We start from the raw sequence: 113,191 nt of genomic DNA on the forward strand, positions 1-113,191 counted from the left end.
TTTCGCGCGCACTCGCATCCGCTTCCGGGTCTGGCGTGCGGACCGCTGGATGCCGCTCTTGCTGGGATGGCTGCTGGTCAGCCTGTTCATCTGGTTCGCCGAAAACCTCGGCACGTTCTCGCGCGCCTGGATCTACCCGGACCAGCAGTCCGGCTGGACACTGGTGCATCCGGCGAAGCTGGGGGCATGGTATCTCCTGATGTACATCTCGTTCGTACTGGTGGCCGCCGTCCACGGTATCCGCCGCCGAACCGAAGCGGCTTACGCGTCGTAAGCGGAAATGTACTCGAACATCACGGTAAGCGCGGCGCGATCTTCCGCGCTGATCTCGGGCCGCCAGACTTCGAACAGAAGGACGACGCGGTCCTGCGAACCATCGTTCCAGGCCTCATGCTCCATGCTGTCATCGAAGATGAGCAACTTTCCCTCTTCCCACTGACGCGTCTCGTTACCCACGCGGAACCGGCACCCCGCCGGAACGACGAGCGGCAAGTGACAGATCAGTCGCGTGTTCAGGAAGCCGGTATGGGCCGGAATATGCATGCCGGGCTGAAGGCGGGAAAACAGCGCCATCGGCGAGCGCCCCGTGACACGCGGGATGGGCGCATGTTCCAGCGCCGCCATCGTCCGGGGGCAACGTTCTGCTTGCCCGGCAACTGCTTCGCCGCCCCGCCACAGGTACCAGGCCCCCCACCGCGGATCTCCAACCATGGAATTCTGCTTGGCGGGCCGTCCCGGTTCGGATTCCACGTAGGGACGAAATGCACCGTCCTGCGCGAGTACGGCGAGCAGCTCTTCCCGGATCGCTTCCGTTTCCGCCTCTACGGCAGAAACCCAATCGAACTGCTCGCGTTCGTAATACTGGATTTGCGGCAGGCCCGGAAAATAGAAGCTTTGCGGCTGCTGGACGAAAACTTCCCGCTTGCCGGTCAGAATGTCCAGCGCCTCGGCGATCCGCGGACTTATCGAGACGCCGCCGATATCGTTGACAAGGCGAGCGCGCAGTTCGTCTTCGTAGCGCGCGGAAAACGCCGCGATCTGTCGCTGCGCCTGCCCCAGTGCCGCTTGCAATGCAGGCGGCACCGACGAGAGACGCGAAGCGGCGTCCAGTGCGGCCTTGTAGAACGCGATCGCGGCGCGGCTGTCTCCGAGCCGGGTCCGCGAATCGCCCTTCAGGAGCAACGCGCCGATGTTGCGGGGATCGGCGGCGAGAACTCTTTCAAGCACCGCCTCGGCACCAGCCGGGTCCGAGGCCATGAGATGTGCCTGCGCAATCGAGAGCAACGGTGGGTCGGGTAGCGTGGCCAATGGTTCCAGAGCGGCCAGGGCGGCCCTGCCATCCCCGCGTTGCAAGGCCCTGACGGCGTCTTCGCGATATCGAGCGACCTGATTCGATGTAAGCTGCACCCCGCGTTTATAGCCGCCCGTTCGAACGTCACAATCGCACTGCCGGTTCTTCGAGCGCGAAGATTGACGAGGCGGGAGGGCGCGACCAGAAGTCACGGGGAATGGAGATGCTGCCGTGCTGCTGAATTTCGTCGACGAGCTGCGCGCCGCCGGTATTCCGGCCTCGCTCAAGGAGCATCTCGTGCTTCTCGAAGCGCTCGACCGCGGGGTGATCGAACAGACGCCGGAAGCCTTCTACTACCTCAGTCGCGCCATTTTCGTGAAGGACGAAGGCCTGCTCGACCGGTTCGACCAGGTGTTCCAGAAGGTCTTCAAGGGCGTTCTCACCGATTACGGCCAGCAGCCGGTCGAAATTCCCGAGGACTGGCTGAAAAAAGTCGCCGAGCGCTATTTCTCGCAGGAGGAAATGCAGCAGATCAGGTCGCTCGGTTCCTGGGACGAGATCATGGAGACGCTGAAGAAGCGTCTGGCTGAGCAGGAAAAACGTCACTCGGGCGGGAACAAGTGGGTGGGAACCAACGGCACTTCGCCCTTCGGCCATGCCGGCTACAACCCCGAGGGCATCCGCGTCGGCGGCGAAGGCGCGCACGGCCGTGCCATCAAGGTCTGGGAAAAGCGCGAGTTCGCCAATCTCGACAACACCCGCGATCTCGGCACCCGCAACATCAAGGTTGCCCTGCGGCGCCTGCGCCGTTTTGCACGCGAAGGTGCGGCCGAGGAACTCGACCTCGAAGGCACCATCCGGGGCACGGCGAAGCAGGGCTGGCTTGACGTGGTCATGCGGCCGGAACGGCACAATGCCGTGAAAGTGCTGCTGTTCCTCGATGTCGGCGGATCGATGGACCCGTACATCCAGCTCATGGAGGAACTGTTCAGCGCGGCCAGCGCCGAGTTCAAGAACATGGAATTCTTCTACTTCCACAACTGCGTCTACGAAGGCCTGTGGAAGGACAATCGCCGCCGCTGGTCCCAGCGCACGCCCACCTGGGACGTGCTTCACAAGTACGGGCACGACTACAAGGTGATCTTCGTCGGCGACGCCGCGATGAGCCCTTACGAGATCAGCCATCCCGGCGGTTCGGTGGAGCACATGAACGACGAAGCGGGGGCGGTGTGGCTGGGCCGTATCGCCCGGACCTATCCGGCAACGGTCTGGCTCAATCCCACGCCCGAGCAGCAGTGGACCTACTCCAGTTCGACCCGGATGATCCGCGAACTGGTTGGCGGGGCCATGTTCCCGCTGACGCTCGACGGTCTGGACGGCGCCATGCGCGAACTCAGCCGAAAGAAAGCCTGACGCGGCATTGCCCGCATGAATAGACCGGCCAGAGGCAAATATCGCTGCGATTGTTGCACGACTGCATCACCATCCCGAAAACAACATGTCTGTCGCAATTCATGAAATTGTCGATTGAAAGCCGCCACGAGAGCCGCTAGCTGCGCGCTCGCTTCGGGCGCTTAAAAATAAAGGTATTACAGTTCTTTAATCGGTAATTTGGCGAAGCGGGTGCGCTTCTCCAAAGGGGGAAATTATGAATTTTTATAAGTACGGCCTCGTGGCCGCAGCTCTGCTTGCCCAGCCCGCTCTGGCCGACGAGACCAAGCTCTCCGGTCTTCGCGCGGAAGCGCGCGTCGGTTGGGAAACGCCCACCGTCAGCGACGGCGACGTTTACAAGCTGGGCCAGTCCGTCTCGTTTGGCGGCGAGATCGGCTACGACCTTCCGGTCAGCACGAAAGTCACCGTGGGGCCTTACGTCAATTACGAATACGCCCGCTCGAAGGAATGCGACAGCGGCCTCTGCCTCGGTTCGGCCGGCAACTTCGCAGCCGGCGGCCGCATCGGCCTGAACCTGGGCACCCGTTCGCAGCTTTACGCCAAGGTCGGCTACGACCGCATGAAGCTCAAGGCGACCTTCGACGGTGACTCCGATTCCGAAACGCTTGACGGCATCCAGGGCGCGATCGGCTTCGACTACAATCTTTCCGCCGCCACTTATGTCGGCGTCGAATTCAACTATGCCGATCTCGGCAGCTTTGAAGGCGTGAACTTCCAGCGCCGCCACGTCGCCCTGACCGGCGGCATGCGCTTCTAAGCAGCGCACCAATGGAGAGGGCTCCCGCTCGGGAGCCCTCGATCCTGTTTCAGCGATAGATCAGCAGGTCGGCGATCTCTTGGCGCCATGCCGCCTCGTCCGCTCCCGCGATCGCTTCCAGATCGGCCGGAACCGAGGCCGGATCCTCCACCCATTCACGCAGCGCCGGGCCGCCGTTGATAACGTCGATGGCCAGGCGATCGAATTCGTATTCGTAAGGAAAGTCGCGCCAGATCGCGTAGTCCGGATAGAGATTCCGGATCGCCTTGAAGGCCAGCGCCTGCAGGCGCCAGGGCCGGAAGGCATGGTGATCGTAGAACGTGCCCTCGGCATGGATCATCAGTCCGCTGCACAGGGTTCCGGCATGTTTGTGGAACGTCGGTTCGAACCAGCATTCCCGCAGCGCGCAGCCGGCCAGCCATTCGGGCGCGATACGCTCCATTTCGGCAAGAACGGCCCTGGCATCGACGTCCGGCGCGCCGAACAGCACTTCGAGCGGGCGCGTGGTCCCGCGTCCCTCCGAGAGCAGTGCGCCTTCCAGCATTACCGTGCCCGCATAGGCGCGCGCCATGTTGAGATTGGCCGCGTTCGGGCTCGGGTTGATCCAGATACGGTCCTGCGGCCAGCCGAAGCCCGGACCTTCTGGTTCCCAGCCATCCATGGCGATCACGCGGTAGTCCACGTCGAGACCGAAGCGGCGCACGAACCAGTGCCCCATCTCGCCCAGCGTCAATCCGTGACGCATCGGCATAGGACCGGCGCCGACGAAGCTCTCCTGCCCAGCCAGCAGGATCGTGCCCTCGACCGGGCGCCCCGCCGGGTTGGGCCGGTCAAGCACCCAGACGGCCTTGCCCTGCTCCTGCGCCGCTTCGAGCAGATAGAGCAGTGTCGTCACGAAAGTGTAGATGCGGCAGCCGAGGTCCTGGAGGTCGAACAGGAACACGTCCGCGCTCGCCATCATCTCCTCGGTCGGCCGGCGTACTTCACCGTAGAGGCTGTAGACCGGGATACCGTAAGTCGGATCGAGCTCGTTCGCCGTCTCGACCATGTTGTCCTGCTTGTCGCCCTTGAGCCCATGCTGCGGCCCGAACGCGCTCGTCACGTTGACGCCGGCGGCGATCAGCGCGTCGAGCGAATGAACCAGATCCTCGGTTACCGAGGCGGGATGGGCCACGAGGGCGACACGGCGTCCTTCGAGAGGAGCGCGCAGTTCAGGGTCCGCCAGCAGGCGATCGATGCCGAATTTCATGAGGCGGTGGGTGCCGCAAGCTCAAGCGTGAAGCAAGACGGATCGTGGAAGTCGGGCGCATCTGCCTTGTGGGCAAGTGCCCAGTAGCTTTTCACGCCGCCCTCCTCCTCGATCACCGCCGTGAAGCCGCAGCGCAGCGGGCCTTCCGGAAGGCCGCCCGCCGGAATGGCGGCGTCGAACACGGCGATGTCGGAACCCTTGCGCATCGCGCATTCCGGCTCGCGGGGCATCGGCCTTTCGGCCATCCCCTCGCGGCGACCCGAGAAATCGTAGACGTTCCAGCGCTCCGACGGCGAAAGATTGAACTCGGTATAGCCCGCGGCTTGCGCGGGTTGCAGGAACAGTTCGAAGCAGGTGGTGCGCCAGAGTTCATCCGCCCTGCCCTTGCCCGCGAAGGAGGGCACCACGAGCTTGCCGGCGCCGAGGATGCGCCAGCGAACCCGCAGCCAGGCGGTGTCGAAGCCGATTACGCGGGTTTCGATGGAACGGACGAGGGTGGAGGGGTGCGCCGGGTGGCGGGTCAGGTCGGCCATGCCTGTTCGGGTAGAAGGTGAGCCGGGGGGCTGGCAATGCGGATTCGGCCGGATGCCCGCGGCAGGGCGACCAACCGCTTCATCTTGGGCGCCGTGCGTGCTACGCGCGCCGCTCTAGATCCATCCAAGCCAAAGAAGCACTGGGCCATCATGACCTACAATTCCTCCCTGCTCCGCCTCCTCGACGAGCGCGGCTACATCCACCAGATGACGGACGCGGAGGGCCTCGATGCCCTGGCGGCGAAGCAGGTCGTGCCCGGGTATATCGGCTTCGACGCCACCGCCGCGTCGCTCCACATCGGCAGCCTCGTGCAGATCATGATGCTGCGCCGCCTTCAGCAGGCCGGCCACAAGCCGATCGTGCTCATGGGCGGCGGCACCACCCGTATCGGCGATCCCACCGGCCGCGACGAAAGCCGCAAGATGCTGAGCGACGAGGCGATCGAGACCAATATCAAGGGCATCTTCTCGATCTTCTCGCGCCTGCTGAAGTTCGGAGACGGGCCGACCGACGCGGTGATGGTCAACAACCACGACTGGCTCGGGCAGCTTGGCTATATCCAGCTGCTTCAGGAAGTCGGCACGCATTTCACCGTAAATCGCATGCTTTCGTTCGATTCGGTGCGTCTGCGCCTTGAACGCGAGCAGCCGATGACTTTCCTCGAATTCAACTACATGATCCTGCAGGGTTACGATTTCCGCCACCTTTCCAGGGAAATGGGCGTGGCGTTGCAGATGGGCGGCTCCGATCAGTGGGGCAACATCATCAACGGCATCGAACTGACCCGCCGAATGGATTCCAGGGAAGTCTTCGGGATCACCACGCCGCTGCTCACCACAGCCGACGGCGCCAAGATGGGCAAGTCGGCGGCCGGTGCGGTCTGGCTCAACGAGGACATGCTGCCCTCCTACGACTTCTGGCAATACTGGCGTAACTGCGACGACCGCGACGTCGGCAAGTTCCTGCGCCTGTTCACCGACTTGCCGCTTGACGAGATCGCACGCCTCGAAACGCTCGAAGGCGCCGCGATCAACGATGCCAAAGTCGTGCTCGCCAACGAAGTGACCAGGCTGTGCCGCGGCGAGGATGCAGCCGTCACCGCCGAAGCTACCGCCAAGGCCACTTTCGCGGGCGGCGGCCTCGGACAGGATCTCCCCACGCTCGAAGTGACGGGCGAAGGCGTGCGCCTCGGCTCGGCGCTGACCGAACTTGGCTTCACCGCCTCCAACGGCGAGGCCAAGCGCAAGATCGGCGAAGGCGCGGTGAAGCTGGACGATGTGACGATGGACGATCCGGGCTATCTGATCGCGATCCCAGCCGGCGAAACCCGCAAGCTCAGCCTCGGCAAGAAGAAGCACGCCGTGCTCAAGGGCGCCTGAACCACCGTTCCACAGCCCTTACGCAGTTCTACTCACAAGAATGCCCCGGTTCCCCGAACCGGGGCATTTTAACGTATATGCGGCACGTTCGACCGCCGCATACCGCGCAAAAGTGAACAGGTTTACCGTTTCTTTGCCATTTCGATGCACCGTTGTCGCTCACAGTCACAACACCATCATGAGGCATTTAGAGATGACTGCAGGAGCGCAGCTCACTGTAACCGACAAGCGTCGCGCGGCACGGCACCCCGTCGATTACAAGGTGATTGCTGAACATCGCCAGCTCGGCGACCTCCATCTGCACATCGTCAATCTCTCTGCGCAGGGCTTCATGGCGCAAGGCGAACAACCGCTCGACCGCGGCGAACGCCTGGTCATGCGCCTCCCGGTGATCGGCCGGATCGAGGCCCATCTGATCTGGGCTCACGAAGGCCGCGCCGGCTTCCAGTTCGAGCGCATCATCCGCATCGACGACTTCCTGAAGCTCGTTGATACGGTTCAGCCGAACCCGCGCCTGCGCCCGCGCCGCTAAGGCTTGGCTGCCGGCGCCGCGATCAAGGGCGCCATTTATCCGGGAATTTCACGACGAAACTCCATTCATCGCGCGCATGAAACGCCTTGTCGCCGCGAAACATTTCAGCATTGATATGTTATATCCTCGCAATTAGCCGGTTGAGCATGACGCTCCCAACCGCCCGACTCGCCCTGCTGGTGACTGCCAGCGCCCTCTCCTCGACGCTCGCCGTCATGCCCGGCATCGCTGCGGCACAGACCGGCTCACCCGCGCCGAGCGCGGCGGCCGACACGGACGGGCATCCGCAGGAAAACGGCCCGGAAATCATCGTCACCGGCCGCCTGATCTCCGGCAATGCCGATCCCATCGCCGCGCCGGTCGTGCTCTCGGGCGAGGCGCTGACCCGTGACCTCAAGCCGCAGATCGGCGAAATGCTTGCCAGCCTTCCTGGCGTTTCCAGCACCGGCTTCGCGCCCGGCGTGTCGCGCCCGGTCTTGCGCGGCTTTGACGGCCCCCGCGTGCAGGTGCTGCTGGACGGCATCGGCTCGCTCGACGCATCTTCCGTCTCGGCAGACCACGCCGTGTCGCTCGACACGCTCAACGTGGACCGGATCGAGGTCCTGCACGGCCCGCGCGTGCTGCTCTATGCCAGCGATCCTTCGGGCGGCGTCGTCAATGCCGTGGACAAGCGGATCCCGCGCAAAGTGCCGGACAAGGCCTTCAGCCTCGATGCTCTGGGCTCGTTCGGAACGGCAGCGAACATGGTCAACGGCGGCGTTGCCACCGATATCCGGCTCGCCAGCCGCCTCGTGGCGCACTTCGACGCTTCCTATTACCACAGCGACGACCTCCACGTCGGCGGCTACGTCCTGTCGCCGGAACTGCGTGCGCAGACCCTGACGCAGGCTGGCGATCTTGCCGATGCAGGCGATCTCACCGGCGCGGCCACGCTGACCCAGCAGGCCAACCAGCGCGGCAAGATCGCCAACAGCGGCACCGAAGGCTGGACGCTGGGCGGCGGTCTCGCATTCATCGACGACGGCGGCGACATCGGCATCTCGGTACAGCGCCTCGCCAACGACTACGGCATTCCCCCGCGCCCTTCGGCCGATCCCGAAGCAACCAGTATCTCGCTGCGCCAGACCCGCGTGGACCTTCGCGCCGGACTGAACCTCGAAGGCTTCCTCAAGCGCCTCGAACTGCGCGGCGCCTATGGCGACTACGAGCACGCCGAGATCGAGGATGGCAACGTCGGCACCCAGTTCCACAACAAGGCTGTGGAAGTGCGCGTCCAGGCGGACCAGGCAAAGCGCGGCATCTGGAGCGGCTCCAGCGGCATCCAGTATTCGTCCGCCCGGCTCGACATCAGCGGCGACGAGATGCTGCTGCCCGACAACAACACCGACCGCTTCGCCGTCTTCACGCTGCAGCACCTCGAAGTGGGCCAGTTCGACCTCGAAGGCGCGCTGCGTTACGAAAACACGCGCATCCGTACGATCCCGGCCGACGAGAAGCGCAATTTCGACCAGTATTCGGGCGTCGCCGGTATCGCCTGGCACCCGATCGACCATGTCACCCTTTCGGTGAACTATTCGCACGGCGAACGCGCGCCCTCGGCCGAAGAACTCTTCGTCGACGGCCTGCACGACGCCACCCAGTCCTACGAACGCGGCAACCCTGACTTCAAGGTCGAGCGCAGCAACGGCATCGAAGCTGGCGTGCGCTATAACGGCGGCGACGTGGCGGGATCGGTTACCGTGTTCGGCACCAACTTCTCGAACTTCATCACTGCCGTGCCCACCGGCGAAGTGATCGAGGACTTCCCGGTCTACCAGTATCTTCAGGCCGGCGCCCGCTTCCGCGGTATCGAGGCCGAGGGCGGTGTGACGTTCGCGCACTGGGGCGGCGACAAGTCGATCAAGGCCGATGGCGGTGTCGATTATACCCGCGCGCGCCTGGTCGACATGGGCCCCGTGCCGCGCATCCCGCCGCTGCGCGCGCGCGGCGGCCTTGAGTTCGACTCCTCCGCCTTCACCCTTCGCGGCGAAGTCGAATGGAACGCGAAGCAGGACCGCGTGACCGAAAACGAAAACCCGACGAACGCCTTCACGCTGGTGAACGCCAGCGCGACCTGGCGTCCGTTCGGCGAACAGGGCCCGCTCTCGCTCATCCTCGCCGCGGACAACCTGCTCGACGTCACCGGGCGCCTCGCCGCTTCCGAAACGCGCGACTTCGTGCCCATCGCCGGACGCGACGTGCGTATCACCGCGCGCTTTACTTATTGATCCAAAACATAACCTATCGTTCCGCATGAGCGGCATGTCTTGGCAATGCTTTGACATGCTGCCATGCAGCGATCCGTGAGCACGATCCAGCCCCCCAGCCCGTCCGCCCCGAGTTCCGGGCCGGAACCTTCCTCGCCCCTGCGCATCGCCGATTATCGCAAATTCTGGCTCGCCCGCTTTGCGGTCGTCTTCGCCTCTACCGGCATGGTCGTCATCATCGGCTACCAGCTCTACGACGTGGCCCGCACCGACTACGGCATGTCGATCGCGGAAGCCTCGTTCCAGCTCGGCCTGCTGGGCTTTGCACAGTTCCTTCCGATCTTCCTGCTGACCCCGGTGGCAGGCGTCATTGCCGACCGATTCGACCGGCGGAAGGTTGCGGGTCTCGCCATGGCGGTCGACATCCTCGTCGCCATCGGCCTGGCCCTCGTCACCGAACTCGATCTGCGCAGCCTGCCGGTCCTTTACGTCTTCGCCGCGCTCCACGGCATTGCGCGTGTCTTCGTCAGCCCGTCGATGACCGCGATCGCGCCGAACATCGTTCCCACCAGCCTCATTCCCCGCGCGATCGCCTTCAACTCGATCGCCATCGAGGCCGGAACGATCATCGGCCCGGCCGCCTTCGGCTTCCTCTTCGCGCGCCACCACGCAACGCCGTACTGGATCGCCGCCGCGCTCATGGCGGTGGCCGCCTTCAGCATCACCAGCATCCGCAATCTGCCGCCGGTTCCCAAGGATGCGCGCCGGGATCATCCGATCCGCCAGATCGTGGACGGCTTCCACTTCATCTGGCGCGAGCGCTTCCTGCTGGGCTGCATCACGCTCGACCTTTTCGCAGTGCTGCTCGGCGGGGCGACCGCCCTGATGCCCGTCTTCGCACGCGATATTCTCCATGTCGGCCCGGAGGGCCTTGGCCAGATGCGCGCTGCAACCGCTGCCGGTGCCGCCATTGTTGCGCTCTGGCTCTCGTTCAGGCCGCTGGCCAAAAACGTCGGCGTGAAGATGCTGCTGTCGGTTGCGGCTTACGGTGCGATGACGGTGGGCTTCGGTCTTTCGCGCAGCTTCGTGGTGTCGCTGGGCTTCCTCGCCATGCTCGGCGCGGCCGACATGATTTCGGTGTTCATCCGCAGCTCGCTGGTCCAGCTGCGCACGCCGGACGACAAGCGCGGCCGCGTTTCGGCCATCTCCGGCCTTGCCATTTCTGCATCGAACGAGCTGGGCGAGATGCAATCCGGGGTGGCCGCAGCCCTGCTTGGCGCCACCGGGGCTGTTGTCTTCGGCGGCGGCGCTGCCATAGTCATTACCGCAATCTGGGCCTGGAGCTTTCCGGAGATCCGCCGTGCCCGTACCTTCGCACCACGATGGGAGCATGAGACATGAAGGCCGACAGCATCCTCGCCACGATCGGCAATACCCCGCATATCCGCCTATCACGGCTGTTCCCCGACCATGAAGTCTGGGTAAAGGCCGAACGCACCAATCCCGGCGGATCGATCAAGGACCGCATCGCGCTGGCCATGATCGAGACTGCGGAAGCCGAAGGCACGCTCAAACCCGGCGGCACGATCATCGAGCCGACTTCCGGCAATACCGGCATCGGCCTTGCCATGGTTGCTGCGGTCAAGGGCTACAAGCTCGTGCTGGTCATGCCCGAATCGATGTCGATCGAGCGCCGCCGCCTCATGCTCGCCTATGGTGCGACCTTCGATCTCACCCCGCGTGAAAAGGGCATGAAGGGCGCCATCGAGCGCGCCAGGGAACTCATCGAGACCACGCCCGGCTCGTGGATGCCGCAGCAGTTCGAGAATCCGGCCAACATCGCAGTCCACGTGAAGACGACCGCGCAGGAAATCCTTGCCGATTTCGCCGAAACGCCGATCGACGTGCTGATCACCGGCGTGGGCACCGGCGGCCACCTGACCGGCTGCGCGGAAACGCTCAAGCTGACCTGGCCCACGCTCAAGGCCTATGCCGTCGAACCTACCCTCTCCCCGGTCATCTCGGGAGGCCAGCCTGGGCCGCACCCGATCCAGGGCATCGGTGCCGGCTTCGTGCCTGCCAACCTGCACACCCAGTCGATCGACGGTGCGCTTCAGGTCGATCCGGCGGATGCCAAGGAATGGGCACGCCGCTGCGCCACCGAGGAAGGCATGCTCGTCGGCATCAGCTCGGGCGCAACGCTTGCCGCCATCGCGCAGAAGCTGAAAGAATTGCCTGCTGGCAGCCGCGTACTCGGCTTCAATTACGACACCGGCGAACGCTACCTGTCGGTGCCGGACTTCCTGCCGGAGTGACCATGCTCGAAACGATTGCCTACAGCCACGCCGGTCAGGATCTGACCGGCCACCTGGCGCGTCCCGAACAAGACGCGCGCGCTGCCGTGGTCCTGTTTCCGACGATAGCGAACGTCAACGCGGCCATGGAACGGCGAGCGGCGATGCTGGCCGATCTCGGCTACCTCGTCCTGATCGCGGACTTCTATGGCGAGCATGTCGCCAGCTTCGAGGCATCGTTCCCGATGGCCGAGAAGCTGCGCGCCGACAACGGGCATTACCGCGCCCGGATCGCGGCGGCCATCGCTGCGCTGCGGGCCGTTCCCGAGGCCGCCGGGCTGCCGCTGATCGGCATCGGTTACTGCATGGGCGGTCAGGCCGTGCTCGAAGCTGCGCGGGATGGGCAGGACCTGCTCGGTGCCGTGAGCTTCCACGGAACGCTCTCCACGATCAACCCAGCCGAACCGGGTGCGATCAAGCCCCGTATCCTCGTCTGTCACGGCGATGCCGACCCCCTTATCCCGCGCGAGCAGGTGATCGGCTTCTGGGAAGAAATGGACCGCGCCGGCGCCAATTGGCATTTCCATGCCTATTCCGGTGTCCGTCACGGCTTCACCGATCCCGGCAGCGACGAACGCGGCATGGCCGCGATCGGCTACGATGCCAGTGCCGACCGGCAGAGCTGGGCAGCAATGCTCGCGTTCTTCGCCGAGATCCTGGGCTTCGACGAAGCGCGGGGATGATCCTCGATGCCGTGGCCGCCCCTCGGGACGGCCACGGCATCGGTTTCAGCGCGTCAGCAGCCGCGTGACTTGCCGTCCTCCGGGCGATGGCCACCCCAGTCTCCGTGGCCCTTTCCGGGCCTGCCGCCGCCCCACTTGTCGCCATGCGGGTTACCGCGCCCGAAGAGCCGCGCGAAATGGTCCCGGAACGCGTGGTTTCCACCGAAGCGGTAGGATTTCGCCGAGGCGCGCGGGTTGACGATGGATGCGGATGACTTGGTATCCGCCATTGCAGCGGTCGGCACGGCCATAAGGCCGGCCGTCACGGCAGCTGTCAAAGCTCTGTGCTTCATTTGCTTCCCTTCCATTTCCATACGCCCCGAACGCCTCGCAGGCGCCCTGCTCCCTTTGCACACCCCTTCAGGTCCGGCATTCATCGCGAATGACGGAAGTAGGGGCGAGGCCAGGCGACAGCCATCGGCCGGGGCACGAAACGCCGGCTGAAGCCTATAACAATGTTCGTTTTTTATGGGACGGGTGCGGCCGGAAACGGCCCTTGCACCCTGTCACCCTGGATAGTCGCTTGGCCGTTCGCGTGTTGCGAGCCGATTGCGACGACTTGTCCGTTCCATCCGCTCAGCCGAAGATGCTGAAAACTCGGCTTAATACGGTTAATCCTGGACGAATGGCCAGCAAGTGCATGTTCTTACGGAAAAACACGCGTCCCTGCATTTAAAGGATTTTCCGGGTTAATCCTGAAACAGTTAACCATCCACGGGCGAAAGCGAATCGCCTTCCAATGCACGGTAAAAGCAACTGCGGGCGCCGGTGTGGCAGGCCGGGCCCTGCGGAGTGACCCTCAGCTCGATCGCATCCTGATCGCAATCCACCCGAATCTCGTCGATCCGAAGGAAATGGCCCGATGTTTCACCCTTGAGCCAGAGCTTCCCGCGCGAACGCGAATGGAAATGGGCAAGGCCGGTTTCGCGGGTCTTCCGAAGCGCTTCCTCGTTCATGTACGCTACCATCAATATCTCGCGAGTCTGCGAGTCGACGGCGATGGCGATCAGCAAACCTTGCGCGTCGAATCGCGGAAGAAACGCTTTTCCGTGTTCCCGTTCAGCCTTGGTTACTTCGGACATGCCGGAAATTTCCCTGAATTGAATACATTGAACGTGGTTGTTGCACGATAACCACAGCCGTTGACCAAAATCCTCGTAGCCCCGCGACGCCTCTTTTCAACCCCCGGGTTTCGTAGGATTGTCGGCCTGCAGCTGGGGGGCTGCTTCTGACCCACAGGTCGCTGAGATACAAGCGCCACGGTTCAGGGAAAGACTGGAATACACTACGGGTGGTCTGGTTCAGTTGAATGAGGGATCGGGCCAGGCGGCCGACAGGGGGACCGCCGAACTGCGAAAGCAGGGTCCAACAGTTTCGTCACGAGGACGCCCGGAGCCACCAGCTCCGGGCGTTTTCGTTAGAGCCCTTCCTCAAATGGTACTTCGCGATCTCCTCCGCGCGTATGCTCCAGTGCTTCGTCCAGAACGCGTGCGAAACAAGCGATCACAACTTTGGCGGCACCGCCCCGCTTGAGCGCGGAAACGCAGGCATCGCTCGTCGCGCCACTGGTGAGCACATCATCCACAAGCAAGACCTTCGCGCCCTTCAGCCGATCCTTCCTCTTGCGGTGAACCCCGATCGCCCCCGAAAGCGCTCTCCGCCGAGCCTTCTTTCCCAGTCCACCAAGCGATGGAGTCGCCTTGCGGCGCTCAAGCAGATCGATGACAAGCACGCCGCCGGCCACTGCCGATATTTCCCGCGCCAGTTCGGCCGCCTGATTGTAACCTCGCCTCCAAATCCGCCAGCGATGCAGGGGAACCGGGACGACCAGCCAATCCTCTTCGACGAAGGGCAACTTGGCGCTCATCAACCTGCTCATCAGTTTCGCATGCGAGAGGCGATTGCCATGCTTCAAGGCCAGTACCAACTTGCGCGATGCCTCATTGTACAATGTCGCCGCGGCGATCCCGTCATGTCGGGGCGGATCGCCAAGACACGGCGCGCAGGTTGCCCCCTGTGGCACCCCGCCGCCAAACGGGCGTGAACACGCAGCACAGCTCGGCTCTCCGGGAATCGCCAGCTCCATCCAGCACGGCGGGCACAGGCCGCCATGCGCGATCAGTCCGTCGCCGCACAAAGGACAGCGCGGCGGAAATACAAGGTCGACGACCGGCATCACGGCCTGAGCGAAGGACATGCGCCGATGCTTACCCGCCGGAACCAGGGCGGCAAGCTACAAGGTGTTAACCCACTTGCACGAAGCGCAGTTGCGCCGAAGCGCGAGACGCGGCAGTTGGGCGGCCATGGCCAGCAAAGCTCCCCCCCGCATCTTCTCGCCCGACCGCCGCCTCGCCGCCCGCCGTCGCGCCCTCGTCCTCCAGCGGTCGCCAGACGCCCCCCGCTACCTGCTTGAGGACATGGTAGAGGATGTTCCCGAACGCCTTTCGTTCCTCCGCTTCGAACCCCGGCGCGCCCTCGTCGTGGGGGACTGGACGGGCAACCTTGCGCGCAACCTTCGCGCCAGCGGCGCGGAAGTCACGGAAGTGGATCCGGTCCACGGCTTCGACGAGGAAGCGCCCTACCCCTTCGACGGTTTCGATCTGATCGTCAGCCTTGGCACGCTCGATACCGTGAACGACCTTCCCGGCGCGCTTATCCATATCCGCAAGGCCCTGGCGCCGGGTGGACTGATGATCGCGAGCTTCCTGTCGCTGGGAAGCCTGCCGGTCCTGCGCGAAATCATGCTCGCAGCCGATGGGGATCGCCCCGCCGGACGCGTTCACCCGATGGTCGACGTGCGGGCGGGCGGGCAATTGCTCCAGCGCACCCTGTTCGCCGATCCGGTGATAGACCACCGCCCGCTCCAGGTTGGCTTCCGCAGCTTCGACCGGCTGATCGCCGATATCCGGGCCCAGGCCGCGGGCAGCGTGCTGGCCGACCCGGGGCCGGCTCTGGGCAAGGCGGCGCGGGCGCGGGCGCTGGAGGCGTTCGAAGCAGCCGGCAAAGATGGCCGGACTGTCGAACGCTTCGAGATATTGACCCTATCGGGCTGGAAAAAATAAGAAAAAGGCCGGGGCTTCCACCCCGGCCTTTTCTCTTTCGCGCGAGCCGCTTCAGGCCAGAGCGGCCTGGGCCGCTGCGAGACGTGCAATCGGCACGCGGTACGGCGAGGCACTGACGTAGTCGAGCCCGACCTTCTCGCAGAACGCGATCGAAGCGGGATCGCCGCCATGCTCGCCGCAGATGCCGAGCTTGAGATCAGCATAAGTCGCACGGCCACGCTCGGCACCGAGCTGCACCAGCTGGCCGACACCCTCGATATCGAGGCTGACGAACGGATCGCGCGGGTAGATACCCTTTTCGACATAGGGGCTGAGGAAGCGCGCGGCATCGTCGCGCGATACGCCCAGCGTGGTCTGCGTCAGGTCATTGGTGCCGAACGAGAAGAACTTGGCCTCCTCGGCGATCTCACCGGCCATGAGCGCTGCGCGCGGCAGTTCGATCATGGTGCCCACGAGATAGTCGAGCGTGCGGCCCTTCTCGGCGAAGACCTTCGCCGCAGCCTCGTCTACCACCTTCTTGAGGATCTGCAGCTCACGCTTGGTCGCGACGAGCGGGATCATCACTTCCGGCACGATCGCCTCACCCGAAGCCGCTGCGACTTCGCAGGCGGCCTCGAAAATGGCGCGCGCCTGCATCTCGTAGATTTCGGGGAAAGTGATGCCAAGGCGGCAACCGCGATGGCCGAGCATCGGGTTGAACTCGTGCAGTTCGTCCGCACGGCGCTTCAGCGTGTCCACACCGATGCCGATCGTTTCCGAAAGCTCCGCGAACTCGGCATCGCCGTGGGGCAGGAACTCGTGAAGCGGCGGATCGAGCAGGCGGATGGTGACCGGCAGGCCGGCCATCACCTCGAAAATCGCGATGAAGTCCGCGCGCTGTTCGGGCAGCAGTTTCTCCAGCGCCGCGCGGCGACCGGCCTCGTCCTCGGCCAGGATCATCTGGCGCACGGCCGAAATCCGGCCCGCGTCGAAGAACATGTGCTCGGTACGGCAAAGACCGATGCCTTCGGCGCCGAACTGACGGGCCATCCTGCAGTCGGCCGGCGTCTCGGCGTTGGTGCGCACCTTCATGCGGCGGTGCTTGTCGGCCCAGACCATCAGCGTGGCGAAATCGCCCGCCAGTTCCGGCTCGATGGTCGGTACTTCGCCGGCCATGATGTCGCCGGTGGCGCCGTCGAGCGTGATCACGTCGCCTTCCTTGAACTCGCGCGAGCCCATGCGCAGGGTGCGGGTCTTCATGTCGATCGAAAGGCCCGAAGCGCCGGAAACGCAGGGACGGCCCATGCCGCGCGCCACCACAGCCGCGTGGCTGGTCATGCCGCCGCGCGCGGTGAGGATGCCCTTCGCGGCATGCATGCCGTGAATGTCTTCAGGCGAAGTCTCGACACGGACGAGGATCACCGCATCGCCGCGCTCGGCGCGTTTTTCAGCGGTATCGGCATCGAGCACAATCGCACCCGAAGCCGCGCCCGGCGAGGCCGGAAGGCCCTTGCCGAGGATGTCGCGCGGCGCCTTGGGGTCGAGCGTGGGGTGCAGGAGCTGATCGAGCGCCATGGGATCGACCCGCAGGATCGCGGTGGATTCGTCGATCAGGCCTTCTTCCACCATGTCCACCGCCATCTTCAGCGCGGCCTTGGCGGTGCGCTTGCCCGAGCGGGTCTGGAGCATCCAAAGCTTCGTGCGTTCGACGGTGAACTCGATGTCCTGCATGTCGCGGTAGTGCTTTTCGAGCAGCTCGAACACCGCGGCCAGTTCGCCATAGGCGTCCGGCATCGCTTCTTCCATCGACAGCGGCTTTGCCCCTGCCCGCTCGCGCGCAGCCTTGGTCAGGTACTGCGGGGTGCGGATGCCGGCGACGACGTCCTCGCCCTGCGCATTGACCAGCCATTCGCCATAATAGGCCTTTTCGCCGGTAGCCGGATCACGCGTGAAGGCAACGCCCGTGGCCGATGTATCACCCATATTGCCGAAGACCATGGCCTGCACGTTTACCGCAGTTCCCCAGTCGCCGGGAATGTCGTTCAGGCGGCGATAGACCTTCGCGCGGTCCGAATCCCAGGAATCGAACACGGCCTGGATCGCGCCCCAGAGCTGCTCATGGACGTCCTGCGGGAACGGGCGGCCGAGTTCTTCCTCGACGATGCCCTTGTATTCCTTGACGATGGCGCGCCAGTTGTCGGCGGTCATCTCGACATCGTTCATGTAGCCGTTGTCTTCCTTGGCGATCTCGAGCGCTTCCTCGAAGCGATCGTGATCGAGGCCGAGAACGACGTCGGAGTACATCTGAACGAAACGGCGATAGCTGTCCCAGGCGAAACGATCGTCGCCCGAGGTCTTGCACAGGCCTTCGACGGTATCGTCATTGAGGCCGAGGTTGAGGACGGTATCCATCATGCCCGGCATCGAAACGCGCGCGCCCGAGCGGACCGAGACCAGCAGGGGATCTGCGGCATCGCCGAAGTTCTTGCCCACGGTCTTTTCGATGTGGGTGAGCGCTTCGGCTACATCGGCGCGCAGCAGGTCCGAGAAGTCACCGCCCTCGGCGAGATACTTCACGCACTCTTCAGTGGTGATGGTAAAGCCGGGGGGCACCGGAAGGCCGATACCCGCCATTTCAGCGAGGTTCGCACCTTTGCCGCCGACGACGACCTTGTCACGGGCGCGGGCATCTTCATGCTTAACACCGCCGCCGAACGTGTAGACCTGTCTGCTCATCTATCCCCTGACTTTCCTGTCCTGGTTGATAAAAGTTTCACGAGTTTCAGGGAAAGCTCCCTAGCCCTCGATCCTCGAAAAATCCGCAACATTGTGCACTGCAGCACGGAACCGATCAAGCAAGGCCAGCCTTGCATGGCGCTTTACCGGGTCGCTGTCGTTGACGATGACCTGATCGAAGAAAGCATCGATCGGCGCGCGGAGCGTGGCCAGCGCGGACATGGCCGAAGCGAAGTCCTCTGCCTCCACCGCCCGTGCGGCCTGAGGTTCAGCCGCCGCCACCGCGCCGAGAAGCGCCTGTTCGGCAGCCTCGGGCGCGTAGGTCACGTCCTGCTGCGCGGCGTAGACGCCCTTCATGTCGGGATGGTCGACGTTTTCCATGGGATCTTCGTCACCCGAGGGATCGACCTTATCCTTCCAATCTTCCTTGCGCAGGATATTGGCCGCGCGCTTGTAGCCGGCAAGCAGGTTCACGCCGTCGTCCGTGGCGACGAAAGCCTGAAGCGCATGAACGCGGGCCAGCAGGCGGACGAGATCATCCTCGCCGCCCAGCGCGATCACCGCGTCGATAAGGTCGTGCCGAACGCCCGCTTCCTTCTGCTGCACCTTGAGGCGGTCCACGAAGAAATCGAGCAGATCGCTCTCGGCAACGCCGAAGCGCAAGCGGTTGTCCGTGATGAGCCGTATGATGCCCAGCGCCGCCCGGCGGAGCGCGAACGGGTCTTTCGAGCCGGTCGGCTTCTCGTCGATCGCAAAGAAGCTGCGGAGCGTATCCAGCTTGTCCGCCAATGCCACAGCTACCGTTACCGGCGCGCTGGGAACTTCGTCGCCCTGCCCGACCGGCTTGTAGTGATCGCGGATAGCATCGGCCACGGCGTTGGGAAGACCTTCAGCACGGGCATAATAACCACCCATAAGCCCTTGAAGTTCAGGAAATTCCCCCACCATTTCGGTGACCAGATCGGCCTTGCAAAGTTCCGCCGCCTGGCGCGCGAGCGCCGGATCGCAGTTCGGGACGATGCCTTCGGCTGCCAGCCATTCCGCCAGCTTGGCCACCCGCTCGACCTTGTCGGCGACAGTGCCCAGCTTCTCGTGGAAGGTGATCCGCTCGAGCTTCTTCGCCTGCTCCGACAGCAGCGTCTTGCGGTCCTGCTGCCAGAAGAAACGAGCATCCGACAGACGCGCGGCCAGCACCTTGCGGTTACCGTCGACGATGGCTGCACCGCCATCGGTGGCGACGATATTTGCCGTACAAATGAAGGCGTTGGCCAGAGAACCTGCAGCATCTTCGCAAACGAAATACTTCTGGTTCACGCGCGCGGTCAGCTGGATAGTCTCGGGGGGAACCTCGAGAAAATCTTCCTCGAACCGGCCGAGCAGCGGCACCGGCCATTCGGTCAGGCCCGCGTTCTCGATCACCAGTCCTTCATCCTCGACCAGCACGAGCCCCGCAGCCTCGGCCGCCTCACGCGCCTTGGTGCGGACGATGTCCTGCCGTTCCTCTTGGTTCACAAGGACATGGGCGAGGTGCAGCTTGTCGGCATAGTCATGCGCGCCGCCGATGGTGATCTCGCCGGGGGCGTGGAAACGGTGTCCAAGCGTTACGTAGCCGGACGCGATGCCGCCCACTTCGCACGCCACGAGCTGTTCACCGAAGATCGCGACGATGCCGGAAAGCGGACGCACCCAGCGCAGCGATTCGGTGGAGATCGAGGCGGCGCCCCAGCGCTGCGACTTGGGCCACGGGAAGTTGCGAATGATCGCGGGGATCACTTCGGCAAGCACCTCGGCCACGGCGCGGCCGGGCTTCTCGACGACGGCAAAGTAGGTATCCTTGCCTTTGAGATCGCGAACTTCGAGCTGGTCCTTGCTCAGCCCGGTCTTGCGCAGGAAGCCTTCCAGAGCCTGTTCGGGCGCACTGGTGGCCGGCCCCTTGGTCTCTTCGCGGACCGCTTCGGTGGCAAGCGGCAACCCGTGCGCGATCAGCGCCAGGCGGCGCGGGGTGGACCAGACGGTCACTTCACCCACGGTGACGCCGGCCGCCGCCATGTCCTTGCGGAACAGCTTTTCGAGATCGGCGCGGGCGCCAGCCTGCATGCGGGCCGGGATTTCCTGCGAGCGGAGTTCGAGAAGGAAGTCGGTCATGTCAGTACGCCGTTTGACGGGTTGATGGGGCAGCTGCGGCGTCGTTCGACGAGCTCAGGACGAGCGGGGCCGGAAATGCGGCATTTGCCTCATTCCGCTCAGTGCGGGGCTGCCGAGGCCTCATACCGTCCACCCCGGGAACCTGGCTTCCCATTCGGCCTTGTTCTTCTCGATCCACGCCTCGCACGAACCTTTCGCCAGATCACGCACGCGGCCGATATAGCTGGCCCGTTCCTGCACGGAGATCACGCCGCGTGCCTGAAGCAGGTTGAAGAGATGGCTGGCCTCGATCGCCTGATCGTAGGCGGCGAGCGGGATTTCCGCCTCGATGCAGCGCATGCATTCAGCCTCGGCGGCCTTGAAGCCGGCGAAGAGTGCTTCGGTGTCGGCGATCTCGAAGTTGTACTTCGACATCTGCTGTTCGTTGGCAAGGAAGACGTCGCCGTAGCTCACGCCCTCGTTGTTGAAGCGCAGGTCGTAAACGCGGTCCACGCCCTGGATGTACATGGCGAGGCGTTCGAGCCCGTAGGTCAGTTCCCCGGCTACCGGCTTGCAGTCAAACCCGCCGACCTGCTGGAAATACGTGAACTGCGTCACTTCCATGCCGTCGCACCAGACTTCCCAGCCAAGGCCCCAGGCGCCCAGGGTCGGGCTTTCCCAATCGTCCTCGACGAAGCGGATGTCATGCGCCAGCGGATCAACGCCGATCTCGGCGAGGCTGGCGAGGTAGAGTTCCTGGAGATTCTCCGGGTTCGGCTTCAGGATCACCTGATACTGGTAATAGTGCTGAAGCCTGTTCGGATTCTCGCCGTAGCGGCCGTCGGTCGGACGGCGCGAAGGCTGGACATAGGCAGCTTTCCAAGGCTCAGGCCCAAGCGCGCGAAGCGTCGTGGCCGGATGGAAAGTACCTGCTCCCATGCGCATGTCATAGGGCTGAAGAATAAGGCAGCCTTGCGCGCTCCAGAAATTGTGGAGCGTCAGGATCATGTCCTGGAAGCTGAGCGGCTGTTTGGCGGCGGTCGACATCGAAATCCCGTCAAATCTCTTGGCTGCGCGGCCTTTGGCGGATCGAACCGGGCAAATCAACCGCGCAAGCCGCACTAAAATGACAGTTACCGCTACCTCAAACGACGACCTGCCGTTATCTCCCGGCCAGTCGAAGTCCGTTAAGGCCCTGTTTGCCCCTCTCCTTCCATGGAAACGCGATGATCTTTTCCAGCAAGACCCGGCCCGGCATGGGTGCAAAAACATCATGGGGCATCGCCGCCACCGCCTCGTTTTTCCTGTTCGCCGCGCCTCCCGCGCTGGCGCAGACCGCCACTCCGGCAGTCTCCGCTCCCGTGTCGGAAACCGCAGTTCCCGTTCCGGCACGGCCGGCGATGTGGAAGATCGCCGACAAGGACACCACGATCTACCTTTTCGGCACGATCCACATCCTCCCGCAGAACGCCGCATGGTTTCAGGGCCCCGTGCAGCAGGCATTCGAGTCGGCAGACCTGCTGGTGACGGAGACCATGCTCGATTCGCCCGCAACGCTTGAGAAGGTCTTCGTGGACCGGGGAATGCGGCATGACGGCAAGACCCTGCGTGAGAGCCTGGCACCTTTGGAGCGCACCAATTTGGAAAAAGGGCTTTCCAATCTTGGACTTCCGGCAGAAACCTTCGATGCATTCCAGCCTTGGTATGCGGGTCTTCTCCTGTCCCTGCTGCCGCTGAAGGCAGCGGGATACGATCAGGCGAACGGCGTGGAAACGCAGATCGAAGCCAAAGCCGCGTCCAGCGGGATCGCCCGGCACCCGCTCGAAACGGCGGACTACCAGATCGGTCTTTTCGCCGACCTGCCCGAAAAGAGCCAGCAACGCTATCTGGCCGAAGTGCTCGAGCAGCTTCCCACCCTGCGCGAGGATATCGCCAAGGTTGTGGAGGCATGGAAACTGGGCCGGGCGGACGAACTGGCCAAGCTGCTCAATGAAGACGAATCGGACGAACTGATGCGCAAGGCGCTCATCACCAACCGTAACAGGAGCTGGGCCAAGTGGCTGAAGACCCGGCTCTCGCAGCCTGGGGTGGTCTTCGTGGCGGTGGGTGCGGGACATCTTGCAGGCAAGGGCAGCGTGCAGGACCAGCTTGCCAAAGCCGGCATCCGTTCGGTGCGGGTACAATAACCGATGAGGCGCGCCGCCCTCCCCGCGCTTGCGGCTCTGGCGCTGTTCGCATGCAGTCCGGCGCCCGAGGCCGCCAATCCGGCGCTCTGGCGCGTGGAAGGGCCGCACGGCGAGGTAGCCTGGCTCTTCGGCACGATCCACAGCGCCGAGCGCCCATTGCAATGGCAGACCCCGAAAGTACGCGAAGCAATGGACGCAGCCGACACCGTCATGGTGGAAGTTGCCAATCTCGCGAATGAGGCTGAAGTGGCGGCCACATTCGCGCGGCTTGCCCGGAGCGAGGGAGAGCCGCCCTTGTCCAGCCGGGTCGCGCCGGACAAGCGCCCTGCGCTTGCCGCACTGCTCAAGCGAGGCGGCTATTCCGATGGCGATTTCGCCGCGATCGATACCTGGGCCGCGGCCCTCACCATCGCTCAGGCGGGGGCCGACAAGGATCAGGCCCGCAACGGCGTGGACCGCGCCGTCATGGTGGCCGCAGGCAACCGGCCCGTGATCGAACTCGAAGGTGCCGCCCGGCAACTGGGCCTGTTCGACGCATTGCCCGAACGGGAACAACGCGAACTGCTCGCCGCCGTCGTCACCGAAGCGCAGAGTTCGGACAGCGACATCGCTGCAAGCTGGCGCGAAGGCGACATGGCGCGGATCGAGGCGGAAACCCGCAAGGGCCTGCTTGCCGACCCGGAACTGCGTACGGTTCTTTTCGTCGGCCGGAACCGGGACTGGACAGGCAAGGTCTCCGCCGCCATGCGGCAGGGCAAGCGCCCGTTCGTGGCGGTCGGCGCCGCGCACATGGCAGGCCCGGAAGGACTGCCGGCGATGCTGGCCGGGCAAGGGTACAAGGTGACCCGGATCGAGTGATGCCCATGCGCCGGGCGCTTGCATTTCCGCCCATTTCACATTAAGGGCGCGCGCTTCCCGTCATGGTCATCCCTGGAGGCGTGGCGGGACGGTATGGATCGGCAAGCGGTCCCTATCCGATTTTTATCCAGTTTTCGAAAGGCAAGTCCACATGAGCGATACGCTTAACCTGCCGGCCGAGACGCGTGATCGGGCTGGCAAGGGAGCCTCCCGTGCTCTGCGTCGCGATGGCCGCGTCCCCGCCGTTGTCTATGGCGGCAACGAAGAACCCCTCGCGATCCACGTCGAGGAAAAGGAGCTGACCCGTCAGCTCATGACCGGTCACTTCTTCAACTCGATCATCGAAGTCGAAGTGGGCGGCAAGACCTACCGGACGCAGCCCAAGGACGTTGCCTTCCACCCCGTTTCGGATCGTCCGCTCCACGCTGACTTCCTGCGCGTCGTCAAGGGCGCGACTGTGCACGTCAACGTGCCGGTCGTCTTCGCCAACGAAGACGCCTCGCCGGGCCTGAAGCGCGGCGGCGTGCTCAACATCGTTCGCCACGACCTCGAACTGGTCTGCGACGCCGAGAAGATCCCGCACGAGATCGTTATCGACGTGACCGGCTTCGAAGTGGGTGAATCGATCCACATCAGCCACGTCAAGCTTCCGGCCGGTGCCGAGAGCGCGATCACCGACCGCGATTTCACCATCGCGACGATCGCTGCTCCCTCGGCTCTGAAGAGCTCGGAAGGCGACACGGCCACGACCGAAGCCGAGTAATCGGACGGTCAATCAATCGGCCCCTCCCGCCCCGGCCAGCCCGGCGCGCGGGAGGGGCCTTTTGTCATTCTGGGGACCAGGAAAATCATGCAGCTTTGGGTCGGCCTCGGTAATCCCGGACCGCAATACGTCTTCAATCGCCATAACGTCGGCTTCATGGCCGTCGATGCGATCGCCGAAATCCATGGCTTTGGTGCTGTCCAGAAGAAGTTCCTGGGCTGGTCGCAGGAAGGCCGCATCGGCACACAGAAGATCCTCCTGCTCAAGCCCGCCACTTTCATGAACGAGAGCGGCCGCGCCGTTGGCGAAGCCATGCGCTTCTACAAGCTGGCTCTTTCCGACCTGACCGTATTCCACGACGAACTCGATCTGCCGCCGTTCAAGGTGAAAGTGAAGCACGGCGGAGGCCATGCGGGACACAACGGCCTGCGCTCGATCGACCAACATCTCGGCGCCGATTTCCGCCGTGTTCGGCTCGGGATCGGGCACCCCGGACACAAGGACCGCGTAAGCGGCTACGTCCTCGGCAACTATGCCAAGGCCGAGATGGACCCGCTCGCAGACATGCTGGGCGCCATTGCCGGCGAAGCGGACCGGCTTTCGGCGGGCGACGATACCCGCTTCATGAACGACGTGGCACTGCGCCAGCAGGATTGAAACTGGTGAGTCTGATTAACTGATTTTCATGCGGGATGCGCGTCGGGTTAGTTTACACAATCGTTATCAGCTCTGACGCGTTAACCAACGAACTCCGTATAAAAACGTATCTGGCACGTGCCTTGCGTATTCCTTGGCAACCCAATCGGGGGCAACCCATTCGGGCAACAAGGGGAATACGAATGCTCCGCAAGACCATGCTCGTCCTGGCGCTTACCGCCGGCAGCACCCTCGCCTTCAGCACGCCGGCACTGGCCACCTGGGGCAAGGACAAGAACCATACGCACTACTGCAACTGCGGTCACTCTGCCGGAAACAAGCAGTGCGGCTCCAGCAGCACTTCTGGCGGCACCACCTCCACTTCGGGTGGCACGACCACGACTTCCGGCGGCACGACCAGCGGCGGAACCACGACGTCAGGCGGTACGACGACGTCGTCGGGCGGCAGTTCGGGCGGCTCAACTTCGGGCGGCAGCACCGATGTTCCCGAGCCCGGCATGCTTGGCATGATGGGCATGGGCCTCCTCGGCCTCGCCTACGCGCGCCGTCGCAAGGCTCGCGCCTGATCACGCGGGCCGGCCCCGCTCATCCGCGCATGACATAGCCGCTGCCGGCGCTCAGCCGGCGGCGGCTTTCGCCTTTGCAAGGTCGCGCGCTATGTCCTGGTTGCGCGGATCGGCTGCGGCCGCAGCCTCAAGAAGCCTTCGCGCAGCTGGAATGTCGCGGCCTGCTTCCAGACGAACGACCCCCGCCGTACGCAGGCAGTCCGGATTGTCGGGATCGGCGGCCAGCGCCCGGTCGGCATAGGCGAGCGCCTCCTTCGCCCGGCCCAGTCGCAACGAGGCAAATGCCAGTCGCTTGAGCACTTCGGGGTCTTCGCCCTGCCCGAGCAACGGAAGATATATAGCCACGGCACCGGACCAGTCCTGCGCAGCCAGCGCCGCCTGCCCTTTGTCGGCCTGCGCCATCGCAGCCTTGAGCCTCACCGGATCGAGCCGCGCCTTCAATACCTCCGCCTGGGGATCGCCCACCGATCTGGCAGCCTCCTGCGCCGCATCGAGGATTTCCGGCCGCGCCAGCGCGCTCGCCGCAAGGGGGCGCAGCGTCTCCCACGCCCCACCCGCATCGCCCGTCGCCAGTTGCGCCTCGCCCAGTCGCAGCCGCGAATAGGGGTTTCCGGGCTGGAGCAGCAGGGCGCGGCTGAACATGACGCGCGCCTGTTCGGCCTGGCCAAGATGAAGCAAGGCCTCCGCGTAAGTCATGCCGAGCCCGGAGGACGGATCGAGCTGCGTATCGCGCCCTTGCAGCGCGAGGCGTATTTCCTCCCACTTCCCCTTCTCGGAAAGCAGCTGGATGTAAAGATCATCGACAGCGGGATCGCCTGCCGCGATCTTCTGCGCCTTCAGGACAACGGCCATGGCCTCATCGACCCTGCCTTGCGCGTCGTAGGCATTGGCGAGCGCCAGCATCGGCACGACACGGGCGGGAAAGGCGGAGACCGCCTTTTCATAAGCCGCAATCGCAGCGTCGGTCCGGCCGCGCTCATTCGCAAGATCACCGGCCAGAACCAGCGTGTTGTACGCGCCGGGAGCGAACGATTGCATACGGGCAAGAATGCGCTCCACACCGCCAAGATCGCCGGTTTCCAGCCGATAGCGGGCATAGGCCACGGCCAGGGCAATATCCTTTCCCGCCGCCATGCCCTTGTCGAAGGAAGAAACTGCGCCGCGCTCATCACCCAGCGCAAGGCATGCCTGAGCGCGCATGTTCCACGCCTCCGTGCTGCCGTCGCCCGCAAGCAGGCGCGTGGCTTCGCCCGGGCGACCTTGCAACAGGGCGATCCCCGCCTTGAGCCGAAGCACGGAAGCGCCCCCGCCACCACCACCGGCCCGCAAGAGACGTCCGAGCGCGCGCTCGGCGGACGCGGGATCTCCAAGCGCAATCTGCGTGCGCACCAACAACGCCAGAGCCGCGCGATTTCCCGGCTCATCCTCCAGCGCGGAAATCAGCGCGGCACGGGCGCCCTGATAGTCCTGCTCCGCATAGCGCACCTGCGCCGTGTCGAGCTGGCCAGCGGCATCGTCACCACATGCGGTCAGCGAGACCGCGACCAGAACGGCAAGCGACAGGCGAACGAGCGGCTTCATACCCTGCCCCTTAAAGCCAAGCCCTGAAGTTTCCGTGAAGCCTCTCGTGCAAACACTCTTGCAAACAGGCGTCACGGTAACTGGTAAAGCGGGCAGACAGGCGCTAAGGCGCGGCCCATACATTTATTCCGGAGTAAAAGATGGGTTTCCGTTGCGGAATCGTGGGTCTGCCCAATGTCGGCAAGTCGACCTTGTTCAATGCGCTGACCGAGACGCAGGCGGCGCAGGCGGCCAACTATCCGTTCTGCACCATCGAGCCGAACGTCGGCCAGGTCGGCGTACCCGACCCGCGCCTCGATCAGCTCGCCTCGATCGCGGGATCGGCGAAGATCATCCCGACGCAGCTTTCCTTCGTCGACATCGCCGGCCTTGTGCGCGGCGCGTCGAAGGGGGAAGGCCTCGGCAACCAGTTCCTCGGCAACATTCGCGAAGTGGATGCCGTCATCCACGTCCTGCGCTGCTTCGAAAACGACGACATCCAGCACGTCGACAACAAGGTCGATCCCATCGCGGATGCCGAAACGGTCGAGACCGAGCTGCTGCTTTCCGATCTCGAAAGCCTCGAAAAGCGCGTCCCCGCCGCCCAGAAGAAGGCGACGCAGGGCGACAAGGAATCGAAGATCATCGCCTCCGTCCTCGGGCAGGCGCTGGAACTGCTTCGCGAAGGCAAGCCCGCGCGCCTGACCCAGCCCAAGGACGAGGACGAGGAACGCGTGTTCCGCCAGGCCCAGCTCCTCACCGCGAAGCCGGTGCTCTACGTCTGCAACGTGGAAGAAGAAGCCGCTGCCGAAGGCAACGAATTCTCCGCCCGCGTCTTCGAGAAGGCCAAGGCGGACGGCGCCACCGCCGTGATCGTCTCGGCTGCGATCGAATCGGAACTCGTCGGCATGGAAGCAGAGGAGCGCATGGTCTTCCTCGAAGAGATGGGCCTGCACGAAACCGGGCTCGCACGGATCATCCGCGCCGGCTACGAACTGCTCAACCTGCTGACCTTCTTCACCGTCGGCCCGAAGGAAGCGCGTGCATGGACCGTGCACAAGGGCGCGAAAGCTCCCGAAGCCGCAGGCGAAATCCACTCCGACATGCAGCGCGGTTTCATCCGCGCCGAAACCATCGCCTATGACGACTACGTTGCGCTGAACGGCGAAGCGGGCGCCAAGGAAGGCGGCAAGCTGCGCCAGGAAGGCAAGGAATACGTCGTCCACGACGGCGACGTGATGCACTTCCGGTTCAACGTCTGATCGATACCATCGTCGTCCCGGATCAGGTCCGGGACGACGAATTGTCCTCGAACGCCTCGAGGATCGGGCAAGGTCCGATGTCCGACCCCGCACATTCCCGCGCCAGCTTTCGCAGCGACTGGCGGGCCCCCTCCAGTTGAGCGATCTCCTGATCCAGGTGAACCAGCCGCGCCTGCGCCATCTCCCGCGCTCTTGGCCGGTCGCCGGTGTGATCGAGACTGATGAGCTCGGCGATCTCGTCGAGGATAAACCCCGCCGCCTTGGCTGAACGGATGAAGCGCAGACGCTTCACGTCCTCCTCGCCGTAGTGCCTCTGCCCACTGACACCTCCCGTTGCAGCCGGACGAGGGTCGAACAGCAGCCCCTTGCGCTGGTAGAAGCGCACGGTTTCAACGCCGACGCCGCTAGACCGGGCAAGTTCAGAAATCGTCAAAGCCATGCTTGACTCCGTACCATGGTACGGGAGCTATAAGCCGTCCCATGATACATGACCAGACGCTCGACCAGGCCACCGAAAGTTCAAAAGCCAAGAAGGCCGTGCTCTACCGCATGGTCATGGACAAGCACACCTGCCCCTGGGGCCTCAAGTCGAAGTACCTGCTCGAAAGGCTCGGCTACGAGGTCGAGGACCACTGGTTGACGACCCGCGAGCAAGTGGACGCCTTCAAGGCCCGGCATGGGGTGACCACTACACCCCAGACCTTCATCGGCGGTAAGCGGATCGGCGGCCATTCCGACCTTCGCGCCCATTTCGGCCTGAGGCTCCAGGACCCGAAAGCGACGAGCTATCGCCCCGTGCTTGCGGTATTTGCCACCGGGGCCGGACTTGCGCTTGCAGCAAGCTGGGCGGCATTCGGCACGCCGTTCACGCTGCGGGCGGCGGAATGGTTCGTTTCCATGACGATGATGCTGCTCGCCATGCTGAAGCTGCAGGACGTCGAACAATTCTCGACCATGTTCCTGGGCTATGACCTGCTGGCCAAACGCTTCGTGCCCTATGCCTATGCCTATCCGGTGCTGGAATGGACGGCGGGCGCGCTCATGACCGCCCATGCCCTGCCCTGGCTCTCGATCCCGATCGGCCTCGCGATCGGCGGTATCGGCGGCATTTCGGTTTTCTACGCTGTCTATATCCAGAAGCGGGAACTCAAGTGCGCCTGCGTCGGCGGTTCCGGCGCGGTTCCACTCGGCTTCGTCTCGCTTACCGAGAACCTGTTCATGGTGGCCATGGGGCTGTGGATGCTGGCGCGGATGATATAACACGACATCGACCTGTCACGGAACGCGGGTTAGAGGGCAGGCATGAAAAGACTCGTCGCACTGCTGCTGGGCACTTTTGCCGTACTTGCCTCACCCGCGTCCGCCAGACCGGCGAAAGACCGCCGCGATCCGGTCGTCATTCTCGTCTCGATCGATGGATTCCGTGCAGACTATCTCGACCGCGGCATAACCCCGAGCCTCTCGAAGCTTGCGGCCAGCGGCATCAGTGCCGCCATGCGCCCCTCGTTTCCTAGCAAGACCTTCCCCAATCACTGGGCCCTGGTGACAGGCAAGGTGCCGGACCACAACGGCATCATCGCCAACAGCTTCGAAGATCCGGCACATCCCGGCCAGAAGTTCACGATGTCGAGCGACGAGCCTTATTGGTGGGATGAGGCCGAGCCGATCTGGGTCACTGCCGAAAAGGCCGGAATCCGCACCGCAACGATGTTCTGGCCCGGCTCGAACGTAGCCTGGGGCGGAACCCTTGTTACGGAACCCTGGAAACAGATCACCGGCGGCACCCGGCCAAGCGACTGGCAGCAGTTCAACCAGGCGGCGAGCCCGGTCCAGCGGGTTAACGCGGTGCTGGACTGGTTGCGGCGTCCCGCCGCCATCCGGCCCCGACTGGTGACGCTCTATTTCGACGATGTAGACACGGCCGGGCATCGCTTCGGCCCCGACGATCCCCGCACGAATGCCGCGATAGCGGAAATCGACCGCGATATCGGCGCGCTCGTCGCTGGCCTGCGCGAACTCGGGCAGCGGGCGAACCTCATCGTTGTGGCCGATCACGGCATGGCCTCGGTTTCCAGCGAACGTACCATCCCGCTGGACGCCGTTGCCGATCCCGCGCTTTACAAGCTGGGAGAAACCGGGCCGTTCGCCGCGCTTGCGCCAACGCCGGGCAACGAAGCCGCGCTTGCCGCAGCGCTGCTGAAAGCACATGACCACATGCAGTGCTGGCGCAAGCAGGACATTCCGGCTCGGCTGCGATATGGCACAAATCCTCGGATCGCGCCGTTCTTCTGCCTAGCCGAAACCGGCTGGCAGATCAGCGCGAAGCTGCCTGCGAAAGCCTCCACCGGCGGCACTCACGGTTATGACAATGCCGCACCGGAAATGGCCGCGCTGTTCATTGCCAGCGGGCCGGACTTCGCGAAGCGCGGCAAATTGGCGCCGTTCGACAATGTCGACGTTGCCCCGCTGCTGCGTGACCTCCTCAAATTGCCGCAGGCGAGCGACGGCGACGGCAACGATGCACCGTTCCGCAATATCGTGAAGCAGCGTTAGGTACTCAGCCCCGGCAGGAAACCTCGCCCTCGGCCATGAAGGCAACGCGTTCCTGTGCGTCATGAAGAATGAGCTTTGCCGGCCAGTGCATCGTGTCCGATCCGCTGCCCTTGCCGGGCAGGCTCACGAGATCGACCCAACTGGCCAGACCGACGTAAGTGGAGCGTGCATTGCCCGGAAGCTGCGCGCTCTCGACCTTGGCAGCGTAGCGCTTGAGGTCTCCTGCGATGCGCATGAAGCCCTCTTCCTCGTTGGCGATGAAGATCGGGTCCTTCTGGTCCGGCTTGCGGAAAGCGCAGCCGGGTTTGTCTAGACCGTAGCGGGCCACGTCGATCTCGGTGATCGGCCGGGGAATGATCGGCTTGAACGGCTCCTTGCTCATCCGTTCGACCTTCGCGATATCCTGCGCATCCTCCGCCGTCTGCCCCCCCGGATCTTCCTGCCCGCAGGCGGAGAGAAGAGTGACGACGGCCAGCCCAAGGATCGCATTTTTCATCATTTTCGCCCGAAGAGTTTCTCAATGTCCTGATGGGCAAGTTTAACCCACGTGGGGCGGCCATGGTTGCATTGGCCCGAACGCGGGGTGCGCTCCATTTCGCGCAGCAGCGCGTTCATTTCGGCGACAGAAAGCGAACGGCCCGCGCGGACCGATCCGTGGCAGGCCATCGTCGCGAGCACGAGATCCAGCTTCTCGCCAAGCAGCAACGCATCGCCGTTCTTGGCAAGATCGTCGGCAATATCGCGCACGAGCGCGAAGACATCGGACTTGCCCAGCACCGAGGGCACCGCGCGCACCAGCATCGCGCAAGGGCCGAAACGCTCGAGCACGAGTCCGAACCGGGCGAGATCGGCGATCTTGTCGTCCAGCGCATCGCACGCCGCTTCCTCAAGCTCGACCACTTCGGGCAGCAGCAGGGCCTGAGACCGCACCATCGCGTCCTCCGCACCGGCGGCCTTGAGCCGTTCGAGCACGAGGCGCTCGTGCGCGGCGTGCTGATCGACGATGACGAGGCCGTCGTCCGCTTCGGCCACGATATAAGTGCCGGCCACCTGCCCCCGGGCCACACCCAGCGGATAGCGCAGCGCATCCTCCGGTTCGTCGGGCACGGGTTCTGCGCGTCCGGACGGCTGGGCCATCACTTCAGCCTCATAGGAACGCCAGACTTCCCCTGCTTCACCGACGCGCGAAGGCGCCGGGCGGAAATCGGAGCGGGATTGCGGCGTCGAATACTCGCGGGCGAAGAGAGAACCCAGCGCCGGCGCAGGTGCAGGCGCTACAGGTTCGACCTGCCACATCCCCATCGCCGCGACCGAGGCGGGCTGCGCACTCTTCTGACCCGAAGATTCCAGCGCATGGCGCAACGCGCCGACCAGGAAACCGCGCACAAAGGCGGGATCGCGAAAACGAACCTCGGTCTTCGCGGGATGGACGTTGACGTCCACGTCCTCGGGCGGAATCTCCAGGAACAGCGCGAGCACCGCATGGCGATCGCGCGCCAGCATGTCGGAATAGGCGCCGCGCACCGCCCCTACCAGAAGGCGGTCCTTCACCGGGCGGCCGTTGACGAAAAGGTACTGGTGATCGGCAACGCCGCGATTGTAGGTCGGCAAGCCCGCCACCCCGGTGAGCCGGGCAGTGCCGCGCTCGGCTTCGATCAGGACACCGTCTTCCGCCAGTTCACGCGCAACGAGACGGGCCACGCGCGCCGCCAGTTCCTCGCGCGGCTGCACCGCGATAACGCGGCGGCCGTCATGTTCCAGCACGAACCCGATGTCAGGTCGCGCCATGGCCAGGCGCCGCACGACATCCTGGCATGCCGCATATTCGGAACGCGGCGAGCGCAGGAACTTGCGCCGGGCGGGCACTTTGCCGAACAGATCCTCAACGCGGATTCGCGTGCCGGGCGGCAATGCAGCGGGACCGTCGGCGGCGACCAGTCCGTGGTCAACCACACGCTTCCAGCCTTCCGCCGCCTCATGCGGGCGACTTTCGATGGTCAGCCGCGCAACCGATCCGATCGAGGGCAATGCCTCGCCGCGAAAGCCGAGCGTGGCGACCAGTTCGATATGCTCGTCAGGCAGCTTGGAGGTCGCGTGGCGCTCCAGCGCCAGGGCGATCTGTTCCGGCTCCATGCCGCAGCCGTCGTCGGTCACCTCGATCAGGTCGAGGCCGCCCGAGGAGATCCTAACGGTGATTTGCGTGGAGCCCGCATCCACCGCATTCTCGACAAGCTCCTTGAGCGCGGAAGCCGGACGCTCCACCACTTCTCCCGCAGCGATGCGGTTTACGAGGTGTTCGGGAAGGCGACGGATGGTTGGCATGCAGGGTCTCTTGTCCGGTTGCGCGCAAAGCGTCAAACCGCCGGCGGACGGGCGATCTCGCCACAATCTCGATTTGTTCGAAAGACTAGCGACGAAACGCGTGGAATTCGAGACAGGCTCCGTACGATTCCCCCATGAAATCGACACAAATTTTTGGCGTTTCCCGAATCGATGGGCTAAGGGGACCGTTCCCATGCCAACCTGCCTGTCGCTCCACGGGAAATTCCTGTGGCAAGCAACCGGAAAGACAACGGATTACTGATGGCCTCGCCCTTCTCGCGATTCTTCAAACTCGGCTCACAGAACATGGCGATCGATCTTGGGACCGCCAATACGCTCGTCTACGTTCAGGACCGCGGAATCGTGCTGAACGAACCTTCGGTGGTGGCGATCGAAACGCTTAACGGCGTCAAGAAGGTCAAGGCCGTCGGTGATGACGCCAAGATGATGATGGGCAAGACCCCCGACAACATCGAGGCCATCCGCCCGCTGCGCGACGGCGTCATCGCCGACATCGAAATCGCGGAAGAAATGATCAAGCATTTCATCCGCAAGGTGCACGGCAAGAAGAACCTGTTCCGCTATCCGGAAATCGTGATCTGCGTTCCCTCGGGCTCGACCTCGGTCGAACGCCGCGCCATCCGCGATGCTGCCTCGAACGCCGGCGCCAGCCAGGTCTACCTGATCCTCGAACCGATGGCCGCGGCGATCGGCGCCGACATGCCGGTTACCGAACCGGTGGGTTCGATGGTTGTCGACATCGGCGGCGGCACCACCGAAGTCGCCGTGCTTTCGCTGCGCGGTCTCGCCTACACCACTTCGGTCCGTGTCGGCGGTGACAAGATGGACGAATCGATCGTCTCCTACGTCCGCCGCCACCACAATCTCCTGATCGGGGATGCCACGGCCGAACGCATCAAGAAGGACTACGGCATTGCCGTCATGCCTGCAGACGGCATCGGCGAAACGATCCACATCAAGGGCCGCGACCTTGTGAACGGCGTCCCGAAGGAGATCACCATCTCCCAGGCAAACGTCGCTGAGGCACTGGCCGAACCGATCGGCGCCATCGTCGAAGGCGTCCGCATCGCACTTGAAAACACCGCGCCGGAACTCGCCGCTGACATCGTTGACCAGGGCATTGTGCTCACCGGCGGCGGCGCGCTGATCCAGGGCCTCGATGATTACCTGCGCGAAGAAACCGGCCTGCCGGTCAGCGTCGCCGAAGATCCGCTGTCCTGCGTCGCACTCGGCACCGGCCGTGCGATGGAAGATCCGATCTATCGCGGCGTGTTGATGTCCGCCTGATCGAGTTCGGGGTGGCAGCGGCCCTACGGTCCGCCACCCCGCTGATGTCCCGGCGGTATTGCCGCCGGTCTTGAGGTTCGAGCGGCCCTTGCACGTGAAGTGGCAGGGCCGCCACTACGAAGGAGTGCATGGCGCATGGCGCCGCCAGCAAACAGGCGCTCCAGCTATTCGCGCAGAGCGCAATACACCACCTTCCTGAGCTACACCGCAGGCGTCCTGGGCGCCGTGGTCGGGCTGGGACTCGTGGTCGTCTCACTCGTCAACCCCGATGCCTTTTCAGCGCTGCGCGGCCTTGCCGACGATGCGTCGGAGCCGGCTGCGCAGGTTTCCGCGCAAGGGCGCGACATGGGTCGGGACGCCTGGGCCACGGCCACGGGCTTCCTCCATTCGGGGAGCGAACACGCACGCCTCAAGCGCGAACTTGCCGAAGCCAAGGTCCGCCTGTTCGAGGCAGCGGCCACGAAAGCCGAGAACCAGCGCCTCAAGGATCTGATGAATCTGTCCGAGAAGGACGGCGGCGCCGTGACCTTTTCTCGGCTGACCTCGTCCACCAGCGCCAGTTCGCGCCGCTACGCCACACTCGGCGCCGGGGCGGACCGCAATGTGGCCAAGGGCATGCCCGTAAGATCGCAGATGGGTCTCGTCGGCCGGGTTCTCGAAGTGGGCACCTCCAGTGCCCGCGTCCTGCTGGTGACGGATAGCGAAAGCGTCGTGCCGGTTCGCCGGGCGACCGACGGCGTTGCCGCCTTCGCTCAGGGCAACGGCGATGGCACACTGCGCATCCGGCTCATCAACCTTGGCATCAATCCGCTCAGGAAGGGTGATGTCCTCGTGACCTCAGGCTCGGGCGGACTTTACCGTCCCGGAACGCCGATCGCCATCGTGACGGAACTGATCCGCGACGGCGCCACTGCTCGCGTGCTCAGCAATCCTTCCGACACCGATTACGTCATGGTCGAGAAGAGTTGGTCTCCCCCGCCGCCCCCACCCCCTGCAAACGACGGTACGGTCAAGAAGCCTTGATGTTTTCCCGCAACGGCCCCCGCTCCCGCCAGCGCATAAATCACGCGCCATCGCGGCTGCTGGCTCGCGGCTTTCCCTGGCTGACGATCATGCTCGGATCGCTGGTCCCCGGCTGGTTCATGATCGCCTCCGCGCCGGTCATGCCCCCGCTGGGGTTCCTCGTCTATCTCGGCTGGCGTCAACTTCGCCCGGGCCTGCTGCCGATCTGGGCCGGGCTGCCGCTGGGCCTGTTCGATGATCTGTTTTCCGGACAGCCGTTCGGCTGCGCAGTCCTGCTATGGTCGCTCACCGCCATCGCGCTGGAAATCGTCGAAGCGCGCCTGCCTTGGCGAAACTTCGTCACGGAATGGCTCATGGCCATGGGCCTCATCGTCGCCTATATTCTGCTGAGCCTCGCCCTTGCGAACATCGCAGGCGCTGCTTCCCCTCTTCAAGTCATCGTGCCGCAGGTCGTCATCTCCGTGCTTTCCTATCCCCTCGTCGGCCGTATCGTGGCCATGTTGGACCGGCTCCGGCTTACGCCGATCGTACTCCTGCGATGAAGATCAGCTTCAAGCGGTTCTTTCCGCAACGCCATGTCAGTGCGGGCACGCTGCGAAACAGCTTCGACCGGCGCAGCATCGTGCTGGGTACCATGCAGGGCGGAATCGGCGTCCTGCTCGCCACCCGCCTCGGTTATCTCGCGGTCGCGCAGAACGCCAAATACGAGCTCGAAGCTGAAAGCAACCGGGTCAACCTCTCGCTGATCCCACCGCGTCGCGGCTGGATTCTCGATCGCGCCGGCACGCCGCTCGCCTCCAACCGGGCCGACTTCCGGGTCGACCTGATTCCCGAGCGCCTGCAGGATATCCCGCATACTATCCAGACCCTGGGCAAGTTGCTGAACCTGTCCCCGATCGCGCTTCAGGATCTTGAGGACAAGCTCGACAAGGCACGGGGCTTCGCCCCGGTCGAAGTCGCCAGCGGGCTGGACTGGGAGCGTTTTGCCGCCGTCAGCGTGCGGCTGCCCGATCTGCCGGGCGTCGTCACCCAGCGCGGCTTTTCCCGCTTTTACCCTCTGGGGCCATCGGTCGGCCACCTCATCGGCTATGTCGGTCCGGCCTCCGCCGAGGAGTACGAGAAAGACCATGATCCGGTCCTCATCACGCCCGGCTACAAGGTGGGCAAGGACGCGCTCGAGAAATTCTACGAGAAGGATCTGCGCGGCAAACCCGGCGCCCGGCGTGTGGAGGTCACTGCCTCGGGCCGGATCGTGCGCGATCTCGATACCCGAGAGGACGTTCCCGGAAAGACGCTGAAGCTCACGATCGACGCCGGTATCCAGGAATATGCCTCGCGCCGGATCGGCCCCGAATCGGCGGCAGTGGTGGTGATGGATTGCCAGACGGGCGATATTCTCGCGATGTGCTCGATGCCCAGCTTCGATCCCAACAGCTTCTCGGACGGCATCGGCCGCCTCGAATGGAAGATGCTGTCCGACGACGACCATGTGCCGCTGCGCAACAAGGTTCTGCGCGGGCTCTATCCGCCCGGTTCGACGGTAAAGCCGATGGTAGCGCTGTCCTTCATGGAAGCCGGGCTCGATCCCAAGGAATCGGTATTCTGCGGCGGCGGCCTGCGGGTGGGCAACCGCGTGTTCCACTGCTGGAACCGGCGCGGGCATGGCCAGGTCAACATGGCCAAGGGCATCTACCAGAGCTGCGACGTCTACTTCTACCATTTCGCCCAGCGCATGGGGATGGACCCGATCGCGGCGATGGCGAGCCGGCTGGGCCTTGGCCACGATTTCCCGCTGCCGGTATCCGGCCAGTCGTACGGCACCGTGCCCAATCCGGCGTGGAAACTGAAGAAATACGGCAAGGAATGGCAGACCTTCGACACGGTCAACGCCACGATCGGCCAAGGCTACTTCCTGGTGAACCCGCTGCAGCAGGCCATTCAGGCAGCCCGCATCGCCACGGGCCGCGTCATCATGCCGCGCCTCGTTCACGGGCATGAGCACGAAGTCGCCCCATCACTGGGCATTCCCGACGACCACCTCGCCTATGTCCGGCAGGCCATGTCGGATGTCGCCAACGGCCCCGGCTCCGCCCGCCACGCGGCCCTGCCCTTCCCCGATATCAAGCTCGCCGGCAAGACCGGCACGGCGCAAGTCGTCGGCCTCAACATCGGCAACGGCAAGGGCGGCTTGTGGAAGCACCGCGACCACGGCCATTTCATCTGCTTCGCGCCGGTCGACAATCCGCGCTATGCCTGCTCCGTCGTGGTCGAACATGGCGGCGGCTCAGGCGCGGCCTATCCGATCGCGCGCGACGTGCTGACTTACGTCTTCGACAAGCAGAAGGGCATGGATATCCTGACCGAGCTTGAGAAGAAGTGGGGCGGAACCCCTACAGAACGCCTGGATGCGCGCTACCGCACCTATTCCGCGCAATATGGCGTCGGCGCCCCGGCTGTTTCGGCCGAGGAGGAGAATCGCAAGCTCCAGGGCGCCGAATCGGGTCAGGACCCGGCGCAGCCTATCGTCAACGAAGCCCAGGCCCCGGCACCGGAGCCCGGCTCCAACGATCCGCCTCCTGCCGCACCGCCTGCAAGCGCGCCGTCGCCGGCTACCACGACCGCCCCGCAAACCGGACCGGGAGGCACGCAGTGATCAGCCGCTCCATCGTACCGGAAGCCATCGCGCGCCAGCCCTGGCACATGCTGATCCCCCTGATGGGACTGGTATCGCTGGGCGCTGCAGTGCTTTATTCGGCGGCAGGCGGCAGCCTCCAGCCTTATGCGCTCAGCCATGTGATGCGCTTCCTGATCTTCCTGGTCATGGCAATCGTCATTTCCCGGTTCAGCCGCGATTTCTTCAGAACGGTGGCCTATCCGGTCTACGGCGCGATCGTCCTGCTGCTCGTGCTGGTCGAGGCTATCGGCGCCGTGGGCGGCGGCAGCCAGCGCTGGCTCAACCTGGGCTTCATGACCCTTCAGCCTTCCGAACTCATGAAGCCCGCCATCGTGCTCGTGCTTGCGCGTTTCTACGAAACGCTTCCGCATGCAATGACGGCAAGCTGGCGCGGACTGGTTCCGGCGGGTGTCCTGATCGGAATTCCAGCGCTTTTCGTGATGATCCAGCCAGATCTCGGCACGGCCCTGGCGATCTGCTTCGGCGGCGTGGTGACAATGTTCCTTGCGGGACTGCCGATCTCCTGGTTCCTCGGGGCCGGCCTGACCGGCGCCATCGCCGCGCCGATCGCATTCTTCACCCTGCTCCACGACTATCAGCGCAACCGCGTGCTCGTGTTCCTCGACCCCGAAAGCGATCCGCTCGGCACCGGCTATCACATCACCCAGTCCAAGATCGCCATCGGCTCGGGCGGCCTGTTCGGCAAGGGGTTCGGCAATGGCACGCAGAGCCATCTGCAATACCTCCCCGAATCGCATACCGACTTCGTCTTCGCCACGATGGCCGAGGAATGGGGCATGGCCGGAGGGCTGTTCGTGCTCTTCGTCTTCGCCGTGGTGCTGTCATGGGGTCTGCGCGTCGCGCGAAGTGCACCGGATCGCTTCTCCAGCCTGCTGGCGGCGGGGATGTCGGCCACGATCTTCTTCTATGTGGCGATCAACCTGATGATGGTCATGGGGCTGGCCCCGGTCGTCGGAATCCCGCTTCCCTTCATGAGCCACGGCGGCACCTCCATGCTTACCAACATGATCTGCCTCGGCACACTTATGGCGGTGAACCGCTGGAATCGGCGCCCCGGTTCAATCTTGTAAAATTCTTGAATTTTCCCCTTCCCATCCTGAAAACACACGCTATAGGGGCCTCTCCGCCGCCGGATGGTCGGGCTCGCAAGGCCTGACACGGCAGCCCAGGTCAGGGTATGTGGACGCATAGCTCAGTTGGTAGAGCAGCTGACTCTTAATCAGCGGGTCCTTGGTTCGAGCCCAAGTGCGTCCACCATCCCTGTCCAGCACGGAAACGTGTGGACGCATAGCTCAGTTGGTAGAGCAGCTGACTCTTAATCAGCGGGTCCTTGGTTCGAGCCCAAGTGCGTCCACCATTTCCATTACCTTGCGCGGAAAACGCGTGGACGCATAGCTCAGTTGGTAGAGCAGCTGACTCTTAATCAGCGGGTCCTTGGTTCGAGCCCAAGTGCGTCCACCATTTCCTTCCCCTGCAGTCCGGACACAGTCCCCGCTTCAACGCGCGGTGCCTTCCAGGCCCCTCTCCCCGAATCATTCAGTCAGCCGGGTCAGCACCCGCGAGACTTGTCGTGGTCATTGTGGCTGCTCCCGTTCCCATGGCCCTTATCCGGGCGGCCATTACCCCAATGGTATTTATCTCTGCCCTTGAGCGGGCCGGGACGGAACGGGGATTTCCCGAATCGTTCCTGCGCATAGGACGATTTCCTGAAGGTGCTCCCATAAGCCTTGGTGCCGGCATTGGCCTGGGCCGATGCCGACAGCGCAAGGCCCACGGCCATTGCAGCGATCACTGTTTTCTTCATTGCGGTCCCTATCGAAGGATGATGGACACCGGCCAGGCGGGGGCATCCCACGAGGCCGGAATACCATTATCGGCAGGGCATGGTTTCATCGCGCTTTCGGAAGAACCCTTAGAAGACCGCATAACGCCGGCTTAACGATACCCGGAACCCGCGCGCGAATCAGCGCCGCTGAGCTGCCTTTACGGCAAGCTTCCTGGTAAATGGCCGCATTTCCGGCCGGGATGGAAACAGGGACATCGGCCTTCACCGCCCTTTCGCGAAGCGATGCTTCCCCGGATCAGAACCCTTCCGACAGGGTATCCTTGCGCGCACCGCGGATACCGTATGCCTTGTCGAGATCCCCGATCACGCGGTTGCCCAGAGGCGAAAGGAACTCGATGCCGACACGGCTCTCGCGAATCCAGCGGACATGCGCAGGGATCGCCTTGAGGTGCGCGATGCGCAGCGCCACGCTCTGGCCCGGCTCGAAATCTTCCGCGTTGCCGACAATGCAGCACCCGCCCTCGGAAATGTCGGACAGTTCCACAGCGAAGACGTGCCAGCTCGACTTGCGGCACCTCGCGCGTAGCAGGACTTCATGACGCTCGCTGAGCCTGTCGCAAAAACCTTCCGTCCGCATCACCGCCCCTGATCCTACCGATGGAGCGGATCACTAGCAGCGACAGGTAAATCTACGGTTGCGATACAGGAACTGGCCGAGGCGAAGCGCCGGCTTCTCCGGGCGGAGTTCCGGTACCCGCTATCTGGGCATCGATATCCTTCGCGGTCTCGCCGATCTTCTTGCTGGCGGTCTCATACCGCTCATCGAAACTCGGCTCCCGGTGGCAGGCGGAAAGCGCCAGGATCGCCACCAGGAGAAGGCTGCAACGGCGCATCAATAATCCTTCTTGATGCGCACGTTGAGGCTGTTGACGCCCGATCCGCCAGCCTGGCTCAGAACCGACAGCCACTTGGTCACGCTGACTTCGAGCTGCGTGGCGGTGAAGCCGCGCGCGTCAGTGATAAGCTCCACGTAGATGTCATCGGTGAGGTACTGGCCTGCCGCCAGCGCCGTCCCGCGTCCGCTCGCCTCGTCGGGGCTGAGAATCCGCAGCCGGTCGATCCCCGCCGCAGACCGCAACTTGCCGAGCGGGTTGATCCCGCCGCCGGTGGCCCGCAACGAATTGAGCGACGATGCAAGCTGCACCGCCTGGATCGCGGAGAGGTTCGCGATCGAACTGCCGAACAGGATGCGCGAAAGAACCTCGTCATCAGGCAGGCTGGGATCGGAACTGAAATCGATCTGCGGATTGTAAGCCCGGCCGCTGACTGAAACGGTCACGTCGATATCGTCGATCGTCTCTGTGGCGGTGATGGCAACGGTGGGGTCGATCGTCTGACCGCCGTTGAACGAGATGAGACCGTCGGAAAGTTCGAAGGAACGACCCGCGAAACCCAGAGTACCGCGCACGAGCTTGACCTCGCCCGCCATGCTCGGCGCCGAACTGGTTCCGCTCAGGCGGAAATCTGCGCTCCACTCGGATTCCAGCCCCATGCCCGAGACATAAAGCTTTTCGGGCGCCTTGAGATGAAGATCCAGCCGGACCGAGGAAAACGCGCTCGACATCGGCACGGCGGGCTCGTCGCCGGTAACGCGCATCGGGCCGGAACGCGGCTTGAAGCGCACCCCGGTGAGATGCGGCACTTCGACAGCGCCCTGGCGGACGATCTCGTAACGGGTTTCGGGAAGCCGCAAGTCACCGCTCAGAAGCGGTGTCTCGCCCGCACGCTTGGTGAGGTTGAGCGTGCCCGTCGCACTGGCGGAAAGAGAATCGCTGCGCGCCAACCTTGCCCGGTCGAGCTTGACGTCGAGATCCATCGGATAACCGGCATCCGCCGCCAGGCTGAGACGACCGCTCGCGCTGACCGTGCCGCTGCCGGCATTGGCGTTGAGCGAGGTCAGTTCGAAGGAGTTGCCGTTGAACTTGCCGTCCAGCGTCATGTTGCTGAGCCGGGTTCCATAGGCCTGATATTCGTAAGTAAGATCCTTGCCCTTCACCAGGCCGGTTATGCAGGGATCGGTAAGGCGGCAGGAGAAATCCGCCGCCACGCCAACCGATCCGGTGAGCGTCTGCCCCGGCTGTCCCGCGAAAGAAAACAGCGTGTCGGCAGGACCGTTGTAGCGGATGCCACCACCCAGCGGCGCCTGGAACAGGCGTGTGCTCCACGCCCCCTCGCCCGGCGGCAACGGTCGCAGGCTGGCGACCATGCGGCCGATCACGCTGCCCTGCTTGCGGAACACCGCCCTCGCCTCGCCGCCATCGGGCAGGAGCTTGCCAACGAAGTTGATGTCGACCGGCTGGCTTACCGTGCTCGAACTGGTGCGGGTGAAATTCACAAGGCTCATGCGTGCGTCGGCGCGCGGGAAGGCCGTGGAACTGGCCTGTTCGAAATCGAAGCTGCCGCTGGCCTTGCCGCCCAGGCCATAGCCGGGAACGAATGCATTGATGAGCCCGACATCGACGTTCTCAAGCCGGCTCTGGATTTTCATGCCGGCGCCGTAAGTACCGGCGACCTTTGCCGTGCCCTGTCCGAAACCTATGGTGGTGGGCAGGAGTTCGTAGCCGCCGTCCTTGGGCAGAATCCGTGCCGGAGACTGCGTCTTGAGGGTAAGGCCGCGTACCTTGCCCTCCAGCGCCACGCGCCAGAGTTCAGGGGCAAGATCGGCGTTAAGCGCGACCCGGAACGGAACGCCGCTGACGCCTTCCACAAGACCCTTCGCCTTGCCGCGCCCATCGCGATAATCCACGAGGACACGCGCCGCAGCGAGATTGAAGGCGCCGATGGTCGTGCCTGCAATCTGCGCATCGGCGACGACTGCAGGCTGGTCATACAGCACGGCGCGGCCGTCGATGATCGCTGAACCGATCGTGAGATTGGCGGGTCCAGCGAAGACCGCATCCTTGGCGCGCAAGTTGAAGTCGACAGCCTGGTACTTGCCCTCGGCGTCCAGCCTCAGCGCACCGCCGATGCCGTTGCCCTTGGCGGTCAATTCGCCCGCGAACGGGCCGGAGGCGGTCTGCACCATTCGCCCAGCGAAATCGACGCCCGAAAGGTTGGCGCTGTTGATGTCTACCGCCATCTGCTTGCCGAGCCCCAGCGAGACATCGGCCTTGAGCGGGCCGTAATCGGTGTCCCCGGTCATGTCGAAACGATAGCCGCCACGAATGCCGGTGATCCGTGCATCGAGGTTGGCAAGACCGATACCGAGGCCCGGACGTTCCGCCGTGACATGCGCATCGGGGTTTGCGATCGTGCCCGTCACGCGCACGCCGATAGCGCCGTAACGGGTGGAACTGCCACGCGCGGCCAGCGATATGCGGCCATTGGGCGACCAGCTTCCCTGCCCGCCCTGGACCTTGAGTTCGGGCGCGTTGAGCTGCAGCGAGGAAAAGCGCACGACGCCGTCCGGCCCATAATGAACGCGTGAGGATGCCGCGAAATTGCCGCCCAGATAGGTCTGGAGGCTCTCGTTCAGAAGCTTGGTCGAACGCGCACGCACGGTCCCGTCCAGCGCGAAGCCACTGCCTTCGCTCTTCAGGTCCATGTTGGTGCGGATGTTGAAGATGCCGACGCTGTCCAGCCGGTAATTGTCGATCTTGCCGTCAATGGCGCCGGTGTAGAAACCCTTGGCGACGTCCGCCACCAGGATCAGCCCGGCATCGATACGATCGGATTTCAGCCGCATGTTGTCCGACAGCACGCGCGTCCCGTCGATGGCGAGATCGCCGTTCAGCGTGACGTTGGCGAGCGAACCGCCTGCAACCGTGTCCAGCCCCGTCACCCGCTGCACGCGTGCGGACACCGGGATCAGAATCTTGTCGGCATCCACGCGCGCCGCGCCGCTGGCGGATAGGCTCTCGAGCCCCATGTCGTTCATGACCACGCGGGCGGCATTGATGCGATAGGCAACCTTCGGCGTGGTGAACGCACCGTCAAGCGCGAGGGCCGCGGTCAGGCCCGAACCGCTGAGGTTCGGCGCCAGCGCTGCCGGCTTGAGCAGGGCGAAGTTCAGCTTCAGGTCCTGGAAACTGTTGTTGGAAAGGTCGATCACCCCGTCCGGGGTCAGCGTGAAGGCATCGCTCCAGACCCTACCGGTCAGCGTCGCGCGCCGTTCGGCCAATGCCGCCGTTACATCGAGGTTGGTGATCGGGCCAAGCAGGCTTGCGGTCGGCCCCGTGAGCAGCCGCGCGACACGCGTTGGCCCCTTGATCGCGAATGTTCCGTTCCGCGCGGTCAGCGCCAGCCGGGCCAGTTCGCCATCACCGAGATCGGCATCGAATTGGCCGTTCCACGCCTTCCAGTCGCCCTTGCCGCCCAGCTTGAGCCGCAGCGGCTGCTTGAGCCCGCCGAGAGCGGCGATGACCCCACCGGTCGGGGCATCAAGGTCAACGTCGATCGCCAGCCGGTTCTTGGCGGGCACCGCGTCTAGCAGCAGGTTGAAGCGGTCCCCGCCTTCCTTGCCCTCGATCGCAATCGTGCCGCCCCTGGCCGAAACTTGCGCGCGGCCATCGGAAATGTGCGCCTTCCCGTCGATGGTGACGATACGGCGATTGCCGGAAACCGACGGCTCCGAAATGAAGCGGTCGATCCGCAACACGCCCACGTCCACGTCAAGGTCGGGCAGCAGCGGTTCGTTGCTGGGCGGGGTCGGCTTGAACTTGGGGACACGCCGCAGGATCATCCGCTGCGCCGTGGCGCTGCGCACGTCCACATGGTTTTCGAGATAGGCGAAGGGGCGCCAGTCCACATCGATTTCCGGCGAAAACAGGAATTCGCCCTGCGGATCGCTGACGGAAAGATCGTGCAAGGTCATGCGCTTGTAGAGCGAACCCTCGATCCTGCCGACCTTGATCCTCATGCCGTTCTGGAACTGCAGCCCCGCGATCTGTTCTGCCACGAAACGGTGACCCGGCCCGGTATCGATGCCGAAGATGACCGCCGCGACCAATACGATCACGCCGAGCACCAGCCCGACCACCGTCTTGAGCACGCGAATGCGCAGGCGGCGCCCGAGCGTGGGACGCGGCTTGCCGTTCTCGACCGGCGCTTCGGGCTCGTCGGCCGGGATCATGGTGTCTTCTTCCGACATCAGAATGCCTGCCCAATCGAAACGTAGAGGTTGAAGCGCGATTCACCCGGTTGCCGGGCAATCGGAGTCGCGATGTCGAGGCGCACGGGGCCGAAGTTGGTGTAGAAACGGCCGCCAAGACCCACGCCGTAGCGCAAGTTGTTGAACTGCGGCATCGTCTCCCGATAGGCCTGCCCCGCGTCGACGAATGCCACCACGCCGTAATTGCCGAAGCGATAGCGCGCCTCGACCGAACCTTCGTTGAGACTGCGCCCACCTACGGCGGTACCGTCTGCCGCCTGTTCGCCAAGCGCCTGGTAGGCATAGCCGCGAACGGAGCCACCGCCGCCTGCATAAAGCCTGCGTGACGGCGCAATGTCGAACAGGCCAGCGCCCTGGATCGTACCGAAGCGCACACGGCCGGCGAGAACGAGGCTGTCCGTCACCGGGTAATAGGCCGAAGCATCTACCCGCGCGCGGACATAGGGGTCAAAGCCGTTGCGCACGGTGGCTTCGGGCTGGATCAGCGTGGTCAGGCGGTAACCCTTGGTCGGATCGAGCAGGCTGTCCGTCTGGTCGAGCCCGATTTGGCCGTTCACGCCTGCGACGTAATAGAGCTTGCGGTCGCGGTTGCCGGTCGTGCGATTATAGTCGGTTTCCGCCGTTCCCAGCATTTCGATGCCGAACGCGTAAGTATACTTCTTTTGCCAGATCGGCGTGGAATCGCGCGCGATACGCGCTGCGATGCGGCCGGTGTAGGCACTGTAGGCGTCGTAGTCGTTGTGGAAGGCCTCGGCCACCAGTTCGAACGTCCGGTCTCGCTTGCCCGAATTGGAACGACGGAAGGTCACGCCCGCGCCCTGCTGCCGGGTACCGGCTATGGCCTTGGCGATCAGCGCGCCTTCCGGCGGGAACATGTTGCGATGTGTCCAGGTTGCCTGGGCGGTGATGCCCTCGCCCGTGGCATAGCCCAGAGAACCGGCGATCGTGCGTGGCGGCCCGGCATCCTGCTGGACGTTCAGCGTCACGTATTCCGTACCGTCGCCAACTGCCTCGCCGGTCTTGCGCGGCTCGACCGAAACGGTGGAGAACAGGCTCGTCGCCACCAGCGCCTTGCGCAGGTCGTCCACCTTTCGGCTGTCATAAAGTTCGCCGCGCTTGAAACGGGCGAGTACGCCAACATGTTCGGCATCAAAGGCCAGGTCGCCCGAAGTGGTGAAACCGCCGAACCGACCGCGCGGGCCGACGTCGACAGGCAGCGTGTAGACGCCGTCGGCGCTTTCCTGATCGAGCAGGATGTCACGGTCACCCACCTTGGCGAAGGCATAGCCGTTTTCAGGCAGCGCCAACGCGACTTGCGCTTCGGCACCCTGAACGCGCTGGGCGACGATCGGCTCACCGACCTTGATGGAAAGGTTCCGGGCGATCAGGTCCGCCGGCACTGTCGGATCGGCCTTCACCACGATATCGGAGAAAGTATAGCGCTTACCCGGTGCCACCGAAACGACCGCGACCAGCCCGCCTTCGGCCGCCGGTTCGATGCGGGTGTTCACCACGGGCGAATACCAGCCCTCGGACGCCAGCACGGTCTGCATCAGCGCGCTGTCTTCGGTGAGCCGGGCATTGAGCATCGCCACGTTCGCCGCCTTGCCGCCGCCCTTCTTCAGGGCGGAAAGCGACCGGAACTCGCTGCGCATGTCCGTTTCGGTCTCGTCGTCAGCGGTCGCCAGCCCGTCGATCCGGGTTTCGTAAGCGACTTCGACGTCCTTGGTATCTTCTTTCTTTTCCGCGAACTGGACTGGCGTCACCTCGAACTGGTCGATCGCGGGCAGCGGCGCGTTCAGTTCAGCATCGCGAACCGGCGCATCGCCGATCTCCTCGGTCGTATCGCCATCCGACAGGGCCGGATTGCCGAGCGGAGCAGACTGGCCTTCCTGTGGCTTGGCACCGGTCTGTTCGCTCGCCATCCGGCGCTCGAACGCCTCGATCGATTCCAGCGGCTTGTCGAGTTCCGAATCGTCCTGCGGATCCAGCCTGGGGATCGCCTTGTTGAATTCGTCATCGGGGATGATCGTCTTCACTTCCGGCAGCGGCAGGTTTGCAGGCGGAGCCGGCACGACGATCTTGCCGGCCTGAACCCCGTCATCCTCGATCGCCGGGGACGCAGCAGGCGAGGCCGGAGCGGGCGCTGCAGCTTGCGGCTGCACGGCGCTACTTTCCTGCGCATGCACAGGCGCTGCCGACAGGGCCAGCAGGATGGAAATGGTGGCAAGTCCCGCACCGTCGCGCAGCGAAAGGGAACAAGCCGGCTTCTGAGAGATTAGCCAAGGCATGAGCAGCGCGATGTAACACCCCCTGTCGAGTATGGGCAACAGGCCCCCTCGTGGATTACCCTATCGCATTGCAACAGCGAAAGTTCCCTGTCGCAAGTGGGTTTGTAATGAAATCTGATGAAGGATCACCGACGTCAATGCCGGAGACCACCGGAGACACTCTTCACATCGGATCCCTGGCAGGAACCGACGCCAACGCACCGTGGCAAATCCCCGGTTCCGCCTGGCTGAAAATCGTCAAGCGGGTCTACCGCATGAGCGGCTTTCACGAACTGGGCCTGCTTTCCGCAGGCCTTGCCTTCTACTGCTTTCTCGCATTGACGCCGCTGATCGGCGCCACGGTGATGATCTACGGCCTAATCGGCGATGTCGCCACCGTGCACGATCAGATGCAGAGCATTGTCGAAGTCGTTCCTCCCGAAGTGGCCCGGATGCTGGAGGAACAGTTGCTCCAGATCGTCACCACCAGCCGAGGCGTAACCGGGTTCGCGCTGTTGATCGCGCTGTTCTTTGCGATATTCGGCGGCATGCGCGCGGCGAACGGTATGATCAGTGCGCTGAATGTCATCAACGAGGAGCGAGAGACCCGCGGAATGATCTCGCTGACCGTGAGGGCTCTCGGCCTCACTGTTTCGGCGATCCTTATCGCGCTGACCGGGGTGCTGTCCGGCGGCGTCTTCGCATGGCTGCAGACGCAGACCAGCGTCTACCTCGGTGATGCGACGGCGATCCTGTTCAAGTGGCTGACCTGGATTTCCGCTGTCGCCCTCGGCAGCGCGGGTTTTGCCCTCATCATGCGATATGGCCCCGACAGACGTCCCGCGAAGTGGCGCTGGCTGGCTCCCGGGTCGCTGCTGGCGACCTTGCTGTGGATCGGGGTATCGTTCGGCTTCTCGCTCTATGTCGCCTATATCAGCGACTACAATGCCACTTACGGGTCGCTGTCGGCCATTGTGGTGTTCCTGATGTGGCTGTTCCTCTCCGCATACGGCGTCCTTCTCGGCGCGCTGGTGAATGCCGAGATCGAGCGCCAGACCTACTGCGATACGACCGTCGGCCCTACCCTCCCGGCCGGGGAACGCGGCGCCGTCCTGGCCGACCTCGTGGACAACCGCGTGCCTTCGATAGGGGATCTTGAGCGCCGCAAGCGCCGCCGTGCGGAGCAGGCGCGCCAGGAAACCGAATAGGGAATCGTCGGGTCAGGCAATCCTGAGCGGGCGCCGCCGGGCGTCGAGTTGGATGACCAGATTGGCGCGAGCCGGCATCTCCGAGAGTATCCAGCGCGTGAGCCGCTCGTAATGGGCGATGAAGCGCGCAATCCGGTCCTCGTCCATGACATGCACGCCCTTGTGCTCCTCTCCGGCAAGGTCGCGCTCCTGTTCCAGTCGCCAGTCGTGGACCACCTCGAATCCCGGCGCGGCAAGCAGGACCAAACGGTCGATCCGCGCGAACAGTCGCTGATAGACGTCGCCCAGCGCATCGTTGACGTAGCGGCGCCATCTGCCATCGCCATCCTCCTTCGCCTCCAGCGCGTTGACCGGGTCGACCAGCGCGCTCGAAGCTTGCGGAAAGGCACCGACGCACCAGCCCTCGAACACCAGCACGTGGCAGCCCGGCTGCACGATAGGCCAGTCCCGCTCGGCCAGCCGGTCGTCACTGGCCTTGTCGAAACGCGGCAGCGCCACCGGAAATCCAATCTCCAGCGCATCAAGAATATCCAGCCCGAGCATGACATCATGCGTGCCCGGAACCCCTCTGGTCGCGAGGAGGGGGTGGACGGCGCGCGACAGTTCCTGCCGCTCCTCGTGCCCAAGATAGAGGTCGTCGAGCGAGAGCGCGGCAGCGGAAAGCCCGGCCTCGCCGCATGCTTCGATCAAAGCGCGCGCGGCAGTCGATTTCCCAGACCCCTGCGCGCCGCAAATACCGATGACCACAGGCCACATCCGCCGACCAGCCAGAGCCGAATGCACCTGCTCCATGATCGCCTCGACAATGGCGGGATCAGGAGAAGGCGCAGGACGATCGGCGCTGCAGTGAAACTTTCGGTCCATCATCTCTTTCCTGCTGCAGCGTGGGGACCTTAGCCGTAGAGAAGCGGGTGCACGATGGCGAGACTTCGCCTCGAACCCGCCGCTCTGCGGCCCGAAATGCCATCGTCCATGCCATCGTCGCGGCGATCAGCCGGAAGGGCTGTTGATGCCTCCCCCTCACTGCGACTAGCTACACCCACAAGAATGCACGCGCGGCCCGATGCGATCCCGCACGCCCGCGATGGGAGAGGGAAAGGACACCGAGATGACCGACGTTCTGGGATATCAAGGCAAGCGGGTAATCGTCAGCGGCTGCTTCTCGGGCATGGGCGAGGCGACGGCAAAGATGCTGGTCGAACTCGGCGCCGAAGTACACGGCTTCGATTTTCGCGAAAGCTCCGTGCCGATGGCCTCGTTCACGCAGATCGACTTGCGCGATCCCGCCACGATCGAAGCCGCGGTTGCCGGCGTGGGCGGCAAGGTAGACGCCCTGTTCAACTGCGCGGGCCTGCCCGGCGGCGGCGGCTTCCCGCCGCTTGACGTCATGAAGGTCAACTTCCTCGGCACTCGCCACCTGACCGATCAGGTCGTTCCGCTGATGGGCGAAGGCGCCGCCGTTGTCTCGATCGCATCGACCGGCGGCCTCGGGTGGAGCCGCCGCATTCCCGTGCATATGCAGCTTCTCACCACGCAGGGATTCGACGCCGGCCTCGCATGGTGTGAAGCCAACCTCGACCAGGTGGCGGAGGGCTATGCCTTCTCGAAGGAAGCTGTCATCGTGTGGACTCAGTTCATGGGCGCGCAGCTCATCAAGAAGGGCATCCGCATCAACTGCTCGCTGCCCTCCCCCACCCAGACGCCGATGATGGCGACCTTCCATGCCACTTCGGGCAAGGACGTCGTGGATGCCGCCGCAGAACCGCTCGGCCGCTACACCACGCCCGAAGAACAGGCCGGCCCGCTGGTGCTGATCAATTCGAATCTCGCAGGCGTCGTCAACGGCATCGTCATGCCGGTGGACGGGGGCTTCATGGGCGGCCTTGCCACCGGGCAGGTCGACATCACCCGGATGATGAGCAAGCAGCCCGCCTGACGCGGCCTGACATCGCCGATTTTGAGAGGGGCCGGACGATATGTCGTCCGGCCCCTTTTTCCTCCCTCTTTTCCCTATGCGTCAACCTGCTAAGGCGTCGGCAAACGGAGAAGGATCAACGCGCATGAACGAAGCGGTACTTTACGAGATCGACGACGAAGGCATCGTCACCCTGACGCTCAACCGCCCCGAACTGCGCAATCCGATTTCCGATCCCGAAGTGATCGAGGGGCTGCTCGGCGCGCTCGAACGGCTCGAAAACGACCCTGCGGCCCGCGTGGCGATCCTTACCGGTGCGGGCAAGGGCTTCTCCTCTGGCGGCAATATCAATGAGATGAAGCCCGGCGGCAACGTCAACGGCGGCGTGCCCACACGCACCCGCCTTAATTACAAACGCGGAATCCAGCGCCTTCCTCTCGCGTTCGCCGCCCTGGAAGTGCCGGTGATCGCCGCCGTCAACGGGGCCGCGGCCGGCGCCGGATGTGATCTTACCTGCATGTGCGACCTTCGCATCGCCGGGGAAAGCGCGCGCTTCGCCGAAAGCTTCGTAAAGATCGGCCTGATCGCCGGTGACGGCGGCTCGTGGCTGCTGCCGCGCGTTATCGGCTGGTCCAAAGCGGCGGAAATGGCGCTTACCGGCGACATGATCGACGCTGCCGAGGCGCTGGCCTGCGGGCTGGTCTCCAAAGTGGTGCCGGATCACCGGTTGATGGACGAAGCCCGTGCACTCGCCCGCCGTATCGCCGCCAATCCGCCCCACGCAGTGCGAATGACCAAGCGTCTGCTCTGGGAAGGCCGCCGCAGCGACCTCGCAACTCTTCTGGAAATGGCCGCCGCCATGCAATCCGCCGCTCACGCGACCGACGATCACGCGGAAGCGGTCGACGCCTTCCTTGAAAAGCGCAAGCCGGCTTTCAAGGGGTCTTGAATTTCGATGTGATCAGTTCATATGGCGATCACATCGAAATGTGAGAATGGATTTCCCCATGGCTGGTAATGTGATCGAACAGGTTCGCAGGCTCGTGAACGAGGGCGGCATGAGCAAGGCCGGCCTCGCCCGAGCCGCCGGACTGCACGCCAACACCCTGCGTGACTGCACCGAGCCCGATTGGAACCCGACCGCCGAGACGCTCACCAAGCTCGAACGCTTCCTGCTTTCGAACGACGACCGTCCGGTCCTCGTTCCGATCGAGGAAATCATCGACGAGGCCCGCAACGGTCGCATGTTCATCCTGGTTGACGACGAGGATCGCGAAAACGAGGGCGACCTCGTGATCCCGGCGCAGATGGCGACGCCCGCGGCCGTGAACTTCATGGCCACTCACGGCCGGGGACTGATCTGCCTCACGCTCACCAGCCAGCGGGTGGAGGAACTCGGCCTTAACCTGATGAGCCAGCACAACGGCACGCGCCACGAAACCGCCTTCACCGTTTCCATCGAGGCCCGCGAAGGCGTGACTACCGGCATTTCGGCGGGCGACCGCGCGCGCACCATCTCGGTCGCGATCGACGGCACCAAGACCAAGGCCGACATCGTCACCCCCGGGCATGTCTTCCCGCTGCGCGCCCGTGACGGCGGCGTGCTCGTGCGCACCGGCCACACCGAGGCGGCTGTCGACATTTCGCGCCTCGCCGGGCTCAATCCTTCGGGCGTGATCTGCGAGATCATGAAGGATGACGGCACCATGGCACGCATGGACGACCTGATCGCCTTTGCCCGCATTCACGACCTCAAGATCGGCACGATCCGCGATCTCATCGCCTATCGCCGCAAGCATGACCGCATGGTCGAGAAGAAGAACGAGATCACTTTCCAGAGCCGCCACGGCGGCCAGTGGCTCGCCCGCAGTTACTACAACAAGGCGACCGGCGAAGAGACCATGGCCCTGATCAAGGGCCGCATCGATCCGAACCAGCCGACCCTGGTGCGAATGCACACCCTTTCGATGTTCGTCGACGTACTGGGCGAAGAATCGACCGATCGCGGCGATCTCCTGCATCGTTCGATGGAAATGATCGCAGAGGAAGGCGCGGGCGTGATCGTCGTCATCAACCGTCAGATGAACAATCCGATCTCGCGCGTCATGGATATCAAGCACCAGTTCCGCGCCGGAGAGAACCCGGACCTTGAGGAACTGCGCGACTATGGCGTAGGAGCCCAGATCCTTGCCGAACTCGGCATCCACGACATGATCCTGCTGACCAACACCCATCACTCGCTCGTCGCACTGGAAGGCTACGGCCTGAACATTGCCGGCGAACGCGCTATCCCCGCCCTTGAAGGAGCGAACTGACATGGCCCGTTTCCTTATCGTCGAAGCCCGCTTCTACGACCATCTGAACGACAAGTTGATTGCCGGCGCCAAGGCGGCGCTCAAGGCGGCAGGCCATACGGCCGATGTCGTGACCGTACCCGGCGCGCTTGAAATCCCCGCCGCGATCTCGCTGGCAGACGCCACGGGCGATTACGAGGGCTACGTCGCCATCGGCGTCGTCATTCGCGGCGAGACCTATCATTTCGAGATCGTCGCCGGTGAATCCGCACGCGGCATCATGGCTCTGACCATGGACGGCATCGCGATCGGCAACGGCATCCTGACCGTCGAGAACGAGGAACAGGCCCTGGTCCGTGCCGAACCGACCCAGAAGGACAAGGGCGGCGAAGCAGCCAAGGCCGCGATCGCCCTCCTCGGCCTGAAGGAAAAGTTCGGGGCCTGACCCCCCGCTCACGCCGAGCATCAAAGGAAGCCCTGCATCCGGCATTTGTCCGGATGCAGGGTTTTTTCGTTTCAACGAGGAAAGGTCGCGCGACAAGAGGCGGAAATACCATTTATCGGATCGCACAAATCCACGCAAAATCGCCTGAAATCAATGCAGATATCACGCATTAATTCTGTAAATTACGTATATACACCTATAACCATGAAGTCTTATCGACGAATTCCCCCTTCGTCGCCGTTTATTTACGGAATACAACTTGTCCACATTTCGGACAGAGCCAACACCCCTGTTCCAAAGCGATGAAAATTCTGTAATTGATGGCGCAATTCGTCCGATATTGATCGTATTCGGATGGATTATATAACCTCATCTCGCACCTCTAACGGGGCGGGTCGCAATCACGGATCCAGGACAACAGGATCCAGGCGGGACCAAGGTCTTTGCCTGCCGGAGAACCATACGATGAACAGGGAAGCAAAAGTGCAGCGACTGATCGGAGAACTTGTCGCCAGGCTCGACGAGCTTGACCAGATCGGGGAACTCATCGCCGCCGCTCATCTCCAGGCGGCCATCGACTGCCTGCGCAAGCCCCTCAAAGAGGAAGAAGATCGCTCCAAAGCGGAGTAAGCTGAACAAGACGCCTTCGCCGTACTGTGGTTATCCCTATTCCAGTTCGTGAAGAGATTCATCGTCCTGACCCGTACCTGGAATTCTCATCCAAAGATCCGGTACAATAAGATGGACCATTTCACGATCTTGGGGAGTAATCGCTGTGAATAGCTTCGTGCGCGCACAATTCCGGGCGCACGATGCTTTTGGCAGCCTTGGCACTGGCGAAACTAGGTTATGGAGAAGACCGATCAGTTGATGCGCAGCCGGGCGAAGGCCATTCGCCTAATCGGCATTGCGAACGAACTTCTCGCCATGGCACGCGAACTCGAAATCGGACAAAGCCCGGCCGCCGATCTGGCCGGATTCGACGCCTTGGTGGAGGATCGGGAAGGCTCGAAGACCTCCGCCAGCCAGGACCACCCGATCTGGGTGGAACTGGCACGCCAGACTTATGACGACCGCCGGCGGCGAACCAAGATCTTCCAGTCGGAAGAACTGTTTGGCGAACCGGCCTGGGATATCCTGCTGGACCTCTTCATCGCCGCCAAGGAACGGCGCCGGGTTTCCGTGACAAGCGCCTGCATCGGCTCTGCGGTTCCCTCAACAACGGCCCTGCGCTGGATCACGACCCTCGAAAAACAGGGCCTGCTCGTCCGCGAAGCCGATCCGGGCGATGCGCGGCGTGTCTACGTAAAGCTGAGTGCGCGCGGCTATGCCGCCATGCTCGAATACTTCGCCTCCTCGTCCCGCTCCGTCGTCCTGCTCGACGATCCCCGCCCAGGGATCTCGGCCGCGCGATAGGCGCCTGCAGCCAACCCGTTCCGCCCCAAAGGGGGGTATCAGGCACAGGGATACCGGAGGTGACCGGGTGGCCGGTTCATCCTGACCGGGCCGGCCACCCGGCTTCATGCCATGAAAAAGCCCGGCTCCCTCACGGAAGCCGGGCTTTTTCCATTGGCGGATACCCGAGCGGATAACCGCTCGGCATCAACGATCAGCGCGCAAGACGGCCGAATGCCGATGCGCCGGCGTAACGGGCAGCCTTGCCCAGCTCTTCCTCGATGCGGATGAGCTGGTTGTACTTCGCAAGCCGGTCCGAACGCGCAAGCGAGCCGGTCTTGATCTGGCCGCAATTCGTGGCGACCGCGAGATCGGCAATGGTCGCATCCTCGGTTTCACCCGAACGGTGCGACATCACGGCCGTGTAACCGTTGCTCTGCGCGATCGAAACAGCTTCCAGCGTCTCGGTAAGCGAACCGATCTGGTTGACCTTCACCAGCAGCGAGTTGGCAAGGCCCTTCTCGATACCCATGGTCAGGCGCTTGGGGTTGGTCACAAAGAGATCGTCACCGACCAGCTGCACCTTGTCGCCGATCTTTGCGGTGAGCGCTGCCCAGCCTTCGAAATCGTCTTCACCCATGCCGTCCTCGATCGAGCGGATCGGATAATTGGCGGCAAGATCGGCAAGGTAGTCGGCCATTTCGGTCGGCGAAAGCGACAGATTTTCGCCGCTGATCTCGTACTTGCCGTTCTTGAAGAACTCGGTTGCCGCGCAATCGAGCGCAAGGGCAACTTCTTCACCGGGCTTGAAACCGGCCTTCTCGATCGAGGCCATCACGAAATCAAGCGCATCACGGGTGCTGGCGAGGTTCGGTGCGAAACCGCCCTCGTCGCCCACTGCGGTCGCAAGGCCCTTCTCATGCAGGCCCTTCTTGAGGGTGTGGAAGATTTCCGAACCCCAACGCACCGCTTCGGCGAGCGAATCGGCGCCGACCGGCACGATCATGAATTCCTGGAAATCGATCGGGTTGTCAGCATGTTCGCCGCCATTGATGATGTTCATCATCGGCACCGGCAGCACATGCGCGGAAACGCCGCCCACATAGGAATACAGCGGAAGGCCGCGCGCATTGGCGGCAGCCTTGGCCACCGCGAGGCTGACGCCGAGGATCGAATTCGCGCCCAGGCGGCCCTTGTTCTCGGTTCCGTCGAGTTCGATCATGGTGAGGTCAAGGTCGCGCTGGTCCTCGGCATCCATGCCGACAAGCGCTTCGGCGATTTCGCCGTTCACGGAATCAACGGCCTTGAGCACGCCCTTTCCGAGGTAGCGGCTCTTGTCGCCGTCACGCAGTTCGACTGCTTCGTGCGCACCGGTCGAAGCGCCCGAAGGAACCGCTGCGCGGCCGAAACTGCCATCTTCGAGGAGAACGTCGACTTCGACGGTAGGATTGCCGCGGCTGTCGAGAATTTCACGGCCGTGGATATCGATGATCGCGGTCATACTGGAAATTTCCTCCTGAAAAGGCGCTGACGCGCTCATGCCGGGCGTCTTAGCAGGGGAACCACGCCTGACAAGTTGCGTTGCAATATCGACAGCAAGTTGTGTTACTCTGAATGCACATCGCCTGCACGCGGGTAAAACGGCGTAACGGTCAGCAAGGAAGGAATTCGCCATGTCCGAACCGAACACCAGCACCGGAAACGGCACCGAAAACGCCAAGAGCCACTTCACCAAGGCCGTCGAGGAAGCCAAGGCTGGTGCTCAGGCACTTGGCAAGGAAGCCCAGGTCGCGGCCGAGGGATGCCTTGAAAAGCTGAACAAGGCGAAGAGCGAATGGTCGAGCGAAGCAAAGGTCCGCTCCGATGAGGCCTCCGCAAAAGCCAGTGCATTTGCGGGTGACGCAAAGATCAAGGCCGCGGACCTCGCCAACCAGGGCAAGGCAAAGACCAGCCAGGCCATTGTCGGCCTTTCCAAGGTGATCGACGATAACGCCGGCCTGATCGACGAGAAGGTTGGCCCCAAGTACGGCGATTATGCCCGCACGGCATCCAAGTCGATGGCCGATGCCGCCGCACGGCTCGACGAGAAGTCTCTCGACGAACTCGGGGAAGAAGCCAAGGAATTCGTGCGAAAGAGCCCCGGCGTCGCCATCGGCGTGGCAGTGGCTGCGGGCTTCCTGTTCGGCCGACTTTTCAAGAGCGGCAAGTAAGCGCCTATCGTTCGCACGACGATGCTCGACACCCCGGTGAACCTCGCTTCCTCCCCTCGGGAGGACGAGGACCTTTCCCTCGCTCAGGACTTGCGCCTGCTCGCCTCCGAAGCGCGCACTTTCGCGCAGGCGGAACTGGCCTATCAGAAGAGCCGCGCCGCCTATGCCGGAGCAGAGGCGCGCGCGATCGCGATGCTCGGCCTGCTGGCGGCGGGCCTCGTGTTCTTCGCACTCATGGGGCTCGTACTCGGCGCCGTGATCGCGGTGGGCACGCTTGTAGGTCCGTGGCTGGCAATGCTCCTCGTTCCCCTCGTCGTCATTGTCATAGCTGCGATGTGCGGCCTTTCGGCGCGAAACCGCATGAGGCGCATGAAAGCACTCCTTTCCGAGAAGGGAGCGGCCGAATGAGCAGGCTCATTCAGCAACTGATCGAAGACCGCGGTGCGCGCGACGCGGCCAAGGCCACCTTCGACACGAGATACGGCGCCCTCAAGGCCGATTTCGAATCGCGCGGCCTTGCCGGCCGTGTCCTCGACGAAGCCGCCGGGCATGTCGCCGACATGCTCGACGAGGCAGTCGCCGTCGTGGAGGAGCATCCCGTCGCGGCGGGCGGAACCTTCACAGCGCTGGTGCTTTGGTTTTTGCGTAACCCGATCATGGCCGGGATCGAACGACTGTTCGGTTCGGGCAGACACCGGAACAAGGAGTCCGACGGTGAGCAAGACTGAAAAGACCACTCCCTCCATTCCGGCGACCTCGCCCACCGATGGAAACATAGGCCAGGTCGTGGCGCTGGCGCCCCGGCGGGACGAACGTCCGTCGGAGAAACTGGTCAGTTTCGTGAAGCGGCATCCCGTTCTCGTGGTCGCCGGAGGCGTTGCCGCAGGCGTGCTGGTAAGCGCCCTCCTGCCCCGGCGCATAACCCGCGGCGTGCTCTCGCGAACGGCGCACCTTGCTGAAGCGGCCGGTGCTGCAACCGTTCTTCTGGGCAAGGAAGCCGCGACCAAGGCCCAAGATCTTCGCTCCGGCGCGCGCAAGCAGGCTGGAACTCTGGCCGATCGCGCCGAAAAGAGCGGTGAAATTGCTGCCGAGCGACTTGAGAAATACGGCATGGCAGCACTAGCGGCGGCGAGCGCGCTCGGACGGGCTTCCGCCAAGCGCGTCAGCGAAGCGGGCGAAGCTGCAGCGCGTCAGGCGCAGAAATTGGGGCATTCGGCCAGCGAGACCGCAAGTACCCGTTCGCACAAGCTCGCGGATATCGTGAGCGGAGTCGCCCAGCGCCTCTCCCACTGAACGCAGGTTCTTGCTATTGGTTTTCAATATCATGAATAAGAGCGGATCGCCCTCACGATCCGCTCTTGCCCTGTCCCCCGGCAAAAAGTATGGGACCGCATCTCTCCCACTCACGAAAGCGGTCCCATGCAGAAGCTTCACCTCGTGATGGGCGGCCGGGTCACAGACCCGCGCAGCCTTGAATTCTCCGACCTCAGCGCCCTCGACCTGGTCGGCGTCTATCCCGACTACGCCTCGGCCGAGGATGCATGGCGCTCGGCCGCTCATCGCACGGTCGATGATGCGGAAATGAAGTACGTGATCGTCCACCTGCACCGCCTGCTTCAGCCAGACCAGTCGGAAGCCTGAACGGCTTCCCGGTTTGACTTCCGGGCCAGAGCAGAAACGAAAAAGGCCGGCTTCCGCCGGCCTTTTCTTTGCTCTTGTCAGATAGATCGGTTCAAATGAACTCGATCTTCTGCACGAGGTAGAACTTGTCGCCCGATGGCACTGTCACTTCGACTTCTTCTTCGATCTTGCGACCGATAAGCGCCTTGCCGAGCGGCGAATTGTAGCTGATGCGGCCTACCCGGGCATCCGCTTCATAAGGACCGACGATCTGGTACTTCACCGGCTTGTCGTCCTCGTCGAGCAGCGTGACTGTGGCGCCGAAGATGATCTTGTCGCTGGAAAGCGTGGCCGGATCGACGATCTGGGCACGGGTGATCTTGTCTTCGAGATCGGCGATCGTTGCTTCGACCTGGCCCTGGCGTTCCTTTGCGGCGTGATACTCGGCATTTTCCGAGAGATCGCCGTGGGCACGCGCTTCCTCGATCGCATCGACGATCCGGGGGCGCTCTTCACGCAGCGCCTTGATCTCGGCGGTCAGCTTCTCATACCCCTCGGCGAGCATGGGGAGCTTTTCGATACTGGCCATCAATTACTTCCTTCCTGCTGCCTCCCCGCTCCGCGAAACCAGTCGAGGGAGACTAGTTTCCTGTCCCGTCCCACAGGGTATTCCCGGGGACTGGGCCGATCTGCAGCGATGTGGGGAGGCTAGATCGATTTCAGCTATAATAATCCTGCAACGAACGCACTTCAAGCTGGCTCCCGCTTTGCGCAGAAATTGCCTGTGCAGCAGCGACGCTGGCGGCCGCTGTCGTGAAGTACGGCACCTTGCCGGTAAGCGCGGACCCGCGGATCGATTGCGAGTCCTTCAGGCTCTGCCAACCTTCGGTCGTGTTGAAGATCAGCGCAATGTCGCCATCCACGATCTTGTCGACGATGTGCGGACGTCCTTCGGCCACCTTGTTGACCAGTTCCACCGGCAGGCCGGCTTCGGTCAGGTACTTGTGCGTGCCTGAGGTGGCGATGATGCGGAAGCCTTCCTTCACCAGGATCTGGACTGCCGGAAGGATGACCGGCTTGTCGCTGTCCTTCACCGAAACGAAGACGAGACCGCTGTCTGGCAGGCGCATGCTGGCCCCAAGCTGGGCCTTGAGGAAAGCGCGCGGGAAGTCGGCATCGATGCCCATGACTTCGCCGGTCGACTTCATTTCGGGGCTCAGCACCGGATCGACGCCCGGGAAGCGCGCGAAGGGGAAGACCGCTTCCTTGACCGCCACATACGGCAGGTCACGCTTGAACGGCGGGAAGTCTGCCAGCTTTTCGCCGGCCATGATGCGCGAGGCGATCTTGGCGACCGGCTGCCCCAGCGCCTTGGCGACGAAGGGCACGGTGCGCGAGGCGCGCGGGTTCACTTCGATGAGGTAGACCTCGCCGTCCTTCACCGCGAACTGGATGTTCATCAGGCCGCGTACGCTGAGCCCGAAGGCCAGTGCTTCGGCCTGGCGCTCCATCTCGGCGATGATTTCGGCCGGCAGGCTGTAGGGCGGCAGCGAGCAGGCGCTGTCGCCCGAGTGGATGCCCGCTTCCTCGATATGCTGCATGACGCCAGCGACGACGACCTGGTCACCATCGCAAAGCGCATCGACGTCGCACTCGATGGCATCGCGCAGGTACTGGTCGATCAGCACCGGGCTGTCGCCCGAGACCTGAACGGCGGTGGCGATGTAGTCGTCGAGCTGCTGTTCGCTGTCGACGATCTCCATGGCGCGGCCGCCGAGCACGTAGCTGGGACGCATGAGAACCGGGTAGCCGATGCGATTGGCAACGGCGACGGCTTCGTCACGGCTGCGGGCGATGCCGTTGGCCGGCTGCTTGAGGCCCAGCTTCTCGACCAGCGCCGAGAACCGCTCGCGGTCTTCGGCAAGGTCGATCGCGTCGGGCGAGGTTCCGAGGATCGGAATGCCGGCGTCTTCCAGCGCCTGCGCCAGCTTGAGCGGGGTCTGGCCGCCGAACTGCACGATAACGCCGACGAGCTCGCCCTTCGACTGTTCGACGCGCAGGATTTCCAGCACGTCCTCGCCGGTGAGTGGCTCGAAATAGAGGCGGTCCGAGGTGTCGTAGTCGGTCGAGACGGTCTCGGGGTTGCAGTTCACCATGATCGTCTCGTAGCCGACTTCGGCAAGCGCGAAGCAGGCGTGGACGCAGCAGTAGTCGAACTCGATCCCCTGGCCGATGCGGTTGGGACCGCCGCCGAGAATCACGACCTTGCGGCGATCCGACGGATTGGCCTCGTTCTCGGGCTCACCGAAGATCGGGGCTTCATAAGTCGAGTACATGTAGGGCGTCACCGCCTCGAACTCGGCCGCGCAGGAATCGATGCGCTTGAATACCGGGTGGACGCCCAGCTTGGTGCGCAGTGCGCGCACCTCGTCCTCGCTGGTGGCGCCGGCCATGGCGCGCAGCGCGTCGTGCAGCAGGCCCGAGCGCTTGGCCTGGGTCTCGCCCATGCCGCCCGCGACGCCAACCGAACGCACAGCCAGCGTGGCAAGGCGCTTGTCCGAGAAGCCCATCGCCTTGACGCGGCGCAGACCCTGCGCATCGACCGGCAGGCCGTTCTTCATGATATTCGCCTCTTCGGCGATGATCTCTTCGATGTGACGCAGGAACCACTTGTCGTAGTGCGCGATCGCGTGGATCTCATCGACGGTGAAGCCTTCGCGGAAGGCCTGCGCGACATGCAGCAGACGCTCCGGCGTCGCACGGGACAGGGCAGCGGTGATCACGTCGCGGCCCGCGCCTTCCAGCTCGACCACGCGGTTGAAACCGTCAAGGCCGGTTTCGAGACCGCGCAGGGCCTTCTGCATCGATTCCTTGATGTTGCGGCCGATCGCCATGACTTCGCCGACCGACTTCATCGCGGTGGTGAGGTCATTCTTGGCGCCCTTGAACTTCTCGAAGGCGAAGCGCGGGATCTTGGTGACGACGTAGTCGATGGTCGGCTCGAACGCGGCCGGCGTGGCGCCGGTGATCTCGTTCATGATCTCGTCGAGCGTGTAGCCCACGGCCAGCTTCGCCGCGACGCGCGCGATCGGGAAGCCGGTGGCCTTCGAAGCCAGCGCCGACGAGCGCGAAACGCGCGGGTTCATCTCGATGACGATCAGGCGGCCGTCCTTCGGATTGACCGCGAACTGCACGTTCGAACCGCCGGTTTCCACGCCGATCTCGCGCAGCACCTCGATCGAGGCGTTGCGCATGATCTGGTATTCCTTGTCGGTCAGCGTCAGCGCCGGCGCGACAGTGATGGAGTCGCCCGTGTGGACACCCATGGGATCGACGTTTTCGATCGAGCAGATGATGATGCAGTTGTCGTGCTTGTCGCGCACGACCTCCATCTCATACTCCTTCCAGCCGAGCAGCGATTCCTCGATAAGGACCTCGGTGGTCGGGGAAGCGTCGAGGCCGGAGCGGACGATCGTCTCGAACTCGGCCTTGTTGTAGGCGATGCCGCCGCCGGTGCCGCCCATCGTGAAGCTGGGACGGATGATCGAAGGCAGCCCGGTGCGTTCGAGCACCGCGAAGGCTTCGTCCATGGTGTGAGCCACGCCCGAGCGGGCCGAATTGAGGCCGATCTTATCCATCGCGTCGCGGAAACGCTGACGATCCTCGGCCTTGTCGATGGCGTCGGCGTCGGCGCCGATCATCTGGACGCCGAACTTCTCCAGCGTTCCGTCGTTGAACAGCGCCAGCGCGCAGTTCAGTGCGGTCTGACCGCCCATCGTCGGGAGCACCGCATCCGGGCGCTCCTTCTCGATGATCTTGGCGACCACTTCCGGGGTGATCGGCTCGACATAAGTGGCGTCGGCCATGTCCGGGTCGGTCATGATCGTCGCCGGGTTGGAGTTCACCAGGACGACCCGGTAGCCCTCTTCCTTGAGCGCCTTGATCGCCTGCGTTCCCGAATAGTCGAATTCGCAGGCCTGGCCGATGATGATCGGGCCGGCGCCGATGACGAGGATCGAGGAGATGTCTGTGCGCTTGGGCATGGGCTGTCCTGGGGTGTCCTGTGTGTCTTGTATGTCGGACTGGCGGCCTAGGCCACCAGTTCGCCAAACGCCTTGTCCCAGTAATCTGGGCCTTCGGCCTTGGCTTTGAGAATGATCGGGTTGCTGTCCTGCTCCTCGCGGATCACCGCGCGGTATCGGTCAGCCTGAAACTGGTGCATCGAACCGCCATACTCGCCCTCTGTGGTCGACCAGGCACCCGTTTCGAGCATCCGGTCGATGAAGACCTTGCCGGCTTCCTTGGCGTGCTTGCGCACCTTGGGGCCGAACTTGCGAACGGCGACCGAGACCTTGTCCTCGAAGATGAGCTGCAATTCACCGTAAGGGTAGAAACGCGGCGCAACCGTGAGTTCGGCAGCCTGTCCGGCAATATAGTAAGCGAGCATGTGGTCGATAAGGTCGGTCATTGGGCATCACCTTGCTTTGCATGGGCTCCGGCCGCTAAGGCCGGACACTCGACTGCATAGGCAAACTGTGCTGGCGGGTCGAAAACTCGCTGGTCCGCACCGGCAATGATCGCCGATGCGGGGCGCGGCGCGAACGCCGCGAAGAGAGACCGACCCGTTATACCCATCAGGCCAGCATACCCACGAACTTCTCGAAGAGGTAGAAGCTGTCCTGCGGACCGGGGCTGGCTTCGGGGTGATACTGCACGCCGAAGGCCTTCTTCCCCTTGATGGAGATGCCGCAGTTCGAACCGTCGAACAGCGAAACGTGGGTTTCCTCGACATTGTCGGGCAGCGTCTGGTTGTCGACCGCGAAGCCGTGGTTCATCGAGGTAATCTCGACGACGGCGTCGTCCAAGCGCTTCACAGGATGGTTGGCGCCACGGTGGCCCTGGTGCATCTTCGAGGTCCTGGCGCCGGCCGCGAGGCCGAGCATCTGGTGACCGAGGCAGATGCCGAAGATCGGCACGTCGCGCTCCAGCAGCGCGCGGATCACCGGAACGGCATATTCGCCGGTCGCCGCCGGATCGCCCGGGCCGTTCGAGAGGAACACGCCCTTGGGCTCAAGCGCGAGGATCGCGTCGAGCGAAGTCTCGGCGGGAACGACGGTCACGCGGGCGCCGGCCTTCACGAGGTTGCGGAAGATATTGTCCTTGGCGCCGTAGTCGATGGCGACGACGTGCGGGCGGGTTTCGCCTTCCCCGGCGCCGAAGCCCTGGCCGAGTTCCCAGGTCGAGCCTTCCCAGCCCTCCTGGATTTCGCGGCTGACGATCTTGGCAAGGTCCATGCCTTCGAGGCCCGGCCATTCCTGCGCGCGCTTGATCAGCGCGGGAATGTCGAACTCGCCTTCGGGGTTGTGGGCGATCACCGCGTTCGGCGCGCCCTGAAGGCGGATGCGGCGGGTCAGCGCGCGGGTGTCGACCCCGGCGAGCCCGACCTTGCCCTTGGCGGCAAGCCAGTCACCGAACTCGCCCGCCGAGCGGAAGTTAGAAGACGGCGTCACGTCCTCGCGAACGACGCAGCCGACCGCGCCGTCGACCTTGGATTCAAGGTCTTCGTCGTTGACGCCGACATTGCCGATGTGGGGAAACGTGAAAGTAACGATCTGGCCCGCGTAGGACGGATCGGTCATCACTTCCTGATAACCGGTCATCGCGGTGTTGAAGCAGACTTCTCCGACTGCTTCGCCCACGGCTCCGAAGCCGCGGCCCCAGACCACGTGTCCATCGCTCAGGACGAGAACGCCTGTCGCCCCTTCAGGTTTGGGCGCAAGCGTATATGCGGCGTCGGCCATGGTGGGTCGCTCCGTTGACGGCGTTTCTGACTATGTGTGCTAAGGCCTGCCCGCTAGAGAGGGTTGTGCACCGCGTCAAGGCGGCAAGGGTGCAATTTGGCGCACGACTTGCTAGTTTTGCGCCACGACACTCCCCAAAACCTATCAGAACAGCAGGAAACCAATGCTTCGTGATTCGATCAAGGCCGCCCAGATCACTGCGATGAAAGCGGGCGACAAGCCGCGCCTTGCAGCGGTTCGCCTCATCCTTGCCAAGATCAAGGACCGCGACATCGAACTGCGCACCGCCGATTCCCTCCCGGACGACGATGCCATGATCATCGACGTGCTCCAGAAAATGGTGAAGCAGCGCCGCGAATCGATCCAGCTCTTCGAAGAAGGCGGCCGCCCCGAGAAGGCCGCCGAAGAGAAGGCCGAACTGGACGTGATCGAGACCTTCCTGCCCGCCCAGCTCTCCGAGGAAGAGACCAAGGCCCTGATCGACGCCATCAAGGCCGAAGTCGGCGCCGAGAGCATGAAGGACATGGGCAAGGTCGTCGCCGCGCTCAAGGCCCGCCACGGCTCGCAGCTCGACATGGGCAAGGCTTCGGGCTGGGTGAAGGCGGCGCTGGCCTGAGCTGACACGAAACCGGGCGGCAGGACCGTGCTTACCCCTCAATGGCTTGACCAGCTCCGCGCCCGGACGACGCTTTCGGCGCTGATCGGTCGCTCCACGCGCCTTCAGAAGGCGGGGCGTGAGTTCAAGGCCTGCTGCCCCTTCCACAACGAGAAGTCTCCAAGCTTTACCGTCAACGACGAAAAAGGCTTCTATCACTGCTTCGGCTGCGGCGCACATGGAGATGCGATCCGCTGGATGACAGACCATCAGGGCCTGTCGTTCATGGACGCGGTCAAGGAACTCGCGGCCGAAGCGGGGATGGATGTGCCAGCGCCCGATCCGCGCGCAGCCAAGGCGGCCGAAAAGCGCGACACGCTTTACGACGTGATGGCGGCGGCACAGGCGTGGTTCGTGCAGAACCTGACCGCGCCCGGCGGCGCGGCGGCAAAAGCCTATCTCGCAACGCGCGGCTTCGACGCTCATACCCTCCAGCGCTTCGGCTTCGGCTTCGCGCCCGAGGGACGGCAGGCGATGAAGGAAGCCCTGGGCCGCTTCCCCGAGGACATGCTCGTCGAGGCAGGCCTGCGCATCGAGGTCGAGAACCGCGACCCTTACGACCGTTTCCGCGGCCGGCTCATGCTGCCGATCGAGGATGCGCGCGGCCGTGTCATCGCCTTTGGCGGGCGCATCCTCGCCAAGGACAAGACGGATGCGCCCAAGTACCTGAACTCCCCGGATACGCCGCTTTTCGACAAGGGCCGCACCCTCTACAATCTGCACCGCGCCGCGCCGGCCGCCCGCCAGTCGGGGCGGATGGTGGTGGTCGAGGGCTACATGGATGTGATCGCGCTGGCCGCAGCAGGCTTCGGCGAATGCGTCGCCCCGCTTGGCACCGCACTCACCGAGCAACAGATCGAGATGCTCTGGCGCCATGTCGAAACGCCGATCCTGTGCTTCGACGGCGACGCCGCCGGCCAGCGCGCAGCCATGCGCGCCGTCACCCGCGCCCTGCCCCTGCTCCGCCCTGCCCATAGCCTGCGAATCGTTCGCCTGCCCGAGGGGCTCGACCCAGACGACCTCATCAGGCAGCGCGGCGCCCGAGCCATGGGAGACCTGCTCGGCGAAGCCCGCAGTCTTGTCGAAGTGCTGTGGGAAGCGGAACGCGATGCCCAGCCGCTTATCACACCGGAAGACAAGGCCGGCCTCAAGGCCCGGCTCATGGCCCATGTCGATGCGATCCAGAACCCCGATATCGCCAGCCTTTACAGGCGCGAACTGCAGGACCGCTATTCCGAATTCGCCTTCCCGAAGCGGGAGAACCGCTGGCAGCAACAGGATCGCCCCGCATTCCGCCCCGGCCAACGCGGAAACCAGAAAGGGCGATGGACGCCGCAGCCCGAATCGAGCCCCGAATCCCTCGAACGCCTCCGCAAGGCCATCGGCGGCGGCGCGCGCGATGCATTGTCGGCGGCAGTCGTGGCCGGGCTGATCCAGTGGCCGGCACAGATCAGGCGTCACGCCGAAGCCCTCGCGCGGACCCCCGGCCTCGATCCGCGCTTCGGTTTGCTGCTCGATTGCTGCGACACGAACGAAGCGCTTGAAAGCACCCGTTTGGCCACCATATTGGTCGAGAATGGCCTGGAGATCCCCGGCACCGCAGAATACTCAGGATTGCGCTTCGGTTTCCTCAATTCCGGAACAGGCGCGGATCAGGCGGCAGAGGATTTGGCCCAGGCAATTGATCTCCTGGTGGAGCGTCCGGTTCTGGATGCCGCTCTGGCGCAAGCGACGGCACGGTTCGAAAGCGAGTTGTCTGACGAGGCTTTTGCCGATCAACAGCGGCTACTCAAGAGAAAGCTGGAATTTGACAGTCGCCTCAGGCAAATGGCGACAAGACAGGCGGCTTCTTCCTGATATTATAATTGGGGTGAATGCACGGGGATAACGGCGAAGAATGAGCAAAAACGACAACACCGGCGACACCAACGACGGCACTGACGCACCGCTGATCGACCTCAACGAAGGCGCGATCAAGAAGCTTATCGCCCGTGCCAAACGCCGGGGTGTGATCACCTACGACGAACTGAACGAGGCTCTTCCGCAGGACCAGATGTCTTCCGAGCAGATCGAGGACATCATGGCCGCGATCTCGGAAATGGGCGTCAACATTGTCGAGAGCGACGAGGATTCCGAAGGCCAGCAGGACGACGATCGCGACAACGAGGAATCGGATTCCGACGATGTCTCGCCCCGCATGGTGGTCGACGCCAAGAAGAAGGAAACCGTCGAGCGCACCGACGACCCGGTGCGGATGTATCTGCGCGAAATGGGCGCGGTCGAACTGCTCAGCCGCGAAGGCGAAATCGCCATCGCCAAGCGCATCGAATCCGGCCGCGACATGATGATCCTGGGCCTGTGCGAGAGCCCGATCACCTTCCACGCCATCATCCAGTGGTCGGAAGCGCTCAACAACGGCGAGATGCAACTGCGCGAGATCCTCGATCTCGACGCGATGCTTTCGAAGGAGCCCGCGCCCGAAAGCCTGTCGGAAGACAGTGAAGGCGACGACGACGGCGAGATCAGCGAAAAGACCGCCGGTCCCTCCTTCAAGGACGAGGACGACGTCGAGGAGGAAACCTCCGAGGTCGACGAGGACGGCAATCCCATTCCGAAGCGCGAAGCCGAGGAAGAGGAAGAAGACAACACCCTCAGCCTCGCGCAGATGGAAGCGGCCCTCAAGCCCGAAGCGCTTGAGAAGTTCATGCTCATCACCGAGCTGTTCCAAGCCTTCGAGCGCCTCCAGTCCGAGCGCCTCGACGCGCTGGCGCTGGGCATCGATTTCCCGGCCGCCAAGGAAGACCAGTACCAGCAGCTTCGCGAAGACCTCACCGCGCAGGTCGAATCGGTGAAGTTCCATGCGACGAAGATCGAGTATCTCGTCGACAACCTCTATGCCTTCAACCGCCGCCTCACCACGCTGGGCGGCCAGATGCTGCGCCTTGCCGAGCGTCACAAGGTCAAGCGTACCGACTTCCTCGAAACCTATGTTGGGCGCGAGCTGGACGATACCTGGCTCACCGACATGGCGAAGAAGGACAAGAAGTGGGCCGCCTTCGCCGAGGCCGAGGCCGAACCGGTCGAACGCATCCGTTCGGAAGTCTCCGACATCGCCGCCGCTACCGGCATGGCGCTTCCCGAGTTCCGCCGCATCGTCAACATGGTCCAGAAGGGCGAGCGCGAGGCGCGCATCGCCAAGAAGGAAATGGTCGAGGCGAACCTGCGTCTGGTGATCTCGATCGCCAAGAAGTACACCAACCGCGGCCTTCAGTTCCTGGACCTCATCCAGGAAGGCAACATCGGCCTGATGAAGGCGGTCGACAAGTTCGAGTACCGCCGCGGCTACAAGTTCTCGACATATGCCACCTGGTGGATCAGGCAGGCGATCACGCGCTCGATCGCGGATCAGGCCCGCACGATCCGCATCCCGGTGCACATGATCGAGACGATCAACAAGCTGGTCCGCACCAGCCGCCAGTTCCTTCACGAGCAGGGCCGCGAACCCACGCCGGAAGAAATGGCCGAGCGCCTGTCCATGCCGCTCGAAAAGGTGCGCAAGGTGATGAAGATCGCCAAGGAGCCGATCTCGCTCGAAACGCCGATCGGCGACGAGGAAGATTCGCATCTGGGTGACTTCATCGAGGACAAGAACGCGATCATCCCGGTGGACGCGGCGATCCAGGCGAACCTCAAGGAGACGGTGACCCGCGTCCTTGCCTCGCTCACCCCGCGTGAGGAACGCGTGCTGCGCATGCGCTTCGGCATCGGCATGAACACCGACCATACGCTTGAGGAAGTCGGCCAGCAGTTCTCGGTTACCCGCGAACGTATCCGCCAGATCGAAGCCAAGGCCCTGCGCAAGCTCAAGCACCCGAGCCGCAGCCGCAAGATGCGCTCGTTCCTCGATCAGTAACAACTGCACGAAGATACAAGAGCCTCGCTTCGGCGGGGCTCTTTTTTTATGGACATCATCCCCTGATGCTCCCTCCCGGTTGGAAGAACGATAAGCCATGGCCTTCGGGGATACCGATATTGTCAGCGAAGCGGGCGCTCGCGAAGCAACGCTCTGCGCCGCAGGTGCCTGCATAACTTTCCCATCGTTGATCCTGATGGGCCTGCTGGCAGTGCTGCGGATCGCCGGCCCCGCCTTCCTGCTCACACTGCCGCCTCCGTTACTCATGCTCCTTGCTGCAATCCTTGCGACATCCTTCGCCTGCGCTTTTCGCTTCTCCCAGCAGAAGGGTGAGCGTGCAGGCTACCTGATGCTCCTGGCCCTTCTGGCCAGCGTTCTCGCGACATCTTTCGTGGCTTTGAGCATCGATGCAGCGGGTATCTTTGCTGTCATCCCGATTGCCACGCTGGCTGCCGTGGTCAGCAAGTTGGTCCTGCATGGTATGCGCGGCGCGCGGAACCTGCGCGAGCCGCCGCCCGAGTTCTTCGAATAGCGCTCAGGTCTTGCCGTGGCTCTTCCTGGCGTCCGAATAGGCCGCGATGCTGACCGCTGGAGCATCCAGCCGCACCCACAGGGAAACACCGATGGCCATCAGCAGCAGCAGTGCCGCCAGCACCCGCGAACCGCGTAAAGGTAGCGCAGGCCGTAGCGGCATCAACGCGCAAACGGCGATCGCCAGCGGAAGAACCGCCACCATCGGCATCGTCGGCCCCACTGCCTGCAACAGCGAATAGCCGAGCATGAGCGCGTAGCCTGTTACCACACCGGCAACGATCGCTCCCGCCGCCCGCGCCAGACTGCCAAGCCCGAACGCTCGCAGCAGCGCCACTACGCCTCCCAGCATCAGCGGCACCACAAGCACATAGGCGGCTGACGGAGCGTAAGCCTGAAACGCGGTGCCGCCCAGAAGCAAGGGCAGCACCAATCCGGCCTCCCCCGCCTCGCCGTCCGGCTTGCGGCCCAGCAGAAGCACCGAGACGGCCATACTGACGCAAAACGCCACGATCTGGAGCCTCGGGATAGCAGCAAGGCGGTCGTAATAGTTCACCGGGCCATCCGCACCGGACAACAGGTTGAGCAGATAGAGCGGGCCCGCCGTCACCAGAACAAGCCCAAGCATTCGCACAGCACCGTCCAGCAAGGCCCTGCCCTCGAACCGGCGTAGCGACAGCAGCCCATGGCCGACGAAGCCCACGGCCAGCATCACCCAGCCCCACCAGACCGCATAATGCACCACGAACAGGCCGAAAATGTCGAAGAACACCACGTCCGGCGCCCGGCCCGGCAGTTCCGCGCTGCGGGCAAGGGCCCGTGCAAGTCCCAGGGCCTGCTCCCCCATCTGCTGAAGAGAGCCTCGGTCAAGACTGTCTGCCGTCGCCATCGGCGAATGATAAAGCCCCGGCCTTCCGATGAAGGCGAAGTTCCACGCCGGATAACCATGCGGCAGCGCCACCGAGAGATCGGTATCGTTAGGCAAGACGCTGTAGATGAAAGTTGCCAGCGACGTACCCGCCGGATGCGGCGCCGTATCCGCCCAGAGCCGCGCGACATCGCCGTTCAACGCGGATGTCTGAAACAGGTTCGCCTTGCCGCCGCCACCGCGCGTTTCCAGGTTCACGATCGCGCCGATCCGCCGCGCTTCAGGGGCCTGCGCAAAGAACATCCTCGCCCCCAGCAGCCCGGATTCTTCCCCGTCCGTCAGAATCACTAGCACGTCTCGCCGACGCTCCCGGTCCAGCGAGAGCGCACGCACGGTCTCCAGGATCGACGCAACTCCCGCCCCATCGTCGGCCGCAGCCGGAGACCCCCAGACACTGTCATAATGCGCCATCAGCGCCACGGCGGGCAGGTTCGGCTCGGATCCCCTCAGAAGGCCGAGTACATTCGTCAACGGGATGCGCGCGGCATTACCGCCACTGCGGGCATTCAGGCCCCGGCGTGCGTCCTCCGGAAAAGTCCCTTCCTGCGTGCGCACCGTCAGGCCCAGTTCGCCAAGCCGCTGCATCAGGTAGCCACGCAAAGCCGCATGTTCGGCCGATCCGCTGGGATGCGGCGCGCGGGCGATGCGCTCCACATCGCCCATCGCCCGCAAGGCGGAGAAATCCCGGGCGGCTGCCGTGACCTGAGCGGGTCTCGGCGGCGTCGTTCCCAGGATCGCCAGCCCCACGGCGAGAAGCAATGCCACAAGGAACCATTTGCCGCTCTTCACGCGATCCTCCTGATTTTCGGGAACAAGTCGGGCCGACAATGCCACGTCCTTCACCGCTCGCCAGTCCCTTTCGACTCCAGATGCGCGCAAGACTGGCAAAGCGACGAACTCGCGACTAAGGGGAGCGCGAAAGAATCCTCGCATCCAGGACAGGCGAACCGATTCCATGCGCATCGCGATTGCATCAGACCACGCCGCCGTCGACCTCAAGGCCGAACTGCGCGAATACCTCATCGAACAAGGTCACGAAGTGGCCGACCTCGGCCCGGAAACCGCTGACCGCGTCGATTACCCCGACTACGGCTACAAGCTCGCATCGGTCGTCGCTGACGGCACCGTGCAGTTCGGCGTCGCTCTGTGCGGCTCCGGCATCGGCATCTCGATTGCCGTGAACCGCGACCCGGCCTGCCGCTGCGCGCTTGTTTCCGAGCCGCTCTCCGCAGCGCTGGCGCGCGAGCACAACGATGCCAACTGCATCGCCATGGGCGCGCGACTGACCGGGATCGACATGGCCAAGGCCTGCCTCGACGCTTTCCTTTCGACCGAATTCGGCGGCGGCCGCCATGCCGGACGCGTCGAAAAACTTTCCAATCCGTCCTTCTGAAGGGGCTTTCAGAACATGACCGTTGAAACCGCCATCCGTTCACCCGGCTTCTTCACCGACAGCATCGCGCAAAGCGATCCCGCCGTGGCCAAGGCCATCGGCCACGAACTCAAGCGCGAGCGCAAGCAGATCGAGCTGATCGCCTCGGAGAACATCGTCTCCAAGGCCGTGCTCGAAGCGCAGGGCTCGGTGCTGACCAACAAGTACGCCGAAGGCTACCCCGGCAAGCGCTACTACCAGGGTTGCGAGCCCTCGGACGAAGTCGAAACGCTCGCCATCGAACGCGCGAAGCAGCTGTTCGACTGCGGCTTCGCCAATGTGCAGCCCCACTCGGGTGCGCAGGCCAACGGCGCCGTTCTGCTCGCCACCGTGAAGCCCGGTGACACCATCATGGGCATGAGCCTCGATGCCGGCGGCCACCTGACGCACGGCGCCCGCGCCGCGCTTTCTGGCAAGTGGTTCAAGGCCGTGCAGTACGGCGTGACCAAGGACACCCACCTGATCGACTACGATGAGGTTGAGGCCCTGGCCAAGGAACACCAGCCCAAGCTGATCATCGCCGGTGGCTCGGCCTATCCGCGCGTGATCGACTTCAAGCGCATGCGTGAAATCGCAGACGCCGTGGGCGCCCTGTTCCAGGTCGACATGGCGCACTTCGCCGGCCTCGTGGCCGCTGGCCTGCACCCCTCGCCCTTCCCGCACGCGCATATCGCCACCACCACCACGCACAAGACGCTGCGCGGTCCGCGCGGCGGCATGATCCTCACCAATGACGAGGCGCTGGCCAAGAAGATCAACTCGGCGGTGTTCCCCGGCCTTCAGGGCGGCCCGCTGATGCACGTCGTCGCTGCCAAGGCCGTGGCCTTCGGTGAGGCGCTGCGTCCCGAGTTCAAGGACTACGCCGCACGCGTGATCGAGAATGCCCAGGTCCTTGCGGCAACGCTCAAGGAACGCGGCGCTGCGATCGTTTCGGGCGGCACCGACACGCACCTCGCCCTGATCGACCTCTCGCCGCTGGGCGTGACCGGCAAGGACGCCGACGAGGCGCTGGAGCGTGCGGGCATCACCTGCAACAAGAACGGCATCCCCTTCGATCCGCTGCCGCCGATGAAGACCAGCGGCATCCGCGTGGGCTCGCCCGCCGGCACCACCCGCGGCTTCGGTCCGGAAGAATTCCGCGAAATCGGCAACATGGTTGCCGACGTTCTGGACGGCCTTGCCAAGTGCGGCGAAGCGGGCGACGCTCAGGTGGAGCAGAACGTGCGCACGCGCGTTGAAGCCCTGTGTGACCGTTTCCCGATCTACGAGGACTGATGCCATGACCGACCCCAACCGCCCCCACGACAATGGCGACTTCATCACCGATGCACGCCATGAAATCGCCGGAATGCTCCAGGATGGTCTCGACCATCCTTCGACCAAGCCGGTGCTCGTCTGGGGCGCGTTGGGGGCGGTGGCCGGCGCGGTATTGCCGTTCGTATCGATCCCGCTCGGCCTTGCCGCCGGTGCAGGATATCAGTTCTACAAGCGCGTGCGCCCCTGAAGTCTCTCAAGTCTTGAAAGTATCTTACTGAATGCGCTGTCCTTTTTGCGCCCACGACGATTCCCAGGTCAAGGACAGCCGCCCGACCGAGGACAACACGGCGATCCGTCGCCGCCGCCAGTGTTCAAGCTGCGGCGCGCGGTTCACGACTTTCGAACGCGTCCAGCTTCGCGAGATCACCGTCGTCAAGAACGACGATTCCCGCGAGCCTTTCGACCGGGCCAAGATCGAGCAGTCCGCCACTCTCGCCTGCCGCAAGCGCGGGATCGAGCGTGAGAAGATCGACCAGCTCGTATCCGGCGTGCAGCGCCAGGTGGAGACGCTCGGCGAATCCGAAGTCTCGTCGCGCGAAATCGGCGAGATGGTGATGGAAGGTCTGCGCCAGCTCGATTCGGTCGCCTATATTCGCTTCGCCTCGGTCTACCGCGCCTTCAACGAGGCGCGCGACTTCGAGGAATTCGCCGGGACGGTTCGCGATGTCGCGGGTCCGGGCCACATGGAAGGTCGCAACGATGACTGACGTTAAGAAGCCGGTCATCGTGCTGGTCCGCCCGCAGCTCGGGGAAAACATCGGCAAGGCCGCACGCGCCATGCTGAACTTCGGCCTTACCGAAATGCGTCTCGTTTCACCGCGCGACGGCTGGCCCAACCCCTCCGCCGGTCCCGCCGCGGCAGGTGCCGACCTAGTCCTGGAACGCGCCGAAGTCTTCGAGACCCTGGCAGAGGCCGTTGCCGATTGCGGCAATGTCTTCGCCACGACCGTTCGCAAGCGCGGCGTCACCAAGCCTGTCGTCACCCCCGAGGAAGCGGCACGCGAAGTCCATACCGCGCAGGGCCGCTCCGCCTATGTCTTCGGCCCCGAGCGCTCCGGGCTGGAGACAGAAGACGTTGCGCTTGCCCGTGCGATCCTGACGGTGCCGATCAATCCCGAATTTGCCTCGCTGAACCTTGCGCAGGCAGTGATCCTCTGCGCCTACGAATGGTCGAAGGGCGCGGTCTCGTCAGGTGAACTGGCCCAGCCGACCGTCGAGGACCTGCTCCCCCCCGCCCCGCAGGACGAACTGGAAGGCCTGATCGGTCATTTCGAGCGGATGCTCGAACCCAAGAACTACTTCTGGCCCGAAACACGTGCCGCCGCCAACCGGCTGACCTTGCGCAACCTGCTGACCAAGCCGGCATGGAACCACCTCGAAGTACGGACCCTGCGCGGTGTCCTCTCCGCACTGGAGAAAGAGCGCCGCAACCGCGATTGATCTGCGGATTGCGGCGCCAGCCCGCTCCCCCATCAGCCGTCCTGCAGGGCCGCCATTTCAGGTGGGCTCACACAAGGCGGATGGGGTAGCGGGCCGGCGCCGCCGTAAGATGTGCCGAAGGCATGTCGTTACGACGCATTCGAGACCGCAAATCCACCGATGCGGCTTGACTTTCCGGCCCCAGTCCGTAAGGGGCACGCCTTCACATGGCGCCTGCCTGTTTCGGCAGCCCGTCCATTCGGCCCCGCACCCCGGTGAAGCGGCGGCCGCATCCCGCAAAGTAGGCTGGATGGTGCGCCCCGGGACAACACGGATCGCCTTCAGGTCGGAGGCGGCAGCAGAACAGGAGACGACTTATGTCGAAGCGTAAAAGCGCCAAGTACAAACTCGACCGCCGCATGGGCGAGAACATCTGGGGTCGCCCCAAGAGCTCGGTCAACCGCCGCAGCTACGGCCCGGGCCAGCACGGCCAGCGCCGCAAGGGCAAGCTTTCGGACTACGGCATCCAGCTGCGCGCCAAGCAGAAGCTCAAGGGCTACTACGGCGACGTGACCGAGAAGCAGTTCAAGCGCACCTACCAGGAAGCTTCGAAGATGAAGGGCGACACCGGTCAGAACCTGATCGGTCTGCTCGAACAGCGTCTCGACATGGTCGTGTACCGTTCGAAGTTCGCACCCACCATCTTCGCGGCTCGCCAGATCGTTTCGCACGGCCACATCCGCGTCAACGGCGTGAAGTGCAACATCGCTTCGCGTCGCGTGAAGGTTGGCGACGTCATCAGCCTCGGCAACAAGGCCAAGGAAATGGCTCTCATCATCGAAGCGCAGAACCTGCCCGAGCGTGAGATTCCTGACTACGTTTCGACCGACGGCACCGACAAGGTGACCTTCGTGCGCGTTCCGACGCTCGACGAAGTGCCTTACCCGGTGAAGATGGAACCGAACCTGGTCGTCGAGTTCTACTCGCGCTAAGGTCCCGGTCCACCGGACAAGACATGCGAAGGGCGGCCCTCACGGGCCGCCCTTTTCTTTTGTGCGACGAACCGCCGGAAAGCGCGGTAAATCGAGGAATTTGTCAGGGAACGGACATGGTTCTCGTGCATTGGACAGTCACCATGTCACGCTATCGATTCATTACCCCCAACCGCACCGGCAAATGGTATCCCGACCTCGAGACCGCGAAGCAGTTCGCGGCGGAAATCGGCGCCGGATTTCTCGATTCCCGCACCGGGCGTTTCGTCGCCTATGTCGGCACGAAGCTCGAGATCGGCGCACTTCACGAAGAAGCCGGAGAGGCGCTGCAACCGGCCTGAGCTTACACTCAGGCCCGGAGAGCTCACTCTTTCGGCATCCCCAGGTTCTCGCGCAGAAAAGCGTCGCTCTGAGCCAGCATCCTGGCCCTCGCCTCGCCTTCAACCAGCGAGTGCGTGAGACCTTTGAAGGTGACCAGTTCGGCCCGCTTCCCGGCATCGAGCAGGCGCCGCTGCATCAGCTCTGACTGGTCGATATCGACGTTGGTATCCCAGTCGCCATGAAACATCAGGACAGGCGCCTGAATTTTCGCGGCGTTCTGCGCGGGTGATCCTTGCGAAACATGCGGCCCGTTGCCGATCATGGCGTCGACCAGCTTGTAGTCCGAATAGTTGAGATGATCGTTGCGCAGCTGCTGAAGGTCGGTGACCGGTGCTACAGCGATGATCGCCTTGAACAGATCCGGCTTCAGCACCCCCGATTGCAGCGCTGCATATCCACCATATGACCACCCGAAGATCGCCAGCTTGCCTTTCGCAGCGATCCCGTTCGATACCAGCCAATCTCCTGCATCGGTGACATCACCCACAGCCGTGCGCCAGGACTGGAATCCGTTCTTTTCGAACCAGGCTTCGCCGTAGCCCGACGATCCGCGAAAATTCGGCTGAAGAACGGCAAAACCACGTGCCGCAAAAAACTGCACTAGCCAGTCGAAACCCCATTCGTCGCGTGCCGAGGGTCCGCCGTGCGGCATGATGATGGCGGGAAGATTTTTCCCATCGCTGCCGGGCGGCAGGGTCAGGTAAGCCGGGACCATCGTACCATCAAAAGCCCGAAACTGAATGGATTTCATGGGCGAGAGCGTGCGTCCGGACATGGCTGTCCGTAGCGGGAGGACTTCCTCCAGCTTGCGTGTGGCCTTGTCGAAAATATAATATTTCCCCGGATCGATATCGCTCCCCACGAACATGAGCAGCTTGCTCTCATCAGCGCTGGAATCGACGATCGTCACCGAAGGATCACCGGGCAGCGCCTTCGAGAGCGCCGAGCGCAAGGCTGCCAGCTTGGGGTCGAAATACTCGATCTGGCGATAATCCGTGGCGAATGAGACGCCCACCACCCGCCTTGATCGACCGATGCGGATCAATTCGTCAACATCGACACCGGGCTTCGAGATGACTTCCTCCCGGCGGTTGGAGCCATCGAGGCTCTGCCGGTAAAGTGCGGAAAAGCCGTTCTTGTTGTCGAAACCAAATACCGAATTGCTCTCCGGGTCGACTGCCACGGGCCGGAAACCCGAATAGGTGCCGGAAGGATTGACGGTGACCCTTCCCAACGGGTTCCAGCCGTGCTGCCCCACCAGGCGATAGAAATAATCGGTATAATTGCGATCATAGCCTATGCCCATTGCAGGCGTGCTCGCCATGATGCGGATATTGCCCATCCCGTCGGTTATGTAGCCGGCGGCTGTCCGGTTCGGCTTTTCCACGGTAGCACGGCGCAGGGTGCGAACATTCAGGCTTTCGACACCGAGCCCTTCCCCTGATTGGGCCAGCCGCGTCCCTATCGTATTTTCGGGAATGTACTGACGCAGCATCAGCACTTCTTCCGGCTTCCCGCCCTGCCAATCGATGATGTCGCCCCCGTATCGCGCCACCCCCAACGAACGGCTGTTAGCGCTCTGCGTGAGCATCTTGGCAGGCGAACCGTCCAGACTGAGCGAAAGAAGGCGACTGAACGACAAGACGTTCCCAGTGCTCTTGTCCTGGACGAGGATACTGCAAACCAGTTGCGCGTCGCTGGGCCAAGAACAATAGCTGACATGTTCTCCCTGTCCGGACGCGTTCAGGATCGTCCGGGGAGCACCGCCCTTTACCAGGTCGGCGATCATGACCTTGTCACCACGCCCGCCCGAAGGCGCGACAATAGCGGCAAGTGCGCCGCCCGGAGCAAGGCTTATATCCGTGATATCCTGCCGAGCGCCGAAAGCAGCCGCCAGTTTTTCGACGCTTTCGGCTTGGGCCGTTCCCCATCCTGCCATGCCCAGCACAAAAGCCGGGCCGGCGAGCCAAATCTTCTTCATGTAATCCCCCCAGTGGATAGCCATCGACTATCCTTGAGAGAGAACCTCTTCCAGTTAAATCTGCTGGTAGATCAATGGAGATACTCGCGACGGAAGTCTGCCGCGAACTGGGCGAAAGTGCCGGCGGCGATGGCGTCGCGCATGCCCTGCATGAGTTGCTGGTAGAACGAGATGTTGTGCTCGGTCATCAGCATGGAACCCAGAATTTCTCCCGCCTTCACGAGATGATGCAGATAAGCGCGGCTGTAGGTCGCGCAGGTAGGGCACTTGCAGCGATCGTCCAGCGGGTTGCTGTCCTCCGCATGGCGGGCGTTGCGCAAGTTGAGCGGGCCGTTCCAGGTGAAGGCCTGGCCGTTGCGGCCCGAGCGGCTGGGCAGCACGCAGTCGAACATGTCGACGCCGCGCTCCACCGCACCGACCAGATCGTCGGGCTTGCCGACCCCCATGAGATAACGCGGACGATCGACCGGAAGCTGGCCGGGCGCGAATTCCAGCGTGGCGAACATCGCCTCCTGCCCTTCGCCCACCGCAAGTCCGCCGATGGCGTAACCATCGAAACCGATCTCGGTAAGCGCATCGGCCGAAGCCTTGCGCAGGCCTTCGTCGAGCGCGCCCTGCTGGATGCCGAACAGGGAGGAATTGGCCGCATGCTCGCCGCCGCTGTCGAAACCGTCGCGGCTGCGCCGGGCCCAGCGCATCGACATTTCCATGGACCGTGCGATCACGTCGCGGGGCTGATCGATCTTGGGACATTCATCGAAGCACATCACGATGTCGGACCCCAGCAGGCGCTGGATTTCCATCGAACGCTCTGGCGTCAGCAGATGGCGCGAACCGTCGAGATGACTGGCGAAAGTGACGCCGTTCTCGGTGATCTTGCGCAAGTCCGACAGGCTCATGACCTGATAACCGCCGCTGTCCGTCAGGATCGGGCGGTCCCAGTTCATGAACTTGTGCAAGCCCCCGAGCCGGGCGACACGCTCGGCACCGGGGCGCAGCATGAGGTGATAGGTGTTGCCCAGGATGATGTCGGCGCCGGTGGCGCGCACATCCTGCGGCTTCATCGCCTTCACGGTTGCCGCCGTGCCCACCGGCATGAAGGCTGGCGTGCGGATTTCGCCGCGGCGCATCTTGATCGTGCCGGTACGGGCCTTGCCGTCGGTGGCGTGGATGGAGAATTCGAAACGGGGGTTCATGACCCGCCCGTTACAGACTTCAGAAGCCGTAGACCAGTGAGAAGCGAGAGATCGTGTCGGTCTGGAGCGAACCGTCCGGCGGAGAGGTTTCGTGCTCGATCGAATAGGACAGGCGCGCCTTCAGCCCCTTGCTCATTCCCGCTTCAAGGCCGGTAGCCGAGGTGAAGGTACTGTTGCCGGTTTCAACATAGGACGAGGCATCCTGCGTGAGCTTGATCGTCGGGCTGACCTGCCAGTCGAAATCGAGCGAGGTCAGCGTCGACCACGTCGTTTCCTTCGGCACGGTGACATAGCGCGTGCGGCGAAGCGCCGGGCCGATTTCCATCGACAGCGTCACATTGTCACGCTTGAGCACACGGTAGCCGAGCCCGCCCGACAGCGAGTAGCGATCCAGATAGCCCTGAATGCGGTCCTTTTCGTACTGCATTCGGCCATAAGTGAAGAAGCCGTCGTTCAGGGTATATCGCGGCTGGTAGCTGGCCCCGTACTGCTCACGCGTGACCGAGCCGCGATCCTTCTGGAAATCCGCGTTGAGCTGGATCGTATGCTGCCAGTCGATGCCTTTACGGTCCAGCTTGACCGCCCCGGTATAGCCGAAATTGCTGGTGTTTCCCGTCGCGCGGAAAGCGCCGAGTTCGACTTTGCCGGTCCAGAGTTCGAGTAGCGCGGCGCGGCGGATCCGCTCCGTTTCCGCATTCGCCTTTTCCGCGATCTCGCGGGCGTTCGCATCGAGGAACGCCTGCTGCATCGTGCGGATTTCTTCCTTGTCATAAGGCTGTGTGGCTAGCGCCGCCTTGACCACCGCTGCAACGGTGGCCGAATCCTTCGTCTTCACCGCCGCCTCGATCATGGCCTTCACATTGCGGGGAAGACGCGGCGGCGGCGCCGGGATGAACGGCGGCGGAGAGACATAGTCCGGCAGCACGAGACGAATCGGCAGCTCCACGACAGGAACCACCGACACGATCTCGATATCCGGGAAGGGTTCGAACTGAAAGGATTGGGGCGGCTCTGCCTGAGCCGGGACGGCAATCAGCAAGGCAGGCACACCAATCGAAACAGCCAAACGCATTGTCATGACACGATATTACCGACTCAGGCGCGCAGGCGCCACCCTGTGCGGAAGATCCAGGCGATGAACGCCACACAGAGCGCGAGGAAGCCCAGCGTCATGCCGAGCGACAGGCCGATGGGGAAGTCCGAACTGCCGTAGAAGCACCAGCGCAGCCCGTTCACCAGATAGACCACCGGATTGGCCATGGCGACCGAACGCCAGGGCTCGGGCAGCAGGTCTATCGAGTAGAACGTACCGCCAAGGAATGTCAGCGGCACGATGAACAGCACCGGAACGATGCCCAGCTTTTCAAAGCTGTCCGCCCATATCCCCAGAATGAACCCGAACAAGGAGAAGCTTGCCGAAACCAGCAGGATGAAGCCCAGCGCATAGAATGGATGGGCAATCGTGTAGTCGACGAAGAACGTGGCCGTCACGAGGATGATCGCCGCCAGGATCAGGGATTTGGTGGCCGCTGCTCCCACGAAGCCGATCAGCGTTTCGGCAACACCCACCGGCGCCGAAAGCAATTCGTAGATCGCGCCGGTGAAGCGCGGCATGTAGATGCCGAAGCTGCCGTTCGACGTGCTCTCACTCAGCAGGGTCAGCAGCAGCAGGCCCGGCACGATGAAGGCCCCGTAGTTGACGCCGGCCATGCCCGAATCCATCTTGCTGCCGATCGCCGCGCCGAACACGACAAAGTAGAGCACCGTGGTCAGAACCGGTCCGAGGATGGACTGCATGGCGGTGCGCATGGCCCGCATGACCTCACGCTTGTAGATGGTCCAGGTGCTGCGCGCGTTGAAGGCGATCATGCCGCCGCTCCTTCCAGAAGATCGACGAAGATTTCCTCAAGGCTCGATTCGCGAATTTCGATCGAGGTGTAGTCGATGCCGTTTGCCACGAGCTCCTTGGTGAGCTGCGCCACTTGCGCCTTGCCGCCGCCCGAACCGTCGCCGCCGCGATAGACGAGTTCGAGCCCGCCATTGCCCAGCGAGAGATTGTACGGGGCCAGCGCTTCGGGGACGAGCGCCAGAGGCGTGGCCAGGCCGATATGCGCCTCGGTACGGCCGAGCCGCTTCATCAGCGAGCGCGTTTCTTCCACCATGCGGATGCTGCCCGCCTGGATGATGCCCACGCGGTCGGCCATTTCCTCGGCCTCCTCGATATAGTGCGTGGTGAGGATGATCGTGGTTCCGCGGTCGCGAAGCTCGGCGATCTGCGCCCACATGTCGCGGCGAAGCTCGACATCGACACCGGCGGTCGGCTCGTCGAGGAACAGCAGGTCGGGTTCATGCGCCAGCGCCTTGGCAATCAGCACGCGGCGCTTCATGCCGCCCGAAAGTGCGCGGATCTGCGCCTTGCGCTTGTCCCAGAGGCTGAGCGCACGCAGGATTTCCTCGACCCGCGCGGGGTCCGGCGCCAGGCCGAACAGGCCGCGCGAATAGTTCACCGAGTGGATGACCGTCTCGAACATGTCGGTCGCCAGTTCTTGCGGAACCAGCCCGATGCGGGCACGCAGGGAGCGCCAGTTGTGATTCATGTCCTCGCCGAAGGCGCGCATGGTGCCGCTGGTCGGCCGCACGAGGCCGCAAACCGCGCCGATCAGCGTTGTCTTGCCCGCACCGTTAGGCCCGAGCAGCGCGAATATCTCGCCCTTGTTGATCGTGAGGTCCACGCCCTGGAGCGCGGTGAAGCCCCCGGCGTAAGTCTTGGTCAGACCGCTGATTTCGAGAATGGGTTCCATGGCCCGCGTGATGCGCGAAACCGGTGACAGTTCCAAGTCCCCTCAGGGCAAAAGAAGGCTGGAATCCCCGTAGGAGTAGAAACGGTAACCCTGCGCGATCGCATGGGCGTAAACCGCCTGCATCCGCTCCAGCCCCATCAGCGCCGAAACCAGCATGAACAGCGTGGACTTGGGCAGGTGGAAGTTGGTCATCAGCCCGTCGATCGCCTTGAAGCGATAGCCGGGCGTGATGAAGATCGAGGTGTCCCCTTCGAAGGGACGAATCACGCCATCCTCGCCCGTCGCGCTTTCCAGCAGGCGCAGGCTGGTGGTGCCCACCGCGATGACCCTTCCGCCGCCCGCGCGCGCGGCATTCAGGCGATCGGCGGTCTCGGCATCGATGCGGCCCCATTCGGCATGCATCTTGTGGTCCTGCGTCTCATCCGCCTTGACCGGCAGGAAAGTGCCGGCACCCACGTGAAGCGTCAGCGTCTCGCGCTTCACGCCCGCCGCATCCAGCCGCTCGATCAGTTCGGGCGTGAAGTGCAGCGCGGCGGTGGGAGCGGCAACGGCGCCCTTCTCGCGCGCGAACATCGTCTGGTAATCGCTGGCGTCCTGCTCGTCGGTCTCGCGCTTGCCGGCAATGTAGGGTGGCAGCGGCATCCGCCCTGCCCGCTCCAGCAGGACCTCGACGGGCTCGTCGCCCTCGAACAGCAAGGTCCAGCTGCCGTCATCGTGGCGCTCTTCAGCGACGGCAGTGACGTCTGCGGGAAATTCGATGCGATCGCCCGCCTTCAGGCGCTTGGCATTGCGGACGAAAGCCTGCCAGCGGCGAAGGTCGATCCGCTTGTGAAGCGTCGCTCCGATACGGGCCTCGCCGCGGCGCCCTTCGAGCTGGGCGGGAATGACGCGGGTGTCGTTGAAGACGAGGATGTCGCCGGGGCGCAGTTCTCCGGGAAGATCGCGCACGACGCGCTCGACCAGAGGCCCTTCGTCGCGGCCCTGCGCGACCAGCATCCGCGCCGAATCGCGCGGACGCGCGGGGCGGAGGGCGATATTCTCGGGAGGAAGGTCGAAGTCGAAAAGGTCAACGCGCATGAGCCGCCCTCTAGGGGCGCACTCACGCGGCGTCATCCATTTTTCGCTTCAGATCACCGGGTCAGGTTACCTGGACTTCGATTTGCTGAGCTGGTCGGCCGTGATTTTCGCAGGCGGCGGCGCGACCGGGGCGGGCGGCGGCGGCGCCTTGTTCTCGGATGCCAGCGAGGCCTGCACGATCCTGGTCGGGTTCTGGGGCGGTTCGCCGCGCTGGATCGCGTCGACATACTGCATGCCCGAGATCACGCGGCCGAAGTTGGTATACTTCCGATCGAGCGAGAAACGCGGGTAGAACACGATGAAGAACTGGCTGTTCGCGCTGTTCGGCTCGTTGGTGCGCGCCATCGACACGGTGCCGCGAACGTGCGGCATCGCGTTGAATTCGGCTGCCAGATCGGGAAGCTGCGAACCGCCCTGCCCGGTGCCCGTCGGGTCGCCCGTCTGCGCCATGAAACCGTCGATCACGCGGTGGAATATCTGGCCGTTGTAGAAGCCCTGCCCGGCGAGCGTCTTGATCCGCTCCACGTGATGGGGCGCCCATTCCGGCATGAGACGAATGGCGACACGGCCACCGTCCGAGAGATCGAGCAGGAGCACGTTCTCGGGCTGATGGGTTACATCGGGATCGACGAAAGTCGGCAGCACCGCCACCGGCGGCGTCGGGGTCGGGTCTTCCTTCTTCTTGGCCATGGCGGGAGTAGCCGCCAGCGCCAGGCCGATCATCGTCGCGGTAAGGGTCAGGCGAAACGTCATCGAATACTCACAGGAAGGAAGCCGCTCAGGCCAGGGGCGATAGTGCCCCGCTGCTGACGTGACAATGAATGAATTTGTCGCAATCGTTTCTTGGGCGTTCTCAATAGTCGCCGAGAAGCCCGGTCTCGGCGATCCGCGCGACGACATCGGCGCGCACCGTGGGGCTGACGAACTTGGCGATCTCTCCGCCGAACGTGGCGATTTCCTTGACCAGCTTGGAGGCGATCGGCTGAAGGCTGACGTCCGCCATCAGGAACACGGTCTCGATGGTGGGGTTGAGCTGCTGGTTCATCCCCGCCATCTGGTATTCGTACTCGAAGTCCGCGACGGCGCGCAGGCCCCTGATGATGACGCTGGCGCCCTGCTTCTGCGCAAACTTCATCAGCAGCGCGTTGAAGCCGACCACGGTGACGTTCTCGATCCCGAGCGCCGCCACTTCGCGTTCGACCATGGCCATGCGCTCCTCGGGCGTGAAGAGCGGGTTCTTCGAAGGGTTCGTCGTCACCCCGATAATAAGGCGATCGACCAGCTTGGCGCCGCGCCGGATGATATCGGCGTGACCCAGCGTGATCGGATCGAACGTCCCCGGATAGACACCGATGCGTTCACCAAGGCTCATCAATGATCCCTCTCGATGATGTAGCGCGCCACTGCGCGCAGCAGGTCGGCTTCCTTGCCGTGCTGGGCGAGGTGGCCGATGGCCTGCTCCACCAGCATGCGGGCCTGTTCGCGGGCGCGTTCAGGGCCGAGCAGCGAGACGAACGTCTCCTTGCCCGCCTCGGCATCCTTGCCAACGGCCTTGCCGGCCACCGATGCATCGCCTTCATGGTCGATAAGGTCGTCGGCGATCTGGAAGGCCAGGCCGATATCGCGGGCATAGCCACGCAGATGTGCGCGACCTTCCGGCGGCAGGCGGCCCAGGATCGCGCCCATTTCCACCGCCGCGCCAAGCAGCGCGCCGGTCTTGAGCTGCTGGAGCCGGGTTACGGTCTGAAGATCGAACTCGCTCGTCTCTGCCACCAGATCCATCATCTGCCCGCCGGCCATGCCCTGCGCGCCGCTGGCATGGCCAAGCGCCTGCACGAGTTCGATGCGGGTGAAGGGATCCGCGCTCGTCGCGGGATCGGCCAACACCTCGAACGCGAAGGCATGAAGCGAATCGCCCGCGAGCACGGCGGTCGCCTCGTCGAAGGCGATATGCAGGGTCGGCTTGCCGTGACGCAGCGCGTCATCGTCCATGCACGGCAGGTCGTCGTGGATCAGCGAATAGACGTGGATCGATTCGATGGCGATGGCGGCCCGGATCGCGGCTTCGCGAACCACGCCGTACATATCCGCAACGGCCGTGAGCAGGAGCGGCCGCAACCGCTTGCCGCCGCCGATCGCGGCATAGCGCATCGCCTCCAGCAGGCGCGCGCGGGCATCGTCCGGCACCGGCAGCATCGCATCGAACGCTCCGTCGATCTCCCGCGCGATCCGCGAGAGGCCTTCGGCGAGGATCGGGTCGGTCACGGCGACCTCACCCACGAATCAGCGATCCGCCGCGTCGAACGGCTGGGTGCCGGCGGGCACCCCGTCGGGACCGGCGACGATACGCTCGATCCGGGCCTGCGCGGCGTCGAGACGCTTCTGGCAGTGCTGGCGCAGCGCTTCCCCGCGTTCGTAGAGCGTGATCGAATCGTCGAGCGGCACGTCGCCGCTTTCCAGACGCCGGACCACGTCTTCAAGCGCCCTCAGCGCATCCTCGAAACTCATCTCGGCGATTTCGGCACTGTTCTCAGTCATGATCACCGCAATGGAGCGGGCGCGTTCACCGGTCAAGGCGGGACTATGCGCCACTGCCCCGGCGCGCTGTATCGGCCGCCGCGAAAACACCCCTTTTTACGTCTAGCGAAGAGCCACGCACGGCGCTAAGGCGCGTCGCATGTCCGAAATCACCCCCGATGTCGTCGAGGCGCATGGCCTCAATTCCGAGGAATACGAGCGGGTCCTGAACGCGCTCGGCCGAGAGCCCAACCTGGTTGAGCTTGGCATCTTCTCGGTCATGTGGTCCGAGCACTGCTCGTACAAGTCGAGCCGCTTCCACCTGAAGAAGCTCCCCACGAAGGCCCCCTGGGTCATCTGCGGCCCCGGCGAGAATGCCGGCGTGATCGACATCGGAGACGGCCAGGCCGCCATCTTCAAGATGGAAAGCCACAACCACCCGAGCTACATCGAGCCTTATCAGGGCGCGGCCACCGGCGTTGGCGGCATCCTGCGCGACGTCTTCACCATGGGCGCCCGCCCGGTCGCCAACATGAATGCACTGCGCTTCGGCCGCCCCGATCATCCCAAGATGAAGCACCTCGTGCAGGGCGTCGTCTCCGGCATCGGCGGCTATGGCAACTGCGTCGGCGTGCCGACCGTGGGCGGCGAAACCAACTTCCACAAGGCTTACGACGGCAACATCCTCGTCAACGCCATGACCGTGGGCGTCGCCGACACGGACAAGATCTTCTACTCGGCCGCCACCGGCCTCGGTAACCCGATCGTCTATGTCGGATCGAAGACCGGCCGTGACGGCATCCATGGCGCCACCATGGCCTCTGCCGATTTCGACGAGCATTCGGACGAGAAGCGCCCCACCGTGCAGGTGGGCGATCCCTTCACCGAAAAGCTGCTGATCGAGGCCTGCCTCGAACTCATGGCCACCGATGCCATCGTCGCGATCCAGGACATGGGCGCGGCCGGCCTCACCTCCTCGTCGGTCGAAATGGCCAGCAAGGGCGGCGCCGGCATCCGCCTGAACATGAACAACGTGCCCTGCCGCGAAGAGGCGATGACGCCTTACGAGATGATGCTCTCGGAAAGCCAGGAGCGCATGCTCATGGTGCTTCAGCCCGGCAAGGAAGCCATGGCCGAAGCGATCTTCAAGAAGTGGGAGCTCGACTTCGCCGTGATCGGCGAAGTGACCGACACCGGCCACATGGTTCTCGAATTCAATGGCGAAGTGGTTTGCGACATTCCGCTCGGCCCGCTCGCCGACGACGCGCCGGAATACGAGCGCCCCTACGTCTCGCCTGAGGAATACAAGGCCTGGGCCAAGGTTCCGGCCCTCGGCGAAGTGAGCGAAAGCGCCGACATCGGCGCCGACCTGCTCAAGCTCATGGGCACGGTCGACCTTGCCTCGCGCAAGTGGATCTGGGAACAGTACGACAGCCAGGTCGGCGGCGACACGATGCAGAAGTCCGGCGGCGACGCCGCGGTCGTCCGCATCCACAACACGCAAAAGGCGCTGGCGATCAGCACCGACTGCTCGCCCCGCTATTGCTACGCAGACCCTTACGAGGGCGGCAAGCAGGCCGTGGCCGAGACCTATCGCAACATCAGCGCCGTCGGCGGCCTTCCGCTCGCCATTACCAACTGCCTGAACTTCGCGAACCCGCAGCGCCCCGAAATCATGGCGCAGATCGTCGGCTGCCTGAACGGCATGGGCGATGCTTGCCGTGCGCTCGATTATCCGATCGTCTCGGGCAACGTCTCGCTCTACAACGAATCGAAGGCCACCGGCGGCGGCTCGGCGATCCTGCCGACCCCGGCCATCGGCGGCGTGGGCATCCTTGTCGATCACGACAAGATGGCCACCGTGGCGTTCAAGAACGCCGGCGACGATATCTTCGTTCTGGGCGCTGGCGAGGGCAAGCTCGGCTCGCACCTCGGCCAGTCGCTCTGGCTGCGCGAAATCGCGGGTCAGGAAGCGGGCGAAGCGCCCAAGGTTGATCTCAAGGCAGAGGCCGGCAACGGCGCCACGATCCGCGAGTGGATCGGCGCCGGCAAGGTCACGGCCGTCCATGACGTAAGCGACGGCGGCCTCGTCGTCGCGCTGGCGGAAATGGCACTGGCCAGCGGCCTTGGCTGCAATCTCGAGGTGGAACTGACCACCGCCGAGGCCTTCGGCGAAGACCAGAGCCGCTATGTCGTCACCGCAGCCGCGGGCACGGAGCTTCCGGGCGCCGTGCGCATCGGCACGGTCGCCGGCACCAAGGTCCTTGGCAACGAAGTGACCGAACTTCGCGAAGCCAACGAGGCCTTCTTCAAGGACTGGATGGAGGGCTGATCGCCTTCCCGCCTGACACAGTACCGGAAGGGCGCCCCTTGTGGGCGCCCTTTTTGGTTGGTGCGGGCAGTTTGAGGATACGACGCCTCAGTGCCCGCCCGAGGACGAGGCGAGCACATTCACCGTCAACGCCAGAATGCCGAGGTTGAACGCGAAGGCGAACAGCCCGTGAAAGGTGGAAACCCGCCGCACATCCGAATCGGTAATCTCGATATCAGCGGTCTGGCAGGTCATGCCGATCACGAGGGCGAAGTTCACGAAATCGGCAAAGTCCGGCACACAGTCGCCTGGAAAATCCAGACCCTCGTGATCCGCGCCGCCGCGCGACGAATAATAAAGCCGGGCGTAGTGGAAGGCGTAGATCAGGTTGGCGAATGTCCAGCAGGCCAGCAGCGTCACCACCAGCAGCGCGATCTCGCCGGGAACGAGCCTCTTGTTGTCGAGCACCAGCGTGCCGAGCGCGGCAAGGATCACAGTGGAGATCACCCCTGTCAGCAGGAGCAGCATCACCTGCCCGGCATCGTCACGCTTGGCCTGACGCCGCATGACATCGGAATTACCATCCCGCCACAAGGGGATGCAGGAAAGCACGAAGGCGATCACGGCGAGGTCGAAGGCGGTAACGATCGCCTCGACTAGCCCTATCGCCGGGATCAGCGGCCAGACCGAGATCGCCAGCACGCCGAGAAACAGCAGGTAGCGCGGATGCGACAGCCGGCTCAGGATCGAAGTTCCACTACCGGCCATCGCGTGTCGCTCCCTTAGCTGCGGACCCATTCCTGTTCGTCGATGCCGAGAAGGCGCAGGACGCTGGTGAGGTCGCCCCGATCGATCCAGCCGTTCGACGCGGCACGCGCCTTGGGCTTGGCATGATAGGCGATACCGTAAGTCGCCGCTTCAAGCATGGGAATGTCGTTCGCGCCGTCACCGGTGGCAAGGCTGGTGACGCCCTCTCCTGCTGCCGCGATCTCGGCAAGCAGCGTGGCCTTCTTGACCGAGCTGTCGACGATCGGTCCGACCAGGCCGCCGGTCAGCATGTCGTCGGCCACCTCGAGCCGGTTGCCGACGACATGCTCGAAACCGAGCCGCCCGGCGACGGGATCGGCGAAGTGGTGGAAACCGCCGGTGACGAGCACCGTGCGGCAGCCGAACTTCCGAAGTGTCGCCACCAAGGTTTCCGCACCCGGCATCGGCTTGATGCGGGTGGCAAGGCACTCGTCGATGGCACTGACGGAAAGCCCCTTGAGCAGGCCGACCCGTTCGCGCAGCGCCTGTTCGAAATCGAGTTCGCCCTGCATGGCGCGCTCGGTGATTTCGGCAATGCGGTCCTTGAGGCCGGCGAAATCACCCAGTTCGTCGATGCATTCCTGTCCGATCATGGTCGAATCCATGTCGGAGATGAAAACGCCCGGCAGGATCGGCTCATGATCGGAGACGAGACCGTCGGTCGGCGCAAAATGATCGTCGAGCGCCTTGCGCAGCGCCGCCGCATCCTCGTCCGGCGAGGCAAGCTGCATGGTCTGCCCGCAGAAATCGAGCATCGCCGCCGAAGCGAGACGTACGCCTCTTTCCTGCATTTCGGTGCGGGCCGCATCGATTCTTGCCGTGAGGTGGTCCGGTTCTGCTATCAGCCGCGCAATGAGCACTGCGAATTCCCTTGAAGCTGCGTATGAAAATTCCACAAGCGATGTGCCGAACGGGCAAAAACCGCCGCTCGCGCTCATTGCAGGGCCGACCGCCAGCGGCAAGAGCGATTGTGCCGTTGCCCTGGCGCAGGAACTGGAAAGGCGCGGAAAGCGCGCGGTCGTCATCAATGCCGACAGTTCGCAGGTCTATGCAGACCTGACGGTTCTCAGCGCCCGCCCCGCGCCCGAGGAGATGGGCGGCATCGATCACCGCCTGTTCGGCACATGGGACGGCGCCGAAACCTGTTCCGCCGCCGACTGGGCACGGGCCGCACGCGAAACCATCGCGGGGGTCCATGCCGAAGGCGCCATACCGGTCCTCGTTGGCGGCACCGGGCTTTATATACGCACGCTGCTGGAGGGCATCGCCCCCGTACCGGCCATCGATCCCGATGTACGCGAGACGGTGCGCGCCCTGCCCGTTGCAGATGCCTATGCCGCCCTGCAGACCGAAGACCCGGAACGCGCCGCCAGGCTTGCCCCGGCAGACGCCGCCCGCATCGCGCGCGCGCTTGAGGTCGTGCGGTCTACAGGGCTGACCATCGCCCATTGGCAGGCCCGGACCAGCGGCGGCATCGGCGGCGATGTCTCGCTTCACGCCGCGATCCTCCTGCCCGAGCGAAAAGCGCTCTACGCACGCTGCAACTTGCGGTTCGAACGCATGATCGAGCGCGGAGCCCTGCGCGAAGTGGAAGCCCTGCTCGCAAGAAGGCTCGATCCCGACCTGCCGGTAATGCGTGCGATCGGCGTTCCCGAGCTTGCCGCCGTGGTGCGCGGAGAAAGCACGCTGGAAGAAGCGATTGCCCGCGGATCACAGGTCACGCGGAACTATGCCAAGCGTCAGTTCACCTGGCTGCGGCACCAACCTCCGCAAGATTGGACAAGGATTGAGTTCGAATATTTCGACGAAAAATCCATACAAGATAGATTATTTCACGTTATGGGGTTGACGTAATATTTTCGTCCCCTTAGAGCCCCCTCACCTGCTGATGAAAGTATGCAGGGAGGAGAGGGAGGACCCGGCACGGCGCCCGTCGTGTCGGGTCGGTTTCATTATAGTTCGCCAACAAGCGAACTGTGGTTTTTTGGTAATGCGCACCGTGATTGGCGCGCAACATTCGAAGGGCAGCCCATCCCTCGGGAAACGCCCACGAGTCGGAAAAGGAATATGTTGTGACTGAAGAGCGCAGCGGCGCGAACATCCTGGTCGAAAGCCTGGTCAAGCAGGGAGTCGAATTCGTATTCGGTTATCCCGGCGGCGCCGTGCTACCGATCTACGATGCTCTATTCGGCGACGAGCGACTTCGGCACATCCTGGTCCGTCACGAAGCCGGCGCGGCCCACGCGGCCGAAGGTTACGCGCGCTCGACCGGCAAGCCCGGCGTCGTTCTCGTCACCTCGGGCCCTGGCGCCACCAATGCCATCACCGGCATTGCCGACGCCTTCATGGATTCGATTCCGCTGGTCATCATCACCGGCCAGGTTCCCACCGCGCTGATCGGCTCGGACGCGTTCCAGGAAGCGGACACCGTCGGCATCTCGCGTCACTGCACCAAGCATAACTACCTGGTGAAGGATCCGGCAGACCTTGCCGCGACCATCGACGAGGCGTTCCAGATCGCCACTTCGGGGCGGCCCGGCCCGGTTCTGATCGACATTCCCAAGGACGTCCAGATCGCCAGCGCCATCTGGAACGACACGCCGACGCAGCGCCGCCAGCGCTATTCGCCGCGCACCGAAGGCACGGCGGACGAGATCGCGCAGGCCGTCGAACTGATCGCCAAGGCCAAGGCCCCGGTGCTCTATACCGGCGGCGGCGTCATCAATTCCGGCCCGCGTGCTACCGAGCTGCTGCGCGAGCTTCAGGCGAAGACCGGCGCGCCCGTCACCTCGACGCTGATGGGCCTCGGCGCCTTCCCGGCCGACCATGCCGACTGGCTGGGCATGCTGGGCATGCACGGCACCTACGAGGCCAACCTGGCGATGAACCAGGCGGACCTGATCGTCTGCATCGGCGCCCGCTTCGATGACCGCGTGACCGGCCGCCTCGACGCATTCGCGCCGAATTCGACCAAGATCCACATCGATATCGACCGCGCATCGATCAACAAGACGGTCCGCGTCGACCTGCCGATCATCGGCGATTGCGCCACCGTGCTCGACCAGATCCTGACGCTCTGGGGTGATCGCAAAGGCCAGGACCTGGCGCCTTGGAAAGCCCGCGTCGAGGAATGGCGCGGCAAGAACAGCCTCTACTTCCCGCTCTCGAAGAAGGCGATCATGCCGCAGCTCGCGGTCCAGCGCCTGTTCGAGCTGACGAAGGACAAGGACCCGGTGATCTCCACCGAAGTCGGCCAACACCAGATGTGGGCGGCGCAGTACTTCCACTTCTTCGGTCCGAACAAGTGGCTGACTTCGGGCGGCCTCGGCACCATGGGCTACGGCCTGCCCGCCGCGATCGGCGCGCAACTCGGCAACCCGGACAGCCTCGTCATCGACATCGCGGGCGACGCCTCGATCCAGATGAACATCCAGGAACTGGGCACCGCCACTCAGTACCGCCTGCCGGTGAAGATCTTCATCCTCAACAACGAGTGGATGGGCATGGTCCGCCAGTGGCAGGAGCTGACGTACGAAAGCCGCTACTCGCAGTCCTATTCGGACAGCCTGCCGGACTTCGTGAAGCTGGCCGAGGCCTATGGCTGGAAGGGCATCCGCATCGAGAACGAAAGCCAGCTCGATGCCGGTATCCAGGAGATGATCGACTACGACGGCCCCGTCATCGTCGATTGCCTCGTCGCCAAGGAATCGAACTGCTTCCCGATGATCCCCTCGGGCGCGGCCCATACGGACATGATCCTCTACGGCGATACCGTCGCCGGCACGATGGACGACGAAGCCAAGGCTTTGGTCTGACAACGCGCGCGCAGGATCCGAAAGACATATCATGATGCACATCAAGCAAGAGGCCGAGGAACGCCACGTCCTCACCATCACCGTCGATAACGAGGCGGGCATTCTCGCCAAGATCGCCGGCCTGTTCACCGCACGCGGCTATAACATCGACAGCCTGACCGTGGCCGACATCACCGAGAACCACGCGGTGAGCCGGATCACCATCGTCACCCACGGCCCGCCGAGCCAGATCGACCAGATCCACGCCCAGCTCGAACGCCTGGTACCGGTGCACAAGGTGGTGGACCTGACCGAAGTCGGTCCGCACGTCGCCCGCGAACTGGCGCTTATCAAGGTGGCCGGTCTCGGCGAAAAGCGCGTCGAGGCACTGCGTCTGGCCGATATCTTCCGCGCCAAGGCAGTCGATACCACCACCGGGAGCTTCATCTTCGAACTCACCGGGGCGCCGGACAAGATCGATACCTTCGTGCAGCTGATGCGCGACCTCGGGCTTGTCGAAGTCGGCCGCACCGGCATCGTCGCCATGATCCGCGGGCCGCACGAGGCCTAGAACCGAGCTTAATCCATCCTCCGGCACACGGTGCCGGAAACAACGAACCACGCGCCCACGGCGCATATCAATCAGGCCCCGCCTTACGGGAACGGGCCGTCGAAAGGGTACTACGATGAAGGTCTATTACGACGCCGATTGCGACATCAACCTGATCACCGAGAAGAAGGTCGCGATCCTCGGCTACGGCAGCCAGGGCCACGCCCACGCGCAGAACCTGCGCGACTCGGGCGTCAAGGAAGTGGCCATCGCGCTTCGTCCGGGTTCGCCCTCGGCCAAGAAGGCCGAAGGCGCCGGCTTCAAGGTGCTCGCCAACGCCGAAGCGGCCGCATGGGCCGACGTTCTCATGATCCTCGCCCCCGACGAGCATCAGGCCGCGATCTACGCCGCCGACATCCATGAGAACCTGAAGCCCGGCGCGGCACTCGCCTTCGCCCACGGCCTCAACGTCCACTTCGGCCTGATCGAGCCCCGCGCCGACATCGACGTGATCATGATCGCGCCGAAGGGCCCGGGCCACACCGTTCGCGGCGAATACGTCAAGGGCGGCGGCGTGCCCTGCCTCGTCGCGATCCATCAGGACGTGACCGGCAATGCGCAGGACGTCGCTCTGGCCTACGCTTCGGGCGTCGGCGGCGGCCGTTCGGGCATCATCGAGACCAACTTCCGCGAGGAATGCGAAACCGACCTGTTCGGTGAGCAGGCCGTGCTTTGCGGCGGCACCACCGCGCTGGTCCAGGCCGGCTTCGAAACGCTGGTCGAAGCCGGTTACGCACCGGAAATGGCCTATTTCGAATGCCTCCACGAGCTGAAGCTGATCGTCGACCTGATGTATGAAGGCGGCATCGCCAACATGCGTTACTCGATCTCGAACACCGCCGAATACGGCGACATCAAGACCGGTCCGCGCATCATCACCGAAGAGACCAAGAAGGAAATGAAGCGCGTTCTGGAAGACATCCAGTCGGGCCGTTTCGTGAAGGACTTCGTGCTGGACAACCGCGCCGGCCAGCCGGAACTGAAGGCTTCGCGCATCGCCGCCAAGCGTCACCCGATCGAGGAAACCGGCTCGAAGCTGCGCGCCATGATGCCCTGGATCGGCGCCAACGCGCTGGTGGACAAGGCGAAGAACTAAGTTCCGTCCAGACGCTTTGGCGTTTGACGAAACATCGGAGGCGGCGCAGAAATGCGCCGCCTCTTTTGTTCAGGAGCAGACCCGATGCGCCGTCCGCATATCGCTTTCGCTTTGGTTGCCGCTGCCGCGCTTGCGGCCCCCGTCATCGCCCAGCCTGGCCCCGGCGGTGGACGCGACCGCATGGAAATGCTGCACGGATCGGGCACCCCCGCCGACGTCAAGGCCGGGACTTACGCCGTTGAGCCGGCCCATACGCAAGTCACCTTCAGCGTCTCGCACATGGGCATTTCGCCCTTCGCCGGCACGTTCTCGGGCGCGAGCGGTTCGCTGACGCTCGATCCCAACAAGCTGTCGGCCACCAAGCTCAGCGTCACCATCCCCACAACCTCCGTGCAGACGACCAGCAGCAAGCTTTCCGAAGAACTCGTCAGCGCCGACTGGCTTGATGCCGGCAAGTTCCCGACTGCCACTTTCGTCGCCACGTCGGTCACGCCGCGCGGGCCCGATAGCGCCTCGATCGACGGCACGCTGACCCTCCACGGTGTCAGCAAGCCGATCACCATTATCGCGCGCTTCTTCGGCGCCGCACAGAACCCGATGAGCAAGAAGGATTCGATCGGCTTCCTCGGCCGCGCCCTGATCAAACGCTCCGACTTCGGCGTTTCCAAGTACGTGCCGGTGGTCTCCGACGAAACCGTACTGGTCATCAACGCCGCCTTCGAGAAGCAATAAGCGTCATCGACCGTTCACGGCCCATGCGCCATGGGCTCATGGCATGAACGCTCGAAAGGAGATCGGCATGAAGACCAGACTGACCGCGACTATCACCCTGGCCACGGCCCTCTTCGCCCTTTCTGCCTGCGCCAGTACCGGGAACGACAAAGTGGCCGATGCAACCCCGCCGTCGATGGAGCCGAGCTGCGGCGCCGAACAGTTCGCTTCCTACGTAGGCCAGCCTGCCAGCGACGAGGTTATCGCCGCAATCACCGCATCGCGCGGCGACAAGCCGATGCGCGTCATCAGGCCCGGCTCTGCCGTGACCATGGACTACCGGCCCGACCGCCTGAACGTCCAGGTCGGCGATGACGGCAAGATCAAGGGCTTCACCTGCACCTGATCCCATACCATCTGACATCTTGATCCGGGCGCTCCGCTCCTCCAAGCACCATTGCTGGAATGTAACGGAGCCCCGGATGAACGAAGCTGACGATATCGAGCGCGAGGACGGCCTCGCCCGCGTCGAGGCGTTCTCGGACGGCGTGCTCGCCATCATCATCACCATCATGGTGCTGGAGTTGAAAACCCCGGTCACCGAGGGACTGAAGGCGCTCTGGCAACTCTGGCCGATCTTCATCGCCTATGTGCTGAGCTATGCCTACGTCGCGATCTACTGGGTCAATCACCACCGCCTGCTCGGCCATGCGCGGGTCGTGACCAGCGGGCTGCTGTGGTCGAACATGCTGCTGCTGTTCACCCTCTCGCTGATCCCCTTCTCCACCGCCTATCTCGGCGAGCATCACTTCAGTCGCGAGGCGACCCTGCTCTATCTGGCAACGATGCTGACGCCTGCCCTCGCCTATGTCCTGCTGCAAGGACGGATCGCGGCCACCGGCACACGCACCGCTGCCAGCCGCCGCTATCACAAGGCCTCGCACCGCAAGGGGATCGCCGCTTCGGCAGTATATGCCCTCGGCATTCCGCTGACTTTCGTATCCCCGTGGCTCGGCATCGTCTGCGCGGCACTTGTCGCCGTATTCTGGATGCTGCCCTGGAGCGTGCTCGACCGTCTGTTCCTCGACAGGGTTCCGCCTGCCTAGATCATGAAGTGCGTCGTCCTCTGCGGGAAGGAAAAGGCCCTTTTCGCTTTACATCGACCAAGCGAATGCCCATAGGCTCCGGCAATGAACCTTCTTCTAGGCCTTACCCTGCGACTTACCCGCCCTTGGGCGTGAGTTGACGCGTCGGTCCTGCGGCGCGCTCGGCGCTCAAGGGGACCCGGAAAGACCGGCCTGAACTGGACCGGCAAGCCTTTTAACCGAAGAAGTTTTTCCGAGCGAGATTACCCATGACCATGCTGCAAGACCCCTCGGTCAAGTACCGTCCCTTCCCGCAGATCGACCTGCCGAACCGCCAGTGGCCCTCGCAGGTCATCACCAAGGCGCCGCGCTGGCTCTCGACCGACCTGCGGGACGGCAACCAGGCACTGATCGACCCGATGGGCGCCGAAAAGAAGAACCGCTTCTTCGACCTGCTGGTCAAGGTCGGCCTCAAGGAAATCGAAGTCGGCTTTCCCAGCGCGGGTGCGACCGAGTTCGACTTCATCAACGGCCTCGTCAAGAACGACCGCATTCCCGAAGACGTGCTGGTGCAGGTGCTGACCCAGTCGCGGGAAGACCTGATCACCCGCTCGTTCGAGAGCCTGGAAGGCGTCCACGCCGCGATTGTCCACCTCTACAACGCCGTCTCGCCGCTGTGGCGCAACGTGGTGTTCGGTATGGACAAGCAAGAGATCAAGGGCATCGCGCAAGGCGGCGCCAGGATCCTGCGCGATCAGGCGGCGAAGTATCCCGCCACCAAGTGGCAGTTCGAATACTCGCCCGAGACCTTCTCGACCGCCGAACTCGATTTCTCGATCGAGGTCTGCGAGGCGGTGATGGAAATTCTCCAGCCGACGCCGGAAAATCCGATCATCCTCAACCTGCCGGCAACGGTCGAGGCGGCAACGCCCAACGTCTATGCCGACCAGATCGAGTATTTCTGCCGGAACCTGCCGAACCGCGAATCGGCAGTGATCTCGCTGCACACCCATAACGACCGCGGCACCGGCGTCGCTGCCGCCGAACTGGGCCTGATGGCTGGCGCGGACCGGGTCGAAGGCTGCCTGTTCGGCAATGGCGAGCGTACCGGCAATTGCTGCCTCGTCACCGTGGCAATGAACATGTACACGCAGGGCGTGAACCCCGAGCTGGACTTCTCGGACATCGACGAAGTGATCCAGACGGTGGAATACTGTAACCAGCTGAAGGTCGGCGAACGCCATCCCTATGGCGGCGAACTGGTCTTCACCGCCTTCTCGGGCAGCCACCAGGACGCCATCAAGAAGGGCTTCGCCGCGCAGGAAAAGCGCAACGACCAAATCTGGTCCGTGCCCTACCTGCCTATCGATCCCGCCGATCTCGGCCGCGATTACGAAGCCGTGATCCGCGTCAACTCGCAGTCCGGCAAGGGCGGTTTCGCCTGGGTGATCGAACAGGACCAGGGCCTGAAACTGCCCAAGCGCATGCAGGCGCACTTCTCGAAGCATGTGCAGGAACTGGCTGACGAACTGGGCCGCGAACTCCAGGCCTCGGACATTTGGGAGGTCTTCCGCAAGGCCTACCGCATCGACGACCCGCAGCACTTCCAGCTCATCGACTGGGAAGAAGCCAAGGCCGCCGACGGCACCCGCGTCTTCGCCGGTAAGATCGGCGTGGACGGCAAGGAGCAGTCGGTATCCGGACGCGGCAACGGCCTGATCTCTTCGGTTACGGCCACGCTGGCCGAGAGCTTCGGTGTCACGCTCGACGTGCGCGACTATGCAGAGCACTCGATGGGCAAGAGCTCCGACGCGCGTGCAGCGGCCTACGTGGAATGCGTGGCCCCCGATGGCCGCGTGATCTGGGGCGTCGGCATCGACGAGGACGTGGCCACCGCCAGCGTCCGCGCAGTACTCAGCGCTGCGAACACCGCACGCATCTGACCGCAAGACATACGCGTTTGAACATAAGCGGCGGGAGCACGATGTGCTTTCCGCCGCTTTTGCGTTCCGCCTTTAGATTTGCGAAGCAAGGGACGCGCGCCCCTAGGGCGGGAAACGAAAAAGGGCGGCCCAAAGCCGCCCTTTTCCTTTTTCCGTCACCGGCTTCGATCAGTCGCCGGTCAGAATGCGGTCGACCAGTTCCTTCACCGTCGGCGTGTAGCCGTTCGAATAGAACGGGTCCTGCTTGAACTTGTAGGCCGCATGGCCCGCAAACATCAGGTTTTCGTCGACCGGGCCGCCATGGGCAATGTCCTGAAGCGTCTTCTGGATGCAGAAGCTGCGCGGATCGGCAAGGCGACCCGTGGTATAGTCGTCGTGATCCTTCCACGAAGAGAACCCGCAGTGCGACAGGCAGCCCATGCAGTCCGCCTGATCCTTGCGGATCTCGTCACGCTCGGCCGGATTGACGAAGATGATCGTATCGTCAGGCGTCCGCAGGCCGTCCGTGAACCCCTGGGCCGACCAGCTGCGCGCACGGTCGAGATCCTTGGGCGCGACCCAGAAGTTCTTGCCCTTCACGCCGACGTCGAGACGCACGGTGTGCTCTCCGGCCTCGACCTTCGAATAGGGAATCTGGCGCTCCGAACGCGCTTCGAGGTTCCGCAGGAACGGGTTGCGCACGGCCGAGGAATAGAACCCGGTCGGCGAGAAGCGGTGCAGCAGCACGTCGCCCGGTTCCAGCGTGCGCAGATGGTCCTTCCACGCCTGCGGGATCGGGCTTTCCTGCGTCAACAGCGGGCGCGTGCCGTACTGGAACGCGATCGAGCCGAGTTCAGGATTGTCGATCCAGTTTTCCCAGTCACGCAGGAACCAGACACCGCCGGCCATGACGATCGGCACGCTGTCCGGAATGCCTTCTGCACGCATGGTATCGCGCAGCGCCTTCACGCGGGGATAGGGATCTTCCGGCTTGAGAGGATCCTCCGCGTTGGACAGGCCGTTGTGACCGCCGGCCAGCCAGGGGTCCTCGTAGACCACCGCGCCCATCAGGTCAGAGACCTTGTGATAGGCACGCTTCCACAGCGCGCGGAAAGCACGGGCGGAGCTGACAATCGGCAGGTAGTTCACGTTGAAACGCGCGGCGATCTCGGACAGCTTGTAAGGCATGCCCGCGCCGCAGGTGACGCCGGTGACCATTCCCTTGGTCTTTTCCAGCACGCCTTCCAGCACGGCCTGGGCGCCGCCCATTTCCCACAGGACATTGATGTTGATTGCACCCTTGCCACCGGAAATCTCGTAGGCACGGCGAACCTGCTCGACTGCGCCGTCGATGGCGTAGTCGATCAGCTCCTGATGGCGTTCCTTGCGCGTCAGGGCATTGTAGACCTGCGGGACGATCTTGCCTTCGGCGTCATAGCTGTCGGCATTGACGGCGCTGACCGTGCCGATGCCGCCAGCCGCCGCCCAGGCGCCCGAGCTCATGTGATTGGTCGCGGCAACGCCCTTGCCGCCCTCGACGAGCGGCCAGACTTCGCGTCCACCATAGACAATCGGCTTGAGACCCTTGAAACCCATCTTCTCTTTCGTCTTTCCCCCGGCGTCGGGCACGCTGGTTCAGCGGCCTTATATACGCCCTGTGCTACTGACGCTCACTACTTTTGCGCCGTGGTGTTGCCGGACATCCGGCAAGGTACGATGTTTGCGGGTTCCGGCCGCGCTCCTGCGACCTCGAACTGCGCGTAGTAGCCTTGTAACTCCGGCTTACGGACAAATTCCGTCAAACGAAAGCCCAAGGACGCGAATTCGCAGAAAAGCAGCTGCGGTGGAATTCCGTGGCTGTCGCTCGCGCGGTCGACATCGACCACGACCACGCGGCCTCCCTTGCGCAGCGCGGGGCGCAGGCGCCAGAGGAAGGCGTAAGGCTCCGTGACCTCGTGGTACATATGTACCAGGAAGACACGGTCGAAACTGTTTTCGGGCAGCTTGGGATCATCCTGCGTGCCGAGCTTGATGGAGACGTTCTCCAGCTCTTCACGCATGACGCGGTTGCCCAGCCGCTCGTTCGCTTCACGATCGATATCCTCAGCCAGCACGCGCCCCTTGGAGCCGACGCGCTGGGCCAGACGAACCGTGTAATATCCCTCGCCTGCGCCGAGATCGGCCACGCTCATGCCCGGCTCGATCCGGGCGAGGTCCATGACGACCTGCGCCTCGTTCATGCTGTCACGCTGGACTTCGGTGCCGACGGCGCCGTCTGGCGTCTTGGAAATCGGGCGATCCGCCACCGGAAAGGCCCGCGCGGTTTCAGGGCGCGATTCGTCCACCGGCTCGCGATGGCACGCCCCCAGGGCAAGCCCCAGAGCAAGCGTCGAGACCGCGATGGCGGCGCGACAGACAAGGCGGGATGACAAGCGCATGCGGCCCTTTAGCGGTTCGGCCCGCGCTTGGCAAAATCGGCTGCCAAGCTGCGGTCCGAACGCGCTTCGAACTCAGTCTACGTCTTCGACCTCGACCTTCTCGCCCGTGACGCGCTGCGACAGGGCAGCGGCCATGAACGGATCGAGCGCGCCGTCCAGCACGTCGCCGGGCGCGGTCGAGACGACACCGGTGCGCAGGTCCTTCACCTGCTGATAGGGTTGGAGCACATAGGAACGGATCTGGTGGCCCCAGCCGATATCGCTCTTGCTCGCGTGTTCGGCGCTGGCGGCTTCCTCACGCTTGCGCATTTCTTCCTCGAACAGGCGTGCCTTGAGCATGCCCATCGCGATTTCACGGTTCTTGTGCTGCGAACGGTCGATCTGGCTCGCCACGACGATGCCCGATGGCTGGTGCGTGATGCGCACGGCCGAATCGGTGGTGTTGACGTGCTGCCCGCCGGCACCCGAAGCGCGATAGGTATCGATCTTCAGGTCGGACGGGTTGATGTCGATCTCGAAAGTATCGTCGATCACCGGATAGACCCATACCGACGAGAAGCTCGTATGGCGGCGCGCCGAGCTGTCGTAAGGGCTGATGCGGACCAGGCGGTGGACGCCGCTCTCGGTCTTGGCATAGCCATAGGCGTTCTCGCCCTTGATGAGCAGCGTGCAGCTTTTGATGCCCGCGGCTTCACCGGCGTGATAATCGACCAGTTCGACCTTGTAGCCATGACGCTCCGCCCAGCGCGTGTACATGCGCTGGAGCATCTCGGCCCAATCCTGGCTTTCGGTTCCGCCGGCCCCGGCGTGAACTTCGAGATAAGTGTCGTTACTGTCCGCCTCACCCGAGAGGAGCGCGGTGACCTTGTCCTGGTCGGCACGGTCAGCCAGCGCAGCCAGCGTCGCGATACCCTCGTTGATGGTATCCTCGTCGCCTTCCATCTCGCCCAGTTCCACGAACTCGACAGCGTCCTGCATCTCGCGGCTGATGTCGTTCACGGCGCCGATCGAGGCTTCGAGACGGCGACGTTCCTTCATCACCGCTTCGGCTTCCTTGGGCTTGTCCCAGAGCGTGGGGTCTTCGACGCGCGCGTTCAGCTCGTCGAACCGGCGCAGGGCGCGGTCCCAGTCGAGGAACTTGCGGACCAGCGCGAGGGCCTTCTCGATACGCGCAATGTGGGCCTGCCCTTCGGCACGCATGACTTCAAACTCCCAGAAACGAGCGCCGCGCATAGCGCAGTGGCGACGTAAGTAAAGCGCGCGCGATGCCCATCGTCAGGCAAGCCGTGCGAAAGCGGCGCTATTACCCGCTGATGGGGGTGCTGTTCAAGAGCCGTGAAAGGCTCTCTCAGCCCTTAAGCTTTCTGACCGCTTCCAGCGTGAGCTTCACGTGGTCGCGATAGTCGAGGTCGGAATGGACCATGACGATCCTTCCGTCCCGCGCGATCACATAGCTGGTACGATCGGTCATGCCGGCCGGCGCGCCTTCGCGCTTCAACGCAACGTCGTAGGCCTTGATCACCGCCGGCGTGGCAACGGCAACCGCGAACTTGTCGCGGCAGGCTTCGGTCGAGAATTTCTGGAGCGTGGGCAGATCGTCGTTCGACATGCCCACCACGGTGGCACCGAGCTTGGCGAAATCATCCGTTGCATCGGCAAAGGCATGCGCCTCCAGCGTGCAACCCTGTGTGAAGGCCTTGGGGTAGAAATAGAGGACGACCGGCCCCTTTTTCAGCGCCGCCTTGAGATCGAACGACATGGCCTTGCCGCCCTTCGCGCCCTGCGTCGAAAAGGCGGGCGCCTTGGCGCCGACCGGCAGCGCCGCATCGGCGGCACCGGCAGAAAAAGCGAGAGCCAGAGCGGCGGCGACGGCGGAAAAAGTCTTGCGCATGAGGCGCAATCTGGACCTGGAAAGAGGGCCTGTCCAGCCCCCTTCCCCGTTGCCATTATCGGTTGGAATTACCCCTCTTACTCGATGTAGCCGAGTACGGTTCCCACCTCGTAGGTTTCACCGATGGCGGCCACGATCTTGAGCGTGCCCGAAGCCGGCGCTTCCACCTCGTTGGTCGACTTGTCCGCTTCGAGCGAGAAAAGCGGCTGACCTTCGGAAACCGCGTCCCCGTCCTTGGCGAGCCATTCTGCGATCTGCCCTTCCTGCATGGAGAAGCCGATCTTGGGGAGCAGGATTTCAACGGCCATGGTCTTTCTCGATCCTTTGCGAATGTCTTTGACCATTGCCTATCGCGCGCCCGTGCACTGGCATAGGGCCGAGAGCCTGGGCGCGTGCAGGTTTCGCCGGTACGATTACATCGCCAGCGCCGCGTTTTCTCGCGCGCAGTCCGGTACGGGCAACGAGGCGCGCTTTTCAGCCAGTTCTGCCCGCGCAGCAGCGATATCGGCGGTGAAAGCCGGTTCGGCATTCAAACGGGCGAAGACAGTGGTCGCAACGATCCTTCCTTCCTCGACATCGCTCAGCCAGTGAACATTGCAAATCCGGCGGCTCTCCCCGAAGGCACGCCCCCGCGCGACCAGTTCTCCGGCGCGATCAGGCACCAGATCGGCAAGGATCAGCCCCATGCCGAACCCGATGGCGCTGTGCCCCGAGGGGTAGGAGCCATCCTTGCGCAGGATCCCCTCCTGATCGGGCGTGCAGATCGCCTTGCCGTTTTCCATGAACGGACGCGCCCGCTTATAATGATTCTTGGTGGGATAGCTGGCGAGGCCGAAGTCCATCATGGCCTTGAACAGCAGGGCCTGAACCCGCGGGGTGGTGTCCGCGCCGATGCGGAAACCGGCAGCGCAGGAAAACGTATCGGTGAGTTTCGGCGTAAAGAGATCGGCATCGATCTTGGCCTGTTCCCAGCGCGGCGTGCCATGCAGGGCGAGGGCCGCCTTCGCCGCCTCTTCGTCCCGCGCCATGGCTGCGGAGCCAGGTGCCGGGGGCGCCGGGTTATAGAGCAGGCTGTTCGGCGCGCCGCCTCGCGGAAGGTAGCTGCCGTGGCGCATTATCTCCGCCATCGCCGCCTTGTTGGCATCGGACGGGGAAACCGAACTCTGGGCAGGCGCCGCGACTTGCGCCTGACCCATGGCAACCCCGGCAGCCCCAGCCGCGATTGCGATCACCCCGCAGATACGCGTTGCCAGCCTTGCACCCTTCATCGCCGAACTCCCTTTTTCTGTTATTCACGCATTTCCAGCTTGAGTAACAGGATCGTACCGGCAGGCCATCAGGCATCGTGCCGGTATCGCCCGGGCAATTCCCCTTAGCCCGGCGCCTTTCCATCCTCGTGCGCCATCCAGTGCACGAAGCGGTGGAGAGGATACATCGCATCGTGCGGGTTGCCGATCGTCGAAGGCCCCGCCTCGCCCAGATGGACGACGCGCTGCGCGCCGCCCGCCGCCAGCCGGTCGCGGTAGTCCGCCATCCGGTCGAAAGGGTAGAACCCCACGGTCTGCGTGGCGACGTTGATCCACTTCACCGCCTCGTCGAGACTGTCCACCCGCACGACATTGGCGGTCTTGTTGATCGGATGGAAATCCACCGGCTCATCCGAGCGGATCACCAGCCCCTTGCCGTCGGTCCTGCCCCAGACGCCGTATTCGTCGTCCATCAGGATCATCATCTCCACCGCCTCACGCATGTCGCGGTCCAGCGGGCGGACATCGCCGCTTTCGGCGGCGCGCCGGGCAACGTGATGGTGCAGACGCTCGCAGAAACGGTCCACGTCCGCCTCGCTGCCTTCCACGAATTGGAAGCGACTGGCGACGCAAGCCTCCTGATTGAGGGTCATGACGTCCGCCGAGCAGAGATCGGCAACCCGATCTACCGTTTCATCATCCACCAGGGCTTCGCGCCCCACGAACGAGATCGACGTCTTGGGATCGAACGAAACGAGCTGAAATCCTGGACCCAAATATTTGATAACATTGTTTATAGCATCGCCGCCACCCCAGGCCACGATCTTGTCGAAGTACTGCGGGCGATAGAGCACGCGCTCGGTCGCGTCGTCACCCCCGCGCCAGTAGACCGCCGACATCGAGCGGACGATCGGATGGTTCGGGTCGATATCCGCCATGGTCCGCAGGATCGCGACCATGGTGAAGGGGTCCGCGCTGCTCATCTTGAACAGGTTGATCGCCTTGACCATCGAGCCTTGCGCCACCGACTTTACCGCCACGCCGGGCGAATTGCCCGGCAGGACATGGATCAGGCGCGGCGCGAAGGCGCGCACGAAGCTTCTGCGGCCGGTGAAATCCTCCTTGGGCACCCATTCATCAAGCGCGCGCGGATCGGGGAAGTTCTGCTCGACCTCGGCCCGAAGCACCTTCTTGTCGAGATAGGCCGCGGCATGGCGGGCGGTATTCTCCACCACCGCCCGCGGCAGGATATGCGTGCGGCACATCCTCTCGATGCATTCCTGCATGTGATCGTTGTCGGCAGCGGTAAGCCGCTGGCCGGTCTCGACGAGGAAGTCGATGATCTCGTCCAGCGGAACATTGAGCAGGGGCGGCACCTCGGTACGCGGCGGCACAGCCCGGTCGAAGGGTATGCGCGGGGTCGCGAAGGTAACGCCAAGGTCGCGCGATGTCTGGATCACATCGGTGCCGTGAAGCACTTCGCCGCGCAGGAAGAACGGCGCGGAAACGAGTTCTTCATTTTCAATAGGTTGGATAACAGAGTTCATGCCACACCTCGCACGTATGCATCGACCGTACCGGCGCAACCGATCTTGTCGTCACCTTCCAGGTCCGCGTAACGAACGATGTTGTCCCGGACCGAAGGGCCGTGGTTGCCGCACTTGCAGGGGCTGTAGTCCAGCGAAATCCGGTCCCCGGTGATGATGCCGCCCCAGCGCCCGTCGAGCGAAAGATCGAAGAATGCAGCGCGGCCCTCCATCTCGCCCTGTCCATGATCGAGCGCATTGTCACCGGTCTTGTCCAGGAGGATCGGAACCACCCACGGCGGCACGTGATAGCGCCCGCCCTCCCGGCACTTCGGCATGCCGGAGTTCAGTTCCTGCATGGAATAGTTCTGAAAGTGACGATCCTCGGGAATGTTGAAGGTATCGAACACATATTCCTGATAATCATCAGGAAGTTGCGCACGCTTCAACCCGCCACCTACGTAGATCGAGTTGTCCGGATCGAAATCGTCCCTGCCGTAGCCCGCATCCCGCACCGCCTTGGCCACTTGCCATAGCCCGCTCCAGAGACCCGAGAGCTGGAGCTTGCGATGGCGATTCTCGATTATGAACTGCGCCGTGGCCGGAATGGCGTCGGCCACTGCCCTCCCCCGCGCGGCAGAAGTCTCCTCGAAGGCGGCAATCTCCTCGGGGCGCGCCGTGCCCTCTGCGATCTTCTTGCGCATGACCACCATCGAGGTCAGCGACCCCACGGTGATCGGCGGCACCGGATAGCTCCAGCGCGGATACTCGGGATTGGCGAAAGCCTCGTACTGGGCTTGCGCTATCGTCGCGTTCTTGGGCACCGTGGCGACCGGCGCGCAGCCGACGATGAGGCGGTCCTGCGCAGGCGCCACGCCGGAACCCCAAGCAAAGACGTTGACCGTATCGATTTTCGACCAGTCCATGTCCTTCTGCGAGGCGATCAGCATGGCGGACTTGCCGGTGGTACCGCTGGAGCACGAGATGAAATGGCCCAGCGCCGCCAGCCGCGCGATCCAGTCATCGATCCCGGTGATGCCATCAAGATCCAGCCCCTCGATCGGATAGGGCGAGATCGTGCCGAGCCACTTGGTCAGCCGGTCCCAGCGTTCCTCGATCAGATAACCCTCGGGGTAGGACTTGTAGGCGGTGTGCGGGAACAGCAGCGGCACCACCTCCGCAACCGATCCAATCCTCTCCACCCCGGCGTCACGCGCACGCAGGCCAAGCAGCCTGATACGGTCCTTGCGCTCCTGGAAACGCTCATCCAGCGCGGCGACCTGCGTGGCCCGCAGTTCTTCGGCGCTGAAGGTAAAACGCTGCGGATCGGCGACAAGGGCCATGAGTTTGTCGGCGGCTTCGGCCATGTGGTGCTCTCCCGTTCTTTTCTTCGCGGCCCGGTCCAGATGGACATCGGCCCGCGACTCGATTAATGGCAACTCATGCGTTTCATTATTCACGATCCCCTTGGCAGCGCAAGCCCGATCGGTTCCAATGCCGAAATGACCGAAAAGACCGACGTGATCGAAGCCGCCACTTCCGCTCCAGTCGCCGTTCGTGCGGGACGCCCGACGCGGGAACAGGCGCAGGCCCGCCACGCGCAACTGCTTGACTGCGCCTTCGAAAACTTCCTCGACAAAGGGTTCGAGCCCACCACTATCGAGGCCATCGCCGCCGAAGTGAGCATGACCAAGCGGACCGTCTACGCTCGCTACCCCGACAAGGCCGCGCTGTTCCGCGCCGCAATCCGCCGCGGAACGGAACGCCGCGCGGCGAGCCTCGAGGCGATTGAGGCAACGCGCGCCGATACGCTGGAAGAAACGCTCGTGCGGATCGCGCTGCTGCGCATTCAGCTGGCCGGAACGCCGGAGGGCGTGAAACTGCAGCGCCTCATCAATACCGAAGCCTATCGCTTCCCGGACATCTTCCAGACCTATTACGAAATCGCCGCCCTGCCCACCGTGCGCTTCCTCGCAGCACTTCTGGAGGAAGAGACCCTCGCCGGGCGACTCGCCATCGAGGATGCGATGCTTTCGGCCAATGTCTTCATGAGCATGGTCGTCAGCGCCCCCGTACGTTTCCTGATTTCGGGGAACGAGCTTCCGGCGCAGGATGTGGACCGCAGGGTACGCTTCGCGGTGCGGCTGTTCCTCCGGGGCGCGGAGCCGCGCTGAGCGAGAATTCAAAGGGAGAGTAACGATAATGTCGCAATCAGACGGCCAGCCGGACCTCAGCAAGCCGCCCGCCGAAAAGTCCGATGCCCGCCAGCGATGCGCGGTCGTCACGGGCGCCAGTTCCGGCATCGGCAAGGCCACCGCGCAGGCCTTCGCACGCATGGGCTGGCACGTTATCGGCACGGGACGCGACCCCCGCCGCTGCGAACAGGCCGAGGCCGAAATCCGCGCTGCCGGAACGGGAGCCGCCCGCATCGACATGCTCCGGGGCGACTTCGCCGAAATGCACGAGGTCCGCCGCGTCGCTGGGGAAATTCGCGCGTTGACCGACAAGGTCGATGTTCTCGTCAACAATGCGGGCGGCGTGCGGGATGGATGGCATGAGACCTCCGAAGGCCTCGAATCCACGTTCGCGGCCAATCACCTCGCCCCGTTCCTGCTCACGCGCGAACTCCAGCCGCTGCTCGAACGCGCGGCCGGGGATGCACCTCCGGGACTGGTGCGGGTGATCGCCGTCTCGTCGAGCGGGCACCGCGCCTGTGCGGGGATGCGCTGGTACGATCTGATGATGAAAACCGCCTTCGAAGCCAGTGCCGCCTACTGCCAGGCCAAGCTAGCCAACCTGCTGTTCACGCGCGAACTGGATCGCCGGCTGATCGACAAGGGTATTGTCGCGCTTTCCATGCATCCCGGCCGGGTCGGTTCGAACTTCGCCAGCCACGGCGACGAGGCGATGCAGAGCTACATGGCCGCCAACGAATGCGCAGCGCCCGAGCAACCCGCGCGAACGATCGTCTGGCTGGCCACTGCCGAGGAACTAGGCGGCAAAGGCGGACGCTATTTCCACGAGTTGGCGGAGGAGCAACCGGCAGCTCAGGCGCAAGATGATATTGCGGCCGCAAAGCTATGGCAGGAAAGCGAAATAATCCTGGAGAAAATCCTGGAACCAGCCGGCTGAGGGCAAATTACCGTCCCGCGCCGCGCCTGTATCCGGAGCGGTCGCGGGACGATATGCGACCCGTAAAGGGCTATCGCAGCAGCAGCCGAAAAGTTCCGGCCCACGCTTAATTCGATCACTCATGCGAACGATCGTTAACGACGAATCAGTCGTTAGCGCATGTTTCAAACGATTGCATCACCGAATAACCTCTCGCTTGTCCGTGGCGCGAATTCCGCCCCGCGCCAATCGCCCCCGTGGTCAGCGCCCGGGCAGCCTTGACCTGCCGGCCCCTCTCCGCAATGCGTCCGGCAACTGCGAGGAAACCCTACCGATGACCGCCTCAGCTTCCGATACCGCCCATCGCCCACGCCGCAGCGCGCTCTATTTGCCCGCCTCCAACGCCAAGGCCCTGGCCAAGGCGCGCACGCTGCCTTGCGACGTGGTGGTGCTGGACCTTGAAGACGCCGTGGCGCCCGAAGCGAAGGAGGAGGCCCGCGCCGCCGCCATCGCCGCCGTTGCCGAAGGGGGCTTCGGCCACCGCGAAGTCGCGATCCGCGCAAACGGCATCGATACCGAATGGGGCGCGGCCGACCTTGCCGCCATCGCCGGATCGCAGGCCGCGGCCGTGCTCGTCCCCAAGGTCAATTCGCCCGAGGATATCGCCCGGTACGATGCGGCGCTCCTTGGCGCGGCCCCGCAGATGCAGCTCTGGGCGATGATCGAGACCTGCGAAAGCGTGGGCAACCTGCCCCGGATCGCCGCCATGGCCCGCACCACGCGGCTGTCGCTCTGGATCATCGGCACCAACGACCTTGCCAAGGAGATGCGGGCGCAGCTCACGCCGTGCCGCACGCCGTTCCTGCCCTTCCTGTCGATGGCGGTTGCCGCTGCACGCGCCGAGGGGATCGCGATCCTCGACGGCGTATGCAATGAATTTCGCGACCTCGGCCTGTTCGAGGCCGAAGCGCGCCAGGGGCTGATGTTCGGTTTCGACGGCAAGAGCCTGATCCACCCCGCGCAGATCGAGCCCTGCAACACCGTCTTCTCCCCAAGCGAGACCGATCTCGCATGGGCGCAGGCCGTGATCGCGGCGTTCGCCCTCCCGGAGAACCAGGGCAAGGGCGCGATCCGGGTGGACGGCAAGATGACAGAGCTGCTCCACCTGGAACAGGCGCGGCGGCTGGTGGAGGTTGCCGGCCTCATTCAAGCGATGAAGTAGCACGACCTCGGCAAGACGAAGCCATCCGTCTTCCGGCGCGATCGTGGCGCCACCGTCAGAAAGGGGGCAATAGCCCCCTTCCCTCCCCGTCAGCCTTCGCCCTTCGATCCGGGCACGCGGGCGATCTCGCCCGGCTCGTTAGCGATCACCTTGAGCACCGCCGTCCAGGCGTCGACGTTCTGCTGAAGTGCTGCCGGATCGACCTTGTCGAGCGTGTCGTCGGGCGTGTGATGCAGGTCGAAATAGTGCATCCCGTCCTGCCCAAGATCGACCACCGCCAGTTCCTGCCTGGCGATGATGGCCGAGACGTCCGCTCCGCCGGTGGCCGCGCCGTCGTGTTGGACGATGCCCATCGGCCAGAGCGCGGCCTTGATCTTCTCGGCCACGGCCTTGTTGCTTTCGGCCAGGGTCAGGCGGAACTGCCACACCTTGTCGGCACCGAAGTCGCTCTCCATCGCCACGGCATGGGGTTCATTGCCATGCATCTCGGCATAGGCCTTGCTGCCACCGCCGGTGACGCCCATTTCCTCGTTACCCGCCCAGAGCACGCGAATCGTGCGCAGGGTCTTGCCGTCTTTCTGCGCGGCAAGCGCGGCTGCGGTGACGATGCCGCAACCCGATGCATCGTCGATCGCACCCGTCGCCAGGTCCCACGAATCGAGATGGCAGGCGAGCACGATCTTCGGCAGCGAAGGGTCGCGCCCCGGCAGGTCGGCGATCACATTGCCCGAAGGCGCATCGGGAAACGGCTTGCCGAGCATCGTCAGGTCGATCTTCATCGGCTTGCCGCGCTTGGCGATGCGGGCGATCAGGTCGGCATCGGGGTTGGAGACCGCGCCAGCCGGAATGGCGGCCACGTCCTTTGCAAAGACAGTGACGCCAGTGTGCGGATTGCGATGGCTGTCGGTACCGGCCGAGCGGATGACGATGGCCGAAGCCCCCTTCTGGGAAGCGATCGACGGCCCCCGGCGGCGTACATCCCCGTAAGGGCCATAGCCCGAGCCGTCCTGCGCCGCGCGCATGGCGTGGTCCACAAAGGCGATCTTGCCCTTGAGCGATCCGTCAGGCGCCGCGCGCAGGGCATCGAGCGTGGGGAAGTAGACGAGTTCGGCCTGAAGGCCCTTGGCCGGAGTGGGAGCCGAAAGGCCAAGGGCGGTGATTGCCAGCGCATGCGCATAAGGTGCGGTCAGCTTCGCGCGTTCCTCTCCGCGCGTCCAGACGAGGGTCTTGAACGGCTCGATCTTGACGTTCTGGAAACCCAGCGCGTTGAGCTTGGCCTCTGCCCAGAGGCGGGCCTGCCCCTCTTCGGGCGAACCGGCGAGCCGCGCACCGATCTCGGTGGTCAGCCCCTCGACGATTTCCCAGGCAACGCCCGAGCCTTCGGCAGGCGTGGCCAGAACGGGAACCGGGAGCGAAGCGGCGGCAAGGAGCGAGGAGGCGGCGAGAAGCGCCGCTGGGGAGAATCTGCGTTGCATGACAGATGCCTAACGCGCCCCGTCGCTCCTGCCAACCGGTCCATCTCGATCCCGGACCGGGGGGCCAGCCGGGTTTCGATCAGGGCACCAGATCAAGCCGCATGAACTGGTTGTGCGGGCTCGGCTCATAATCGGCAAATGCCTCGCACGAGATAAAGCCGGCGCTCCGGTAAAGCGAAATCGCCGGGACATGGAGCTGTGCCGTGCCGGTTTCGAGGTACAGGCAATCGTACCCCCTTGCCCGCGCCTGCTCGACGATATGGGCGAGCAGGGCCCGCCCCACGCCGGTGCCGCGCGCGGAGGGCGCTGCACGCATCGACTTCACCTCGCCCCGGCGCGCATCCAGTTCCTTTAGCGCGCCGAAACCGGCCAGCATCTCTCCGTTCCACGCCGTCCAGAAGGTCACGCTCGGCACCGAAAGGCCGCTCGCATCGAGTGCGAAGGCATGTTCGGCCATGACCTCCTGCAATTCGCGAAGATGATGCTCCAGCAAAGGAGCGACATGGGCCGCCGTGGGATCGTCCTGCCGGATGTGCATTGTGCTCATGTCCCGTGGTTCCTGCTACAGCCAGTTGCGGCCATCGGGGGTGCCGCAGCCATAGGGCGGCAACTGGCCCGGGAAGCGGGCCTGCATCTTGTGGCATCCCCAACTGCGTAGCGGCGAGGGGGCATAGCCGTTCAGCGCGATGCCGACTTCATCATAAGGCGTATCACCCTGAGCGACATACATGTACCAGCGGCCACCGAACATCACCGCTCCGGCAACCACAAACACGGTGACAACCTTTAGTAATTTCTGCATTTTTTCTCCGTCGGGGATCGGATAGGGGGGGCAAGGCCCTGCCCGCTGCCGGCTTTGCGATCAAGCCCCTTTGTCGCCCTCGGCCCGGCCGCTTTCCTACCCGGCGCAATTCTGAGAGGATTGAGACCATTCTCTCTCCGCGAAACCCGCTTCCAATGGCCCTTCACATTCCCGTTTGCCCGAAGTTCACACCCTCCTGTCGTGGCCGACCGGCATTTCCTGCGGTTTTCAGCAGATGACGGCCACTTGAAAATCCGGCGGCACGACACATTTCGGACGTTCCGTGTAAACCGCCGCGCCACACGCTCCGGGCGTCCGGCCCTGCCCTTGGCAACGGGGCCTCGCACCTGTAGAGCGAGCGCAACTTTTCAGATCCAGATCCTATTTCCAGAGGAAACCGATGGCTGCCCAATACGCCTTCGTCATGAAGGGCATGACCAAGACCTTCACCGGCGCCCCCAAGCCGGTGCTGTCCGACATCAACCTGCAGTTCTACCAGGGTGCCAAGATCGGCATCGTCGGCCCGAACGGCGCAGGCAAGTCGACCCTGATCAAGATCATGGCCGGCATCGACACCGACTATACGGGCGAAGCCTGGGCGGGCGAGAACATCACCGTCGGCTACCTCGAGCAGGAACCGGAGCTCGATACGAGCAAGAGCGTGCTTGAGAACGTCAAGGACGGCGCACGCGAAACCGCCGACCTCGTCGACCGCTTCAACGAGATCTCGAACCTCATGGCCGATCCGCCGGAAGACGCGGACTTCGACGCCTTGATGGAAGAGATGGGCGACCTTCAGGGCAAGATCGATGCGGTTGACGGCTGGACGCTCGACAACCAGCTTGAAATCGCCATGGAAGCACTGCGTTGCCCGCCGGGCGACTGGCCGGTGGACAAGCTCTCGGGCGGTGAAAAGCGCCGCGTCGCGCTGACCCGCCTGCTGATCCAGAAGCCCTCGATCCTGCTGCTCGACGAACCGACCAACCACCTCGACGCAGAATCCGTCGAATGGCTGGAAAACCACCTCAAGGAATACGCCGGCGCGGTGCTGATGATCACCCACGACCGCTACTTCCTTGACCACGTCGTTGACTGGATCCTCGAACTCGACCGCGGAAAATACTTCCCTTACGAGGGCAACTACTCGACCTACCTCGAGAAGAAGTCCAAGCGCATGGAGCAGGAGGACCGCGAAGAATCCGGCCGCCAGAAGGCGCTCAAGGACGAACTGGAGTGGATGCGGCAGACGCCTGCGGCCCGCCAGACCAAGTCCAAGGCGCGTATCCGCAAGTTCGAGCAGCTCCAGGAAGCCCAGTCCGGCCGCAAGCCCGGCAAGGCGCAGATCGTCATCCAGGTGCCCGAGCGACTTGGCGGCAAGGTCATCGAGGTCAAGGATATCTCGAAGGCTTACGGCGACAAGCTGCTGTTCGAGAACCTTTCGTTCATCCTGCCGCCGGGCGGCATCGTCGGCGTGATCGGCCCGAACGGCGCCGGCAAGTCGACCCTGTTCAAGCTGCTCACCGGCAAGGAAACCCCGGACGAGGGTTCGATCGACATCGGTTCGACCGTGCACCTCGGCTTCGTCGACCAGAGCCGCGACCACCTCGACCCCAAGAAGAACGTCTGGGAGGAAATCTCCGACGGGCTCGACTACATGAAGGTCAACGGTCACGACATGTCGACCCGCGCCTATGTGGGCGCGTTCAACTTCAAGGGCGC

105 protein-coding genes and 3 tRNA genes (2 of these 108 only partly in view) are annotated in these 113,191 nt (G+C 63.7%); 62 read left to right on the forward strand and 46 right to left on the reverse strand.

The window, feature by feature from the left end:
• Positions 1 to 274 carry the 3' end of a DUF817 domain-containing protein gene (locus tag ACXJ16_RS05440; protein ID WP_463921547.1) on the forward strand. 575 nt of this gene lie to the left of the window's left edge, so 274 of the gene's 849 nt are visible here — the last part of the coding sequence; its start codon lies beyond the left edge, outside the window; the stop codon is at positions 272 to 274.
• Here ACXJ16_RS05440 and ACXJ16_RS05445 read toward each other — a convergent pair.
• A complete protein-coding gene (locus tag ACXJ16_RS05445) occupies positions 262 to 1,308 on the reverse strand; it encodes an aspartyl/asparaginyl beta-hydroxylase domain-containing protein (RefSeq protein ID WP_463921549.1) in 1,047 nt (348 codons plus the stop codon). The two genes, ACXJ16_RS05440 and ACXJ16_RS05445, sit on opposite strands and share 13 nt — an antisense overlap.
• A 214-nt stretch (positions 1,309 to 1,522) precedes the next feature.
• Here ACXJ16_RS05445 and ACXJ16_RS05450 point away from each other — a divergent pair, with 214 nt between their 5' ends.
• Complete coding sequence (locus ACXJ16_RS05450) at positions 1,523 to 2,704, forward strand: vWA domain-containing protein (protein ID WP_463921551.1); 1,182 nt, start codon at positions 1,523 to 1,525, stop codon at positions 2,702 to 2,704.
• A gap of 235 nt (positions 2,705 to 2,939) precedes the next feature.
• Positions 2,940 to 3,500: an outer membrane beta-barrel protein gene (locus ACXJ16_RS05455; protein ID WP_054438853.1), complete on the forward strand. Its 561-nt coding sequence runs from the start codon at positions 2,940 to 2,942 to the stop codon at positions 3,498 to 3,500.
• 49 nt (positions 3,501 to 3,549) lie between these two features.
• Here ACXJ16_RS05455 and ACXJ16_RS05460 read toward each other — a convergent pair whose 3' ends face one another.
• Both ACXJ16_RS05460 and ACXJ16_RS05465 read right to left on the reverse strand, forming a co-directional pair.
• The gene (locus tag ACXJ16_RS05460) at positions 3,550 to 4,749 is read right to left on the reverse strand and encodes an exo-beta-N-acetylmuramidase NamZ family protein (RefSeq protein WP_463921552.1); all 1,200 of its coding nucleotides are present in this window, start codon (positions 4,747 to 4,749) and stop codon (positions 3,550 to 3,552) included.
• Positions 4,746 to 5,282 (reverse strand): DOMON-like domain-containing protein, encoded by a 537-nt coding sequence (locus tag ACXJ16_RS05465; protein ID WP_185997447.1) that lies wholly within the window; start codon positions 5,280 to 5,282, stop codon positions 4,746 to 4,748. Before ACXJ16_RS05465 ends, ACXJ16_RS05460 begins: the two co-directional genes overlap by 4 nt.
• Before the next feature lie 150 nt (positions 5,283 to 5,432).
• Between ACXJ16_RS05465 and tyrS the strand changes: the two genes are divergently transcribed.
• The 6 genes from tyrS (at position 5,433) to ACXJ16_RS05495 (ending at position 12,477) form a co-directional block, all read left to right on the forward strand.
• On the forward strand, positions 5,433 to 6,662 hold the full coding sequence (gene tyrS, locus ACXJ16_RS05470; protein ID WP_454797150.1) for a tyrosine--tRNA ligase: 1,230 nt from the start codon (positions 5,433 to 5,435) through the stop codon (positions 6,660 to 6,662).
• Positions 6,663 to 6,855: 193 nt separating this feature from the next.
• Positions 6,856 to 7,194, forward strand: a complete 339-nt coding sequence (locus tag ACXJ16_RS05475; RefSeq protein ID WP_054438847.1) for a PilZ domain-containing protein — start codon at positions 6,856 to 6,858, stop codon at positions 7,192 to 7,194.
• A gap of 146 nt (positions 7,195 to 7,340) precedes the next feature.
• Positions 7,341 to 9,461: a TonB-dependent receptor gene (locus tag ACXJ16_RS05480; RefSeq protein WP_463921554.1), complete on the forward strand. Its 2,121-nt coding sequence runs from the start codon at positions 7,341 to 7,343 to the stop codon at positions 9,459 to 9,461.
• Between the two features lie 63 nt (positions 9,462 to 9,524).
• Complete coding sequence (locus tag ACXJ16_RS05485; protein WP_054438843.1) at positions 9,525 to 10,841, forward strand: MFS transporter; 1,317 nt, start codon at positions 9,525 to 9,527, stop codon at positions 10,839 to 10,841.
• Positions 10,838 to 11,755, forward strand: coding sequence for a cysteine synthase A (cysK, locus tag ACXJ16_RS05490; protein WP_185997451.1), 918 nt, complete (start codon positions 10,838 to 10,840; stop codon positions 11,753 to 11,755). The genes ACXJ16_RS05485 and cysK overlap by 4 nt, the downstream gene beginning before the upstream one ends.
• A 2-nt stretch (positions 11,756 to 11,757) precedes the next feature.
• Positions 11,758 to 12,477, forward strand: a complete 720-nt coding sequence (locus ACXJ16_RS05495) for a dienelactone hydrolase family protein (RefSeq protein ID WP_463921556.1) — start codon at positions 11,758 to 11,760, stop codon at positions 12,475 to 12,477.
• 53 nt (positions 12,478 to 12,530) lie between these two features.
• Here ACXJ16_RS05495 and ACXJ16_RS05500 read toward each other — a convergent pair whose 3' ends face one another.
• From ACXJ16_RS05500 to ACXJ16_RS05510, 3 genes are all read right to left on the reverse strand, one after another.
• Entirely contained in the window at positions 12,531 to 12,782 is a 252-nt protein-coding gene (locus tag ACXJ16_RS05500) for a hypothetical protein (protein ID WP_463921558.1), read from the reverse strand.
• Positions 12,783 to 13,220: 438 nt separating this feature from the next.
• A complete protein-coding gene (hisI, locus tag ACXJ16_RS05505; protein WP_054438839.1) occupies positions 13,221 to 13,598 on the reverse strand; it encodes a phosphoribosyl-AMP cyclohydrolase in 378 nt (125 codons plus the stop codon).
• Between the two features lie 335 nt (positions 13,599 to 13,933).
• A complete protein-coding gene (locus ACXJ16_RS05510; RefSeq protein WP_324695010.1) occupies positions 13,934 to 14,713 on the reverse strand; it encodes a ComF family protein in 780 nt (259 codons plus the stop codon).
• 106 nt (positions 14,714 to 14,819) lie between these two features.
• On the opposite strand from ACXJ16_RS05510, the gene ACXJ16_RS05515 reads away from it, so the two are divergent.
• Positions 14,820 to 15,578, forward strand: coding sequence for a class I SAM-dependent methyltransferase (locus tag ACXJ16_RS05515; RefSeq protein WP_185997456.1), 759 nt, complete (start codon positions 14,820 to 14,822; stop codon positions 15,576 to 15,578).
• 51 nt (positions 15,579 to 15,629) lie between these two features.
• On the opposite strand, the gene ppdK is transcribed toward ACXJ16_RS05515, so the two are convergent.
• The 3 genes from ppdK to ACXJ16_RS05530 all read right to left on the reverse strand — a co-directional run bounded on the left by ppdK (position 15,630) and on the right by ACXJ16_RS05530 (position 21,464).
• On the reverse strand, positions 15,630 to 18,293 hold the full coding sequence (gene ppdK / locus ACXJ16_RS05520; protein WP_132468784.1) for a pyruvate, phosphate dikinase: 2,664 nt from the start codon (positions 18,291 to 18,293) through the stop codon (positions 15,630 to 15,632).
• 60 nt (positions 18,294 to 18,353) lie between these two features.
• Positions 18,354 to 20,438 carry a glycine--tRNA ligase subunit beta gene (glyS, locus tag ACXJ16_RS05525; RefSeq protein ID WP_324695006.1) on the reverse strand — a complete coding sequence of 695 codons (2,085 nt, stop codon included), beginning with the start codon at positions 20,436 to 20,438 and terminating at the stop codon, positions 18,354 to 18,356.
• A gap of 120 nt (positions 20,439 to 20,558) precedes the next feature.
• Complete coding sequence (locus ACXJ16_RS05530; protein WP_132468782.1) at positions 20,559 to 21,464, reverse strand: glycine--tRNA ligase subunit alpha; 906 nt, start codon at positions 21,462 to 21,464, stop codon at positions 20,559 to 20,561.
• Positions 21,465 to 21,643: 179 nt separating this feature from the next.
• Between ACXJ16_RS05530 and ACXJ16_RS05535 the strand changes: the two genes are divergently transcribed.
• From ACXJ16_RS05535 to ACXJ16_RS05555, 5 genes are all read left to right on the forward strand, one after another.
• Complete coding sequence (locus ACXJ16_RS05535; RefSeq protein WP_324695003.1) at positions 21,644 to 22,603, forward strand: TraB/GumN family protein; 960 nt, start codon at positions 21,644 to 21,646, stop codon at positions 22,601 to 22,603.
• Positions 22,604 to 22,606: 3 nt separating this feature from the next.
• On the forward strand, positions 22,607 to 23,461 hold the full coding sequence (locus ACXJ16_RS05540) for a TraB/GumN family protein (RefSeq protein WP_324695002.1): 855 nt from the start codon (positions 22,607 to 22,609) through the stop codon (positions 23,459 to 23,461).
• A 151-nt stretch (positions 23,462 to 23,612) separates the two neighbouring features.
• Positions 23,613 to 24,224, forward strand: a complete 612-nt coding sequence (locus ACXJ16_RS05545; RefSeq protein WP_054438835.1) for a 50S ribosomal protein L25/general stress protein Ctc — start codon at positions 23,613 to 23,615, stop codon at positions 24,222 to 24,224.
• Between the two features lie 87 nt (positions 24,225 to 24,311).
• On the forward strand, positions 24,312 to 24,881 hold the full coding sequence (pth, locus tag ACXJ16_RS05550) for an aminoacyl-tRNA hydrolase (protein ID WP_324694998.1): 570 nt from the start codon (positions 24,312 to 24,314) through the stop codon (positions 24,879 to 24,881).
• A gap of 182 nt (positions 24,882 to 25,063) precedes the next feature.
• Positions 25,064 to 25,447 carry a PEP-CTERM sorting domain-containing protein gene (locus ACXJ16_RS05555; RefSeq protein WP_463921561.1) on the forward strand — a complete coding sequence of 128 codons (384 nt, stop codon included), beginning with the start codon at positions 25,064 to 25,066 and terminating at the stop codon, positions 25,445 to 25,447.
• A 51-nt stretch (positions 25,448 to 25,498) separates the two neighbouring features.
• On the opposite strand, the gene ACXJ16_RS05560 is transcribed toward ACXJ16_RS05555, so the two are convergent.
• A complete protein-coding gene (locus tag ACXJ16_RS05560; protein WP_324694993.1) occupies positions 25,499 to 27,028 on the reverse strand; it encodes a tetratricopeptide repeat protein in 1,530 nt (509 codons plus the stop codon).
• 140 nt (positions 27,029 to 27,168) lie between these two features.
• Between ACXJ16_RS05560 and ychF the strand changes: the two genes are divergently transcribed.
• Positions 27,169 to 28,269, forward strand: a complete 1,101-nt coding sequence (ychF, locus tag ACXJ16_RS05565) for a redox-regulated ATPase YchF (RefSeq protein WP_132468778.1) — start codon at positions 27,169 to 27,171, stop codon at positions 28,267 to 28,269.
• Between the two features lie 22 nt (positions 28,270 to 28,291).
• On the opposite strand, the gene ACXJ16_RS05570 is transcribed toward ychF, so the two are convergent.
• Positions 28,292 to 28,708, reverse strand: coding sequence for a MerR family transcriptional regulator (locus ACXJ16_RS05570; protein WP_132468777.1), 417 nt, complete (start codon positions 28,706 to 28,708; stop codon positions 28,292 to 28,294).
• 41 nt (positions 28,709 to 28,749) lie between these two features.
• On the opposite strand from ACXJ16_RS05570, the gene ACXJ16_RS05575 reads away from it, so the two are divergent.
• Positions 28,750 to 29,529 carry a MauE/DoxX family redox-associated membrane protein gene (locus ACXJ16_RS05575; RefSeq protein ID WP_054435669.1) on the forward strand — a complete coding sequence of 260 codons (780 nt, stop codon included), beginning with the start codon at positions 28,750 to 28,752 and terminating at the stop codon, positions 29,527 to 29,529.
• A gap of 42 nt (positions 29,530 to 29,571) precedes the next feature.
• Positions 29,572 to 30,822, forward strand: coding sequence for an alkaline phosphatase family protein (locus tag ACXJ16_RS05580; protein ID WP_324694988.1), 1,251 nt, complete (start codon positions 29,572 to 29,574; stop codon positions 30,820 to 30,822).
• A gap of 4 nt (positions 30,823 to 30,826) precedes the next feature.
• Here ACXJ16_RS05580 and ACXJ16_RS05585 read toward each other — a convergent pair whose 3' ends face one another.
• Both ACXJ16_RS05585 and mutL read right to left on the reverse strand, forming a co-directional pair.
• Positions 30,827 to 31,321, reverse strand: coding sequence for a hypothetical protein (locus ACXJ16_RS05585; RefSeq protein WP_324694987.1), 495 nt, complete (start codon positions 31,319 to 31,321; stop codon positions 30,827 to 30,829).
• Positions 31,318 to 33,144: a DNA mismatch repair endonuclease MutL gene (gene mutL / locus ACXJ16_RS05590; protein WP_324694985.1), complete on the reverse strand. Its 1,827-nt coding sequence runs from the start codon at positions 33,142 to 33,144 to the stop codon at positions 31,318 to 31,320. The genes ACXJ16_RS05585 and mutL overlap by 4 nt, the downstream gene beginning before the upstream one ends.
• Before the next feature lie 261 nt (positions 33,145 to 33,405).
• Between mutL and ACXJ16_RS05595 the strand changes: the two genes are divergently transcribed.
• The 8 genes from ACXJ16_RS05595 (at position 33,406) to ACXJ16_RS05630 (ending at position 39,631) form a co-directional block, all read left to right on the forward strand.
• Positions 33,406 to 34,452, forward strand: coding sequence for a rod shape-determining protein (locus ACXJ16_RS05595; RefSeq protein ID WP_132468775.1), 1,047 nt, complete (start codon positions 33,406 to 33,408; stop codon positions 34,450 to 34,452).
• A gap of 135 nt (positions 34,453 to 34,587) precedes the next feature.
• Positions 34,588 to 35,475, forward strand: coding sequence for a rod shape-determining protein MreC (locus ACXJ16_RS05600; RefSeq protein WP_054435675.1), 888 nt, complete (start codon positions 34,588 to 34,590; stop codon positions 35,473 to 35,475).
• Positions 35,475 to 36,017, forward strand: coding sequence for a hypothetical protein (locus tag ACXJ16_RS05605; RefSeq protein WP_054435676.1), 543 nt, complete (start codon positions 35,475 to 35,477; stop codon positions 36,015 to 36,017). The genes ACXJ16_RS05600 and ACXJ16_RS05605 overlap by 1 nt, the downstream gene beginning before the upstream one ends.
• A complete protein-coding gene (gene mrdA / locus ACXJ16_RS05610; protein WP_054435678.1) occupies positions 36,014 to 38,128 on the forward strand; it encodes a penicillin-binding protein 2 in 2,115 nt (704 codons plus the stop codon). The genes ACXJ16_RS05605 and mrdA overlap by 4 nt, the downstream gene beginning before the upstream one ends.
• Positions 38,128 to 39,240 carry a rod shape-determining protein RodA gene (rodA, locus tag ACXJ16_RS05615; RefSeq protein ID WP_185998785.1) on the forward strand — a complete coding sequence of 371 codons (1,113 nt, stop codon included), beginning with the start codon at positions 38,128 to 38,130 and terminating at the stop codon, positions 39,238 to 39,240. The genes mrdA and rodA overlap by 1 nt, the downstream gene beginning before the upstream one ends.
• A 111-nt stretch (positions 39,241 to 39,351) precedes the next feature.
• A tRNA-Lys gene (locus ACXJ16_RS05620) sits at positions 39,352 to 39,427 on the forward strand.
• A 24-nt stretch (positions 39,428 to 39,451) separates the two neighbouring features.
• A tRNA-Lys gene (locus ACXJ16_RS05625) sits at positions 39,452 to 39,527 on the forward strand.
• Between the two features lie 28 nt (positions 39,528 to 39,555).
• Positions 39,556 to 39,631: transfer RNA gene (locus tag ACXJ16_RS05630), tRNA-Lys, on the forward strand.
• 620 nt (positions 39,632 to 40,251) lie between these two features.
• Here the strand turns inward: ACXJ16_RS05630 and ACXJ16_RS05635 are convergent.
• From ACXJ16_RS05635 to ACXJ16_RS05645, 3 genes are all read right to left on the reverse strand, one after another.
• A complete protein-coding gene (locus ACXJ16_RS05635) occupies positions 40,252 to 40,593 on the reverse strand; it encodes a PilZ domain-containing protein (protein ID WP_463921762.1) in 342 nt (113 codons plus the stop codon).
• Positions 40,594 to 40,848: 255 nt separating this feature from the next.
• Positions 40,849 to 45,105 (reverse strand): translocation/assembly module TamB domain-containing protein, encoded by a 4,257-nt coding sequence (locus ACXJ16_RS05640; RefSeq protein WP_463921564.1) that lies wholly within the window; start codon positions 45,103 to 45,105, stop codon positions 40,849 to 40,851.
• Entirely contained in the window at positions 45,105 to 47,417 is a 2,313-nt protein-coding gene (locus tag ACXJ16_RS05645) for an autotransporter assembly complex protein TamA (RefSeq protein ID WP_324699034.1), read from the reverse strand. The genes ACXJ16_RS05640 and ACXJ16_RS05645 overlap by 1 nt, the downstream gene beginning before the upstream one ends.
• A 137-nt stretch (positions 47,418 to 47,554) precedes the next feature.
• Here ACXJ16_RS05645 and ACXJ16_RS05650 point away from each other — a divergent pair, with 137 nt between their 5' ends.
• The gene (locus ACXJ16_RS05650) at positions 47,555 to 48,604 is read left to right on the forward strand and encodes a YihY/virulence factor BrkB family protein (protein WP_324694976.1); all 1,050 of its coding nucleotides are present in this window, start codon (positions 47,555 to 47,557) and stop codon (positions 48,602 to 48,604) included.
• Between the two features lie 12 nt (positions 48,605 to 48,616).
• Here the strand turns inward: ACXJ16_RS05650 and ACXJ16_RS05655 are convergent, their stop codons facing one another.
• On the reverse strand, positions 48,617 to 49,396 hold the full coding sequence (locus ACXJ16_RS05655; RefSeq protein ID WP_324694974.1) for a kinase: 780 nt from the start codon (positions 49,394 to 49,396) through the stop codon (positions 48,617 to 48,619).
• A 316-nt stretch (positions 49,397 to 49,712) separates the two neighbouring features.
• Between ACXJ16_RS05655 and ACXJ16_RS05660 the strand changes: the two genes are divergently transcribed.
• From ACXJ16_RS05660 to ACXJ16_RS05685, 6 genes are all read left to right on the forward strand, one after another.
• Complete coding sequence (locus tag ACXJ16_RS05660) at positions 49,713 to 50,540, forward strand: coniferyl-alcohol dehydrogenase (protein ID WP_054435691.1); 828 nt, start codon at positions 49,713 to 49,715, stop codon at positions 50,538 to 50,540.
• A gap of 124 nt (positions 50,541 to 50,664) precedes the next feature.
• Positions 50,665 to 51,468 carry a crotonase/enoyl-CoA hydratase family protein gene (locus ACXJ16_RS05665; RefSeq protein WP_185997471.1) on the forward strand — a complete coding sequence of 268 codons (804 nt, stop codon included), beginning with the start codon at positions 50,665 to 50,667 and terminating at the stop codon, positions 51,466 to 51,468.
• A gap of 58 nt (positions 51,469 to 51,526) precedes the next feature.
• Entirely contained in the window at positions 51,527 to 52,834 is a 1,308-nt protein-coding gene (gene ribB, locus ACXJ16_RS05670) for a 3,4-dihydroxy-2-butanone-4-phosphate synthase (protein WP_132468773.1), read from the forward strand.
• A 1-nt stretch (position 52,835) separates the two neighbouring features.
• Positions 52,836 to 53,258, forward strand: coding sequence for a 6,7-dimethyl-8-ribityllumazine synthase (gene ribH / locus ACXJ16_RS05675; RefSeq protein ID WP_185997472.1), 423 nt, complete (start codon positions 52,836 to 52,838; stop codon positions 53,256 to 53,258).
• A 465-nt stretch (positions 53,259 to 53,723) separates the two neighbouring features.
• On the forward strand, positions 53,724 to 53,888 hold the full coding sequence (locus ACXJ16_RS05680; protein ID WP_463921565.1) for a hypothetical protein: 165 nt from the start codon (positions 53,724 to 53,726) through the stop codon (positions 53,886 to 53,888).
• 219 nt (positions 53,889 to 54,107) lie between these two features.
• Positions 54,108 to 54,674, forward strand: coding sequence for a MarR family transcriptional regulator (locus ACXJ16_RS05685; protein WP_463921566.1), 567 nt, complete (start codon positions 54,108 to 54,110; stop codon positions 54,672 to 54,674).
• Between the two features lie 193 nt (positions 54,675 to 54,867).
• Here ACXJ16_RS05685 and eno read toward each other — a convergent pair whose 3' ends face one another.
• On the reverse strand, positions 54,868 to 56,154 hold the full coding sequence (gene eno, locus ACXJ16_RS05690) for a phosphopyruvate hydratase (protein ID WP_324694964.1): 1,287 nt from the start codon (positions 56,152 to 56,154) through the stop codon (positions 54,868 to 54,870).
• A gap of 172 nt (positions 56,155 to 56,326) precedes the next feature.
• On the opposite strand from eno, the gene ACXJ16_RS05695 reads away from it, so the two are divergent.
• From ACXJ16_RS05695 to ACXJ16_RS05715, 5 genes are all read left to right on the forward strand, one after another.
• A complete protein-coding gene (locus ACXJ16_RS05695; RefSeq protein WP_185997474.1) occupies positions 56,327 to 56,863 on the forward strand; it encodes a hypothetical protein in 537 nt (178 codons plus the stop codon).
• A gap of 21 nt (positions 56,864 to 56,884) precedes the next feature.
• The gene (locus ACXJ16_RS05700) at positions 56,885 to 57,271 is read left to right on the forward strand and encodes a phage holin family protein (RefSeq protein WP_185997475.1); all 387 of its coding nucleotides are present in this window, start codon (positions 56,885 to 56,887) and stop codon (positions 57,269 to 57,271) included.
• Positions 57,268 to 57,591 (forward strand): hypothetical protein, encoded by a 324-nt coding sequence (locus ACXJ16_RS05705; protein ID WP_185997476.1) that lies wholly within the window; start codon positions 57,268 to 57,270, stop codon positions 57,589 to 57,591. The genes ACXJ16_RS05700 and ACXJ16_RS05705 overlap by 4 nt, the downstream gene beginning before the upstream one ends.
• The gene (locus ACXJ16_RS05710; protein ID WP_463921569.1) at positions 57,578 to 58,156 is read left to right on the forward strand and encodes a hypothetical protein; all 579 of its coding nucleotides are present in this window, start codon (positions 57,578 to 57,580) and stop codon (positions 58,154 to 58,156) included. Before ACXJ16_RS05705 ends, ACXJ16_RS05710 begins: the two co-directional genes overlap by 14 nt.
• A gap of 126 nt (positions 58,157 to 58,282) precedes the next feature.
• Positions 58,283 to 58,504: a DUF4170 domain-containing protein gene (locus ACXJ16_RS05715; RefSeq protein ID WP_054435705.1), complete on the forward strand. Its 222-nt coding sequence runs from the start codon at positions 58,283 to 58,285 to the stop codon at positions 58,502 to 58,504.
• Positions 58,505 to 58,595: 91 nt separating this feature from the next.
• Here ACXJ16_RS05715 and greA read toward each other — a convergent pair whose 3' ends face one another.
• The 4 genes from greA to carA all read right to left on the reverse strand — a co-directional run bounded on the left by greA (position 58,596) and on the right by carA (position 64,284).
• Positions 58,596 to 59,072 carry a transcription elongation factor GreA gene (gene greA / locus ACXJ16_RS05720; RefSeq protein WP_054435707.1) on the reverse strand — a complete coding sequence of 159 codons (477 nt, stop codon included), beginning with the start codon at positions 59,070 to 59,072 and terminating at the stop codon, positions 58,596 to 58,598.
• 130 nt (positions 59,073 to 59,202) lie between these two features.
• Positions 59,203 to 62,526: a carbamoyl-phosphate synthase large subunit gene (carB, locus tag ACXJ16_RS05725; protein WP_054435709.1), complete on the reverse strand. Its 3,324-nt coding sequence runs from the start codon at positions 62,524 to 62,526 to the stop codon at positions 59,203 to 59,205.
• Between the two features lie 47 nt (positions 62,527 to 62,573).
• Positions 62,574 to 62,951 (reverse strand): hypothetical protein, encoded by a 378-nt coding sequence (locus ACXJ16_RS05730; RefSeq protein WP_054435711.1) that lies wholly within the window; start codon positions 62,949 to 62,951, stop codon positions 62,574 to 62,576.
• Positions 62,952 to 63,117: 166 nt separating this feature from the next.
• Complete coding sequence (gene carA, locus ACXJ16_RS05735; protein WP_324694951.1) at positions 63,118 to 64,284, reverse strand: glutamine-hydrolyzing carbamoyl-phosphate synthase small subunit; 1,167 nt, start codon at positions 64,282 to 64,284, stop codon at positions 63,118 to 63,120.
• Between the two features lie 163 nt (positions 64,285 to 64,447).
• Between carA and ACXJ16_RS05740 the strand changes: the two genes are divergently transcribed.
• The 4 genes from ACXJ16_RS05740 (at position 64,448) to ACXJ16_RS05755 (ending at position 69,384) form a co-directional block, all read left to right on the forward strand.
• Entirely contained in the window at positions 64,448 to 64,900 is a 453-nt protein-coding gene (locus ACXJ16_RS05740) for a GatB/YqeY domain-containing protein (RefSeq protein ID WP_185997479.1), read from the forward strand.
• A gap of 27 nt (positions 64,901 to 64,927) precedes the next feature.
• Positions 64,928 to 66,796: a DNA primase gene (gene dnaG / locus ACXJ16_RS05745; protein ID WP_324694947.1), complete on the forward strand. Its 1,869-nt coding sequence runs from the start codon at positions 64,928 to 64,930 to the stop codon at positions 66,794 to 66,796.
• 40 nt (positions 66,797 to 66,836) lie between these two features.
• A complete protein-coding gene (rpoD, locus tag ACXJ16_RS05750) occupies positions 66,837 to 68,852 on the forward strand; it encodes an RNA polymerase sigma factor RpoD (protein ID WP_324694945.1) in 2,016 nt (671 codons plus the stop codon).
• Positions 68,853 to 68,949: 97 nt separating this feature from the next.
• On the forward strand, positions 68,950 to 69,384 hold the full coding sequence (locus ACXJ16_RS05755; RefSeq protein WP_324694943.1) for a hypothetical protein: 435 nt from the start codon (positions 68,950 to 68,952) through the stop codon (positions 69,382 to 69,384).
• Positions 69,385 to 69,387: 3 nt separating this feature from the next.
• On the opposite strand, the gene ACXJ16_RS05760 is transcribed toward ACXJ16_RS05755, so the two are convergent.
• Positions 69,388 to 71,100, reverse strand: coding sequence for a M28 family peptidase (locus ACXJ16_RS05760; protein WP_463921571.1), 1,713 nt, complete (start codon positions 71,098 to 71,100; stop codon positions 69,388 to 69,390).
• Between the two features lie 166 nt (positions 71,101 to 71,266).
• Between ACXJ16_RS05760 and rpiB the strand changes: the two genes are divergently transcribed.
• From rpiB to ACXJ16_RS05795, 7 genes are all read left to right on the forward strand, one after another.
• Positions 71,267 to 71,704 carry a ribose 5-phosphate isomerase B gene (rpiB, locus tag ACXJ16_RS05765; protein WP_185997482.1) on the forward strand — a complete coding sequence of 146 codons (438 nt, stop codon included), beginning with the start codon at positions 71,267 to 71,269 and terminating at the stop codon, positions 71,702 to 71,704.
• 15 nt (positions 71,705 to 71,719) lie between these two features.
• Positions 71,720 to 73,018 (forward strand): serine hydroxymethyltransferase, encoded by a 1,299-nt coding sequence (gene glyA / locus ACXJ16_RS05770; protein ID WP_463921573.1) that lies wholly within the window; start codon positions 71,720 to 71,722, stop codon positions 73,016 to 73,018.
• Positions 73,019 to 73,022: 4 nt separating this feature from the next.
• Positions 73,023 to 73,247 carry a hypothetical protein gene (locus ACXJ16_RS05775; RefSeq protein WP_054441713.1) on the forward strand — a complete coding sequence of 75 codons (225 nt, stop codon included), beginning with the start codon at positions 73,023 to 73,025 and terminating at the stop codon, positions 73,245 to 73,247.
• 31 nt (positions 73,248 to 73,278) lie between these two features.
• Positions 73,279 to 73,767 (forward strand): transcriptional regulator NrdR, encoded by a 489-nt coding sequence (nrdR, locus tag ACXJ16_RS05780; RefSeq protein ID WP_054441711.1) that lies wholly within the window; start codon positions 73,279 to 73,281, stop codon positions 73,765 to 73,767.
• Positions 73,760 to 74,500 carry an RNA methyltransferase gene (locus ACXJ16_RS05785; protein ID WP_185997484.1) on the forward strand — a complete coding sequence of 247 codons (741 nt, stop codon included), beginning with the start codon at positions 73,760 to 73,762 and terminating at the stop codon, positions 74,498 to 74,500. Before nrdR ends, ACXJ16_RS05785 begins: the two co-directional genes overlap by 8 nt.
• Before the next feature lie 356 nt (positions 74,501 to 74,856).
• Positions 74,857 to 75,471, forward strand: coding sequence for a 30S ribosomal protein S4 (rpsD, locus tag ACXJ16_RS05790; protein WP_054441709.1), 615 nt, complete (start codon positions 74,857 to 74,859; stop codon positions 75,469 to 75,471).
• 143 nt (positions 75,472 to 75,614) lie between these two features.
• Positions 75,615 to 75,812, forward strand: coding sequence for a hypothetical protein (locus tag ACXJ16_RS05795; protein ID WP_054441754.1), 198 nt, complete (start codon positions 75,615 to 75,617; stop codon positions 75,810 to 75,812).
• 23 nt (positions 75,813 to 75,835) lie between these two features.
• Here the strand turns inward: ACXJ16_RS05795 and ACXJ16_RS05800 are convergent, their stop codons facing one another.
• The 10 genes from ACXJ16_RS05800 to ACXJ16_RS05845 form a co-directional block, all read right to left on the reverse strand.
• Complete coding sequence (locus ACXJ16_RS05800; protein WP_463921575.1) at positions 75,836 to 77,833, reverse strand: alpha/beta hydrolase family protein; 1,998 nt, start codon at positions 77,831 to 77,833, stop codon at positions 75,836 to 75,838.
• Positions 77,834 to 77,904: 71 nt separating this feature from the next.
• Positions 77,905 to 79,029 (reverse strand): tRNA guanosine(34) transglycosylase Tgt, encoded by a 1,125-nt coding sequence (gene tgt / locus ACXJ16_RS05805; protein WP_324694930.1) that lies wholly within the window; start codon positions 79,027 to 79,029, stop codon positions 77,905 to 77,907.
• A 19-nt stretch (positions 79,030 to 79,048) separates the two neighbouring features.
• Positions 79,049 to 80,077, reverse strand: coding sequence for a DUF481 domain-containing protein (locus ACXJ16_RS05810; protein ID WP_231636212.1), 1,029 nt, complete (start codon positions 80,075 to 80,077; stop codon positions 79,049 to 79,051).
• A gap of 47 nt (positions 80,078 to 80,124) precedes the next feature.
• On the reverse strand, positions 80,125 to 80,898 hold the full coding sequence (locus ACXJ16_RS05815) for an ABC transporter permease (protein WP_054441704.1): 774 nt from the start codon (positions 80,896 to 80,898) through the stop codon (positions 80,125 to 80,127).
• Positions 80,895 to 81,830: an ABC transporter ATP-binding protein gene (locus ACXJ16_RS05820; RefSeq protein WP_054441752.1), complete on the reverse strand. Its 936-nt coding sequence runs from the start codon at positions 81,828 to 81,830 to the stop codon at positions 80,895 to 80,897. The genes ACXJ16_RS05815 and ACXJ16_RS05820 overlap by 4 nt, the downstream gene beginning before the upstream one ends.
• 42 nt (positions 81,831 to 81,872) lie before the next feature.
• Positions 81,873 to 82,907 carry a tRNA preQ1(34) S-adenosylmethionine ribosyltransferase-isomerase QueA gene (queA, locus tag ACXJ16_RS05825; RefSeq protein ID WP_463921577.1) on the reverse strand — a complete coding sequence of 345 codons (1,035 nt, stop codon included), beginning with the start codon at positions 82,905 to 82,907 and terminating at the stop codon, positions 81,873 to 81,875.
• Between the two features lie 66 nt (positions 82,908 to 82,973).
• On the reverse strand, positions 82,974 to 83,660 hold the full coding sequence (locus tag ACXJ16_RS05830) for a peptidylprolyl isomerase (protein WP_185997486.1): 687 nt from the start codon (positions 83,658 to 83,660) through the stop codon (positions 82,974 to 82,976).
• A 100-nt stretch (positions 83,661 to 83,760) separates the two neighbouring features.
• Positions 83,761 to 84,279 carry a pantetheine-phosphate adenylyltransferase gene (gene coaD, locus ACXJ16_RS05835; protein ID WP_054441700.1) on the reverse strand — a complete coding sequence of 173 codons (519 nt, stop codon included), beginning with the start codon at positions 84,277 to 84,279 and terminating at the stop codon, positions 83,761 to 83,763.
• Complete coding sequence (locus ACXJ16_RS05840) at positions 84,279 to 85,187, reverse strand: polyprenyl synthetase family protein (protein WP_054441699.1); 909 nt, start codon at positions 85,185 to 85,187, stop codon at positions 84,279 to 84,281. The genes coaD and ACXJ16_RS05840 overlap by 1 nt, the downstream gene beginning before the upstream one ends.
• Before the next feature lie 3 nt (positions 85,188 to 85,190).
• On the reverse strand, positions 85,191 to 85,445 hold the full coding sequence (locus ACXJ16_RS05845) for an exodeoxyribonuclease VII small subunit (RefSeq protein WP_054441751.1): 255 nt from the start codon (positions 85,443 to 85,445) through the stop codon (positions 85,191 to 85,193).
• A gap of 139 nt (positions 85,446 to 85,584) precedes the next feature.
• On the opposite strand from ACXJ16_RS05845, the gene purL reads away from it, so the two are divergent.
• Complete coding sequence (gene purL / locus ACXJ16_RS05850) at positions 85,585 to 87,756, forward strand: phosphoribosylformylglycinamidine synthase subunit PurL (RefSeq protein ID WP_463921580.1); 2,172 nt, start codon at positions 85,585 to 85,587, stop codon at positions 87,754 to 87,756.
• A gap of 87 nt (positions 87,757 to 87,843) precedes the next feature.
• Here the strand turns inward: purL and ACXJ16_RS05855 are convergent, their stop codons facing one another.
• The gene (locus ACXJ16_RS05855) at positions 87,844 to 88,503 is read right to left on the reverse strand and encodes a DUF1345 domain-containing protein (RefSeq protein ID WP_463921581.1); all 660 of its coding nucleotides are present in this window, start codon (positions 88,501 to 88,503) and stop codon (positions 87,844 to 87,846) included.
• Between the two features lie 14 nt (positions 88,504 to 88,517).
• Positions 88,518 to 89,402, reverse strand: a complete 885-nt coding sequence (serB, locus tag ACXJ16_RS05860; protein WP_324694918.1) for a phosphoserine phosphatase SerB — start codon at positions 89,400 to 89,402, stop codon at positions 88,518 to 88,520.
• On the opposite strand from serB, the gene miaA reads away from it, so the two are divergent.
• From miaA to leuA, 8 genes are all read left to right on the forward strand, one after another.
• Complete coding sequence (miaA, locus tag ACXJ16_RS05865) at positions 89,395 to 90,396, forward strand: tRNA (adenosine(37)-N6)-dimethylallyltransferase MiaA (RefSeq protein WP_324694916.1); 1,002 nt, start codon at positions 89,395 to 89,397, stop codon at positions 90,394 to 90,396. The two genes, serB and miaA, sit on opposite strands and share 8 nt — an antisense overlap.
• A 218-nt stretch (positions 90,397 to 90,614) precedes the next feature.
• The gene (gene ilvB / locus ACXJ16_RS05870) at positions 90,615 to 92,357 is read left to right on the forward strand and encodes a biosynthetic-type acetolactate synthase large subunit (protein WP_324694914.1); all 1,743 of its coding nucleotides are present in this window, start codon (positions 90,615 to 90,617) and stop codon (positions 92,355 to 92,357) included.
• A gap of 31 nt (positions 92,358 to 92,388) precedes the next feature.
• The gene (ilvN, locus tag ACXJ16_RS05875; RefSeq protein WP_054441698.1) at positions 92,389 to 92,907 is read left to right on the forward strand and encodes an acetolactate synthase small subunit; all 519 of its coding nucleotides are present in this window, start codon (positions 92,389 to 92,391) and stop codon (positions 92,905 to 92,907) included.
• A 115-nt stretch (positions 92,908 to 93,022) separates the two neighbouring features.
• Positions 93,023 to 94,042: a ketol-acid reductoisomerase gene (gene ilvC / locus ACXJ16_RS05880; RefSeq protein WP_054441697.1), complete on the forward strand. Its 1,020-nt coding sequence runs from the start codon at positions 93,023 to 93,025 to the stop codon at positions 94,040 to 94,042.
• Positions 94,043 to 94,126: 84 nt separating this feature from the next.
• A complete protein-coding gene (locus ACXJ16_RS05885) occupies positions 94,127 to 94,774 on the forward strand; it encodes a YceI family protein (RefSeq protein ID WP_324694910.1) in 648 nt (215 codons plus the stop codon).
• A gap of 67 nt (positions 94,775 to 94,841) precedes the next feature.
• Positions 94,842 to 95,159, forward strand: coding sequence for an I78 family peptidase inhibitor (locus ACXJ16_RS05890; RefSeq protein WP_185997491.1), 318 nt, complete (start codon positions 94,842 to 94,844; stop codon positions 95,157 to 95,159).
• A gap of 76 nt (positions 95,160 to 95,235) precedes the next feature.
• A complete protein-coding gene (locus ACXJ16_RS05895) occupies positions 95,236 to 95,859 on the forward strand; it encodes a TMEM175 family protein (protein ID WP_324694907.1) in 624 nt (207 codons plus the stop codon).
• Positions 95,860 to 96,107: 248 nt separating this feature from the next.
• The gene (gene leuA, locus ACXJ16_RS05900; RefSeq protein ID WP_054441689.1) at positions 96,108 to 97,781 is read left to right on the forward strand and encodes a 2-isopropylmalate synthase; all 1,674 of its coding nucleotides are present in this window, start codon (positions 96,108 to 96,110) and stop codon (positions 97,779 to 97,781) included.
• A 168-nt stretch (positions 97,782 to 97,949) separates the two neighbouring features.
• On the opposite strand, the gene ACXJ16_RS05905 is transcribed toward leuA, so the two are convergent.
• The 8 genes from ACXJ16_RS05905 to ACXJ16_RS05940 form a co-directional block, all read right to left on the reverse strand.
• Positions 97,950 to 99,356 carry an NAD(P)H-dependent flavin oxidoreductase gene (locus ACXJ16_RS05905; RefSeq protein ID WP_054441687.1) on the reverse strand — a complete coding sequence of 469 codons (1,407 nt, stop codon included), beginning with the start codon at positions 99,354 to 99,356 and terminating at the stop codon, positions 97,950 to 97,952.
• Positions 99,357 to 99,433: 77 nt separating this feature from the next.
• Entirely contained in the window at positions 99,434 to 100,198 is a 765-nt protein-coding gene (locus ACXJ16_RS05910; protein WP_132468766.1) for a class I SAM-dependent methyltransferase, read from the reverse strand.
• A gap of 72 nt (positions 100,199 to 100,270) precedes the next feature.
• Positions 100,271 to 101,398, reverse strand: a complete 1,128-nt coding sequence (gene prfB / locus ACXJ16_RS05915; RefSeq protein ID WP_132468765.1) for a peptide chain release factor 2 — start codon at positions 101,396 to 101,398, stop codon at positions 100,271 to 100,273.
• 148 nt (positions 101,399 to 101,546) lie between these two features.
• Complete coding sequence (locus ACXJ16_RS05920) at positions 101,547 to 102,089, reverse strand: peroxiredoxin (RefSeq protein WP_324694902.1); 543 nt, start codon at positions 102,087 to 102,089, stop codon at positions 101,547 to 101,549.
• Between the two features lie 77 nt (positions 102,090 to 102,166).
• Positions 102,167 to 102,397, reverse strand: a complete 231-nt coding sequence (locus ACXJ16_RS05925; protein WP_185997494.1) for a biotin/lipoyl-containing protein — start codon at positions 102,395 to 102,397, stop codon at positions 102,167 to 102,169.
• Positions 102,398 to 102,502: 105 nt separating this feature from the next.
• Entirely contained in the window at positions 102,503 to 103,357 is an 855-nt protein-coding gene (locus ACXJ16_RS05930) for an acid phosphatase (protein WP_324694899.1), read from the reverse strand.
• A 104-nt stretch (positions 103,358 to 103,461) separates the two neighbouring features.
• A complete protein-coding gene (locus ACXJ16_RS05935) occupies positions 103,462 to 104,883 on the reverse strand; it encodes an acyl-CoA reductase (protein ID WP_463921585.1) in 1,422 nt (473 codons plus the stop codon).
• Positions 104,880 to 106,229 (reverse strand): hypothetical protein, encoded by a 1,350-nt coding sequence (locus ACXJ16_RS05940; RefSeq protein ID WP_463921587.1) that lies wholly within the window; start codon positions 106,227 to 106,229, stop codon positions 104,880 to 104,882. Before ACXJ16_RS05940 ends, ACXJ16_RS05935 begins: the two co-directional genes overlap by 4 nt.
• 75 nt (positions 106,230 to 106,304) lie before the next feature.
• On the opposite strand from ACXJ16_RS05940, the gene ACXJ16_RS05945 reads away from it, so the two are divergent.
• The 3 genes from ACXJ16_RS05945 (at position 106,305) to ACXJ16_RS05955 (ending at position 109,195) form a co-directional block, all read left to right on the forward strand.
• The gene (locus ACXJ16_RS05945; protein WP_463921588.1) at positions 106,305 to 107,036 is read left to right on the forward strand and encodes a TetR/AcrR family transcriptional regulator; all 732 of its coding nucleotides are present in this window, start codon (positions 106,305 to 106,307) and stop codon (positions 107,034 to 107,036) included.
• Between the two features lie 28 nt (positions 107,037 to 107,064).
• The gene (locus ACXJ16_RS05950) at positions 107,065 to 107,994 is read left to right on the forward strand and encodes an SDR family NAD(P)-dependent oxidoreductase (RefSeq protein WP_463921589.1); all 930 of its coding nucleotides are present in this window, start codon (positions 107,065 to 107,067) and stop codon (positions 107,992 to 107,994) included.
• 313 nt (positions 107,995 to 108,307) lie between these two features.
• Positions 108,308 to 109,195: an HpcH/HpaI aldolase/citrate lyase family protein gene (locus ACXJ16_RS05955; protein WP_463921590.1), complete on the forward strand. Its 888-nt coding sequence runs from the start codon at positions 108,308 to 108,310 to the stop codon at positions 109,193 to 109,195.
• An 89-nt stretch (positions 109,196 to 109,284) separates the two neighbouring features.
• Here ACXJ16_RS05955 and ACXJ16_RS05960 read toward each other — a convergent pair whose 3' ends face one another.
• From ACXJ16_RS05960 to ACXJ16_RS05970, 3 genes are all read right to left on the reverse strand, one after another.
• Positions 109,285 to 110,670 carry a M28 family peptidase gene (locus ACXJ16_RS05960; protein WP_463921591.1) on the reverse strand — a complete coding sequence of 462 codons (1,386 nt, stop codon included), beginning with the start codon at positions 110,668 to 110,670 and terminating at the stop codon, positions 109,285 to 109,287.
• Positions 110,671 to 110,749: 79 nt separating this feature from the next.
• A complete protein-coding gene (locus tag ACXJ16_RS05965) occupies positions 110,750 to 111,217 on the reverse strand; it encodes a GNAT family N-acetyltransferase (RefSeq protein ID WP_463921592.1) in 468 nt (155 codons plus the stop codon).
• A gap of 15 nt (positions 111,218 to 111,232) precedes the next feature.
• Positions 111,233 to 111,472 carry a hypothetical protein gene (locus ACXJ16_RS05970; protein WP_054441663.1) on the reverse strand — a complete coding sequence of 80 codons (240 nt, stop codon included), beginning with the start codon at positions 111,470 to 111,472 and terminating at the stop codon, positions 111,233 to 111,235.
• A 400-nt stretch (positions 111,473 to 111,872) separates the two neighbouring features.
• Between ACXJ16_RS05970 and ettA the strand changes: the two genes are divergently transcribed.
• A protein-coding gene (gene ettA, locus ACXJ16_RS05975) for an energy-dependent translational throttle protein EttA (RefSeq protein WP_132468762.1) crosses the window boundary here: on the forward strand, positions 111,873 to 113,191 show its 5' portion. It continues 361 nt past the right edge of the window; the window shows 1,319 of its 1,680 coding nt (coding positions 1-1,319); the start codon lies at positions 111,873 to 111,875; its stop codon lies beyond the right edge, outside the window.

The sequence above is a fragment of the Novosphingobium sp. TK71 genome (assembly GCF_055361505.1).

Bases quoted from the DNA above. Each gene is read 5' to 3' on its own strand.
- ACXJ16_RS05455 (WP_054438853.1), top strand. From the start codon at position 2,940: ATGAATTTTTATAAGTACGGCCTCGTGGCCGCAGCTCTGCTTGCCCAG.
- ACXJ16_RS05460 (WP_463921552.1), bottom strand. From the start codon at position 4,749: ATGAAATTCGGCATCGATCGCCTGCTGGCGGACCCTGAACTGCGCGCT.
- ACXJ16_RS05465 (WP_185997447.1), bottom strand. From the start codon at position 5,282: ATGGCCGACCTGACCCGCCACCCGGCGCACCCCTCCACCCTCGTCCGT.
- tyrS (WP_454797150.1), top strand. From the start codon at position 5,433: ATGACCTACAATTCCTCCCTGCTCCGCCTCCTCGACGAGCGCGGCTAC.
- ACXJ16_RS05475 (WP_054438847.1), top strand. From the start codon at position 6,856: ATGACTGCAGGAGCGCAGCTCACTGTAACCGACAAGCGTCGCGCGGCA.
- ACXJ16_RS05480 (WP_463921554.1), top strand. From the start codon at position 7,341: ATGACGCTCCCAACCGCCCGACTCGCCCTGCTGGTGACTGCCAGCGCC.
- ACXJ16_RS05485 (WP_054438843.1), top strand. From the start codon at position 9,525: ATGCAGCGATCCGTGAGCACGATCCAGCCCCCCAGCCCGTCCGCCCCG.
- cysK (WP_185997451.1), top strand. From the start codon at position 10,838: ATGAAGGCCGACAGCATCCTCGCCACGATCGGCAATACCCCGCATATC.
- ACXJ16_RS05495 (WP_463921556.1), top strand. From the start codon at position 11,758: ATGCTCGAAACGATTGCCTACAGCCACGCCGGTCAGGATCTGACCGGC.
- hisI (WP_054438839.1), bottom strand. From the start codon at position 13,598: ATGTCCGAAGTAACCAAGGCTGAACGGGAACACGGAAAAGCGTTTCTT.
- ACXJ16_RS05510 (WP_324695010.1), bottom strand. From the start codon at position 14,713: ATGTCCTTCGCTCAGGCCGTGATGCCGGTCGTCGACCTTGTATTTCCG.
- ACXJ16_RS05515 (WP_185997456.1), top strand. From the start codon at position 14,820: ATGGCCAGCAAAGCTCCCCCCCGCATCTTCTCGCCCGACCGCCGCCTC.
- ppdK (WP_132468784.1), bottom strand. From the start codon at position 18,293: ATGAGCAGACAGGTCTACACGTTCGGCGGCGGTGTTAAGCATGAAGAT.
- glyS (WP_324695006.1), bottom strand. From the start codon at position 20,438: ATGACCGACTTCCTTCTCGAACTCCGCTCGCAGGAAATCCCGGCCCGC.
- ACXJ16_RS05530 (WP_132468782.1), bottom strand. From the start codon at position 21,464: ATGTCGACCGCCGCCAAACAGCCGCTCAGCTTCCAGGACATGATCCTG.
- ACXJ16_RS05535 (WP_324695003.1), top strand. From the start codon at position 21,644: ATGATCTTTTCCAGCAAGACCCGGCCCGGCATGGGTGCAAAAACATCA.
- ACXJ16_RS05540 (WP_324695002.1), top strand. From the start codon at position 22,607: ATGAGGCGCGCCGCCCTCCCCGCGCTTGCGGCTCTGGCGCTGTTCGCA.
- ACXJ16_RS05545 (WP_054438835.1), top strand. From the start codon at position 23,613: ATGAGCGATACGCTTAACCTGCCGGCCGAGACGCGTGATCGGGCTGGC.
- pth (WP_324694998.1), top strand. From the start codon at position 24,312: ATGCAGCTTTGGGTCGGCCTCGGTAATCCCGGACCGCAATACGTCTTC.
- ACXJ16_RS05555 (WP_463921561.1), top strand. From the start codon at position 25,064: ATGCTCCGCAAGACCATGCTCGTCCTGGCGCTTACCGCCGGCAGCACC.
- ACXJ16_RS05560 (WP_324694993.1), bottom strand. From the start codon at position 27,028: ATGAAGCCGCTCGTTCGCCTGTCGCTTGCCGTTCTGGTCGCGGTCTCG.
- ychF (WP_132468778.1), top strand. From the start codon at position 27,169: ATGGGTTTCCGTTGCGGAATCGTGGGTCTGCCCAATGTCGGCAAGTCG.
- ACXJ16_RS05570 (WP_132468777.1), bottom strand. From the start codon at position 28,708: ATGGCTTTGACGATTTCTGAACTTGCCCGGTCTAGCGGCGTCGGCGTT.
- ACXJ16_RS05575 (WP_054435669.1), top strand. From the start codon at position 28,750: ATGATACATGACCAGACGCTCGACCAGGCCACCGAAAGTTCAAAAGCC.
- ACXJ16_RS05580 (WP_324694988.1), top strand. From the start codon at position 29,572: ATGAAAAGACTCGTCGCACTGCTGCTGGGCACTTTTGCCGTACTTGCC.
- ACXJ16_RS05585 (WP_324694987.1), bottom strand. From the start codon at position 31,321: ATGATGAAAAATGCGATCCTTGGGCTGGCCGTCGTCACTCTTCTCTCC.
- mutL (WP_324694985.1), bottom strand. From the start codon at position 33,144: ATGCCAACCATCCGTCGCCTTCCCGAACACCTCGTAAACCGCATCGCT.
- ACXJ16_RS05595 (WP_132468775.1), top strand. From the start codon at position 33,406: ATGGCCTCGCCCTTCTCGCGATTCTTCAAACTCGGCTCACAGAACATG.
- ACXJ16_RS05600 (WP_054435675.1), top strand. From the start codon at position 34,588: ATGGCGCCGCCAGCAAACAGGCGCTCCAGCTATTCGCGCAGAGCGCAA.
- ACXJ16_RS05605 (WP_054435676.1), top strand. From the start codon at position 35,475: ATGTTTTCCCGCAACGGCCCCCGCTCCCGCCAGCGCATAAATCACGCG.
- mrdA (WP_054435678.1), top strand. From the start codon at position 36,014: ATGAAGATCAGCTTCAAGCGGTTCTTTCCGCAACGCCATGTCAGTGCG.
- ACXJ16_RS05635 (WP_463921762.1), bottom strand. From the start codon at position 40,593: ATGCGGACGGAAGGTTTTTGCGACAGGCTCAGCGAGCGTCATGAAGTC.
- ACXJ16_RS05640 (WP_463921564.1), bottom strand. From the start codon at position 45,105: ATGTCGGAAGAAGACACCATGATCCCGGCCGACGAGCCCGAAGCGCCG.
- ACXJ16_RS05645 (WP_324699034.1), bottom strand. From the start codon at position 47,417: ATGCCTTGGCTAATCTCTCAGAAGCCGGCTTGTTCCCTTTCGCTGCGC.
- ACXJ16_RS05650 (WP_324694976.1), top strand. From the start codon at position 47,555: ATGCCGGAGACCACCGGAGACACTCTTCACATCGGATCCCTGGCAGGA.
- ACXJ16_RS05655 (WP_324694974.1), bottom strand. From the start codon at position 49,396: ATGGAGCAGGTGCATTCGGCTCTGGCTGGTCGGCGGATGTGGCCTGTG.
- ACXJ16_RS05660 (WP_054435691.1), top strand. From the start codon at position 49,713: ATGACCGACGTTCTGGGATATCAAGGCAAGCGGGTAATCGTCAGCGGC.
- ACXJ16_RS05665 (WP_185997471.1), top strand. From the start codon at position 50,665: ATGAACGAAGCGGTACTTTACGAGATCGACGACGAAGGCATCGTCACC.
- ribB (WP_132468773.1), top strand. From the start codon at position 51,527: ATGGCTGGTAATGTGATCGAACAGGTTCGCAGGCTCGTGAACGAGGGC.
- ribH (WP_185997472.1), top strand. From the start codon at position 52,836: ATGGCCCGTTTCCTTATCGTCGAAGCCCGCTTCTACGACCATCTGAAC.
- ACXJ16_RS05680 (WP_463921565.1), top strand. From the start codon at position 53,724: ATGAACAGGGAAGCAAAAGTGCAGCGACTGATCGGAGAACTTGTCGCC.
- ACXJ16_RS05685 (WP_463921566.1), top strand. From the start codon at position 54,108: ATGGAGAAGACCGATCAGTTGATGCGCAGCCGGGCGAAGGCCATTCGC.
- eno (WP_324694964.1), bottom strand. From the start codon at position 56,154: ATGACCGCGATCATCGATATCCACGGCCGTGAAATTCTCGACAGCCGC.
- ACXJ16_RS05695 (WP_185997474.1), top strand. From the start codon at position 56,327: ATGTCCGAACCGAACACCAGCACCGGAAACGGCACCGAAAACGCCAAG.
- ACXJ16_RS05700 (WP_185997475.1), top strand. From the start codon at position 56,885: ATGCTCGACACCCCGGTGAACCTCGCTTCCTCCCCTCGGGAGGACGAG.
- ACXJ16_RS05705 (WP_185997476.1), top strand. From the start codon at position 57,268: ATGAGCAGGCTCATTCAGCAACTGATCGAAGACCGCGGTGCGCGCGAC.
- ACXJ16_RS05715 (WP_054435705.1), top strand. From the start codon at position 58,283: ATGCAGAAGCTTCACCTCGTGATGGGCGGCCGGGTCACAGACCCGCGC.
- greA (WP_054435707.1), bottom strand. From the start codon at position 59,072: ATGGCCAGTATCGAAAAGCTCCCCATGCTCGCCGAGGGGTATGAGAAG.
- carB (WP_054435709.1), bottom strand. From the start codon at position 62,526: ATGCCCAAGCGCACAGACATCTCCTCGATCCTCGTCATCGGCGCCGGC.
- ACXJ16_RS05730 (WP_054435711.1), bottom strand. From the start codon at position 62,951: ATGACCGACCTTATCGACCACATGCTCGCTTACTATATTGCCGGACAG.
- carA (WP_324694951.1), bottom strand. From the start codon at position 64,284: ATGGCCGACGCCGCATATACGCTTGCGCCCAAACCTGAAGGGGCGACA.
- ACXJ16_RS05740 (WP_185997479.1), top strand. From the start codon at position 64,448: ATGCTTCGTGATTCGATCAAGGCCGCCCAGATCACTGCGATGAAAGCG.
- rpoD (WP_324694945.1), top strand. From the start codon at position 66,837: ATGAGCAAAAACGACAACACCGGCGACACCAACGACGGCACTGACGCA.
- ACXJ16_RS05755 (WP_324694943.1), top strand. From the start codon at position 68,950: ATGGCCTTCGGGGATACCGATATTGTCAGCGAAGCGGGCGCTCGCGAA.
- rpiB (WP_185997482.1), top strand. From the start codon at position 71,267: ATGCGCATCGCGATTGCATCAGACCACGCCGCCGTCGACCTCAAGGCC.
- glyA (WP_463921573.1), top strand. From the start codon at position 71,720: ATGACCGTTGAAACCGCCATCCGTTCACCCGGCTTCTTCACCGACAGC.
- ACXJ16_RS05775 (WP_054441713.1), top strand. From the start codon at position 73,023: ATGACCGACCCCAACCGCCCCCACGACAATGGCGACTTCATCACCGAT.
- nrdR (WP_054441711.1), top strand. From the start codon at position 73,279: ATGCGCTGTCCTTTTTGCGCCCACGACGATTCCCAGGTCAAGGACAGC.
- ACXJ16_RS05785 (WP_185997484.1), top strand. From the start codon at position 73,760: ATGACTGACGTTAAGAAGCCGGTCATCGTGCTGGTCCGCCCGCAGCTC.
- rpsD (WP_054441709.1), top strand. From the start codon at position 74,857: ATGTCGAAGCGTAAAAGCGCCAAGTACAAACTCGACCGCCGCATGGGC.
- ACXJ16_RS05795 (WP_054441754.1), top strand. From the start codon at position 75,615: ATGTCACGCTATCGATTCATTACCCCCAACCGCACCGGCAAATGGTAT.
- ACXJ16_RS05800 (WP_463921575.1), bottom strand. From the start codon at position 77,833: ATGAAGAAGATTTGGCTCGCCGGCCCGGCTTTTGTGCTGGGCATGGCA.
- tgt (WP_324694930.1), bottom strand. From the start codon at position 79,029: ATGAACCCCCGTTTCGAATTCTCCATCCACGCCACCGACGGCAAGGCC.
- ACXJ16_RS05815 (WP_054441704.1), bottom strand. From the start codon at position 80,898: ATGATCGCCTTCAACGCGCGCAGCACCTGGACCATCTACAAGCGTGAG.
- ACXJ16_RS05820 (WP_054441752.1), bottom strand. From the start codon at position 81,830: ATGGAACCCATTCTCGAAATCAGCGGTCTGACCAAGACTTACGCCGGG.
- queA (WP_463921577.1), bottom strand. From the start codon at position 82,907: ATGCGCGTTGACCTTTTCGACTTCGACCTTCCTCCCGAGAATATCGCC.
- ACXJ16_RS05830 (WP_185997486.1), bottom strand. From the start codon at position 83,660: ATGACGTTTCGCCTGACCCTTACCGCGACGATGATCGGCCTGGCGCTG.
- coaD (WP_054441700.1), bottom strand. From the start codon at position 84,279: ATGAGCCTTGGTGAACGCATCGGTGTCTATCCGGGGACGTTCGATCCG.
- ACXJ16_RS05845 (WP_054441751.1), bottom strand. From the start codon at position 85,445: ATGACTGAGAACAGTGCCGAAATCGCCGAGATGAGTTTCGAGGATGCG.
- purL (WP_463921580.1), top strand. From the start codon at position 85,585: ATGTCCGAAATCACCCCCGATGTCGTCGAGGCGCATGGCCTCAATTCC.
- ACXJ16_RS05855 (WP_463921581.1), bottom strand. From the start codon at position 88,503: ATGGCCGGTAGTGGAACTTCGATCCTGAGCCGGCTGTCGCATCCGCGC.
- miaA (WP_324694916.1), top strand. From the start codon at position 89,395: ATGAGCACTGCGAATTCCCTTGAAGCTGCGTATGAAAATTCCACAAGC.
- ilvN (WP_054441698.1), top strand. From the start codon at position 92,389: ATGATGCACATCAAGCAAGAGGCCGAGGAACGCCACGTCCTCACCATC.
- ilvC (WP_054441697.1), top strand. From the start codon at position 93,023: ATGAAGGTCTATTACGACGCCGATTGCGACATCAACCTGATCACCGAG.
- ACXJ16_RS05885 (WP_324694910.1), top strand. From the start codon at position 94,127: ATGCGCCGTCCGCATATCGCTTTCGCTTTGGTTGCCGCTGCCGCGCTT.
- ACXJ16_RS05890 (WP_185997491.1), top strand. From the start codon at position 94,842: ATGAAGACCAGACTGACCGCGACTATCACCCTGGCCACGGCCCTCTTC.
- ACXJ16_RS05895 (WP_324694907.1), top strand. From the start codon at position 95,236: ATGAACGAAGCTGACGATATCGAGCGCGAGGACGGCCTCGCCCGCGTC.
- leuA (WP_054441689.1), top strand. From the start codon at position 96,108: ATGACCATGCTGCAAGACCCCTCGGTCAAGTACCGTCCCTTCCCGCAG.
- ACXJ16_RS05905 (WP_054441687.1), bottom strand. From the start codon at position 99,356: ATGGGTTTCAAGGGTCTCAAGCCGATTGTCTATGGTGGACGCGAAGTC.
- ACXJ16_RS05910 (WP_132468766.1), bottom strand. From the start codon at position 100,198: ATGCGCTTGTCATCCCGCCTTGTCTGTCGCGCCGCCATCGCGGTCTCG.
- prfB (WP_132468765.1), bottom strand. From the start codon at position 101,398: ATGCGTGCCGAAGGGCAGGCCCACATTGCGCGTATCGAGAAGGCCCTC.
- ACXJ16_RS05920 (WP_324694902.1), bottom strand. From the start codon at position 102,089: ATGCGCAAGACTTTTTCCGCCGTCGCCGCCGCTCTGGCTCTCGCTTTT.
- ACXJ16_RS05925 (WP_185997494.1), bottom strand. From the start codon at position 102,397: ATGGCCGTTGAAATCCTGCTCCCCAAGATCGGCTTCTCCATGCAGGAA.
- ACXJ16_RS05930 (WP_324694899.1), bottom strand. From the start codon at position 103,357: ATGAAGGGTGCAAGGCTGGCAACGCGTATCTGCGGGGTGATCGCAATC.
- ACXJ16_RS05935 (WP_463921585.1), bottom strand. From the start codon at position 104,883: ATGAACTCTGTTATCCAACCTATTGAAAATGAAGAACTCGTTTCCGCG.
- ACXJ16_RS05940 (WP_463921587.1), bottom strand. From the start codon at position 106,229: ATGGCCGAAGCCGCCGACAAACTCATGGCCCTTGTCGCCGATCCGCAG.
- ACXJ16_RS05945 (WP_463921588.1), top strand. From the start codon at position 106,305: ATGCGTTTCATTATTCACGATCCCCTTGGCAGCGCAAGCCCGATCGGT.
- ACXJ16_RS05950 (WP_463921589.1), top strand. From the start codon at position 107,065: ATGTCGCAATCAGACGGCCAGCCGGACCTCAGCAAGCCGCCCGCCGAA.
- ACXJ16_RS05955 (WP_463921590.1), top strand. From the start codon at position 108,308: ATGACCGCCTCAGCTTCCGATACCGCCCATCGCCCACGCCGCAGCGCG.
- ACXJ16_RS05960 (WP_463921591.1), bottom strand. From the start codon at position 110,670: ATGCAACGCAGATTCTCCCCAGCGGCGCTTCTCGCCGCCTCCTCGCTC.
- ACXJ16_RS05965 (WP_463921592.1), bottom strand. From the start codon at position 111,217: ATGAGCACAATGCACATCCGGCAGGACGATCCCACGGCGGCCCATGTC.
- ACXJ16_RS05970 (WP_054441663.1), bottom strand. From the start codon at position 111,472: ATGCAGAAATTACTAAAGGTTGTCACCGTGTTTGTGGTTGCCGGAGCG.